Genomic DNA, 113,693 nt, shown 5'->3' with positions numbered 1-113,693 from the left:
CGACAACGCCAGCGATCTGATCGAGAAGTACACGCGACTGCGCAACAACGCCCGCCAGGCGGAGATCACGCAGGAACTGACTGAGATCGTGGGCGGCGCCGACGCGCTGGCCGCGTCCTAGCCCACCACCCCGTCCCGCCAGAGACCAAGCGAAGTGAGAAAGATGACTGCCCAACTGAACGAGCAGGGAACCGCCTCGACGGCGGGGGCCACCGGCCGCATCGCCCGGGTGATTGGCCCGGTCGTCGACGTCGAATTCCCGGCCGACGCCCTCCCCGAGATCTACAACGCACTGACCGCGGAGATCACCCTCAACGGCCAGATCCACCCCATCACCTTCGAGACCAGCCAGCACCTGGGCGACAACCTGGTGCGCGCGATCTCCCTCCAGGCCACCGACGGCCTGGTGCGCGGCACCGTCGTGCAGGACACGGGGGCCCCGATCTCCGTGCCCGTCGGCGACGGAGTCAAGGGCCACATCTTCAACGTGCTCGGCCAGCCGCTGGACGTCGAGGAGTCCCAGCTGCAGATCACCGAGCGCTGGCCCATCCACCGGAAGGCCCCGAGCTTCGCGTCCCTCGAGGGCTCCACGGAGATGCTCGAGACCGGCATCAAGTCGATCGACCTCCTGACCCCGTACATCAAGGGCGGCAAGATCGGTCTGTTCGGCGGCGCCGGCGTCGGCAAGACCGTGCTCATCCAGGAGATGATCACCCGCGTGGCCCGCAACTTCGGCGGCACCTCCGTGTTCGCCGGCGTGGGCGAGCGCACCCGCGAGGGCAACGACCTCTGGGTCGAGATGGAGGAGGCGGGGGTCCTCAAGGACACCGCCCTCGTGTTCGGCCAGATGGACGAGCCGCCGGGAACGCGTCTGCGCGTGGCCCTGTCCGCCCTGACCATGGCGGAGTACTTCCGCGATGTGCAGAACCAGGACGTGCTGCTCTTCATCGACAACATCTTCCGGTTCACCCAGGCCGGCTCCGAGGTCTCCACGCTGCTGGGCCGCATGCCCTCGGCCGTGGGCTACCAGCCGAACCTGGCCGACGAGATGGGCCTCCTGCAGGAGCGCATCACGTCGACCAAGGGCCACTCCATCACGTCCATGCAGGCCATCTACGTGCCCGCGGACGACTACACGGACCCGGCCCCGGCCACGACGTTCGCCCACCTGGACGCCACGACCGAGCTCTCCCGCGAGATCGCGTCGCGCGGCCTGTACCCGGCGATCGACCCGCTGACCTCGACGTCGCGCATCCTGGACCCGCAGTACATCGGCCAGGACCACTACGACACCGCGGTCCGCGTCAAGCAGATCCTGCAGAAGAACAAGGAGCTGCAGGACATCATCGCGATCCTCGGCGTCGACGAGCTGTCCGAGGAGGACAAGATCGTCGTGGCCCGCGCGCGCCGCATCCAGCAGTTCCTATCGCAGAACACCTACACCGCCCTGCAGTTCACGGGCGTTGAGGGCTCGACGGTGTCCATCAAGGACACCATCGAGGGCTTCAAGGCCATCGCGGACGGCGACCTGGACCACGTGGCCGAGCAGGCGTTCTTCAACTGCGGCGGCCTCGACGACGTCGAGCGCGCCTGGGCCAAGATCCAGAAGCAGACGGCCTAGCCATGGCCGAGCTCGAGGTCGAGATCGTCGCGGCGGACCACTTCGTGTGGTCCGGCGCGGCGAGCATGGTCAAGGCACGCACCACCGACGGCGAGATCGGCGTCATGCCCGGCCACACCCCGGTGCTGGCCGTCATGGCCCCGGGCGAGCTGGCGGTCGTGCCGGTGCAGGGCTCGCGCTTCACCGTCCAGGCCGACGGCGGCTTCTTCTCCGTCGACAAGGACCGCGTGGTGATCGTCGCCGACAACGCGAGGATGGACGAGCCCGCCACGGCAGGAAACCGATAGTCCGGCCTTGGACGGGTTCGGCATCGCCCTCGTCGTCCTGGCCGCGGCCCTGCTGCTGGTCCTGATGACGCTCGGTGCCATGGGGCTGCGCCGCCACCAGCTGCGGCGCGCCCTCGGCACCTTCGACGCCTCCATCTCCACCGCCGAGGGGCGGTGGATGATGGGGGTTTGTCGTTATGCGGAGCGGGAGCTGGAGTTCCTCCGGCTCCTGTCGGTCTCCCCGGTTCCCACGCGCCGCTTCGAGCGGAGCGCGCTGCGCCTGCAGGGCTGGCGGCACCCCGGGCCGAAGGAGGCCGCGCGCGTCCAGCCGGACGCGGTCGTGGTCGAGCTGCAGCACCGGGGCGAGCGCGTCCTGCTGGCCATGGACTACGGCGCCTACACCGGCCTCAGTGCGTGGCTCGAGGCCGGTCCGGTGATCGGCGTGGGGACCTGGCGGTAGGCCGGTCCCGGACGCGAAGAGGGGCGCATCCCGTGCGGGATGCGCCCCTCTTCCGTGCCGCGGGTTAGAGCGACACGACGCCCGTGGCCTGGGGGCCCTTGGCGCCCTGGCCGATCTCGAACTCCACGCGCTGGTTCTCCTCCAGCGTGCGGAAGCCGTTGGACTGGATCTCGGAATAGTGGACGAAGACGTCGCCTTCGGCGCCGTCCGGGGTGATGAAGCCGAAGCCCTTCTCGGCGTTGAACCACTTGACCGTACCCTGGGCCATTTCTTCTCTCTTTCTGGCGTAACTGCTCGACGGCCGGAACGGTGCCCCGGCCGGGTGGTACCAGGGGGAGTCGGACCCGAGGGTTCGTGCTCCACACCCGCAACCTGCTTTGCGGGTATGACAAACACCAACACAAAGACTGAGTCCAGCATCACATACGCGTGTGACCGGAGCAATAACGGCGACGAAACGTGTCGCGAACTCGGGGCTGCGTCCGGGGGCTCCCGGGCCCGGGTCTAGCCGGCGGTCGGGACGGGCCGCCCGGCCCGGTAGACCGAATGCACGCCCAGCCCGGCGTCGAGCACCACGACGTCGGCGCGGAAGCCCTGGTGCAGCGAACCGACCTCGTCGGCGAGGCCCAGCACCTGGGCGGGGGTATCGGTGGCGCTGGCCACGGCGTCCTCGAGCGCGATCCCCGCCTCGGCCGCGGCGCGCACGACGTCGGCCAGCGGCGCGCCGCCGCCCGCGAGCGTGCCCGTGTCCGGCAGCGTCGGGATCCCACCCCGCGACTCAATGCGCAGCGGGCCGAGGGCGTACCTGCCGTCCGGCATTCCCGCGGCCGCGGTGCCGTCCGAAACCAGCACCAGGGCCTCGGGGCCCAGCAGCGCGAACAGCATCCGCACGGTCGCGGGGGCGAGGTGGCGGCCGTCGGCGATGACCTCCAGCACGGCCCGGCCCTGGGCGGCGGCCTCGAGGCACGCGCCCACGGCGCCGGGGGAGCGGTGGTGGAACGGCTCCATGCCGTTGAAGACGTGCGTGACGTAGGGGCGCTCGGTGTAGCCGTCGAAGCCGGCCGACGACAGCTGCTCGACGGCCAGCTCCAGGGAGTCCCGCGCGGCGTCCGCGTCCGCGGCCGTGTGGCCCGGCGAGGGGACCACGCCGTGGGTGGCCAGCTGCTGGACCAGAAGGTCCGCACCCTCGAGCTCGGGCGCGTAGGTCATGGTGCGCAGGTGCCCGCCGGCCGCCGCGACGAGCTCCTCGACGAAGGCCGGGTCCGGCGCGGTGAACGCGGACGCGTCGAGCGCGCCCGCGCGGGCCGGGGCGAGGTGGGGGCCCTCGGCGTGGATGCCGTGCACGAGCCCCTCGTCCGCGAGTGCGGACAGCCGGGCGGCGGCCTTAAGCATCTCCTCCGCGGGCGCCGCCGCGAGGCTGGCCATCAGCGTGGTGGTCCCGCGCTCGTTGAGCCAGGCGACGGCGCGGCGGGCGCCGTCGTCGTCGGCTCCCAGGAAGTCGGTGCCGAGGGCGCCGTGGCAATGCAGGTCCACGAAGCCGGGCACGAGGACCGCCCCGGCGGGCACGGGGGCGCGCGGCACGTCGGCCGGGGCCTCGGACTCGGGGCCGACCCAGTCGATCCGGTCGCCGTCGACGAGCACCGCGGCGGACTCCGTGGACGTCCCGTCGGAGACGATCCGGCCGGTGAGGAGGAAGGGGCCGGGGCCCGGGGCGTGGCGGGGAACCGTGGTCATGGTGCCCATCATAGGGGCGTGGCGCCCGCGGGGAACCCGCGCCGGCGGTCGGTCAGAAGAGGCGCGAGTCGCTGTCGTCGACGCCGCGCATCGCGTCGTAGTCCAGGACGAGGCACTCGATGCCCCGGTCCGTCGCGAGCGTCCTCGCCTGCGGCTTGATCTGCTGCGCCGCGAACACGCCGCGGACGGGCGCCAGCAGCGGGTCGCGGTTCATCAGTTCGAGGTAGCGGGTGAGCTGTTCGACGCCGTCGATGTCGCCGCGGCGCTTCAGCTCCACGGCGACGGTGCCGCCGTCGGCGTCGCGGGCGAGGATGTCGACGGGGCCGATCGCGGTCATGTACTCGCGGCGGACAAGCGTATGGCCGCTGCCGAGCAGTTCGATCTGCTCCGCGAGGAGGCGCTGGAGGTCGGCCTCGACGCCGTCCTTGATCAGGCCGGGGTCCATGCCGAGCTCGTGGGCGCTGTCGTGCTCGATGCCGTGGATGCGGATCACCAGCCGGTCGTCGCTCTTGGCGCGCGTGACGCGCCACACGGTCTCGACGCCGGCGGCGGCCTCCTCGTCGCCGGGGGCCTCCGTGCGCAGCGTCGCCGGGGCCGTCATCCAGTTCAGGGGCTTGTAGGAGCCGCCGTCGGAGTGGATCAGGACGGAGCCGTCGGCCTTGACCATGAGCAGCCGCTTGGCCAGCGGGAGGTGGGCGCGCAGGCGGCCCTCGTAGTCGACGGAGCAGCGGGCAATGACGAGACGCACGGCCCACACTCTACCCCGTGGGCGGGGTCGCCCCGGGCTGTGGCACAGTGGGGGCATGCCCCGCTCCAACCGTCCCCGGCGCCCCCAGCCGCGCCGCGGGCGGCGCGGTCCGGAGCCGGACGACGGCGGCGGCTGGCTCGCGCGCGCCGGCCTCGGTTTCGAGACGCTCCAGGAGGGGCCCGACGGCGCATGGCACGTGCGGCGCATCCCGGGTCCGCGCGCCGTGAAGGACTACACGTGCCCCGGCTGCGGGGGCGCCATCCGCCAGGGCACCGAGCACGTCGTGGCCTGGCGGGCCGACCACTGGATGGGCGACGAGTCCGCCGCGGCCGAGCGGCGCCACTGGCACGGGGCGTGCTGGTCCCGCCGGCGGCCGCCCCGCCTGTAGGGCAGCGCCCCCCGTCCGCGGGGCGTGCCTCCGCGGCCGTCGTTCAGAGCCGGTCCTGGCGCGGGACGAAGACCTCGCGCAGCAGCAGCATCGCGGCCGCCGCCGTCGGGATCGCCATGAGCGCGCCGGCGATGCCCATGAGGGCCCCGCCGGCGATGACGGCGATGACGGCGACCGCGCCGGGCACCGCGACCGCGCGCTGCATGACGCGCGGGGAGATGAAGTAGGCCTCGAACTGCAGGTACGCGAAGTAGAACAGCGCGTACAGCAGCGCGGTGCGCAGGTCCACGGTCAGCGCGAGCAGCGACACGAGCACGCCCGCCGTGACGGCGCCGATCAGCGGCACGAACGCCAGGAACGCCACCACGATCGCCAGCAGCAGGCTGAACGGGAGCCCCAGCACGGTCATGAGCACGAACGCGTACAGCGCGTTCAGGCCCGCGACGCAGGCCTGGCCGGTGACGTAGTGGCCCACCGAGCTCGTGATCTGCTCGGTGAGGACCTGCACGCGCGGCCGGCGCGATCGCGGGGCCAGGCGGTAGGACCAGGCCTTGAGCGCGGGCAGCGAGGCGAGGAAGTAGATCGCGAGGACGAGGACCGTCAGGGTGCCGAACATGGCCTGGGCGATCACCGTGCCCGCGCCGATCACCCCGCCGAAAAGTCCGCCGACGGCCGTCGAGTCCTCGAAGAACCGCTGGACCTCGCCCTCGATCCGGTCGCGGAGCTGGAACTGCCGGTCGACGGTCAGGAACGCGTCCGAGTTGAAGAACGCGTCCATGTAGTCCGGGATCCGCTCGACGAATTGCGTCGTCTGCGTGACCACGGTGGGGATCAGCGCGCCGAAGACCCCGGCGAACAGCGCGGCCAGCAGGAGCATGGCCGCCACGACCCCGGCGGGCCGCGGGACCCCGCGCCGCTCGAGGCCGCGCACGATGGGGTCCAGGCCGAGCGCGATGAACAGGGCGATGGTGATCCAGACGACGAGCTGCCCGACGTTCGTGATGACGAAGTAGCCGAGCAGGGCCAGCCCCACACCGACGGTCGCCATGAACCCCGTCTGGATGGGGTGGCGGTCGAGGCGGTAGGGCTGGCTCCGCTCGGCGGCCGAGCCTTCGCCCTCCGGCTCCGGGGGCATCCCGTAGCGCTGGCCGGGCCGCTGGCGGCGCGCGCCGACCGCGGCCATCAGCCGCGACACCGTGTGCACGCCCGTGCGGGGGGCCGGGCGGGAGCCGGCGGCGTGGCGCGCCCCGGGGGAGGCGTCGCCGCCGCCGGAGTTGGACTCCGGGGCGCCGGTTCCGCCGGGACCCTGGCCGGGGTCCGCGGGGCCACCCGGATCCGGGGGGTGACGTGCGTGATCGTTCTCCACAAGCGGGAGCCTACCCGGCCCCGGGGCGGCGCCCCGAGTCCCGCCGTCGGCGGGCGCCCACGGGCGCGGCCGTGGGATGCGGCACAGCGGGGAACCCTACCGGTAACCAATTCGTTACCATTGGATGGTGGGCTGGCGTGTCGTGTCGCGCTGCCGGCTGCCGCGAAGAAGACCGATCCCCCGAAACTCTACGAGGTTGTGGCCTGTGCGAATCCTGTTAGCTGTCCTGTCCATCCTGCTGGGCCTTGCCGGCCTGGTGGCGGGCATCGGGCAACGGACGTTCTGGGCGCCGCCCGAGACGGCGACGGCCAGCCTGTCCACGTCGCTCGAGGACGCGCCCCTGACCGTGATCGAGCCGAGCGTCGATGACATCCACGACGAACCCGTCGACGTCGAGATCTCCGGCGAGGGGGAGTTCACCGTCGCCCTCGGCCGCTCCGCGGACGTCGAGGCGTGGGTCGGCGACGCCGCGCACAACACCATCACCGGTGTGAACGCGGAGAACGGCACGCTCTTCGCCGAGCACACCGGAGGCGAGTCCTCCGTGCCGAACCCGGCGCGGTCCGACCTCTGGGTCGCCACCGAGACCGCCGAGGGGAGCCTGACGCACCAGTGGACCGAGCCGGCCGACGGCGACTGGTCCCTGCTCGTCGCCAAGGACGGCAAGGCGGCCGCCCCGACGGACATCACCGTGTCCTGGCCCAACGACGCCGGCACCCCCTTCGCGCTGCCCCTGATCATCGCCGGCGCGCTGCTCGTGGTCCTCGGCCTGGCCCTGCTCGTCCTGGGCCGCCGGGGCGGCGGCACCGGGCTGGCCGCCACGGAGCGCCGCGCCGACGACACGCAGCCGATCCAGCGCCCCACCCCGACCCGCATGGTGGCCGCCGGGCTGGCCGCCGCGGGCCTCGCCCTGGCCCCGGTCGGCGCGGCCACCGCCGCCCCGGAGTCGGGGTCCGCCGGCGCCGCATCGCCGTCCGGCCAGGCCGACGGCCAGGCCGCGCCGCCGATCCTCATCGAGCCGCAGATGGACCGCATCCTCGAGTCCGTGTCCCGCGCGGTGGCCACCGGCGACGAGGCCAAGGACGCGGACAAGCTCCGCTCCCGGGTCGCCGGCCACGCGCTGGCGATGCGCAAGACCAACTACGCCCAGCGCGCGGACGGCGTCGAGGTGCCCGCGCCCGCCGCCGTCCCGTCCGCGGTCCGCTCCACCGCCGTGCCCGCCGCGACCGACTGGCCGCGCACGTTCATCGCCGTGACCCAGGAGAACGAGAAGGAGCTGCCGCAGGCCCTGGTGCTCCGCCAGGAGAAGCCGCGCTCGAACTACCGGCTGATGTCCAGCATGTCGATCCTGCCCGGCCCCGGGTTCCCGGGCATCGCCGTCGGCGACACGTCGGTGCGCCGGCTGCCGGGCAACGCCCAGGGCCTCGTCTCCACGCCGCGGCAGGCCGTCGACCAGCTCGCCGCCTTCCTGGACGACCCCTCGCACCAGGCCAAGTCCAAGTTCGCAGAGAGCGTCTTCATCGAACAGACCCACGCCGCCCAGAAGGAGGTCCTCGAGGCCGACGGCAGCAGCGACGCGAACATCGACTTCAAGCGCTCCGTGGACGGCGACTCGGTCACGGCGCTGTCCACGCCCGACGGCGGTGCCCTCGTCTACGCCTACATCACGAGCACCATGACGATCGAGCCCAAGGAGGCCGGCGGCACCGTCGGGTTCGCGGACAAGCAGGCCGACAAGCTGGCCGGCGGCGGAACCACGACGGGCACCGCCAAGTCGACGTACGCCGAACCGGTCCTGCTGCGCGTCCCCGCGGAGGGCAGCGGCGAGAAGATCTCGCTCGCCGCCGGGGAGTCCGTGCTCCAGAGCGCCTCCCACGGCGGATAGTTCCCCGACCGGCGCCCGGGGCTCCGGCGGCCGGGCCGCCGACCCCCGCGGCCGTCCGCGAGCGCACCAGCCCTGCGACTGCATAAGGTAGGAGCCATGACGACTTCCGAAGAACCGACCGCACCGGCCGCCCGCGGCGCGGTGGACCTCTCGGCCCTGAACCGCCAGGCCGGTGGCGCCCCCTCCGGTGGCACGCCCTCCGGCGGCGCCCCCTCCGGCACCCCGTCCGGCGCCGCCCCGGGCACCGGGGCCGGCGGCAGCTGGGTCCGCTCCGTCGACCAGGAGGGGTTCCCCGAACTGGTCCAGCTCTCGAGCCGCGTGCCCGTGGTCGTGTCGCTGGGCAGCGCGTCGGTGCCCGCCTCGGCCGAGCTCGATGCCGCGGTCGGCCGCGTGGTCGACTCCTATGGCGGCCGGCTCGTCCTGGCGACCGTGGACACCGACCGCGACGCCGCGATCGCCCAGGCGTTCCGCGTCCAGCAGATCCCCGCCGTGGTCGCCATGGTCAACGGGCAGCCGGTGCCGCTGTTCCAGGGCGCCATGCCGGAGGAGCAGCTCCGTTCGCTGCTCGACGAGCTGCTGGCCCTGGCCCTGCAGCACGGCGTCTCGGGCTCCGTGCCCCCGCTCGCGTCCGCGGACCCGGACGCCGCGCCGGAGGAGGCGCCGCTGCCCCCGCTGCACCAGGAGGCGCACGACGCGATCGAGGCGGGGGACTACGACGCGGCGGCCGCCGCGTTCCGCAAGGCCCTCGCCGAGAAGCCGAACGACACGGACGCCGAAACCGGCCTCGCGCACGTCGGGCTGCTGCGCCGCACCCGGGACCTGGACCTGAACGTCGCCCGCGACGCCGCCGCCGCGAACCCCGACGACGTCGACGCCCAGCTGGCCGTGGCCGACCTGGACGTCAGTGGCGGCCACGTGGAGGACGCCTTCCGCCGCCTCGTGGGGCTCGTGGGCCGGACGGCCGGCGACGAGCGCGAGCGCGTGCGGGCCCGGCTCATCGAGCTCTACGCCGTCGTCGGGACGCAGGACCCGCGGGTGGCGGCCTCGCGCCAGGCGCTGGCGCGCGTGCTCTTCTAGCGCCCCGGCCGGCCCCGAGCCGGCCCTTGGCGGGCCCCGGACCCTGCGGTCCGGGGCCCGCCGTCGTCCGCAGGGATGAGCGCGGATTTCGCCCGCACGGATGATCCTCCCGCCCCGGGGCCGTTGGTACGTTGCCGGTATGGGTACAGACGACGGCGCCGCGGCGCCCCCGGCGCTGGCCGTGCGCGGCCTCGGCAAGCGGTTCGGCGACAAGATCGCCGTCGACGGCTTCGACCTCGACGTCCCGTCCGGGTCCTTCTACGGGCTCGTGGGCCCGAACGGGGCCGGCAAGACGACGGCGCTGTCCATGGCGACGGGACTGCTGCGCCCGGACGCGGGCCGGGCCTGGGTCCACGGCGCCGACGTCTGGGCCGACCCCCGGCGGGCCAAGGGCCTGCTCGGGGTCCTGCCGGACGGTGTCCGCCTGTTCGACCGCCTGAGCGGGCGCCAGCTGGTCACCTACGCCGGCCTGCTGCGCGGCATGGACCGGGAGACCGTCGCCGGGCGTACGGAGGACCTTTTGCGGGTGCTGGACCTGGCGGACGCCGCCGGGAAGCTGGTGGTGGACTACTCCGCCGGCATGATGAAGAAGGCCGCGCTGGCCACCGCGCTGGTGCACGCCCCGCGCGTGCTCGTCCTGGACGAGCCGTTCGAGGCCGTGGATCCGGTCTCCGCCGCGAACATCCGGGACCTGCTCGCCGACTACGTCGCCCACGGCGGAACGGTCGTCGTCTCCAGCCACGTGATGGACCTCGTGCAGCGCATGTGCACCCACGTCGCCGTCATGGCGGGCGGGCACCTGCTGGCGTCCGGGACCGTCGAGGAGGTCCGCGCGGGGGAGAGCCTGGAGGACCGCTTCGTCGGTCTGGTCGGGGGCCGCGCCGGCGGAGGGGGACTGTCGTGGTTGCGCACCTGATCCGCCTCAAGGCGACCCTGCTCGCCAACGGCTTCCGGCGCAGCCCGTGGCAGCTCGTGGGGGTGGTCATCGGCGGCCTGTACGGGCTGTCCCTCGTCGCGATGCTGCTGGTGGGGCAGTTCTTCCTCGGGTCGCTGGAGCCCGCGGTCGTGTCGACGGCGACCGTGGCGGCGGTGTCGCTGGTCGCGCTCGGCTGGACGGTGGTCCCGGTCCTGCTCACCGGCATCGACCTCACGCTGGACCCGACCCGGTTCGCGACGTTCACGGTGCCGCCGTCCCGGCTCGCGGCCGGGCTGCTCGCCGGGCAGTTCATCGGCGTCCCCGGCGCCGCCACGCTGCTGCTATTCGCGGGACTCGGCCTGTCGTGGCGGGCCTTCCCCGCCGCGGCGGGCGTCGCCGTCGCCTGCGGCGTCCTCGCCGCGGTGCTCTGCGCCGTCCTGGCCCGGCTGGCGACGACGGCCACCGCGTCCCTGGCGACCAACCGCAGGGTGCGCGAAGCCGGGGCCGTGCTGTTGTTCGTCCCGCTCGTGCTGCTCGGGCCGATCATCGCGCGGCTCGAGGCGGGTGCCGCGTCCGCCGGGGGCTGGCTCGCGGGCGCGGCGGCGGTGGCCGGGTGGACGCCGTGGGGCGCATTCGCGGCGGTCCCCGGCGACGTGGCCACCGGCCAGTGGGCGACGGCGGCGGCGCGGTTCGCCCTCGCCGTGGGCTACCTGGCCGGCGGGCTGCTGCTGTGGCGCCGGATGCTCGTCGCGGCACTGGAGACCCCGCCCCGGCAGGCCGGCGGCGGGACCGCCGCGGGGCTGGGTCCGCTGGGCCGGCTGCCGGCCACGCCGTGGGGCGCGGTCGCGGCTCGCGCCCTCGTGTACTGGCTGAAGGACCCGCGCTACGCGGCGAGCATCGTCGTCGTGCCCCTGCTTCCGGTCGTGCTCTGGTGGGCGGGGCGCGAGAGCGGCTCGGACCTGCCCCTGCTGCTCGCCGCCCCGGTCGTGGCGACGATGCTCGCGTTCAGCATCTCCGCGGACGTCTCCTACGACTCCACGGCGTTCGCGCTGCACGTGGTCTCCGGCCTCCGGGGCCGCGACGACCGGCTGGGCCGCGTCGTGGCCTGCGCGTCGTTCTCCCTGCCCGTGGTACTGCTGCTCGCGGTCGTGCCGCCGCTGGCCCTGGGGCGGTCGGAGCTGCTGCCGGTGCTGCTCGGGCTCTCGCTGGGCGCGCTGCTGACCGGCTTCGGCGTGTCGTCGGTGGCCTCCGCCCGGTTCACCTACGGCGTGCCCCAGCCGGGGGAGAGCCCGTTCAAGGCGCCGCCGGGCGGCGGGGTGAGGATGGCGGTCGTCCAACTCGCCGTGGTCGGTGTGATGGGCGTGCTGCTCGCCCCGGAAATCGCGCTCGGCGCCGCGGCCTGGGCCACCGGCTCGGCCACCCTGGCGTGGGCGACCCTGGCCTGCGGGCTCGTCCTGGGCGGCGTGCTGCTGCTGGCCGGGATCCGCCTCGGCGGCCGCTGGTTCGACGCCCGGCTGCCCGAGCTGATGCAGGCGACCGTCCGGAACCGGTGACCGGTCGGGGCCGGCCGCGGGCGTGTGGATTGCGGCGACCGGTCCCCCTGCGTTGGTAGACTGGGCGGCATGAGCCATCCCGCGGACCCGTACGAGAACGACCCCCGCCAGCCCGCCGGTGGCACGGCCACCATCGAGCGCGAGGAACTGCGCGAGGTGGAGCCCGGGGACCGCGAGCGGTTCGCCCACTATGTCCGCAAGGAGAAGATCATGGAGTCCGCCCTGACGGGCGAGCCGGTGATCGCGCTCTGCGGCAAGGTCTGGGTTCCGGGCCGCGACCCGAACAAGTTCCCGGTCTGCCCCGACTGCAAGGCGATCTACGAGGGCCTGCAGGGCACCGGCGGGGACTCCGCCGACGACTAGCCGCGCCGCCCGCGCCCCGGGGACTCCGGGCGTGCGTGGGCGCGCGACCACATCCGGGCCGGCTCGCGGGCGAGCCGGCCCATCCATTTGCGCTACCGCTAGGAGGTCCCGTGGGCGACGCCCTGTTCAGTCTCGGCGAAAGCATGCCGCCGGCCTACCCGGAACGGGCCGCCTGGGGCACTGCGCCGAAGCTGCGGCAGTGGCAGCAGGAGGCCCTCGAGAAGTACTTCACGATGGCGCCGCGCGACTTCCTCGCCGTCGCCACGCCCGGCGCGGGCAAGACGACGTTCGCGCTGCGCGTGGCGGCGATGCTCGTGGAGGCCGGCACCATCAACCGGATCACCGTCGTCGCCCCCACCGACCACCTGAAGCGCCAGTGGGCGGACGCGGCCGCGCGCATCGGCCTGGCGCTCGACCCGAACTTCCGCAACGCCGACGGGCGCCACGGCGCCGGGTACATCGGGGTCGCCGTCACGTACGCGCAGGTCGCCTCGAAGCCGCTCCTGCACCGGGCGAAGACCGAGGCCGCGCGCACGCTGGTGATCCTGGACGAGATCCACCACGGCGGCGACGCGCTCAGCTGGGGCGACGGCATCCGCGAGGCCTTCGAGCCCGCGGCGCGGCGCCTGGCGCTGACCGGAACGCCGTTCCGCTCCGACACGGCCGCGATCCCGTTCGTCGAGTACGCCGAGGACGCCGCCGGGATCCGCCGCTCCCGCGCCGACTACACCTACGGGTACGGCAACGCGCTCAAGGACCACGTCGTGCGGCCGGTCATCTTCATGGCCTACTCCGGCCAGATGCGCTGGCGCACCAGCGCCGGCGAGGAGATGGCCGCCAACCTCGGCGAGGGCTTCACGAAGGACATCACGGCACACGCCTGGCGCACCGCCCTCGACCCGAACGGCGAGTGGATCCCCGCGGTGCTCGCCGCGGCCGATCGCCGCCTCACCGAGGTGCGGCGCACCGTCCCCGACGCCGGCGGCCTGGTCATCGCGACCGACCACGAGGACGCCCGGGCGTACGCGGCCCAGCTCAAGCGGATCACGGGGGAGCCGGTCACGACGATCCTCTCCGACGACGCGAAGGCCTCGGAGAAGATCGAGGAGTTCTCTGCGGGCGAGCAGCGCTGGATGGTCGCGGTGCGCATGGTCTCCGAGGGGGTCGACGTGCCGCGCCTCGCCGTCGGCGTCTACGCCACCTCGACGTCGACGCCCCTGTTCTTCGCGCAGGCCGTCGGCCGCTTCGTGCGCTCGCGGAAGCGCGGCGAGGTGGCGAGCGTGTTCCTGCCCTCCGTGCCCGTGCTCATGGAGCTGGCCAACCAGATGGAGGTCGAGCGCGACCACGCCCTGGACCGGCCCGAGAAGCACGTCGACGACCCGGAGTTCGTCCCCGAGGAGGCCCTCATGGACGAGGCCAACCGGGAGGAGAAGGCGTCGTCCGCGCTGACCGGCCAGAAGTTCGAGGCCCTGGAGTCGGCGGCGGCGTTCGACCGGGTGCTGTTCGACGGCGGCGAGTTCGGCACGGGCGGGGCGATGGGCTCCGACGAGGAGGCGGACTTCCTGGGCATCCCCGGCCTGCTGGACGCGGACCAGGTGGGCACCCTGCTGCGCCAGCGCCAGCTCGAGCACGCCACGCGCCGGAAGGCCGCGCCCGCCGCCGCGGAGCCCGAGCCGGGAGTCGTGGACCACCGCCGCCTCATGGACCTGCGCAGCCAGCTGTCGAAGAGCGTCTCCGCGTGGGCGGCCCGGACCGGGACCCCGCACGGGGTCATCCACACGAAGCTGCGGGAGCAGTGCGGCGGCCCCGCCGTCGCCCAGGCCAGCGCCGACGACCTCCACCGCCGCCTTCAGAAGCTCCAGGGCTGGTTCGTCGGGAGGTCCTGACGCCCTGGCGCGGCCGCCCGCGTCCCGTGGGCCGGGGCGCCGCGCCCGGCGCTAGGAGGCGTGGACCTCGGCGCCGGCGTCGCGCAGCTCGCCCAGGACGCGCTGGACGTTCTCGGGGTGGACGGCGGCCGTGAGCGGGGCGATCACCGAGGTCGTGAACGACGCGGAGACCCCGTCGAGCGCCGTGGCCCGCACGCAGTAGTCCGTCGCGATCCCGACGACCTCGATCTCGTCCACGCCCTGGCCGCGCAGCCACGGCGCGAGCTCCTCGCCGGCCTCGCCGCTGCCGACGCCGCCGTCGGCCGCGTCGCCGCCCGCGGCGGGCGCCGGCGCGCCCGCGTAGCGGCCCTCGAACCCGGAGTACGCGGCCGCGTGCTGGCCCTTGCGGAAGACGGCGTCGACGAGCCCGGCCTCGACCACCGGCGACAGGGCCGGGTGGAGTCGCGCCCCCGCGGAGCCGGCGACGCAGTGCCGTGGCCACGAGTCCACGAAGTCGGGGTGCTCGGAGAAGTGGTCGCCCGGATCGATGTGCCAGTCCTGGGTCGCGACCACCACGTCGTACTCCCCGCGCCGGTCGCGCACGTGCCCCGCGATGGCCGCGGCCACGTCGGCGCCGGCCGGGGTGGCCAGCGAGCCGCCGGGGCAGAAGTCGTTCTGGACGTCCACGATGACGAGTGCCTTGCCCATGGTCCTATTCTCCCTCGACGAACTCGGTCGGCACCACCGGCTCTCCCGGCTGCATGCGGCGCGCGGTCCCGGGCAGCTCGACGACGCTGTCGTGGTGGCGCTGCGTGGCCCGGCGGACGCCCTCGGCCCCCGTCCACCCGTCGACGACGCGGCCCTCCTCCACGAGCGGGACCAGCAGGGGGCGGTCGTTGGAGTCGCCGGCGGGCGGGCGTCCAACGCCGACGACCTCGGCGGTCATGCGGCCGCGCTCGTTGATCCGGCGCAGCGCGAACTTGCGGCCCCCGACGCTGGTCTTGTTCTTCGCCGCCTTGGCGACCGGCACGAAGGCCCCGCCGTCGTCCTCGCGCCCGACCAGCTTGTAGACCATCGACGCCGTGGGCGCGCCCGAGCCGGTGACGAGCTGGGTGCCGACCCCGTACGCGTCCACGGGCGCGGACTGCAGCGCGCCGATCGCGTGCTCGTCCAGGTCGCTCGTGACCATGATGCGGGTGTCGTGGTTGCCCAGGTCGTCCAGCAGCCGCCGCACCCAGCGCGCCTGGTCGACCAGGTCGCCGGAGTCCAGCCGGACGGCGCCGAGCTCGGGGCCGGCGACCTCGACGGCGGTGCGCACGCCCTGCTCCACGTCGTAGGTGTCCACGAGCAGCGTCGTGCCGCGTCCCAGGGACGCGACCTGGGCCTCGAACGCGGCGCGCTCGGTGTCGTGCAGGAGCGTGAAGGAGTGCGCGGCCGTGCCGACCGTCTTGAGGCCGTAGCGCCGGCCCGCCTCGAGGTTGGACGTGCTGTCGAACCCGGCGATGACTGCCGCCCGCGCCGCGGCCACGGCGGACTCCTCCTGGGTGCGGCGCGAGCCCATCTCGATGCAGGGGCGGTCCCCGGCGGAGGCGACCATCCGGGAGGCCGCCGACGCGATGGCCGTGTCGTGGTTCAGGACCGAGAGGATGAACGTCTCCAGGACGCAGGCCTCCGCGAACGTCGACTCGACGACCATGACCGGCGAGTGCGGGAAGTACAGCTCCCCCTCCGCGTAGCCGTGGATGGTGCCGGTGAACCGGAAGCCGGCGAGGTAGTCCAGCGTGCGCTCGTCCACGACCCGGCGGTCCGCCAGGAAGGCCAGCTCCTCGTCGCCGAACCGGAAGGACTCGAGCCCCTCGAGGATCCGGCCGGTGCCGGCGACGACGCCGTACCGCCTCCCGTCGGGCAGGCGGCGGGCGAACGCCTCGAAGACGGAGCGCCGGTGCGCGGCCCCCGAGTGCAGGGACGCCTCGAGCATGGTCAGTTCGTAGTGGTCGGTGTACAGCGCGGTGGGGTGCAGCCGCATGGGGCGGGGCTCCTCGTTGGGTGCGGGGTCGGGGCTCCACACTCTAGCGGTGGGCCGCGCCTCGGCGGCGTAGAATGGGGCACATGCCCGCACCGATCTCTTCCACCGACGTGCTCGAGCGGCCGGAGACCCGCGAGCGCGCGGACCGCGACGTCCCGTACGTCCTGATTGTCTGGAACGACCCCGTCAACCTCATGAGCTACGTCAGCTACGTCTTCCGCAGCTACTTCGGCTACGACGAGGCGAAGGCGAACTCGCTCATGCTCGAGGTGCACCACCGCGGCCGCTCCGTCGTCGAGACCGCCTCGCGCGAGAAGGTCGAGGCCGACGTCGAGGCGATGCACGGCTTCGGCCTGTGGGCCACCTTCCAGCGGGCCGACGAGTCGTAAGTGGCGGCCACGGGTTTCAAGGACACGCCGCGCGGCATCGTCGCGGCCATGGACGCCGCCGAGCGCGACCTGCTGCGCTCCCTCTTCGAGGACGTCGTCAAGCTCCTCGACGACGGCGGCGGGGCGCCCACGGGGGTGGATCCCGAGGATCCGCTGTGGGCGCTGACCGGGATGGACCCCAACTCGGACGCCGCCGTCGCGCCGCCCGCCGACCCGGCCGTGCGGCGCCTGCTGCCGGACGCCGTGGCGGGGGACGCGGAGGCCTCGCTCGAGTTCCGCCGGCTCACCGAGCGCGGCCTGCGCGAGGCGAAGCTGGGGGGCCTGCGCGCGGCCGCGCTGGCCGTCGAGACCAGCCCCGTCGTGCTGGACCGCGCCGCGGCGCCGCGGTTCGCCGCCGCGCTGAACGACGTGCGGCTCGTGCTCGCCGAGCGGCTCGGGCTGGAGACGGAGGAGGACGCCGAGCGGATCCACGACATCGTGGACGTCCGCAACGTGGAGGACGTCGACGAGTACCTGGCGCTGGTCTACAACTTCGTGACGTGGCTCCAGGAGAGCCTGATGCAGGCGCTGGCCCAGTCGTTGTGACTTCGGCGACATTCGCCCGACGCCGCCTCGGCCTTCCGGCGGCAGGCAGTATCCTCGGTACACCATGACCATCCCAACCGGCCCGCACGCGACCGCGGCCCCGGGGTCGTCGCCCCGGGCGGTTTCGCCCCTGGGCATCTTCGACTCCGGCGTCGGCGGCCTGACCGTCTGCCGGGCCGTCATCGACCAGCTCCCGAACGAGTCCGTCCTTTACGTGGGCGACACGGCCCGCAGCCCGTACGGGCCGCTGCCGATCGCCGAGGTCCGCGCCAACGCGCTGGACGTGATGGACGAGCTCGTCGACGCGGGCGTCAAGCTGCTGGTCATCGCGTGCAACTCCGCCTCGGCCGCCGTCCTGCGCGACGCGCGCGAGCGCTACACGGCCCGCTACGGGATCCCGGTGGTCGAGGTGATCCAGCCCGCGGTGCGGCGCGCGGTCGCCGCGACGCGGAACGGGCGCATCGGCGTCATCGGCACCCAGGCGACCGTCGGCTCCCGGGCCTACGAGGACGCGTTCGCCGCCGCCCCGCACCTGTCCATCACGTCCGCCGCCTGCCCGCGCTTCGTGGAGTTCGTCGAGCGCGGGGTCACGGCGGGCGACGAGCTGCTCGCGGCGGCGGAGGAGTACCTCGCGCCGCTGCGCGACGCGGGCGTGGACACGCTCGTGCTCGGCTGCACGCACTACCCGCTGCTCACCGGCGTCATCTCCTACGTGATGGGCGACGGGGTCACGCTGGTCTCCAGCGCGGAGGAAACGGCCAAGGACGTCTACGGCGCGCTGATGCGTCACGGGCTGGCCAACGACGGGGGACTGCCGGTGGAGCGGCGCTTCGTCGCCACCGGCGACGCCGCGGCCTTCGGCGGGCTCGCCCGCCGGTTCCTCGGTCCGGAGGTCGGCCACGTGGAGCACGTCGGACACCTCGCGGAGCGGTACCCGACCGGCTCGATCGCCCGGGTCCCGCTCGCCGCCGCACCGGGGGGAACGCCGTGAAGCTCACCATCATCGGCTGCACCGGGTCCTTCCCCGGCCCCGGCTCCCCTGCGTCCTGCTACCTCGTCAGCGCGAACGACGGCGAGCGGACCTGGAAGATCCTGCTGGACCTGGGCAGCGGGGCGCTCGGCGTGCTGCAGCGCTACACGGACATCAGGGACCTGGACGGCATCTTCCTGTCCCACCTGCACCCCGACCACTGCATGGACCTGTGCGGGATGCACGTGGCCATCCACTGGGACCCCAACGGGTGGGGCCGCGAGCGGATGCTCGTGTGGGGGCCCGCAGCCACGGCCGACCGCATGGCGACCGCGTACGGGCTGCCGCTGGACCCGGGCATGCACGAGGACTTCGACTTCCGCCGCTGGGCGGCGCGCAAGCCCGTGGAGGTGGGTCCGTTCACCATCACGGCCTTCCCGGTGCGCCATCCGATCGAGGAGGCGTACGCCTTGCGCGTGGAGGCGCGCGAGCCGGACGGCGAGGGCCGGATCCGCACCTCCGTCCTGGCGTACTCCGGGGACACGGACACCTGCGACGGACTCGTGGAGGCCGCGCGGGGCGCCGACATGTTCCTGTGCGAGGCGGCGTTCGAGGAGGGGCGCGACGACGGGATCGACGGCGTCCACCTCACCGGCAAACGGGCCGGGGAGATGGCGAGCGAGGCCGGCGTCGACCGGCTCCTGCTCACCCACATCCCCGTGTGGACGGACCTGAACACCGTCGTCGAGGAGGCCAAGGGCGCCTACGCCGGCGGCATCGCGATCGCCGTCTCCGGCGTCACGTACGGCGTCTACTCGGGCAACCAGCTGGGCGCCCCGGCCGCGCCGCCGACGGCGCCGCAGCCCCTGGTGCGGCGCGGCCGCCAGCGCCGCTGGAGCTGACGGCGGCCCGGCACCCTTAGGCTGGTGCCATGACTTCGACTCCCGCACAGACCGTGCGCGCCGACGGGCGCGCCCCCGACCAGCTGCGGCCGATCGCCATCACCCGCGGCTGGTCGACCCAGGCCGAAGGCTCCGCCCTCATCGAGTTCGGCAACACCCGCGTGCTGTGCACCGCGTCGTTCACGGAGGGCGTCCCGCGCTGGCTCAAGGGCGAGGGCCGCGGCTGGGTCACGGCCGAGTACGCGATGCTGCCGCGCGCCACGAACACGCGCTCCGACCGCGAGTCCGTCAAGGGCCGCGTCGGCGGGCGCACGCACGAGATCTCGCGCCTCATCGGCCGGTCGCTGCGCTCGATCATCGACACGAAGGCGCTGGGCGAGAACACCATCGTCCTCGACTGCGACGTGCTCCAGGCGGACGGGGGGACGCGGACCGCCGCGATCACGGGTGCCTACGTCGCGCTGGCGGATGCCGTGCGCTGGGCCGTCGGGCGCGGTCTCGTGGGCCGCAACGCCCAGGTCCTCAAGGACACGGTGGCGGCCGTCAGCGTGGGCATCATCGACGGCGTGCCCATGCTGGACCTGCCCTACGTGGAGGACGTCCGCGCCGAAACGGACATGAACGTCGTCGTCACCGGCGGCGGGGACTTCGTGGAGGTCCAGGGAACCGCCGAGGGCGCGCCCTTCCGCCGCGCCGAGCTCGACGCGCTCCTGGACCTCGCGCTGGCCGGCACCGCCGAACTGGCCCGCATCCAGGTCGAGACGCTGGGGGAGGACGGCCGGTGAGCGGGCCCCGCCTGGTGCTGGCCACCCGCAACGCCGGCAAGCTGCGCGAGCTGCGGGAGATCCTGCGCGACCGCGTCCCCGGGCTGGACGTGGACACCGAGGTCGTCGACGCCGCCGCCCTCGCGGCACCGGACGTCGCGGAGACGGGGACCACGTTCGAGGAGAACGCGCTGCTGAAGGCCCGCGCCGTCGCCGAGGCCACCGGCCTCGTGGCGGTTGCCGACGACTCGGGCCTCGCCGTCGACGTCCTCGGCGGCGCCCCCGGGATCTTCTCCGCCCGCTGGGCCGGGCGCCACGGGGACGACGCGGCGAACCTCCGCCTGCTCCTCGACCAGCTGTCCGACATCGACGAGTCCCACCGCGGCGCGGCGTTCGTGTGCGCGGCCGCGCTGGCGGTCCCCGGCGGGGGCGACCACGTCGAACGCGGGACCCTGTCCGGGTCGCTGCTGCGCGAACCCAGGGGCGACGGCGGCTTCGGCTACGACCCGATCCTGCGCCCCGAGGGGCTCAAGCTCAGCTGCGCCGAGCTGGCGCCCGAGAAGAAGAACGCGATCAGCCACCGCGGCAAGGCGTTCCGTGCGCTGGTTCCGCATGTCGCCAACGCGCTGGGCGTGACCCCGGCCTGACGCCCGGGCCGCCGCTGCGGTGTCCGACACACGGACCCGCAGAGGGGCCGCGGCGGGCGGCGGGCTGGGGCACAATGGAAGGCGATGCTATCCCACCTTCCGACCGCCGCGTCCGAGTCCGCCTCCCAGTCCGGGGGCTCCCTCGGCGCCATCGCCGACTGGGCCGTCGGCCTCATGGAGACGATCGGCCCTCCCGGCGCCGCCCTCGCGATCGCCCTCGAGAACCTGTTCCCGCCGCTGCCGTCGGAGGTGATCCTGCCGCTGGCGGGCTTCACCGCGAGCCGGGGCTCGTTCACGCTGTTCGAGGCCATCGTCTGGTGCACGATCGGCTCGGTGGTGGGCGCCATCGCGCTCTACTGGGTCGGCCGCGCCCTGGGCCGCGAGCGGACGCGCCGGCTCGCCTACCGCCTCCCGCTCGTGGACATCGGCGACGTCGACCGCGTGGAGGCGTGGTTCGACAAGCACGGGGCGTCCACGGTCTTCTTCGGCCGGATGATCCCCATCTTCCGTTCGCTGATCTCCATTCCCGCGGGCGTCACGGCCATGCCGCAATGGAAGTTCATCCTGCTGACGACGGCGGGGAGCCTCGTCTGGAACTCGCTGTTCATCGTCGCGGGGTTCTACCTCGGCGAGAACTGGCACGTGGTCGAGGAGTACGCCTCCATCTTCCAGAAGGTCGTCATCGCGCTCGTGCTCGCCGCCGTGGCCTGGTTCGTCGTGTCCAAGGTCCGGGGCCACCGGCACGAGCGGGCCCAGGAGCGGCGCGAGGAAGCGCCGTGAGCCTCGACTTCACCGCCATCGACTTCGAGACCGCCAACGGTTTCCGCGGGTCGGCGTGCAGCGTCGGGCTGGTGCGCGTGCGGGGCGGCGCCGTCGCCGAACGCGCCACGTGGCTCATGCGGCCGCCCGCCGGCTACGACCACTTCGACCCGCGCAACGTGCAGATCCACGGCATCACCCCGCACATGGTCGCCGGCGCGCCCCGGTTCGGCGAGCTCTTCGGCGCCATGGCCGCGTTCATCGGCGAGGACACGCTCGTCGCCCACAACGCGGCCTTCGACCTCGGGGTCATCCGCTCCGGGCTCGAGGTCTCCGAGCTGGCCGGCCCCGCCTACGACTTCGCGTGCACGGTCAAGCTCTCCCGCAAGTGCTACTCCCTGCCGTCCTACTCCCTTCCCTTCGTCGCGGAGGCGGCCGGGAGCCCGCTGGAGAACCACCACGACGCCGGCGCCGACGCCGAGGCCTGCGCGTCGATCATGATCGACATCGGCCGGCGCCACGGCTCCGGGACGGTGGCCGACGCGGCAGGCACCCTGGGGGTGGCCCTGGGGCGCCACGAGGCCTACGTGCCGGGGGACGAACTGTCCCGCGCCACGCGCGACGCCCGGGGGTGGCGTTCCGCGGGCCACGCGATCCCGCAGCAGCCCGAGTGGGCGCTGTGGCCCCAGGAAGGCGAGAACCCCGAGCCCAACCCGGACGCCGACCCGTCCCACCCGCTCCACGGGGAAACCGTGGTGTTCACGGGCAACCTGGGCATCAGCCGGTCCGAAGCCAAGCGGCGGGCCGCCACGATGGGGGCCCGCACGGCGAACCGGGTCACGCTGGCGACCACGGTCCTCGTCGTGGGCGACGGGTTCGTCGCCTCGGACCTGAACTCCGGACGCCTGACGGCGAAGGCGCGGCGCGTGTTGACGCTGCGCGAACGCGGCGTCGAGGTGTCGGTCGTGGGCGAGGGCGAATTCCTCCAGATGGTCGGCGGACCCTGGCCCGCCGCCGTCCCCGCCGGGGCGTAGCCGCCGGCCCCGCCGGGGGTCGACGTCCCCGCGCCTAGGTTCCCGTGGCCGCGGCCACCTGGCGGTTCCACCGGTCCGCCAGGCCGGCCAGGGCGTCCGCGGAGGGGGCCGCATCGACGTCGATCTGCGCCGGCGCCGCGATGCCGCGGAGGTTCCCGGCGAGACAGTCGATGTCGGTGTCCCCGGCCGGGGACCCGTCCAGGGCGGCCTCGACGGCCGAGCGCAGTGCCCCGCCGGCGACGCCCGCGGGCGCGTCCTCGGCGAGGAACGCGCGCAGGACGCCCTGCGGGTCGGTCTCGGCAAGGGCCGCGCGCACCAGCAGTGCCGTCCTGGCCGCCGCGGCCTGCGCGGCCGTCCCGTGCGTCAGCGCGGCGGCGTCGCGCGCCAGCTTCGCCGTCGTGCTTTCCTCGACCAGCGGAAGGAACCCGACCACGGCGGCCCGCGCCAGAACCCCGGCGCCGTCCGGTGCCCCAGCGACGGGGCGGGCGACGGTGCCCATGTCGGGGTGGGACAGCCCCGCCGGGTTGGCCGGGTCCCCGGAGACGAGGCCACCGGAGGCGGCTCCCTCGAGGGCACCGTCAATCCACCGGTCGAGGGGCTCCGGGGCGTGCGGGGGGAACGACCCGGTGGCGAACCGGCGCCAACGGAGCCCGGCGAGCCACAGGCAGGCCGCCTCGTCGGCCGCCGCCCCGTCGTTCGCCCACTCCAGGGCCTCGGTCAGGCCGTCCAGCGCGAACCACTGCAGCGTGGAGGCCTCGCTGGGGCGTCCGGCGCGCGCCGAGGCCGTGGCTCCGGCGGCCAGAGACGACAGAAGAAGGTCGGGGGACTGGGGGCGTGGGGTCGTTGCTGGCACCCGCCAATTCTAGCGAGTCCACCGGTGGCCACGTCCCGCCCCAACCCGTCGGTCGGGGACGCTAGGGTGATTCGCATGCGCCTGCTCCATACCTCCGACTGGCACCTCGGCCGCTCGTTCCACGGCACCGGAATGCTCCCCGCCCAGGAGCGGTTCGCCGACCAGCTCGTCGAGACCGTCCGCTCCGAGGGGATCGACGCCGTCCTCGTGGCGGGCGACGTGTACGATCGCGCCCTGCCCGGCGTCGACGCCGTCAGCCTGTTCGACGAGACGCTGTCGCGCCTGGCGGACGCCGGAGCCGCGGTCGTGGCCACGAGCGGCAACCACGACTCCGCGCTGCGGCTCGGATTCGGGGCCCGCCTGCTGTCCCGCTCCGGTGTCCACCTCCTGACCGACCCCGGGACCCTTGAGTCTCCCGTCGTCCTCCCCGGGGAGGGATTCGACGTCGCGGTCTATGGCCTGCCCTACCTGGAACCGCGCCTCGTGGCCGACCGCCTCGGCGTCGACGCCCCCGGGCATGCGCCGGTCCTGCAGGCTGCCCTGGACCGGGTGCGGGCCTCGCACGCCGCGCTGGTGTCCGCGGCCGGAAGGCCGGCCCACTCCGTGGCCATGGCCCACGTTTTCGCCGCCGGGTCCGAGCCCAGCGACTCCGAGCGCGTGCTGGCCGTCGGCGGGCTGGACACGGTTCCGGTGCCGTACTTCTCCGACTTCACCTACGCGGCGCTGGGCCACCTGCACGGGCGCCAGCGTTTGGCCGACAACGTGCGGTACAGCGGATCGCCCCTGGCCTACTCCTTCTCGGAGGCCTCCCATTCGAAGGGGGCCTGGCTGGTCGAGCTCACGCCGGCCGGCCTGGGAGCCGTCCACCCGGTGGACTGGGCCCCCCAGCGGGCCTTGGCGGTGCTCTCGGGCCCGCTGGAAGAGCTCCTGGCCGATCCCGGACTCGGCGCGGCGGAGGGCGCCTGGTGCCAAGTCACCCTCACGGACCGCGACCGCCCGGCCCAGGCGATGGAGCGCCTGCGGCGCCGGTTCCCGCACACGCTGGAGCTGCGCTTCGCGCCGGCCGGCGGTCCGCGTTCCGACCCGTCGAGCTACCGGGACCGGCTGGCGAGGGCCGAGAACCCGCTCGACGTGTGTGCGGGATTCGTGGACCACGTCCGGGAACGCCCGGTCGACGGGCCGGAGGGCGAACTGCTTCAGGACGCGCTCGGCACCGTCGTGGCCGGGGTCGCGCGGTGAGGCTGCACAGGCTCCGGTTGCAGGCCTTCGGGCCGTTCGCGGGCCGGGAGGAGATCGACTTCGACGTCCTGTCGGAGGCGGGGCTGTTCCTGCTCGATGGGGAGACGGGCGCCGGCAAGACCAGCGTGCTGGATGCCGTCTGCTATGCCCTGTACGGGGCCCTGCCGGGGGCCCGGGAGGGCAGCCGCAGCCTCCGCAGCGACCACGCTGCGTCCGGTGCGGCACCCGAAGTCGTCTGCGAATTCACTGCGGGTTCCCGGCGCTTCGAGGTCACCCGCTCGCCGTCGTGGCAGCGGCCCGCGAAGAGGGGCGGCGGCACCACCACCGCGCAGGCCAAGAGCCTGCTGCGGGAGTGGGTCGGTGGCGTGTGGGTGGAGAAGTCTGCCCGCAACGACGAGGTCTCCGCCGAGCTCCGGGCCGTCCTCGGGATGGGCAAGGAGGAGTTCACGCGGGTGGCCATGCTCCCGCAGGGCGAGTTCGCCCGGTTCCTGCGGGCCAAGGACAAGGAACGGGAGGACCTGCTCAAGCGGCTCTTCGACACGAGCCTGTACGCCTCCCTGGAGCAGGAGCTCGCGGAACGCCTCGCGTCGGCCCGCCGGGCCTGCGAGGATGCGGTGCGGGAACGCGATGAACTGCGCGCCGCGGTGGCCGAGGACGCCACCGCGTGCCTGGGACCGGAGGCAGCCGGGCCTGCGGCGGCCGACGGGGTGGGGCCCGGCGGTAGCGCCGCGCGCGGGGAGGGACTGGAGCCCGACGCGCCGGCCTCCGGCGGCGGGGCCCCGGGCGACGGAGAGGTTCGCCCCGGCGGAGCGGACGCCGAACGGCCCGGTGTTGCCGAGGGCGCTGGCGCCGGGGACGGCGGCACAGCGGGAGACGGGGACGACGCTTCCTTTCTGGACCGCATCGGGGAGCGGCTGGAGCGCCACCGCGGGTCCGCGGCCGCCGCCTCGGCTGCCGCGCAGGCCGGGGCGGAGCATGCCCGCGCCGAGCTCGACGCCCTCGAACGGCGGAGCGAGCGCCACGCGCGGCTGGCCGAGCTGCGCACGCGCCGCTCGGCCCACGCGGCCGGCAGCGCCGCCGCCGCCGCGCAGCGGGACCAGCTGGAGGCACACGCCCGGGCCGAGCGCGTCCGCGACGCCGCCACGGGCCACGACCGGGCCGAGGCGTCTCGCGCGGCGGCGGCAAAGCAACGTGCGGAAGCGGACGCCCTGGCCGCGGGCAACCCGCTGGCGGCCTCCTACCTGGCCGCGGGGAGCGGCACCTCGGCTGCAGCACGGAGCGCTGCCGACGACGCCGCCGTCGTGCAGGCCGCCGCGGGGGAGGAGGAGGCGCTCCGCGAATCCCGGCGGGCCGCCGAGAAGTCGCGGGCCGCGGCCACGGCGGCCGCGGCGGAAGCGGCGACCCTGCGGGAGCGGCAGGCCGGGGTGGAGGCGGGATTGCCCGGCCTCAGGACCGACATGGAGCAGGCCGCCGAGCTCGCGGCAACGCACCAACAGCGGGCCGCCGACGTCGAGCGGGCCCGGGACCGGCACGCCGCCGCCGAACACGCGCAGGCCTGCCGCCAGCGGAGCCGGGCCGCGGAGGAGGAGTGGGCGCGCGCCCAGGGCGCAGCCTTGGGCGCCCGGGAAGAGGCCGTTCGCGTCGGCCGCGCCCGATGGGCGCGCTACGCCGCCGCGCTGGCCGCCGACCTGGAACCCGGTGCGCCGTGTCCCGTCTGCGGCGGAACAGAGCACCCCGCGCCCGCGCGGGACGGCGCCGTCGCGTTCTCCGAGGCCGACGAGGAACGGGCGCGCTCCGCCGCCGAGGCCGCGGAGGCCGTTGCGGACACGGCCCGGGGCGTGCTCGCGGCGGCCCGCGAGGAGGAGTCCGCAGCCCGCGGCCGGGCGGGAGACGTGGAGCCGGACACCGCTCTGGCGGCCCTGCGCGCGGCGGAGGCCGCCGAACGCGCCGCCGCCGAGGCCGCCGCACGGGCCGAAGCGGCGGCCGCGGCACTCGCCCGGGCTGAGGCCACGCTCGACACGCTGACTGCACGCGTGGCTTCCGCCGAACGTGACCACGACGCGCACCACGTGCGGGCCGGCGAGGCAGAGCGCACGGCTGCGGAGTACGCCCAACGGATCGATGCCCTGCGGGACGGCTACCCATCCATCCGGGCCCGGCTTCGGGCGCTGGAGGCCGTCCGGGGGATGCTCGCCGACGCCGCGGCCGCCCGCGACCGGCTGGCCGCCTGCGAGTCCGCGGAGAGCGACGCGGCCGAGCGGCTCGGCGAGGCGCTGCGCGCCCAGGGCTTTGCCGACCGGGGTGCGGCGGACGCCGCCCTCCTGGCCCCCGGGTTTGCGGCCGAGGTGTCCCGCGCGGTGGCCGCCTTCGACCGGGAGGACAGCGCCCTCGAGGCCTTGTCCGGCACCGCCGAGGTGTCTTCCGCCCTGGAGGACGAGGCGGCGGGCCGGTCCGCGCCGTCGCCCGGGGAGACCGTGGCCGCGCGCGAGGCGGCCGTCGCCGCCCGGGAGGCCGCTGTGTCGGCGGCAGGACGACTGGCGGTCCTCGACGACTACGCACGGCGCTTCACCAAGCAGTCGGGGCGGCTTCGGGGTCTCGCGGCGCGGTTGGGGCCGCTCCTGGCCGAACACGACCGCGTCCGGGGGCTGGCCGACGTCGCGCGGGGCGCGGGGGAGAACCGCTACCGGATGTCACTGTCCACCTACGTCCTCGCGGCGAGGCTCGAGGACGTCGCCGCCGCCGCGACCGAGCGGCTGCAGGTCATGACGGCCCAGCGGTATTCGCTCGTGCACCACGACGCCGGGGGCGGCCGCGGGCGGGGAGGGCTGGGCCTGCAGGTCGTCGACGCATGGACCGGCCAGCGGCGCGACACGTCGACGCTGTCCGGCGGGGAGTCCTTCATGGCCTCGCTCGCCCTGGCCCTCGGCCTGGCCGACACGGTCCAACACCGCGCCGGCGGCATCGACATGGAGACCCTCTTCGTCGACGAGGGTTTCGGCAGCCTCGACGCCGGGACCCTGGAGCTCGTCATGGACGCGCTCGATGGGCTACGCCGCGGGGGCCGCGTCGTCGGCCTGGTCAGCCACGTCGCCGAGATGAAGCAGCGCATTCCCACGCGCCTGCACGTGCGCAAGCGGCGGAGCGGGTCGACGATCGACGCCCCGTCCACCCTGGGGGCGCCCGCCGCGAAGGATGCGGACGCCGGCCACGGCGCCCTCCCGGCGGACGGCGCACCGGCGGGCGCGGCACTCGACGCGACCGCCCGCTAGCCGCCGAGCGCGCGCCGCACCGACTCGGCCGCACGGATCAGCCGTGCGCCCAACTCGTCGGAGTCGATGTCCGTCGAGGCGGTGGTGAACACCACGGCCAGTGCGGCCGGCAGGTGCCCGGGAACCCGCAGGGGCGCCGCGAGCGACGTCACGCCCTTGATGACCTGGTCGCGGCTCGAGGCGTAGCCCGCCGCGCGGGCGAGCAACGCGACCTCTCCGTACGGCTGGCCCGGCGCCTCCTCCGCCCATTCGGCGGGGGAGAACGCCGACTGGATGGCGATCCCCGGGGCCCCGCGTTCGACCGGATGCCGCGACCCCGGACGCTGGACCACCATGCCCTGTACCCCGCGCGGCTCGACCGTGAGCAGGGTCGTGCAGTCGTGGTGGTCCCAGACGGCCAGGAACGCGGTCATGCCGAGCTCGTTGGCCAGGGCGCCGAGCTCCGGCAGGACCGCGGACTGCAGGTCCCGCTGCACGCCGCGCGCCAGGGCGGCGAGACCGGGGGCGCCCTCCACGCGCCCGGTGTCGTCGCGCATCACCAGGGCATGGTCCTCGAGGGTGCGGAGGATCCGGTAGGCGATCGAGCGGTGGACGCCGAGTCCCGCGGCGAGTTCCGCGATGCTCATCGCCTCGGGCGCCTCCGCGAGCAACTCGAGGGCCCGAAGGCCGCGGGACAGGGTCTGCGAGTGGGACGTCGGCTTCTCTGTCGTCGGCATCGGTCTCCTTGCGTCGCGGGGCTGCTTCGGCCGGTGGCAGGACGGCCGGCACCCTACCCCCGATTCGATATTAGAACACAACGTTCGATTATCGAACAACCAAATCCGCGATGCGCCCGGTGTGACACCCGCCACGGGTGGTCGTGTAACATGTGACACACCCTTACCGTCCGAACGGTCGGTCATGAAGCGACTCAACCCGCAGCGCCGCTGCTCGCACCCACGGAGTTCCGATGGCAACTATCGACCCGACAGTCCACAACCGCGCGGAGGAGCGCAAGGTGCTCGCGGGCACCCTGGTCGGCACCTCCATCGAGTGGTACGACTTCTTCATCTACGCCCAGGCCGCCGCGATCGTGCTGGGCCCGCTGTTCCTGACGCCCGTGGCGCAGGAGAGCCCGGGGCTGGCCCAGATCCTGGCCTTCGCCACGATCGGCATCTCGTTCCTGTTCCGGCCGCTGGGCGCCATCGTCGCCGGCCACCTCGGCGACCGCCTCGGCCGCAAGCAGATGCTCGTGATGACGCTGATCCTCATGGGCGCCGCGACGGCGCTCATCGGCATCCTGCCCACCTACTCGCAAATCGGTGCCGCCGCTCCCGTCCTGCTGATCTTCCTGCGCATCGTGCAGGGCTTCTCCGCCGGCGGCGAGTGGGGCGGCGCCGCGCTGATGTCCGTCGAGCACGCCCCGGTCCACCGCCGCGGCTTCTTCGGGGCCTTCCCCCAGATCGGCGTCCCGATCGGCATGATCCTCGCCACGGGCGTCCTGTGGGTGCTGACGACCTCGATGGGCCCCGATGCCTTCAACGCCTGGGGCTGGCGCATCCCGTTCCTGTTCTCCATCGTGCTGATCGTCGTCGGCTGGTTCATCCGCCGCTCCGTCGAGGAGTCGCCCGTCTTCCGCGCCATGCAGCTGCGGAAGAAGGAGTCGTCGGCGCCGCTGGGCCAGCTCTTCCGGCGCAACACCAAGGAGGTCGTGCTCTGCGCCCTGATCTTCCTGGCCAACAACGCCGCTGGATACCTGTTGATCGCCTATTTCCTCGGCTACACGACCAATGAGCTGGGCATGGAACGGCCGCCGGTGCTGTTGACCACGACCCTCGCCGCGTTCGGGTGGCTGGCCTTCACGCTGATCGGCGGCTGGATCTCCGACCGGATCGGCCGGATCAGGGCCTTCCAGATCGGCTACGCGATCGTCCTCGTCTGGGCCGTGCCGATGTGGTTCCTGATCGACACCGCCAACCTGTTCATGCTGTTCATTGCGGCATTCGTGCTGACCGTCGGGCTCGGCCTCTCCTACGGACCGCAGTCGGCGCTCTACGCCGAGATGTTCCCGGCCAAGGTCCGCTACTCCGGCGTCTCCATCGGCTACGCGATCGGCGCCATCATCGGCGGGGCGTTCGCACCGACTATCGCCGAGGCCATCTACACCTCGACCGGGCAGTCCTGGGGCATCGGCGTCTACATCGCCGTCGCCACCGTCGTGTCCCTCGTGTCCGTCTCGCTCGTGGGGGAGACCCGCGGCGTCGACCTGCACGTCGAGGAGGTCCACGAGGAGTACCTGCGCGAGCACCCCGAGGCGGTCGACGAGCTGGGCGTCGCCGGCGACGAGGAGCACCACCAGCAGGATGGCCACCTCCGCCACGGCCAGGCGCACGGACGCCACACGCGCTAGCGCGCGTTCCCCGCGCTGAGGCGCACTCCGAAGGCCCGGTCCCGGGAGGGGCCGGGCCTTCGGTATGCCCCGGCGGGGCGGCGCCCGGCCGGGACCGTGCCCGGGAAGCGGCGGCACAACGACGGCGGGCCGCCCCCACGGTGGTGGGGACGGCCCGCCGCGGGGTCCGTGGGGCCGGGCTAGAGCTGGTTGCCCAGCTTGAAGCCCTTGGAGGCCTCGCCGTGGTACGAGCCGGACTCGTCGTTGGCGCGGGTGTAGGAGAACCCGTCGGCGCCGATGGTGACGTCCATCTCCGAGTCGTCCGTGCGCTTGACGACCTCCTTCGGGTTGCCGTCGAGATCCAGGACCAGGGACGCCTCGGTGTACCAGGACGGGACGACGGGGTTGCCCCACCAGTCGCGGCGCTGGTTGTCGTGCACGTCCCAGGTGACGACGGGGTTGTCCGGGTCGCCGGTGTAGTAGTCCTGCGTGTAGATCTCGATGCGGTGCCCGTCCGGATCCAGGATGTAGAGGTAGAACGCGTTGGACACGCCGTGGCGGCCCGGGCCGCGCTCGATGTGGTCGGACATCCGCAGGGCGCCGAGCTTGTCGCAGATCGCCAGGATGTTGTGCTTCTCGTGGGTGGCGAAGGCGACGTGGTGCATCCGGGGGCCGTCGCCACCGGTCATCGCCGTGTCGTGGACGGTCGGCTTGCGGCGCATCCAGGCGGCGTACACCGTGCCCTGGTCGTCCTGGATGTCCTCGGTGACGCGGAAGCCGAGGTCCTGCATGAACTTCGTGGCCCGCGGCACGTCGGGGGTGACCTGGTTGAAGTGGTCCAGGCGCACCAGGGCGCCCGGCGTGTACAGGTCGTAGCGCCAGGCGAGGCGCTCGACGTGCTCGACGTCGTAGAAGAACTCGTACGGGAAGCCCAGCGGGTCCTCGACGCGGACCGAGTCGCCGATGCCCTTGGTGAAGCCCTCCTTGCGGCGCTCCACGCGGCAGCCGAGCTCCTCGTAGAAGGCCACGGCCTTGTCCAGCTCCTCGGGGCTGCGCACCCGGTAGGAGAACGCGGCGACGGCGGCCCGGGGGCCCTGGCGGAGCACCAGGTTGTGGTGGATGAACTCCTCCAGCGACCGGAGGTAGACGGTGTTCTCGTCCTCCTCGGTCACGGTGAGGCCGAGCACCTCCACGTAGAACTCGCGCGAGCGCTTCAGGTCGGTGACCACGAGCTCCATGTAGGCGCAGCGCAGGATGTCCGGCGCCGGGGCCTTCGGGGTCGGGATGGGGTTGTCGGACTTGATCGGTGCCTCCTGCGAGACGTAGAAGCCCGAGGACGTCAGCGTCCGGTCGTCAGGGTTCGTCATGGCTGTCCTTGCTGTGTTCGGGTTGGGTGGGGCGGGATGGCGTTGGGCCTGGGCCGCGGCTCAGGCCTGGAGCTTTTCGGCGGCGTCCTCCTGGCGGCCGAAGACCGGGTTGTGCACCTCGCCGAGGTTGATGTGCACGGCCTGCTGGTCGGTGTAGAAGTCGATCGAGCGGTAGCCGCCCTCGTGGCCCAGGCCCGAGGCCTTGACGCCGCCGAAGGGGGTGCGCAGGTCGCGGACGTTGTTGGAGTTCAGCCACACCATGCCGGCCTCGACGTCCTGGGCGAAGTTGTGGGCCCGCTTCAGGTCGTTGGTCCAGATGTAGGCGGCCAGTCCGTACCGGGTGTTGTTGGCCAGCTCCAGTGCCTCCTCGTCCGTGTCGAACGGGGTGATGGCGACGACGGGGCCGAAGATCTCCTCCTGGAAGATCCGGGCGTCCGGGGCGACGTCGGCGAAGACGGTCGGCTGGATGAAGTTGCCCTCCGGGAACGCCTCCGGGCGGCCGCCGCCGGCGGTCAGGCGGGCCTCCTGCTTGCCGATCTCGACGTAGGACATGACCTTCTCGAAGTGCTCCGGGTGGACCAGGGCCCCGACCTCGGTCGTCTCGTCGTGCGGCAGGCCGACCTTCACGCGCTTGGCCTGGGCGGAGTAGCGCTCCACGAACTCGTCGTAGATGCCGCGCTGGACCAGGATGCGGGAGCCGGCGGTGCAGCGCTCGCCGTTGAGGGAGAACACGCCGAAGATCGTCGCGTCGATGGCGGCGTCCAGGTCGGCGTCCTCGAAGACGACGGCGGGGGACTTGCCGCCGAGCTCCATGGACAGGCCCTTGAGGTACGGGGCCGCGTTGCCGAAGATGATCTGTCCGGTGCGGGACTCGCCCGTGAAGGAAATCAGCGGCACGTCCGGGTGCTTGACCAGGGAGTCGCCGGCGTAGCCCTCCTCGCCGTAGCCGTGGACGATGTTGAAGACGCCCTTCGGCAGGCCAGCCTCCTCGAAGATGCCCGGCCACAGGGACGCGGACAGCGGGGTGAACTCGGCCGGCTTCAGGACGACCGTGTTGCCGGTGGCCAGCGCCGGGCCCAGCTTCCAGGACTCGAGCATGAACGGGGTGTTCCAGGGGGTGATGAGGCCGGCGACGCCGATCGGCTTGCGGTTGACGTAGTTGGCCTGGCGCCCGGGGACCTTGAAGGCGTCGTCGTGCTGGGACACGATCAGGTCCGCGAAGAAGCGGAAGTTCTCCGCGGCGCGGCGGGCCTGCCCGAGCGCCTGCTTGATCGGCAGCCCCGTGTCGTAGCACTCCATCTCGGCGAGGTCCTGGCCGCGGGACTCGACGATGTCGGCGATGCGGTGCAGGATGCGGGAGCGCTCGCGCGGCAGCATGCCCGGCCACGGGCCGTTCTCGAACGCGTCCTTGGCGGCGGCGACGGCGGCGGCGACGTCGGCGACCTTGCCGGAGGCGGCCTTGATGTAGGGCTTGTTGGTCACCGGGTCCAGGACGTCGAAGGTGTCGCCGTCGATGGAGTCGACGTGCTCGCCGTTGATGTAGTGCTGGATCTTCTCCGGCAGGTTGGCCGGAACGAAGTGCTGGGACATGGCGGTCCTTTCGGTGTGGGGTCGGGTGGTCGGTGGTCTCAGATGGCCGACGGCGGCTGGCCGGCGGCGGTGAGGTAGGCGTTCAGCGTGTTGGTCCGGTGGGCCCGTGCGGCCCGCTCGATCTCCGGGCCGGGGGCCCCGCCCTCGAGGAGGTCGAGCAGCCGCTCGTGCTCCTCCACGGAGGCCTGCGCGCGTCCCGGGATGTGCCCGAAGCTGCTCGAGCGCATGGCCCCCATGCGGCGCCAGCCGCGGTGGACCAGGTCCAGGATGTGGGGGTTCGGGCACTTGCCGTACAGCTCCGCATGGAAGCGGTTGTTCAGCTCCGTGAAGCGCACCGGGTCGAAGTCGACCAGGCACTGGCGCATCTCCGCGTTGAGGCGGCGGGCCTCCGCCAGGTCCTCGGGGCCCAGCCGCGGCGCCGCCAGGGCGGTCGCCGCGCCCTCGATCACGGCCAGGGTCTGCATCGTGTGCAGGTACAGGTCCGTGTCGACGGCGGCGACCGTGGCCCCGATGTTGCGCTCGAAGGTGACGAGGCCCTCGGCCTCGAGCCGCCGCACGGCCTCCCGGACCGGGACCGTGCTGCATCCGAGCTCCTGGGCGACGGAGGAGAGCACGAGCCGGTAGCCGGGCCCGAGCTCGCCGCCGGCGATGCGGGAGTGCAGCAGGTCGTACGCGGCCTCGGACTTGCTCCGCGCGGCGGCCGCGGTCACTGCCCGTCCGCGGGCGTCCAGGCCTTGTAGCGCTCGAGCCACTCGGCGTTCATCGGAAACAGGCCGTCGACCGCGTGGCCCTGCTGGACCATCTCGAAGACGAACGTGTCGCGGCGCTCCTGCTCGACGACCTCGTCGGCGACCTCGGCCACGAGGGCCGGCGGGATGACGACGATGCCGTCGGAGTCGGCGACGATGACGTCGCCGGGCTGCACCGTGGTGCCGCCGCAGGCGACGGTCACGTCGGTGTCCCACGGGACGTGCTTGCGGCCCAGGACGGCGGGGTGGGCGCCGTTGTGGAACGTGGGGATGTCGAGGGCGGCCACCGCGGCGAGGTCGCGGACGCCGCCGTCGGTGATGACGGCCTGGGCGCCGCGGACCTGGGCGCGCATCGCGAGGATGTCCCCGAGCGTGCCGGAGCCCTTCTCGCCGCGCGCCTCCATGACGAGGATGTCGCCGTCGGCCAGCGAGTCGATGACGCGCTTCTGCGCGTTGTAGCCGCCACCGTGGCTCTTGAACAGGTCCTCGCGGTTCGGGACGTAGCGCAGGGTCCGGGCGGTGCCGATGACCTTCTGCTCGCCCTTGGTCGCCTGCAGCCCGTCGATGCTCACGTTGTTCAGGCCGCGCTTGCGCAGCGCACCGGAGATCGTGGCGGTGGCGACGGAGAGCAGCTTCTTGCGCACATCCTCCGTCAGGACCGGTTCCCCGCCGGACAGGCCGGCCGCCTCGGGGCTGCCGTAGGCGTCGACCCGGTCCTGGTCGGTGACGCGGGGCTGGTTGCCGAAGTCCTCGAAGCCGCGGTCGCCCTGGACAACGGGGGTCGAGAGGCGCCCGGTGCTCAGGCCGGAGGCGACGTCCTCGACCTCCACCTCGACCGTGTCGCCGGGAACGACGACGGAGGAGCCCGCCGGCGTGCCGGTCAGGATGATGTCCCCGGGGTGCAGCGTCATCATCTGGGACAGGTCGGCGACGATGCGGGCGAAGTCGAAGATCAGCCCGGCCGTCGTGTCGTCCTGGACGACGCTGCCGTTGACCCAGGTGCGGATGCGCAGGTTGTGGGGGTCGACGGCGGCGGCCGGGAGGAGGCCCGGGCCCAGCGGGGTGAACCCGTCGCCGGACTTGGAGCGGATGTTGGAGCCCTTGTCCGCGTACTTGATGTCGTAGACGCCGAGGTCGTTGGACGCCGTGACGGCGCCGACCGCGGCCCAGGCGTCCGCGGGGGAGACGCGGCGGACCGTGCTGCCGATGACGAGGGCGATCTCGCCCTCGAACGCGAGCAGCTCGGTGCCGGCCGGCCGCTCCACGGGGGTGCCCGAGGCGGAGAGGGAGGAACTGGCCTTCATGAAGTACGAGGGGTGCTGCGGCACGCGGCCGCGCTGCTCGGCGCGGGACCTGTAGCTGAGGTGGACGGCCAGGACCTTGCCGGCTGCGTCGAGGACGGACTGGTCAACGGGGCGGACGTCGGCCGGGGCAGGGGACACGGTTCCTCCAGAAGTCATGTACGAAATCGTATACGATCCATTGTGGTCTTCCTCGCACCGGGTGTCAAGGACCCCTTGGCGCCCGGCTACCCGCCCAGGAACCCGACCGCAGCGTCCCGCAGGGCGCGGGCCGTGACGGCGTTGACGTGGTCGCGCCCCGGGAGGCTCAGCAGTTGCGGGGTTCCGCCGTGCTCGCGGAGCAGCCGCTCGAGCTCGGGCAGCGTCGCCGCGATCTCGTCGTGCTCGCCGGAGGCCAACAGCACCGGCACGCGGGGCACCGCGGCCGCGGGGGTGTAGGGCTCGGCCTTGACGGCCTCGACCATGGTCAGCAGCGCGAACAGGTCCGCGCCGGGCGAGCGCCGGGCCATGGCGAGCAGCTCCGCCGTCGGCCCGTCGGCGGGCGGCGGCCCGCCGGCCAGGTGTCCCTGCGCCGCGTCCAGGTCGAACCGGGCCAGGGGGTCGTGGGCGGCGGCTCCCGCGAGGACGAGTCGGCGGACCAGCTGGGGCTGCGTGGCGGCGAACTCCCACGCCAGCCGCGAGCCCAGCGAGTAGCCCACGAGGTCGACGCCGGAGCCCGGGTCGGCGGCGTCGAGGGGCCGGACGCCCTCGTCCTCCAGCAGCTGGAGGAGGTCGGCCCGGACCCGGCTCGGCGCGTACGCGTCCCGCTCGGCGGGGGAGGGGCTGGCGCCGTGCCCGGGCAGGTCCGGGGCCAGCACGGTCCGTCCGGCGGCAGTCAGGGCCCGTACCCACCCGGAGGCGACCCAGTTCAGCTCCGCGGACGATGCGAACCCGTGCAGCAGCAGGACCGGGGGCAGCGCGCCCGGATCGCCGGCCGCAAAACGGTGCACGGCCATCCCGTTCGGGGTTCCCTCGACAAGGTGGGCGGCGCGCGTGGCCATCGGTCCTCCGCTCCGGCGCGGCCCGCGGCTGCCCGGGGGTGGGCCGGCCGCGCCTGGGGGTACCGTACGCCGAACACCGGCGCCCGCTCAATGGGGCCCGGCCCCGGGCCCGCCTGGGGCGGCGCGTGTCCCGGGTCTCGCCCAGCATGCCGTATGCTGAGTTCTGGTCAATCTGACTTTAACTGGAAGGAGTGGGTCGGATGGAGTTCGCCAACGTCTCGGAGCGCCGCCGGCTCGCTCCCGAACTCGCCGTGTCCACCGTGGTCTTCTCGCTGCGGGGTTCCGACGGCGGCGCACCGGTCCTCTGGCTGCCGCTGGTCCGGCGCACCCGCGAGCCGTTCCGCGGGCGGTGGGCCCTGCCCGGCGGTCCGCTCGGGGCCACCCAATCGCTGCAGGACGCCGCCGCGGAGCACCTGCACAGCACCACCGGCCTGGTGCCGCGCTACCTCGAGCAGCTGTACGCGTTCGGCGGGCTCGAGCGCTCGCCGGCCCGCCGCGTCGTCTCGATCGTCTACTGGGCCCTCGTCCGCGAGGACGACGCCCCGGGAGAGGGGAGCGGGGCGACGTCGGTCCTCCTCGAGGACCCGAACGTGGCGTGGTTCCCGGCCGACGACCCCCGCGTCCAGGAATCCCTGGCCTTCGACCACGCCGAGATCGTGCGGTACTCCCTGTGGCGGCTGCGCAACAAGGTCGCCTACGGCTCGATCGCCTACCGGTTCCTCGGGGACCGCTTCACGCTGGCCCAGCTGCGGCGCGTCTACGAGGCGGTCCTGGGGCGGCCCCTCGACCCCGCGAACTTCCAGCGCCAGGTGCGCCACGCGCCGGACATCGAGCCGACCGGGGAGTTCCTCGTCGGCGGCAAGCACCGTCCGCCCCGCCTGTACCGCTACACGGGCGAGGCCCTCGACCCCTCCTCGCCGGCGGACGCACCCGCCCCGCCGGCCCCGACCGATCCCCACTCCCCACGAATGGACCGACCATGACCAGCATCAGCATCACCCTGGACCGCCTCGCCGCCGGCCTCGGCTCCGGCTCCTCCTGCACGCCCGGGCTGTCCCGGGCCCCCTGGGACACGGACACGGCGGCGCCGTCCTACGGGCCGGGGGCGTCCCTCGCCGACGCCGCCCCGGCCACGATGCCCCGCCAGGGCGGGATCCCCGAGGAGTACAGGAGCGCCACCCCGGAGGAGCTCGACGGGCGGATCCGGGCCGCCAAGGCGGCCCTCGGGGAGAGGCTGGTGGTCCTCGGGCACTTCTACCAGCGGGACGAGGTCGTCCAGCACGCGGACTTCGTGGGCGACAGCTTCCAGCTCGCCAACGCCGCGCTGACCCGCAAGGAGGCCGAGTTCATCGTCTTCTGCGGCGTCCACTTCATGGCGGAGACCGCGGACATCCTCTCCGACGACCGCCAGGCCGTGATCCTCCCGAACCTCGCCGCCGGCTGCTCCATGGCCGACATGGCCGACGAGTCCAGCGTCGAGGAATGCTGGGAGCAGCTGACGGAGCTGTACGCGGACGAGGACGGCGCCGACGGCCTCCAGCCGGTCGTCCCCGTGACGTACATGAACTCCTCCGCCGCCCTGAAGGGCTTCGTCGGGCGCCACGGCGGCATCGTCTGCACCTCATCGAACGCGGCCACCGTCCTCGAGTGGGCGTTCGAGCGCGGCCGGCGCGTGCTCTTCTTCCCGGACCAGCACCTCGGGCGCAACACCGCCAAGGCGATGGGCATCCCGCTCGGGGCCATGCCGCTGTGGACGCCGGGACGGCGCCTCGGCGGCCAGGACGAGGCGACCCTGCGCGACGCGCGCGTCATCCTCTGGCACGGCTTCTGTTCCGTGCACAAGCGCTTCACCACCGCCCAGATCGACGCCGCCCGCGCCCAGTACCCCGGCGCGCGCGTGATCGTGCACCCGGAGTGCCCCATGGAGGTGGTCGACGCCGCCGACGCGGCCGGCTCCACCGACTTCATCCGCAAGGCCGTCGCCGCCGCCGACGAACCGACGGTCTTCGCCATCGGCACGGAGATCAACATGGTCAACCGCCTCGCCGCCGAGTACCCGCAGCACACCATCTTCTGCCTCGACCCGGTGATCTGCCCCTGCTCCACCATGTACCGCATCCACCCGGGCTACCTCGCCTGGGTGCTCGAGGAACTGGTTGCCGGCAACATCCCCAACCGGATCATGGTCGACCCGGCCACGGCGCGCGACGCCCAGACGGCCCTCGAGCGGATGCTGGCGGCCCGGCCGTGACCACGGACCGGCGCCGGCCCGTGGCGCTCGCCGTCGTCGGTGCGGGCGCCGCCGGGCTGTATGCCGCCGTCGTCGCCGCCCAGCTCGGGCACGAGGTGGTCCTCCTCGCGAAGGACACGCTGGCCGACTCCAACACGTGGCACGCCCAGGGCGGGATCTGCGCCGTCGGCCCGGAGGGGCGCAAAGCCGGGGACACCGTCGCCGCCCACCTCGCCGACACCCGGGCGGCCGGGGCCGGAGCCAACCACGTCGCGGCTGCGGAGGCCATGTGCGCGTCCGCCTGGGGGCACATCGAGCGGCTCGCCGCGCTGGGGGTCGCCTTCGACCACGACGACGGCGGCGCCCCGCGCCTCGCGCTGGAGGCCGCGCACTCGCACGCCCGCATCCTGCACGCCGGTGGCGACGCCACGGGCCGGGCCATCGCCGGCGGCCTCGCCTCCGCCGCCCGTTCCCTCGCCGACGCCGGAAGGCTGCGGATCCGCGAGCACGCGGCGGTGCGCTCGCTCGACGTGCGCGACGGGAGGGTCCGCGGCGTCCGACTGGACGACGGAACGGCGCTCGCGGCCGACGCCGTCCTGCTCGCGACCGGCGGGATCGGACGGTTGTATCCCGCCACCACCAATCCCTCCGGAGCCACCGGCGACGGCGCCGCCCTGGCGTGGGAGGCCGGGGCGGTGCTGGCGGACGCCGAGTTCGTCCAGTTCCACCCGACCCTCGTGGCGGAGGGGCCCTTCATGGTCTCCGAGGCCGTGCGCGGGGAGGGGGCCGTCCTGCTCGACGGCACGGGGCACCGCTTCATGCCCGCCATCCACCCGGCCGCGGAGCTCGCGCCGCGCGACGTCGTCGCCCGCGCCATCCACCGCGCCCGGGCCGCCACCGGGGCCGTCCACCTCGACGCCACCGCCGTCGAGGCCGCCCGGGGCCGGGGCTTCCTGGCCGCCCGGTTCCCCACGATCACCGCCCGCCTGGCCGCACTCGGCCACGACCTCGCCGCGGCCCCGGTCCCCGTCACCGAGGCCCAGCACTACTGGATGGGCGGGATCCACACCGACCTCTGGGGCCGGACCACGGTCCCCGGACTGCTCGCCGCCGGCGAGTGCGCCGCGACCGGCGCGCACGGGGCCAACCGGCTGGCCTCCAACTCCCTGCTCGAGGCCCTGGCGTTCGCCGGAGCGGCGGTCGCCGGGCTGGGGCAGGGCACGGAGCCCGCGCCGGCCGCGGCCTGGCCCGCCGCCTCCGGCGGACCGCTGCGCGCGGTCCGGGGCCTGCCCGACCCTCCCGGCGGAGTGCCCGCCGGGCTGGACGACCTGCACGCCGTCACGGGCACCGCGCTGGCGGTCGAGCGGGAGGGCGGGGCCCTCGAGGTCGCCGCCAAGCACTTCGACTCGTGGCACGCGGCCCCCGGGCCGGGCCGGGCCACCGCCGAGCTGGACCACCTGCTCACGGTCGGGCGCGTCGTCGCCGCGGCCGCCCTGCACCGCCGCGACTCCCTCGGCGCCCACCACCGCATCGACCACCCCCAGCCCCCGGCCGCGCCCGCCGCCCGGTTCGGCTTCTCCAGAACAGGAACCGCCGCATGAGCCACACCGCCCCCGCCGGCACGCCCGCCCCGGCCGCCACCGCCGCGCCCCCGGCCGCCACCGGAGGCCCCGCCCCGGCAACCACCTGGCCCGTCCCCGACGCGGTCCTGGACGCGATCGTCGCCGCGGCCCTGGCGGAGGACGCACCGGCCGGGGACCTGACCGGTGCCGTCCTGATCCCCGCGGACGCCACGGCGACGGCCGAGGTCGTCGCCCGCGAGCCCGGGATCTGCGCGGGGCAGGCAGCGTTCGCGGCCGCGATGCGCCTGAGCGACCCACTGCTCGCCGTCAGCCCGGCCGTCGCCGACGGGCGGCCGTTCGCCGCCGGGGACGTCCTCGCGACCGTCGCCGGACCGGCCCGCGCCCTGCTGGCCGGAGAACGGGTCGGCCTGAACCTCCTGCAACGGCTGTCCGGCATCGCCACGGCCACCCGGGCCATGGTGGACGCCGCCGCCGGCACGCCCGCCCGGATCGCGGACACCCGCAAGACCACGCCCGGCCTGCGCGTGCTGGAGCGCTACGCCGTGCGCTGCGGCGGCGGCTTCAACCACCGCGCGTCGCTCTCCGACGCCGTCATGGCCAAGGACAACCACCTGGCGCTGCTCGGGGAGGGCGAGGCGCTGACCCGGGCCCTCAGGGAGGCCCGCGCCCGCCTCGGCCACACCGTCCACTTCGAGGTCGAGATCGACCGGCTGGACCAGCTCGAGGCCGTCGTGGCCGCCGGCGTCGACACCGTCATGCTCGACAACTTCAGCCTCGAGGACCTCGCCGAGGGCGTCCGCCGGGTGGCGGGGCGCTGCCTCGTCGAGGCCTCGGGCACCGTGCGGGTGGACACCGTGGCCGCCATCGCGGCGACGGGCGTCGACGTCGTCTCCTCCGGGGCCCTGACGCACAGCGTGCGCGCGCTGGACCTCGGACTCGACGTGCGCCTCGGGGGGACCGCGTGATCTACCTCGACGCGGCCGCCACGGCGCCCACCCGGCCCGAGATCCTCGAGACCGTGTGGCCGCTGCTCACGACCCAGTTCGGCAACCCCTCGAGCCGGCACGAGCTCGGCGAGCAGGCCGGCCGGGCCCTGGACTACGCCCGGGAGACCGCGGCCCGGGCGCTCGGCGTCAGGCCCGGCGACATCGTCTTCACATCCGGGGGGACGGAGTCCAACAACCTGGCCATCCGGGGCCTCGCCCTGGCCAACCCCCGGGGCCGGCACCTGGTCCGCACCGCCGTCGAACACTCCTCGGTGGCCGGCGCCATGGACCACCTCGCCGCCCACCACGGCTTCGCCGTCGACACCGTCCCCGTCGACCGGGCCGGGAGGATCGACCCCGAGGCGCTGCGCGCGGTCCTGCGCCCGGACACGACGCTCGTGTCCGTCATGGCGGTCAACAACGAGGTCGGCACGATCCAGCCCGTCGCCGAGGCCGCCGGCGCGGCGCACGCGGTCGGCGCGCTCTTCCACACGGACGCGGTCCAGGCGGCCGGATGGCTGGACCTGGTCCCGCTGGCCGCCGTGTCCGACGCGCTCAGCGTCTCCGGCCACAAGGCCGGCGGGCTCAAGGGGGCCGGCCTGCTGATGGTCCGCGGCCGGCACGAACTCGTGCCGATCCTCCCCGGCGGCGGCCAGGAGCGCGGCCGGCGCAGCGGCACGGAGAACCCGGCCGGCGCCGTCTCGACGGCCGAGGCCCTCCGCCTGGCGGCCGAGTCCGTGGCGGCCGGAGGGCCCGCGGACGGGTACGCGGGGCACCTCCGCTCCGCCGTCGTCGACGGGCTCGGGGACCGGGCCGTGGCGACGGGCCACCCGACCGCCCGCAGCGGCGGGATCGTCTCCTTCTGCTTCCCGGGGACGTCCGGGGAGGCCGTGTTGCTGGAGCTGCAGCGGCGCGGCGTGCTGTGCTCGTCCGGCTCGGCGTGCCACGCCGGGTCCGCCGACCCCTCGCCCGTACTGCTCGCGATGGGCTACGACGCCGACACGGCGCTGACCGCCGTGCGCCTGAGCTTCACGCGGGCGGCCAAGGAGTCCGAGATCACGACGGCGGCGCGCGCCACCGTCGCGGCCGTGCGCGCCGCCGGCGGCGGCGCGTAGCGGCTCCGGCCTAGCCGCCCAGCTGCGAGGGGTCCTGGAAGCGGGACGGGCGGTTGCGGTGCGTGGCGCGGGTCCAGAGCCAGTTCGCGAGCCACAGGACGAGCCCCAGCGCGATCATGGCGCCCGCGATCGCGTACTCGATGGGGTCCTGCGCCCACGGGCCAACGAGGAAGGCGCAGGTGACCATGCCGACGTAGGGCAGGATCGTCGGCGCGCGGAAGTAGTCGCCGTCGTAGGGCCGGCGCCGCAGGACGACGACGGCGAGGTTCACGACGGTGAACACGGCCAGCAGCAGGAGCGCCGTCGTCCCGCCCAGCGCGGAGACCGTGTCGTCGCCCATGAAGTTGGTGACCGCGATGATCAGGCCGACCGCCAGAACGGTCGTGAAGACGATGGACGCCCAGGGCGTCCGCCGCCCGGAGTGGACCTTGCCGAGGAACGCGGGCAGCACGCCCTGCCGGGACATGCCGTAGAGCAGCCGGGAGGCCATGAGCATGTTGATCAGCGCCGTGTTGGCGACGGCGATCATGGACAGGAACGGGTAGATCTCCGCGATCGGCACGTTGGGGGCGCCGGCGGCGACGACCTCGAGCAGCGGGGTCGGGCTCTCGGAGAGCTGCCCGACGGGAACGACGGCCACGGCGCAGATCGAGACCAGGACGTAGACCAGGGCCGTGATGCCGAGGCCGGTCAGCATGACCTTCGGGAACGTGCGCACCGGGTCCTTGGTCTCCTCGGCCATGTTGACGGAGTCCTCGAAGCCGACCATCGAGAAGAAGGCCAGGGAGGTCGCCGCGGTCAGGGCGAGGAAGACGCTCTTGTCCTGGGGCGTCTCGAACGCGACGACGCGGCTGAAGTCGGCGTTGCCCTGGGAGATGGCCCAGAAGCCCACGAGGATCACGAGGATCAGGCCGGTGAACTCGATGATCGCCAGAACCACGTTGAGCTTCACCGACTCGGAGACGCCCCGGAAGTTCACCAGCGCCAGCAACACGATGAAGACGACGGCGACGGCGGTGACCCCGCCCTGGTCCCAGTCGAGGCGGAACCCGGCGATGAAGTTCTCGCCGATGAACTTCGATGCGGTCGAGGCCGACGTGATGCCCGAGCTCAACACCGCGAACGTCACCAGGAACGTCAGGAAGTGCAGCCCGAACGCCTTGTGCGTGTAGAGCGCCGCGCCGGCCGCCTGCGGGTACTTCGTGACGAGCTCCAGATAGGAGAACGCGGTGATGGTGGCCACCGCGAAGGCCAGCAGCAGCGGCAGCCAGGCCGCGCCGCCGATCTCTCCGGCGACGCGGCCCGTCAGTGCGTAGACGCCGGTGCCGAGGATGTCGCCGACGATGAAGAGCAGTAGCAGCTTGGTTCCAATGGCCCGCTTCAGCTCCGGCTGGTCGCGGGTTGCGGCGGTCTGGTCCATGGGGAGCCCCCTTGCGTGCCGTTCTCGCCCGTCCGGCGGAGCCGGGGCCGGCCAGCGCGGGCCGCGGACCGCCGGGACGGGCCTAGTGGGGCCCAAGTTACCACCGGGCGGCGGCGGGGGCACGGACGGGCGGCGTCCCGTTCCGCCCGCCCGGCCCGCTAGTCGCCCAGGGCGGAGGCGATCCGGCTGGAGAGGCGCTCCAGCTCCGCGAACTCCTCCGCGCTCAGCGCGTCCCCGATGAGCTCGTGGATGCTGCGCACGTGCTCCCGCCCGATGCGCCGCTGCAGCGCGCGGCCCTCCTCCGTCAGCGAGACGATCACGGCGCGCTGGTCCGTGGGGTCGGGGCGCCGCGCCACGAGGCCGCGGGCCTCGAGCCGCTCGGCCATCCGGGACAGGGACGGCTGGCTGATCAGCAGGTGCCGGTTCAGGTCCGACAGGCGCGAGGCGCCCGAGGGGCACCGGCTGAGGTTGAACAGCACATCGTATTCGCGCATCGGCAGCTCGCGGAACTCCGGCATCCGCTGCATGCGCCGCATGACCGCCACCTGGGTCCGGAACAGCGCCTCCCACGCCGCCGTGCTGGCCCTCGGGTCGGAGCGCCGGGACTCAGCCACGGCCCGGTCCCGCGGTCGCCCCGGCCCCGGAGGCGGCGTTGCGCGCCTGTGCCGGCTCGATCCCGGCGCGCTGGGCGGCGACGAGATTCGCGTGCGTCGGGGCCTCGGGGTGGTCGGCCGGCTTCCGCTTGGCGAATTCGGCGCGCAGCTCCGGCAGGACGTGCTCGCCGAAGAGGTCCAGCTGGTTCAGGACCGTCTTCAGCGGCAGGCCCGCGTGGTCGATGAGGAACAGCTGCCGGTGGTAGTCGCCGAAGAACTCCTGGAAGGACAGCGTGCGCTCCAGGACCTCCTGCGGGCTGCCGACGGTCAGCGGCGTCTGGGACGTGAAGTCCTCCAGCGAGGGGCCGTGCCCGTAGACCGGCGCGTTGTCGAAGTAGGGGCGGAACTCGCGCACGGCGTCCTGGGAGTTCTTGGCCATGTAGAACTGCCCGCCCAGGCCCACGAAGGCCTGGTCCGCGCGGCCGTGCCCGTAGTGTTCGAAGCGCTCCCGGTACAGGCTGATCAGCTGCTGGTAGTGCTCCTTGGGCCAGAAGATGTTGTTGGCGAAGAACCCGTCGCCGTAGTAGGCGGCGATCTCCGCCACCTGCGGCGTGCGGATGGAGCCGTGCCACACGAACGGCGCGACCCCATCCAGCGGGCGCGGCGTCGACGTGAAGTTCTGCAGCGGAGTGCGGTGCTTGCCCTGCCAGCTCACCGTGTCCTCGTCCCAGAGCCGGCGCAGCAGGTGGTAGTTCTCCACGGTCAGCTCGACCGAGTCCTGGATCGACTTGCCGAACCAGGGGTAGACCGGGGCGGTGTTGCCGCGGCCGAGGACGAGGTCCGCGCGCCCGTCGGAGAGGTGCTGGAGCATGGCGAAGTCCTCGGCGATCTTCACCGGGTCGTTCGTCGTGATCAGGGTGGTGGCCGTGGAGAGGATGATCCGCTCGGTCAGCGCGGCGATGTGGGCCAGCGTCGTGGTCGGCGAGGAGGAGAAGAACGGGGGGTTGTGGTGCTCGCCGATGGCGTACACGTCCATCCCGATCTCCTCGACCTTCTGCGCGATCGCGACCGAGGCCTTGATCCGGTCGTGCTCGCTGGGGGTCGTCCCGTTGGTCGGGTCGGCCGTGATGTCGCTGACGCTGAAGACGCCGATCTGCATGGGTGCTCCTGGTTCTGCGGGGGCGGGTCTCCGCCCATCTTACATGCGTTCGCATATAAAACGGCGACGGGCCGCCGTTCATTCCCCGGGGCCCGCAACGCGCCGGGGCCGGCCGCAGACGCCGTCGCGTCCGCGGCCGGCCCCGGCCGGCGGTGGGGCTCAGTCGAGCTCGAGCACCTTGTTGGTCTTCTCCGTGACCTCGGCCAGCAGGCCGGGGTTCTCGTTCAGCTTCACGCCGTAGCTGGGGATGATTTCGCGCAGCTTGGACTCCCAGCCGGCGTACTGGGACGGGAAGCAGCGGCGCAGGACCTCGATCATGATGGGCGCGGCCGTGGACGCGCCGGGCGAGGCGCCGAGCAGGCCGGAGATGGTCCCGTCCGAGCTCGTGATCACCTCGGTCCCGAACTGCAGGACGCCGCCCTTCTGCGGGTGCTTCTTGATGACCTGCACGCGCTGCCCGGCCGAGATGAGCTCCCACTGGCTGCCGTGGGCGCCGGGGAAGTACTCGCGCAGCGAGGCGTCCTTGGCCTTGCGCGTCTTGAGGACCTCGCCGACCAGGTACTTCACGAGGGAAAGGTTGTCCTTGCCGACGGCCAGCATGGGCACCAGGTTGTGCGGGCGGATCGACAGCGGCAGGTCCAGCAGGGAGCCGGTCTTGAGGAAGTTCGTCGAGAACCCGGCGTAGGGCCCGAACATGAGCGAGCGCCGCCCGCCCACGAAGCGGGTGTCCAGGTGCGGCACGGACATCGGCGGGGCGCCGACGGAGGCCTGGCCGTAGACCTTCGCATGGTGGCGCGACACCGTGGAGTCGTCGGTGCAGCGCAGGAACTGGCCGCTGACCGGGAACCCGCCGAAGCCCTTGGCCTCGGGGATGCCGGAGGCCTGCAGGAGGCGCAGGGCCCCTCCGCCGGCGCCGACGAACACGAACTTCGCTGCGACGGTCGTCTTCTCGCCGGTGGCCTTGTTCTGAACGGTCAGCTGCCAGCCGCCGCCGGCGCGGGCCAGGTCCGTCACGCGGTGCCCGAAGTGCAGCTCCGCCCCGGAGGCCGTCAGGCTGGAGGCCAGCTGGCGGGTCAGCGAGCCGAAGTCGACGTCGGTGCCACCGGGCACCCGCGACGCGGCCACCCGGACCGACTCGTCGCGGCCCTCCGCGACCAGGGGGGCCCAGTCGGCGATGGTGGACAGGTCCTCGGTGTGCTCGATGGTCTCGAACAGCGGCTGGGGGCGCAGCGCCTCGTAGCGCGTCCGCAGGTAGTCGGCGTGGTCGTCGCCGATCACGAAGCTCATGTGGGGCAGCGGGTTGATGAACGTCTTCGGCGCGCCCAGCAGGCCGTTCTCCACCAGGTGCGCATAGAACTGGCGGGAGACCTGGAACTGCTCGTTGATCCCGATCGCCTTCGCGGGGTCCACGCTGCCGTCCGCGGCCGCCGGCGTGTAGTTCAGCTCGCACAGCGCCGAGTGGCCGGTGCCGGCGTTGTTCCACGGGTCGGAGGACTCCAGCCCCGCCTCGTCGAGGTTCTCGTAGAGGGAGACGCTCCACGTCGGCTCCAGCTGCTTGAGGAACGTCCCGAGCGTCGTGCTCATCACGCCACCCCCGATCAGGGCGACATCGACATTCCGGGAGGGGGCAGGTGACGGCACGGTGTTCTCCATCCGAATTCACTGGTGGTCCGAGGCAAGGTTAGCGCGGGGGCCGGGGCGGCAAAAATCCGGCCGTCCGCGGACGGAACAGTCCTACGTGGCGAGTCTCACACGGTCGTAGCGCTCGTCGAGGACGGGGCTCGAGGGGTAGGCCACGACGCGTTCGCCGGCGGCGACCGCGGAGATCGGGAAGGCGATCGGGACGGCGGGCAGCTCCTCGGCGATGAGTTCGCCGATGCGCGCATAGGCCTGCACCCGGGCCTCCGAATTCGGCATCGAGCGGGCGGCACTGATCCGGGCCTGCAGCTCGGGGGAGTCGTGGCCGAATTGCGCGCCGCCGACGCCGAACAGCGAACCCACGAAGTGGTCCGGGTCGCGGTACGCGCCGATCTGCCCGAGCAGGTGGAAGCCCGGCGTGCGGCCCTCGAGGACGTGGTCGAGGTAGCCCTGGTCCCAGGCGATGGGGACCGGCCGGATCCGGAAGCCGGCCGCCGTCAGCTGGCGGCTGACATCCGCGTAGATGAGCTCCGGCAGGGGAAGGTAGGAGCGCGTCACGCGCAGGGGATAGGCGAACGGGATGGGCTCCCCGTCGTACCCCGAGTCCTTGAGGAGCTCGGCCGCGCGGTCGGGGTCGAATCCGTGCCGGGTCTCGGGGTCCGGGACGCCGAGACTGGGCGGGATGAAGCCGTGGGCGTCGGCGGTGCCGGCGATGAAGTGGCGTTCGATGAGCTGGCGCCGGTCGACGGCGTGGGCCGCCGCCTGCCGGGCCAGCGGGTCGGCCAGCGCGGGATGGGCCTGGTTGAGCCCCAGGTAGAGCACCGTGAACGGATCGCGCTGCACGATCTGGCGTCCGCCCCGGACGAGGTCGCGCAGTTCCGGCGCCGTGACCATGTCGTACGCGTCGATCTCGCCCTGCTCCAGGGCGCGCAGGCGCGCGTCGGAGTCGCGCAGGACGCGGAAGTGCACGCGCTGGGGCGGCGTGCCGCCCAGGCCGTCCTCCCGGGCCGGGGCCCAGTGGTCAGGGTTGGCCTCGAGGCGGAGGGGGCCGTCGGCGTCCCCGGCCATCGTGAACGGCCCGGTGCCGACCGGGCGCCGGCCGAACGCGGTGGACTTCGTGCCGTCCGCGCCCACGTCGTCGGCGCCGCCCCGCACCAGCGCGCGCGGCGAGGCGATCCCGAAGCCGGGCATGGTGAGCGCCTCGATGAGCCCGGTGACGGGTCGGCGTAGCCGGAGCCGCACGGTGGAGCCGTCGATGGCGGTGCAGCTCCCGTACGCGCTCCCCGTCGACGCGCCGGCAACGTCCGGGAGCGTGTCGCCGGGTGGCGTCCGCGCGGAGCGGGGCAGGACCGGCGCGGGCAGGGGGTCGTGGTGGTGGAACACCGCCTCGAACGCGAGGCCGGGACCGCCGCCGACCCGGGCCGGGAAGCCCGCCCAGCGCTCGAAGTTCGCGACGACGGCCTCCGCGTCGAACGCCGTCCCGTCGTGGAAGCGGACGTTGGGCCGGAGCCGGAAGACGTACTCGAGGCCGTCCGCGGAGGCCTTCCACGAGGTGGCGAGCGCGGGCGTCGGGGCGCCGGTGTTCGGGTCAACGCCGACGAGTCCCTCGAACACCTGCCGCGTGACGCGCTGGGACTCCGTGTCGATGGCCAGGGCGGGGTCGAGCGTCCTCGGCGTGCTGGCCAGGGCAAACCGGAACTCCGGAGGCGGCGCGGACGACGACGTTCCGGCGGTCGGGCCCGGCTCCGCGGGCGTGCAGCCAGAGACCGCAGCGACGAGGGCCGCGCCGAGGCCGAGCACGGTGCGCCGGGATGGCCCGGCCGGCGGGGTAGCTGCGCTCACGTGGGGTCGTTCACCTCGACTTGCTCCTGGGGGTGGCCGGCCCGCGGTCCGCCGCGGGCCTCCGGCGGCGGGCCGCCGCGGCGGCCGGAGCCGATGGTGCGAGCGGGGGGACTTGAACCCCCACGTCCGAAGACACTGGAACCTAAATCCAGCGCGTCTGCCAATTTCGCCACGCTCGCCGGGGCCGCACAGGGGTGTGTCAGGGCCCGGGCCAGTCTACCGGACGGGCCCGGGCCGGGTGCCTAGGCCGCGGCCAGCTTCAGGTCGCGGCGGAGCTTCGCGACGTGGCCGGTGGCGCGCACGTTGTACTGGGCCAGGACGACGTCGCCCTCCGGTCCGACGACGACCGTCGAGCGGATCAGGCCCTCGTACGTGCGCCCGTAGTTCTTCTTCTCGCCCCACGCGCCATAGGCCTCGGCGACCGCGTGGTCGGCATCGGAGAGCAGCGGGAAGGTCAGTCCCTCCTTTTCGCTGAAGGACGCGAGCTTGGCCGGCTGGTCGGGGGAGACGCCGACGACGCGGTAGCCGGCCGCCTGCAGGGCCTCCAGGCTGTCGCGGAAGTCGCAGGCCTGCTTCGTGCACCCGGGGGTGGAGGCGGCCGGGTAGAAGTACACGATGGTGTTCTCCCCGGCGAAGTCCGCCAGGGAGACCTGGTTGCCGTCCGCGTCGGGCAGCGTGAACGCGGGGGCCTTGTCGCCGGGGGTGAGCCGCTGTGCCGTGTCTGCCATGTCCTTGCTCCTGGGTCGGAAGGGTGGTTGGGAGGGTGGTGGATACGACAAAGGAGGCCGACCCTATGGCCGGCCTCCTTCGTGTTGGTGCGCCCCCCGGGACTCGAACCCGGAACCCATTGATTAAGAGTCAATTGCTCTGCCAGTTGAGCTAGAGGCGCCTGCTCCGCGACCGTCCGGTTTCCCGTTCCGTCGTCTTCGCAACGAGTAAGAACATTACCAGCGGCGGCGGGGCGAGACAAATCGAAAGGCCTCCCTGCGAGGCATGTCACACCGCGGTGGTCGCGTCGCCCTCCGCCGCGGCGCTGCCGAAGGCGTCGACATGGGTCATGAATTCGTCCATGAACTCCCGGAATTCCGCCGCGTCCGGCGCCTGGTGGAGCCGGATTCGGCCGCGCGGCGCGCTGGTGACCGCCGACGGTGCGTCGACCAGCGGCTCGTCGGCCACGTCGAACCGGTAGACGCGGCCGGTGCTGGTGCCGACCTCGTGCCCTCCCTCGCGGACCTGGGCCAGGTGGCTGAGGTTCGTGAGGTTCACGGAGACGGCGGGGGAGAGGGCGGCCAGCGTGGCCGGGTGCAGCGGCGCGATGACGAGCTCGAGGGGCTGCCGGCGGAACCCGAGGACGAACTCGCCGCCGGCCCCCGCGCGCCCGGCCGCATAGACGAGGTTGTAGCTGCCGAAGTTGGGGATCTGGCCGTCGAAGGCGCGGTGCAGGTGCGCCTTCAGTGCGGCGTCGTCGTGGTCGGCGGCGTGCGGGGCTGTGGCCATGCCTCCAGCATAGGCGCGCGGTGCCGCGCCGACCGGGTGCGTCACACGCCGGTCACGCGTTCCGGCGGCCCCGCCGCACGGCCATAGAATCGCGTGCATGAGCCAGGATTCCACCCCAGACATCAAGCCCCGCAGCCGCGCCGTCACGGACGGCATCCACGCCGCGCCGTCGCGCGGCATGCTGCGCGCCGTGGGCATGCACGACGAGGACTTCTCGAAGCCGCAGATCGGCATCGCCAGCTCCTGGAACGAGATCACCCCCTGCAACCTGTCCCTGAACCGCCTGGCCCAAGGGGCGAAGGAGGGGGTCCACTCCGGCGGCGGCTACCCGATGCAGTTCGGCACCATCTCCGTCTCCGACGGCATCTCGATGGGCCACGAGGGCATGCACTTCTCTCTGGTTTCCCGCGAGGTCATCGCCGATTCCGTCGAGACGGTGATGATGGCCGAGCGCCTGGACGGCTCGGTCCTGCTGGCCGGCTGCGACAAGTCGCTGCCCGGCATGCTGATGGCCGCGGCGCGCCTGAACCTCTCGTCGGTGTTCCTCTACGCCGGCACGATCATGCCCGGCTTCGCCAGGATGTCCGACGGGACGGAGAAGGAAGTCACGCTCATCGACGCGTTCGAGGCCGTCGGGGCCTGCGCGGCGGGAACCATGAGCGCCGAGGACCTGGATGCCATCGAGCGGGCGATCTGCCCGGGCGAGGGCGCCTGCGGCGGGATGTACACCGCCAACACCATGGCCTCGATCGGCGAGGCCCTCGGGATGTCCCTGCCCGGGTCCGCGGCGCCGCCGTCGGCCGACCGCCGCCGCGACGCGTTCGCGCGCAAGTCCGGCGAGGCGGTCGTGAACCTGCTGCGCAAGGGCATCCGGGCCCGCGACATCATGACCCGCGAGGCCTTCGAGAACGCCATCGCGGTGACGATGGCGTTCGGCGGCTCCACCAACGCCGTGCTGCACCTGCTGGCGATCGCCCGCGAGGCGGAGGTCGAGCTGACCCTGGACGACTTCAACCGGATCGGCGACAAGGTCCCGCACCTGGCCGACATGAAGCCCTTCGGCAAGCATGTCATGTTCGACCTGGACAAGATCGGGGGCGTCCCCGTGGTCATGAAGGCCCTGCTCGACGCGGGCCTGCTGCACGGCGACTGCCTCACGGTGACGGGCAAGACCGTCGCCGAGAACCTGGCGGAGCTCAACCCTCCCGCGCTCGACGGCCAGGTGCTCCGCACGCTCGACAACCCGATCCACCGCACCGGCGGCGTGACCATCCTGCACGGTTCGCTCGCGCCCGAGGGGGCCGTCGTGAAGTCCGCCGGCTTCGACGCGGACGTCTTCGAGGGCACGGCCCGCGTCTTCGAGCGCGAACAGGGCGCACTGGACGCGCTGGACGCCGGCGGGATCCAGGCCGGCGACGTCGTCGTCATCCGCTACGAGGGCCCCAAGGGCGGCCCGGGCATGCGCGAGATGCTCGCGATCACGGGCGCCATCAAGGGGGCGGGCCTCGGCAAGGACGTCCTGCTGCTGACCGACGGCCGCTTCTCGGGCGGCACGACCGGGCTGTGCATCGGCCACGTCGCCCCGGAGGCCGTCGACGGCGGCCCCATCGCGTTCGTCCGCGACGGCGACCGGATCCGTGTCGACATCGCCGCCCGGACGTTCGACCTGCTCGTGGACGAGGCGGAGCTCGAGCAGCGCAAGGCCGGCTGGGAGCCGCTGCCCGCCCGGTACACCAGCGGCGTCCTGGCGAAGTACTCGAAGCTGGTCAAGTCGGCCAGCGTCGGCGCCTACTGCGGCTAGGCGCCCCGGTGCCGCCGTCGCGCCCCCAGCGGGTGTTCGACGGCGGCGCCGGCGCCGTCCGCCCACCGGACCAGGTGTCCGTATACTGAGACGCGGCGTCCGCCATTTGACAGGGTTGCGGCGCGGCGGGGAGACTGGGCGCATGCGCAACCGCACCACCGTCCTACGAGTTACCAAGCGCGTGGCCTAGGCCGCCGATTGGCTGGACAGGTGACGCGCCAAACCCCGCTGCTGCCGCAAGGCCAGAGGGGTTTTTTCATGCGCAGAACACCGAGAAGAGAAGGATGAATCCGATGAGTGAGGGAACACCCATCAGTCCGTCGCTGGTGGCCAAGGCCGCCGGCCGCTCCAAGGATGCGCCTCCTGTCTCTTCCGCCGTGGATGCGTCGGGCGCCGTGCAGGGCCCGAACAACACCGTTGCACCCACGGAGATGACTGGCTCACAAGCCATCGTCCGCTCGCTGGAAGAATTGGGCGTCACCGACGTCTTCGGGTTGCCGGGCGGGGCCATCCTCCCCACCTACGACCCGCTCATGGACTCGACCAAGATCAACCACGTCTTGGTCCGCCACGAACAGGGCGCAGGCCACGCGGCCCAGGGCTACGCGATGGTCACCGGGGAGGTCGGCGTGTGCATCGCCACGTCGGGCCCCGGCGCGACCAACCTCGTGACCGCCATTGCCGACGCGCACATGGACTCCGTGCCGATGGTCGCCATCACCGGCCAGGTGAGCAGCGCGGCGATCGGCTCCGACGCCTTCCAGGAGGCGGACATCGTCGGCATCACGATGCCGATCACCAAGCACTCGTTCCTGGTCACGCGCGCCGAGGACATCCCGCGCACCATGGCCGAGGCGTTCCACATCGCCGCGACGGGCCGGCCCGGGCCGGTCCTGGTGGACATCACCAAGGACGCCCAGCAGTCCAGCATGTCGTTCGCCTGGCCCCCGCGGATCGACCTGCCCGGCTACAAGACCGTCGTGCGCGGCCACGCCAAGCAGGTCCGCGAAGCCGCCAAGCTGATCGCGGGCGCCCAGCGCCCGGTCCTCTACGTGGGCGGCGGCGTCCTCAAGGCGGACGCGTCCCCCGAGCTGCTCGAGCTGGCGGAACTGGTCGGCGCGCCCGTCGTCACCACCCTCCAGGCGCGGGGCGTGTTCCCGGACTCGCACCCGCAGCACGTGGGCATGCCGGGCATGCACGGCTCCGTCTCCGCCGTGACCGCGCTGCAGCAGGCCGACCTGCTGATCACGCTCGGGGCGCGCTTCGACGACCGGGTCACCGGCGTGCTCTCGTCCTTCGCCCCGCACGCGAAGGTCATCCACGCGGACATCGACCCGGCGGAGATCTCCAAGAACCGGGTCGCCGACATCCCGATCGTCGGTTCCGTCAAGGAGATCATCCCGGAGCTGGCCGCGGCCTGCCGCACCCGGTTCGACGAGGACGGCCGCCCGGCGCTCGACGCCTGGTGGTCCATGCTCCGCCGCCTCATGGAGACCTACCCGATCGGCTATACGCCGACCAACGACGGGCTCTCCGCGCCGCAGCACGTCATCGAGCGCATCGGTGCGCTGACCGGACCCGAGGGCGTCTACGTCGCGGGCGTCGGCCAGCACCAGATGTGGGCCGCCCAGTTCGTGAAGTACGAGCGACCGCGGGCCTGGCTCAACTCCGGCGGCCTCGGCACGATGGGGTACTCGGTGCCGGCGGCCATGGGCGCGAAGGTCGGCAACCCCGACCGCGTCGTCTGGGCGATCGACGGCGACGGCTGCTTCCAGATGACCAACCAGGAGCTGGCCACCTGCGCGATCAACAACATCCCGATCAAGGTCGCCGTGATCAACAACTCCTCGCTGGGCATGGTGCGCCAGTGGCAGACGCTCTTCTACGACGGGCGCTACTCGAACACCGACCTGCACACCGGCCACGAGACCGCGCGCATCCCGGACTTCGTCAAGCTCGCGGACGCCTACGGCTGCGTCGGCCTGCGCTGCGAACGGGACGAGGACATCGACGCCACGATCGCGAAGGCCCTGGAGATCAACGACCGGCCGGTCGTGATCGACTTCGTGGTCAGCCGCGACGCGATGGTGTGGCCGATGGTGCCCGCCGGCGTCAGCAACGACGCCATCCAGATCGCCCGGGGCATGACCCCGGACTGGGAACAGGAGGACTAGGCCATGGCCCGCCACACCCTTTCCGTGCTGGTCGAGGACGTCCCCGGCGTCCTGACCCGCGTCGCCGGCCTGTTCGCGCGGCGCGCGTTCAACATCCACTCCCTGGCCGTCGGACCGACGGAGGTCGACGGGATCTCCCGCGTCACCGTCGTCGTCGACGCCGAGGGCGACCTGCTCGAGCAGGTCACCAAGCAGCTCAACAAGCTCATCAACGTCATCAAGATCGTCGAACTGACCCCCGACTCGTCCGTGCAGCGCGACCACATCCTGGTCAAGGTGCGGGCGGACGCCGCGACCCGGCTGCAGGTGACCCAGGCAGCCGACCTGTTCCGCGCCTCGGTGGTGGACGTGTCCACCGATTCCCTGATCATCGAGGCGACCGGGACCGCCGGCAAGCTCAGTGCGCTGCTGGCCGTCCTGGAGCCGTTCGGCGTCCGCGAGATCGTCCAATCCGGGACCCTGGCCGTCGGCCGGGGCTCGAAGTCCATGTCGGACCGCGCGCTGCGCTCCGCCTGAGCTACCACCCGCCCCCACGAAGGAGTAAACGAAAGTGACCGAACTGTACTACGACGACGACGCCGACCTGTCGATCATCCAGGGCCGCAAGGTCGCCGTCATCGGCTACGGCTCCCAGGGCCACGCCCACTCCCTGAACCTGCGCGACTCGGGCGTCGACGTCCGCGTCGGCCTGGCCGAGGGCTCCAAGTCCCGCGCCAAAGCCGAGGCCGAGGGCCTGCGGGTCGTCTCGGTGGCCGAGGCCGCGGCCGAGGCCGACGTGATCATGATCCTCACCCCGGACCAGGTCCAGGCGAAGGTCTACGCCGAGTCGATCGCCGACAAGCTGGAGGAGGGCAACGCCCTGTTCTTCGGCCACGGCTTCAACATCCGCTTCGGCTTCATCCAGCCGCCGGCGAACGTGGACGTCGCGCTCGTCGCGCCGAAGGCCCCGGGCCACACGGTGCGCCGCGAGTTCGAGGCCGGCCGCGGCATCCCGGACCTGATCGCAGTCGAGCAGGACCACAGCGGCAAGGCCAAGGAGCTGGCCCTGTCCTACGCGAAGGCGATCGGCGGCACCCGCGCGGGCGTCATCGAGACGACCTTCACCGAGGAGACCGAGACGGACCTCTTCGGCGAGCAGGCCGTCCTCTGCGGTGGCGCCTCCCAGCTGATCCAGTACGGCTTCGAGACCCTGACCGAGGCCGGCTACAAGCCGGAGATCGCCTACTTCGAGGTCCTGCACGAGCTCAAGCTGATCGTGGACCTGATGTGGGAGGGCGGCATCGCCAAGCAGCGCTGGTCGGTCTCCGACACGGCCGAGTACGGCGACTACGTCTCCGGCCCGCGCGTCATCACCCCCGAGGTGAAGGAGAACATGAAGGCGGTGCTCGCCGACGTCCAGTCGGGCGCGTTCGCCAAGCGCTTCATGGACGACCAGGCCAACGGCGGGAAGGAGTTCCTGGAGCTGCGCAAGAAGGGCGAGGACCACCCGATCGAGGCCACCGGCCGCGAGCTGCGCAAGATGTTCAGCTGGGTCGCCGCCAACGACGACTACACCGAGGGCTCCGTGGCGCGCTAGGCACCACGGCCCCCCACGCGGCGCCCGCACCGGCTCGTCCGGGGCGGGCGCCGCCGTCGTCGTGGCGCGCCGCCGCCCCCGTGGAGTAACCGGAATCACAGCGGTGCGCGGCGTCACAAGCGGGCGGAACCGGGCGGGGGCTTGGCCCGGGCCGGTAATGTGGCCACCGGGCCCGGCGTCGCCCGGGCCCGGCCCACCGCCCCTCGAAGAGTAAAGGTGCCCCCTCCGTGCCAGCCGCCAAGCCCGTCGTTCTCCTCGCCGAAGAGTTGTCCCCCGCCACCGTCGACGCCCTGGGGCCGGACTTCGAGATCCGCCAGGCCAACGGGGCGGACCGTTCCGACCTGCTCGCCTCCATCGCGGACGTCGACGCCATCCTCGTCCGCTCCGCGACGAAGGTGGATGCCGAGGCCATCGCCGCGGCCAAGAACCTCAAGGTCATTGCGCGGGCGGGCGTCGGCCTGGACAACGTGGACATCAAGGCGGCCACGCAGGCCGGCGTGATGGTCGTGAACGCGCCGACGTCCAACATCATCTCCGCCGCCGAGCTGACCGTCGGGCACATCGTCTCGCTGGCCCGCCGGATCCCGGCCGCCAACGCATCGCTGAAGTCGGGGGAGTGGAAGCGCTCCAAGTACTCGGGCGTCGAGCTGTTCGAGAAGACGGCCGGCATCATCGGCCTCGGTCGCATCGGCGCCCTCGTCGCGCAGCGCCTGCAGGGCTTCGGCATGGACGTCGTCGCCTTCGACCCCTACGTGACCCCCGCCCGCGCCCAGCAGCTGGGCGTGCGGCTGCTCGAGCTCGACGAGCTGCTGGCCACCGCCGACTTCATCACGATCCACATGCCGAAGACCCCGGAGACCGTGGGCATGCTCGGGGCCGACGCGTTCGCGAAGATGAAGGACAGCGCGTACGTCGTCAACGTCGCCCGCGGCGGCCTGGTCGACGAGAAGGCGCTCTACGAGGCCCTGCGCGAGGGGGCGATCGCCGGCGCCGGGATCGACGTCTTCGAGTCCGAGCCGTCCACCGACCTGCCGTTCTTCGACTTCGAGAACGTCACCGTCACCCCGCACCTGGGCGCCTCGACCAACGAGGCGCAGGAGAAGGCCGGCATCTCCGTGGCCAAGTCCGTGCGCCTGGCCCTGGCCGGCGAGCTGGTCCCGGACGCCGTGAACGTCGCGGGCGGCGTGATCGACCCGAGCGTCCGGCCGGGCATCCCGCTGATGGAGAAGCTGGGCCGGATCTTCACGGCGCTGACGCACGACTCGCTGACCTCGATCGACATCGAGGTCGCGGGCGAGATCGCCGAGCTCGACGTCAAGGCCCTCGAGCTCGCCGCCCTGAAGGGCGTGTTCATGGACGTCGTCTCCGAGCAGGTCTCCTATGTCAACGCGCCGGTGCTCGCCGAGCAGCGCGGCGTCGTCGCCCGCCTGGTCACCACCGCGGAGTCGCCGGAGTTCCGCAACGTGCTGACGCTGCGCGGCGCCCTGTCCGACGGCACCCAGCTCTCCGTCGCCGGCACGCTGACCGGCCCGAAGCAGATCGAGAAGCTGGTCGGCATCAACGGCTACGAGATCGAGATCCCGATCCCCGAGCACCTGATCGTGCTGCGCTACCAGGACCGTCCCGGCGTCATCGGCTCGCTCGGCAACATCCTGGGCGGCCGCGGCGTGAATATCGCCGGCATGCAGGTCGCCCGCCTCGCCGAACACGGCGAGGCCCTGGCCGTCCTCTCCATCGACGCCGCCCTGCCCGCGGGCATCCTGGCCGAGATCGCCGAGACCGTGGGCGCGACGGTCGCCCGGGAGGTCGACCTCGAGGCCTGACCCGCCAGCGCGTCCGGGGGGCGGCCCGCCACACGGCGGTCCGCCCCCCGCGCGTACGGTAGATTTCTAGGGTGACTTCAACGCAGGACCCGACCCCGTACTACATCACGACCGCCATCTCGTACCCGAACGGGCGGCCGCACATCGGCCACGCCTACGAGTTCATTGCCACGGACGCGATGGCGCGGTTCAAGCGGCTGGACGGCTTCGACGTCCTGTTCCTGACCGGTACGGACGAGCACGGGCAGAAGATGCTGCAGACCGCCCAGCAGGAGGGTCTCAGTCCCCGCGAACTGGCCCAGCGGAACTCCGACGTCTTCCAGGCCACGCAGGACGAGCTGGGCATCAGCTACGACCGGTTCATCCGCACCACCGACGCCGACCACCACGAGGCCGTCCAGGCCATCTGGCGGCGCATGGAGGCCAACGGGGACATCTACCTCGACAAGTACGCGGGCTGGTACTCCGTCCGCGACGAGGCCTACTACCACGAGGACGAGACGGAGCTGCGCGCGGACGGCGTCCGCTACGCCAAGGAGACCGACACGGAGGTCACCTGGACGGAGGAGGAGTCCTACTTCTTCCGGCTCTCCGCCTACCAGGGCAAGCTGCTCGCCCTCTACGCGGAGCAGCCCGACTTCGGGGCGCCCCGCTCGCGCTTCAACGAGGTCATCCGCTTCGTCGAGCGCGGGCTGGAGGACCTGTCGATCTCCCGCACCACGTTCGACTGGGGCGTCCCCGTGCCGGGCAACGACCGGCACGTCATGTACGTCTGGGTCGACGCGCTGACCAACTACCTCACCGGCGCCGGGTTCCCGAACACGGATTCCGAGGAGTTCTCCCGCTACTGGCCGGCGGACGTGCACGTCATCGGCAAGGACATCTCACGCTTCCACGCCATCTACTGGCCGGCGTTCCTGATGTCGGCCGGGCTGGAGCTGCCGCGCCGCGTCATGATCCACGGCCACCTGCACAACAACGGCGTCAAGATGTCCAAGTCGCTGGGCAACGTCGTGGCGCCGTCGGACTGGGTCGCCGCCTACGGCCTGGACCAGATGCGCTTCTTCCTGCTCCGCGAGGTCCCGTTCGGCGCCGACGGCAACTACAGCCACGAGGCCATCGTCGGGCGCATGAACGCCGACCTGGCGAACAACCTCGGCAACCTGGCCCAGCGGTCGCTGTCGATGGTCGCCAAGAACTGCGGCGGGGCCGTGCCGCGGCCCGGCGCGTTCACGGAGGCCGACCGGGCACTGCTCGACGCGGCGGCGGGGCTGCTCGAGGCCAACCGCGACGCGTACTCGCGCCAGGAGTTCTCCCGGGCCCTCGAGGCCATCTGGACCGTCCTCGGCGACACGAACGCCTACTTCGCCGAGCAGCAGCCGTGGGTCCTGCGCAAGACGGACCCGGAGCGGATGGAGACCGTGCTCTACACGACGCTCGAGGTGCTGCGCCGCGTCGCCCTGCTGGTCCAGCCGGTCATGCCGGATTCGGCCGAGTCGCTGCTGGACGTCCTCGGCCAGCCGGAGGGCGCCGCCCGCGCCTTCGGGGCCTTCGACACGCCGCTCGAGTCCGGGACGCCGCTTCCGGCTCCGCGGCCGATCTTCCCCCGCTTCGAGGAGCCGACCGAGGCCTAGGCCGGAGGCGGCGAACACGCACGAGGGGCCCGCGACGCACGTCGCGGGCCCCTCGTCTGTTTCGGCCGGAGGTGGCGCCCCTAGCCGGCGTCCGGCCGGTCGCCGCGGCCGCCGTCGGGGTCCTCCGCGGGGACCGCGAACGGCGCCGTCTCGGGAACCCGGACGGTGGGCCGGACCGCGCCCACCCGGCGTTGGCGCAAGGGGTCCCGGCGAAGGTCCGCGTAGAGTCCCACGCACAACAGGATGATGATCACCACGAACGGGCTGGCCGCGATGATCGTGAACGTCTGCAGGGCCCCCAGGCCGCCGACCCAGAGGAGCACGCCGGCCACGGTTCCGGTCAGCACGGCCCAGAGGACCGTGATGGGGCGCCAGGGCTCCTTGCCGCGCGAGGAGAGCGTGCCCATCACGAGGGCGCCGGAGTCGCCGCTGGTGATGAAGAAGATCGAGGTGAGGAGCATGACGAGCCCGGCCGCGACGGGGAACAGCGGCAGGTTCTGCAGGGTGGCGAAGAATCCCGCGGCCTCGTCGCCGGTGCCGGCGATGTCGATGCCGTTCAGCTGCAGGCGGATCCCGGTGCCGCCGAGCACGGTGAACCAGACGAAGCTCGCGGTGGAGGGCACGAGCAGGACGCCGACGACGAACTCGCGGATGGTCCGGCCCTGCGAGATGCGTGCGATGAACGTCCCGACGAACGGCGTCCACGAAATCCACCAGGCCCAGTAGAAGACGGTCCAGCTGGCCATCCATTCGGCGCCGCCGAAAATGCCCGAGTGGAAGCTCATGGGGACCAGCTCGGTGAGGTACGCGCCGAGCGCGGCCGGCAGCAGGTCGAGGATGAAGAGCGTGGGCCCGACGACGAACACGAACACCATCAGGATGAAGGCCAGGACGAGGTTCGTGTTGGAGAGCCACTTGATGCCCTTGGAGACACCGCTGGCCGCGGACAGGACCACCGCCACGGTCAGCACGCTGATCACGGTGATCGGCAGGGCCTTGCCCGGGTCCTCCTGGAACTCCCCGGTGGACAGGAGTGCGAGCCCCGAGGCGATCTGCAGCGCGCCGAGGCCCATGGATGTGGCCGTGCCGAACTTCGTGCAAATGAGGGCGAGCACGTCGATCGGCTTGCCCCATCCCTTCTTCTCGATCCGCTCGGCGCCGAACAGCCCCTGGAACGGCGCGCTGATCAGGTTTCCCCGGCCCATGCGGAACGTCGAGTACGCGATCGCCAGGCCGACGACGGAGTAGATGGCCCAGGGGTGGAGGGCCCAGTGGAAGAGCGTGTAGGCCATGGACTGCCGTGCGGCCTCCTGGGTGCCGGCCTGCGCCTCGACGAAGGGTGGCGGGCTCGTCATGTGGGTCACCGGCTCGTAGACCCCGAAGAACATCAGGCCGATCCCCATGCCGGCGGCGAACATCATGGCGATCCACGACATCGTCGAGAATTCCGGCTTCTCCCCGTCCTGCGAGAGGGGAATGCTGCCGTAGCGCCCGAAGGCCAGGATGAGTGCGAAGGCCACGAAACCCGTCGCCGTCAGGACGAAGAGCCAACCGACGTTTTGGGTGACCCAGGCCAGGACGTTGCCGGACCAGGCCTCAAGCCCCTCCGTGAAGACGATGCCGGCGATGAGGACGGCGACGATGATGCCGGTGGCGGCACCGAAGACGGTCTTGTCGACGGACGCCCACCCCTCTTTCAGGGGCATTCGGGCGCTGTCCGGCGGGTCGGGGATGTGCGGTGCGTGTGGTCTCATGGTGCCTCACTGTTGGCGGCACGGCCGGACGGGCCGCGCGGTGGGTGGTTACGGGCCAGTAGGACGCCAGTATAGTGACGGCATGACCGAGAACCACCAAACCCCGGCCGCTTCCTCCCGCGACACCTCCGGCGTCGACTACTTCGGCGACACCGGGCAAACCCAATTCGGCGGGCACGGCGAAGTGTCCAAGAACGACGTCAGGTACGTCGCCTACGACGAAGTGGACGCCGCCGGCGCCTCGGTCAGCGTCGTCATGGCCGCTGGGTCCCTGGCCCCGGAGACGCTCGACCTGCTCCTGAGCGTCCAAAACGACCTGTTCGATGTCCTCGCGGACCTCAGCCAACCGCTGACGTCGCCGCAACCGGCCCCCGCGCGTGTGGTCCCTGCGCACGTCGAGCGGCTCGAGCGTGCCATCGAGCACTACACCGACCTGGCCAGCGACCTGAGCGGCCGCATCCTGCCCGGCGGGACGCTGACGGCGAGCCTTCTCTTCCAGGCCCGGGGCGTGGTGCGGCGGGCCGAGCGGGCCGTCTGGCTCGCCGTGGAGTCCCACCCCGAGGCCGTCAACCGCGAGGCGGCCCGCTACATGAACCGGTTGTCGGCCCTGCTGTTCGTCATCGCCCGCGGGGCGAACGTCGAACACGGCGACGTGCAGTGGGTCCCCGAGTCCTCGGTGCACCCCGCGCCCGAGGCGGAGTAGCGCGGCGGGCGCGCGCCGGTCCGTCGTGGGGCGGGGCCGCGGCACCGGGCCCGACGGCGGGCGTCCACGATGCGGTCCGCTTTGTTCGGCATGCGGACGCCCGCCTATTCTGGGCGCATGAGCAGAACGATCGACCTGGCCGTCATCCCCGGGGACGGCATCGGACCGGAAGTCGTCGCGGAGGCCGTGAAGGTCATGCGCCGCGCCACGGAGGGCGGCGACGCCGCCCTGTCCCTGACCGAGTACTCCCTCGGCGCCGCCCACTGGCTGGAGACGGGGGAGACCCTCTCCGACGCGACACTCGAGCGCCTGCGCGGCCACGAGGCCATCCTCTTCGGCGCCGTGGGCGCGGCCCCCGGCGACGCGCGCATCCCGTCGGGCCTCATCGAGCGCGACCTGCTGCTGAAGCTGCGCTTCACGCTCGACCACTACGTCAACCTCCGTCCCGCCCGTCTCTACCCGGGCGTGCCCAGCCCGCTGGCGGACGCCGGCGACATCGACTTCGTCGTGGTCCGCGAAGGCACCGAAGGGCCCTACGTCGGCAACGGCGGGGCGCTGCGCGTCGGCACGGAGCACGAGATCGCCACCGAGGTCTCCGTCAACACGGCGCACGGAGTCCGCCGGGTGGTCCGGGACGCGTTCCGCCGTGCCGCCGCCCGCCCGCGGCGCAAGCTCACGCTCGTCCACAAGCACAACGTGCTCGTCCATGCCGGGCACCTGTGGCGCCGCACGGTCGAGGACGTGGCCGCGGAGTTCCCCGAGGTCACCCACGACTACATGCACGTCGACGCCGCGACCATCTTCATGACCACGGACCCGGCCCGTTTCGACGTCATCGTCACGGACAACCTCTTCGGCGACATCCTCACGGACCTGGCCGGCGCCGTCACCGGCGGCATCGGCCTCGCCGCCTCCGGCAACATCAACATGGACGGCACGGCGCCGAGCATGTTCGAGCCCGTCCACGGCTCCGCGCCCGACATCGCGGGCCAGCAGAAGGCGGATCCGACGGCGGCGATCCTCTCCGGGGCGCTGCTGCTCGAGCACGTCGGCCTGCCCGAGGCGGCGCGCCGCATCGAGGCGGCGGTCGAAGCCGACCTCGCCGGCCGCGGCGGCACGGGCGCCCGGACGACGGCGGAGATCGGCGACGCCGTCGCCGCGGGCGTAGCCTAGGCTTTGGTTAGGCCCCGGTAACCGGGGCACCGGCGGCGCGGTCCTCCGCGCCGCCGCCGTCCCCCGATAAGGAAAGTGCGCCGGCACCATGGATTTCTCCCTGAAGCTCTCGAACCAGCCCAAGTCCGCCCAGGAGCGGGCGGCCATCCTGGCCAACCCGGGGTTCGGCGACCACTTCACGGACCACACCGCCGTCGTCGACTGGAGCATCGACGGGGGCTGGCACGATGCGCGGATCGAGCCGTACGGCCCGATCCCGATGGATCCCGCCGCGGCCGTGCTGCACTACGGGCAGGAGATCTTCGAGGGACTCAAGGCGTACCACCACGCCGACGGCTCCGTGTGGACCTTCCGGCCGGAGGCCAACGCCGCGCGCTTCAACACGTCCGCCCGGCGGCTGGCGCTGCCCGAACTGCCCGAGGGCGCGTTCGTGGAGTCCCTGCGCCGGCTCGTCGAGGCCGACCGCGACTGGGTCCCGACGGGCGACGGCGAGGCCCTCTACCTGCGCCCCTTCATGTTCGCCACCGAGGCGTTCCTCGGCGTCCGCCCGTCCCACCGGGTGTCGTACCGGGTCATCGCCTCGCCCGCCGGAAACTACTTCGGCGGCGAGCTGAAGCCCGTGTCGATCTGGCTGTCGACCAGCTACGCCCGGGCCGGCCGCGGCGGCACCGGCGAGGCCAAGTGCGGGGGCAACTACGCCGCGTCCCTGGCCGCGCAGCTGGAGGCGGAGGCCCAGGGCTGCAAGCAGGTCCTGTTCCTCGATCCGTTCAACGACGACGCCGTGGAGGAACTCGGCGGCATGAACGTGTTCTTCGTCTTCCGCGACGGCCGGCTCGTCACCCCCGCGCTCAACGGCAACATCCTCCACGGGGTGACCCGCTCGTCCGTGCTCGAGCTCGCCCGGGAGCGCGGCCTCGACGTGCAGGAGCGCAAGATCACGCTCGACGAGTGGCGCGAGGCGGCCGCGGACGGGTCCCTGTCCGAGGTCTTCGCGTGCGGCACCGCCGCCGTCATCACCCCCATCGGCGAGCTCAAGACCGCGGACGGCAGCATCGGCTGCGGCGAGCCCGGCCCGGACTCCGTGGCCATGTCCATCCGGAAGGAACTGTTGGGCATCCAGACCGGCAGGGTCGAGGACACGCGGGGCTGGCTCACGCGGCTGGCCTAGCCGGGAGGCGGGGACCGCGGCGGCGCCCCGGGCGGGACGCGCGGCGACCGGCGGGCCGGCCGTGAATTAGGCTGTCCACCATGCGTATTGCACGATTCGTCGTTGACTCCGATCCCCTATACGGCGTCGTGGAGGGCGACGAGGTCGCCGCCATCGCCGGAGACCCGTTCTTCCAGGGCGTCCAGCCCACCGGCCAGCGGCACGCCCTCGACGACGTCCGCCTCGTGGCCCCCATCATCCCGCGGTCGAAGGTCGTGTGCTTCGGCCGGACCTACGCCGACCACGCGGCGGAGCTGGGCAACGAGGTGCCCGCCTCGCCGCTCATGTTCCTCAAGCCCAACACGTCCGTGGCGGGGCCGGGGGAGCCGGTGACGCTGCCGTCCTTCTCCGACGAGGTCTCCTACGAGGCCGAGCTCGCCGTCGTCATCGGCCGCATCTGCAAGGACGTCCCGCCGGAGAAGGTCCCCGACGTGGTCTTCGGCTACACGTGCGCCAACGACCTCACCGCCCGCGACGCGCAGCGCACCGACGGCCAGTGGGCCCGCGCCAAGGGATGGGACGGCTCCTGCCCGATCGGGCCGTGGATCGAGACCGACTTCGACCCGGAGTCCGTCCGCGTGACCGGCAGGCTCGACGGGAAGACCGTCCAGGACGGAGACACCTCCGACCTCGTGTGGGGCGTGCCCGACCTCGTGTCCTTCGCGTCCCAGGCGTTCACGCTCCTGCCCGGGGACATCCTGCTGACCGGCACCCCCGCCGGGGTCGGGACCCTGACCGAGGGCCAGCGGTTCGAGGTCGAGGTCGAGGGCATCGGCACGCTGGCCAATGTCTTCCGCCGGTAGACTCGGGGCCACCATGACTGACTCATCCCCGATCCCCACGGTGACCGAAGAAACCCCCGTCCGCGTGCGCTTCTGCCCCTCCCCGACGGGGACGCCGCACGTCGGCCTGATCCGCACCGCCCTGTTCAACTGGGCCTACGCCCGGCACACGGGCGGCAAGCTCGTGTTCCGCATCGAGGACACGGACGCCGCGCGCGACTCCGAGGAGAGCTTCAACCAGCTCCTCGACGCCCTCGACTGGATGGGCATCACCTGGGACGAGGGCGTCAACGTCGGCGGCCCGCACGAGCCCTACCGCCAGTCCCAGCGCGGCGACATCTACGCGGACGTCATCGCCAGGCTCAAGGACGCGGGCCATCTCTACGAGGACTTTTCCACGCCGGAGGAGGTCGAGGCCCGCCACCGCGCCGCGGGCCGCGACCCGAAGCTCGGCTACGACAACCACGACCGCGACCTGACGCCGGAGCAGGTGGAGGCCTACCGCGCGGAGGGCCGCCAGCCCGTGCTGCGGCTCCGGATGCCCGACGAGGACCTCGTCTTCACGGACCTCGTCCGCGGCGAGATCACGTTCCGCGCCGGCTCGGTGCCCGACTTCGCCGTCGTCCGCGCCAACGGCCGCCCGCTCTACACGCTGGTCAACCCCGTCGACGACGCGCTGATGGGCATCACGCACGTCCTGCGCGGCGAGGACCTGCTCTCCTCGACGCCGCGCCAGATCGCGCTCTACCGGGCGCTGCTGGACATCGGCGTCGCCAAGTACATGCCGCGGTTCGGGCACCTGCCGTACGTCATGGGCCAGGGCAACAAGAAGCTCTCCAAGCGCGACCCCGAGTCGAGCCTCTTCCTGCACCGCGAGCGCGGCTTCATCCGCGAGGGGCTGCTCAACTACCTGGCGCTGCTGGGCTGGAGCCTCTCCGCGGACGAGGACGTGTTCACGGTCGACGAGCTGGTCAAGCACTTCGAGGTCACGGATGTCCTCTCCAACCCGGCCCGCTTCGACCTGAAGAAGGCCGAGGCCATCAACGGCACCCACGTGCGCCGGCTGGACCCGGCCGACTTCCGCGGGCGCCTCCTTCCGTACCTGCGCCACGCGCAGCTCGTGGGGGAGGAGCCGACGCCGCGGCAGCTGGAGGTCCTGGAGCAGGCCGCCCCGCTCGTGCAGGAGCGCATCACGCTGCTCGGCGAGGCCCCGGACATGCTCGAGTTCCTCTTCCGGTCCGACGACGAGGTCGTGGTCGCCGCGGACGCCCTCAAGGGCCTTCCCGGCAACGCGGACGAGGTCCTGGACAGCGCGATCGCCGTCCTCTCGGAACTCGCCGACTTCACCGCGGCATCGATCGAGGAGGTCCTGCGCCACGCACTCGTCGACGGGCTCGGCATCAAGCCGCGGCACGCCTTCGGCCCGGTCCGCGTCGGCGTCTCCGGCAAGCGGGTGTCCCCGCCCCTGTTCGAGTCCATGGAGATCCTCGGCAAGGAGTCCTCCCTGGCCCGCCTGCGGGCGTTCCGGACGGACCTGGCGTCCCTGTGACCGGCCCCGCGATCACGGGCGTGCTCTTCGACATCGACGACACGCTCGTGGACCTGGCCACGGCGGCCCGCGACGCGTTCGAGGCGCTCAGCGCGGGGCACCTGTCCCGCGCCGGCGCCGAGGCGCGCGCGGCCGCGGCCGAGGGATTCGTCGGCGACCGCTGGGGACACTACGAGCGGTACATGGCCGGCGAGCTCACGTTCACCGGCCAGCGCATCGCCCGGCTGCGCCGCGCCTATTCCGGGGCCGGCGGTCCGGAACTCGACGACGGGCAGGCCGAGGCCTGGTCCGCCGCCTACGAGGAGGCCGTGCGCGGGGCGTGGGCCCCGTTCGCGGACGCCCACCCCTGTCTGGACGCGCTCGACGCGCTGGGCGTGCCCTACGGTGCGGTCTCCAACAACGTGGCCGAGTACCAGCGCCGCAAGCTCGACGCCGCGGGCCTGGGCCGGGTGGGCCACGTGGTGGGCTCCGACACCGCCGGCGCCCCCAAGCCCGCCGCGGAACCGTTTTTGGAGGGCGCGCGGCTGCTGGGCAGCGTTCCGGCGCGCACCCTCTACGTGGGGGACAACCCGGTGAACGACGTCGCGGGCGCCCGGGGCGCCGGCCTGCCCGCGGTCCTGCTCGACCGCACGCGCACGCCCGCCGCGCCCGGGGACCTCGCGGCCGCGCTGCGCGCCGGCGAGGCGGGCGTTGCGGCCGATCTCGCGGCCGTGGCGGGTGCCGTCGCGGAGCTCCTGGGAGGGAGACGCACGCCACACGCCCCCGGTTTTGAAATCCGCGAAGGGGCCGTGTAAAGTAAATACTCGTGTTGAGGCGCTGGAAAGCGGGCCGAGAGGCCGGATTTCCGGAGGCCGAGACCCTTTGGGATATGGTGTAATTGGCAACACTACGGTTTCTGGTACCGTCATTCTAGGTTCGAGTCCTGGTATCCCAGCGCTACGGTCCCCGCTTGACGGCGGGGATCGGCACTGTCGGCAGGCTACTGGCCGACAGGGCTACGGCCCCATCGTATAGCGGCCTAGTACGCCGCCCTCTCACGGCGGTAACGCGGGTTCGAATCCCGCTGGGGTCACTGTCCGCAAGGACAAGGCGGCATCGGCCTTCATCCGGTGCATGGTGATACGGCCCCATCGTATAGCGGCCTAGTACGCCGCCCTCTCACGGCGGTAACGCGGGTTCGAATCCCGCTGGGGTCACCAACCACGCAGGGCCCGGACCACACGGTCCGGGCCCTGCGGCGTTTCCGGGGTCCGCCGGGCCGGTTCCCGGAGACCGCCGCCGCGCGCCACGCATTTGGCATGATGGTCGCGTGAGCAACGACGACGAACCGGGCCAGCCGCCCGCGGCACGCGCCCTCGAGGGCCTGGAGCGGGCCCGCGCCGCGCTGGGCGCCGTCCGGCTGCCGTTCGAGCTGCCCTCGGCGGCCTCGGACCGCGAGCACCTTGCCGCGGTGCTCGTCCAGCTCGACGACTACCTCCTGCCCCGGCTCCGGCACCTCGACGCGCCGCTGCTGGCCGTCGTCGGGGGCTCGACGGGCGCCGGGAAGTCGACGCTGGTGAACACGCTGGCCGGGCGCCTGGTGACGCGCGCCGGCGCGATCCGCCCCACGACGCGGCGCCCCATCCTGCTCCACCATCCCGACGACGCCGCCTGGTTCACCGGCCCCCGCGTCCTGCCGTCCCTGGCCCGGGTCGACTCCGCAGCGGACGGGACCGACGAGGGGGACGAGGCCACCGGCGCCGTCGTGCTCGTGGCCGAGCCCTCGCTCGGCCCGGGAATGGCGCTGCTCGACGCGCCGGACATCGACTCCGTGGCGGACGAGAACCGACGCCTGGCCGGCCAGCTGCTCTCGGCCGCCGACCTGTGGGTCTTCACCACGACCGCCAACCGCTACGCCGACGCGGTCCCGTGGCGCCTGCTCACCGAGGCGGCCTCCCGCGACATCACCGTCGCCGTCGTGCTGAACCGGGTCCCGCCCGGCGTCGCGGACGAGGTCGCCACCGACCTGCGCCGCATGCTCGACGCCGAGGGCCTCGGCGAAGCACGGCTGTTCACGGTCGGCGAGCAGGCGACCCACGCCGACGGGCTCCTGGAACCGCGTGCGGTGGCCGACCTGCGCGCATGGCTGTCCCGCCTCGCCGGCGACGCCGCGCAGCGCCACGGCGTCGCCCGCCGCACGCTGGCCGGGGCGCTGTCCGGACTCGCCCCGCGGCTGGCCGCCGTCGCGGCCGCCGCCGCCGCCCAGCGCGACGCCGAGGCGGCCCTGCGCGGCGCCGTCGAGGAGGCCTACTCGCGCGCCGCGGAGGACGTGCGCGCGGCGACGCGCGACGGCGAGCTCCTGCGCGGGGAGGTCCTGGCCCGCTGGCAGGACTTCGTCGGGACCGGGGAGTTCATGCGCGGGGTCGAGGACCGCATCGGCCGCCTCCGCGACCGCGTCGCCGCCTACCTGGGCGGCCGCCCGCAACCGGCCGTGTCCGTGGAGCAGGCGATCGAGACGGGGCTGCACGCCGTCGTCGTGGCCTCCGCCGCGCGCGCCGCCGAGGAGGCCGACGCCGCGTGGCGGACGCATCCGGCCGGACGCGCGCTGCTCGGCGACGACGACCTCGCCGCCGTGCCGGAGGGTTTTTCGGCGGAGGCCGCCGAATCCATCCGCGCCTGGCAGTCCGACCTGCTCGAGCTCATCCGGGCGGAGGGCGAGGGCAAGCGCCTGCGCGCCCGGCTGGTGTCCTTCGGCGTCAACGGCGTCGCCGTCGCGCTCATGGTCGTCGTCTTCGCGTCCACGGCCGGGCTCACCGGCCTCGAGGTTGGCATCGCCGGCGGCTCCGCCGTCCTCGGCCAGAAGCTCCTTGAGGCCGTCTTCGGCGAGGACGCCGTCCGCCGGCTCGCCCGCCGGGCCCGCGACCTGCTCGACGAGCGCTGCCGCGCGCTGCTCGAGGCCGAGGCCGCGCGCTTCCTCGAGCGCCTCCCGTCCCCGGTGCCGGACCCCGCCGAGATCACCGCCCAGCAGCGCGCGGTCGACGCCGCCGCCCGGGCGGTCGCCCCGTGACGGGCCGGGCACGCGCCAGGGCCGCCTCCGCCGTCGGCGTGCGTCTCGAGGCGCTGGAGGAGGCCGTCGACCTGGCCCGCGGCCGCGTCCCCGCTGCCGTCCTCGACGGTGCGGACGCGGTCCTGGCCCGGGCCTCGAAGCGCCGCGCCCTGAGCGCCGGGCACACCGTCGTGGGCTTCTTCGGGACCACCGGCAGCGGCAAGTCGTCCCTGTTCAACGCCGTCACGGGGACGGACCGCGCCCGCGTCGCCGCCACACGCCCCACCACGGCCCAGCCGCTGGCCGCCGTCCGCGGGCCCGAGGGCAGCGGCGAGCTGCTGGACTGGCTGGGGGTGGCCGAGCGCGCGGAGATCGACGCGCTGCCGGGCCCCGGGGCGGACGCGGACGGGCTGATCCTGCTCGACCTGCCCGACATCGACTCCACCGCGAGGGCCCACCGGGAGACCGCCGAGCGCCTGGCCGGACAGGTCGATGTCCTCGTCTGGGTCGTCGACCCGCAGAAGTACGCCGACGCGGCCGTGCACCGGGACTTCCTGGCCCCGCTGCGCGCGTTGGATGCGGTCACGCTCGTCGTCCTGAACCAGGTCGACCGGCTCGGCCCCGGAGAGGCCGGCCCGGTGGTCGACTCCCTGCGTTCCCTCGTCGAGCAGGAGGGCCTCCGCCGCTCCCGGGTCCTGGCGACCTCGGCGACGACCGGCGAGGGCGTGGACGCGCTGCGCTCGGAGATCGCCGCGTACGCGCGACGGCGCCGGGCCTCCACGGAGCGGCTCGCCGCGGACGCGGACGGGCTCGCCGCCCGGCTGGCCCCCTACGCCGAGGGCGCCGGAGCCGGGGCCGGCACCGCGGCGGGGGAGCGGCTCGCCACCGAGCTGGCCGGGGCCGCGGGCGTGGCCGCCGTCGTGGACGCCGTCGCCCGGTCCTACCGGCACCGGGCCCGGTCCCGGACGGGCTGGCCCCTGACCCGCTGGCTGGGCGGGCTGCGGGTCGACCCGCTGCGGCGGCTGCACCTGGACGGCCGGGGCGCGGACCCCTCCGTCCACCGCACCTCGCTGCCCGCCCCGGGGCCGGCCCAGCACGCCCGCTCGGAGGCGGCGGTGAGGCACTACGCGGAGGCCGCGTCCGCGGGCCTGCCCGAGGTCTGGCGGGGGTCCGTGCGCCGGGCCGCGCGCCAGAGCGCGCCCGTCCTGCCCGACCGGCTCGACCAGGCCATCGCCTCCACGGACCTCGGCGCCCGCCGCGGCTCCTGGTGGTGGCCCCTGGCCGGGCTCCTGCAGTGGCTCGCCCTGGCCTGCGCGGTCGCCGGGGCCGGTTGGCTCCTGGCGATCGCCGGGGCCGGGTTCCTCCAGGTGCAGCTGCCCCCGCCCCCGCGCGTCGAGGGCTTCGCCGTGCCCACCCTGATGCTCGCGGCGGGCCTCGCGGCCGGGATCCTGGTCGCCCTGGCGTCCGGCGTCGCGTCGCGGGTGGGCGCCCGGTGGCGGGCACGCGCCGCCCGGCGCCGGCTCCTGGCGGCGGTGCGCCGGGTGGCCGAGGAGCACGTCGCGCGGCCCGTCGCCGCCGAGCTGGACCGCTTCGGCGGGTTCCGCGCCGCCGTCGGGAGGGCCCGTGGCTGACGCGCGCGGCCCGCACACCGTGGCGGGCCTGGGCGAGGCCGGCGTGCTGGCGCGGATCCTGCCCCGCCTCGCCGGCCCGGAGCCCCTGCTCGGCCCCGGCGACGACTGCGCCGTCGTCGCCGCGCCCGACGGGCGCTTCGTGGTCACGGTGGACACGCTCGTCCAGGACCAGGACTTCCGCCTCGAATGGGAGGGGCCGCGCGACGCCGGCCACGACGTCGGCTGGAAGGCCGCCGCCCAGAACCTCTCCGACGTCAACGCCATGGGCGCCGTGGCGACCGCCGCCGTCGTCAGCCTCACGCTGCCCGGCACCACCCCCGTGGCCTGGGTCGAGGCCTTCGCCGACGGCTTCGCGGCCGCGTGCCGCGACCTCGGGGCGGACCGCTGCGCCGTCGCCGGCGGGGACCTCGGCCGGGGGCGGGAGATCTCCGTGACGACGGCGGTCACCGGCGACCTGGAGGGCCGCGAGCCCGTCCTGCGCTCCGGCGCCCGCCCCGGCGACACCGTCGCCGTCGCCGGCCGCCTCGGCTGGGCCGGCGCCGGGCTCGCCCTGCTCGAGGCGCCGGGCGGCGCGGAGTGGGGCGAGCGGGAACGCGCCCTCGTCGACGCGCAGGTGCGGCCGCGCCCCCCGCTCGCGGCGGGACCGGCCGCGGCCGCCGCCGGGGCGACGGCCATGATGGACCTCTCGGACGGCCTCGCGCGCGACGTACCCCGCCTCGCCGCGGCCTCGGGCGTCGACATCGTCCTGGACGCCGACGCGCTCCGCGCGGCCGGAGCGCCGCTGGCCGCCGCCGCCGAACGGCTCGGGGCGGACCCGCTCGACTGGGTGCTCGGCGGCGGCGAGGACTTCGGCGTGCTCGCCTGCTTCCCTGCCGGCGGCCCCCCGCCCCAGGGTTTCGTGGCGATCGGGCGGTGCGAGCCCGGGTCCGGGCGGCTCCGCGTCCCCGGCGCCGTGACCGTGGCGGACGGGTGGGACCACTTCGGCTAGGGTCGTGACCGGAGCCGGCCACCGTGCGGACAGGAGACGGACGCAGCATGTCGAACTACCTCGTGGTCGTCGCGCCGGCGGCCACCACGTCCCGCATCGCCCGGTGGCTCGCCGATCCCGCGCTCCCGGCCGGCCACGCGGAGCGCGACCTCGTGCGCTGGCCCGCCGCCGACGGGCACGAGGTCCTCATCGCCTCCCGGGGCGCCGCCGACGACGCATCCTCCGCCGAACGCACCTACCTGCGCGGGTACGGGATCCACTACGGCGACCGGCGCGTCGTCTTCGGAGGCCGGGGCGCCCGGGCCGCCGCCTGGGCGCCCCGGCTGGCCGTCGAGGCCGTCGAGGGCTGCTACGTGGCCGCCGCCCTGGACGACGGCGGGGCGGTCCTGAACCTCTCCAACGACCTGTTCGGCCTGCTGCCGGTCCTCGCGACCGAGGGCGGCGGCGCGGTCGCCTTCTCCGACTCGACCCTGCTGCTCACGGAGCTGCGCCACGCCCTGGGCCTGCCGGTCACGGCGGACACCGGGGCCGCGCGGGCCCGCACGTGGGGCAACGCCATGGCCGGCCAGCTGCTGAGCCCCCGGGGGATCGTCGGGCAGGTGGCCCTCGTCCCGATGGGGGAGCAGGCGGCGGTGTCCATCGACGGATGGGCCCGCCTGCGGCGGCGGCAGACGCCCGCCGCCGAGCTCTTCGCCGCCCCCACCGGCCGCCCCTACGGGGAGCTCCTGCGCTCCTGCGCGGTGGACTACGTCAGCCTGCTGGACTCGCTCGCGGCCCTGGGGCCCGGGATCATGCGGTTCTCGGTCAGCGGGGGAGTCGACTCCCGGGCCAACATCGCCACGTCCCTGGTCTCCGCCGCGGTGCGGGAGAACGGCGGGCTGCAGTGCATCAACAACTCGCCCCAGCACGCCGAGGACTACGCGGTCGTGAAGGAGATGTCCGAGGCCTTCGGTTTCCCGCTGAACCGGCCCTCCGGGCGCCGCCCCGTGCTGCACAAGACGGCGTCGTCGCTGGGCTACTGGATGCTCTCCTCCGGCGGCATCTACGACTTCCTCAGCATGCCCGGCTACTACGCCACCGACTTCGCCCGCTTCATCGTCGGCGGGCACGGGGCCGAGATCGTCAAGGGGCAGTACGGGTGGCGGTCCATCCGGCAGATCGCCCGCGCCATCGCCGATCCTGCGCTCTCCGCGTCGTTCCGGGAGGAGGCCGAGCGGGGGCTCTCCGCCATGGGCGTGGACCCGGCGGACCCGATCGGCTCCGAGTGGCACTATGTCGGCCACCGCAACGCCATCCATTCCGGCCGGTTCACGCAGACGTCCATGATCGGCATGCGCCCCTTCATGTCCCGCGGCCTGCTGTCCCTCGAGCGCTCCGGGCTCTCCGGCCTGGGCAGGCCACCGAAGGGCCGGCCCGGCCTCGTTCACGACCTCGTGCTGTGCATCCACCCGCAGGCCGCCGGGTTCCGGTACGCGTCGGAGAAGAACAACATGCCCGAGTCGTATGTGGCGGAGCGGCTGGAGGCCATCGGCGGGCCGCTCCGGCCCGACGACCTGCGCCCCTTCGCCGTCGACGGGGCGCCGGGGGACGTGCACAGCGGCTACTCCGAGCTCTTCCGCGGCGTTGTGGAGCGCCGCGGACTGTGGCTGGCCCCCGAGCGCGCCACGCTGCGCGGGCTCGTCGAGCAGGCCGTCCACATCGCCGGCGAACACGGGCTCGAGGAGGACTACGAGCCGGTCTTCGCCGACGCCAGGGAGCGGCTCGCGGACGAGAGCGTGCCGCTGCGCTTCACCCGGGCGTCCACGGGCAAGGCCCTCGCCCTGCACCTGCTGGCCTAGGCGGGCCGGGCCGCCGGTTCCGTTCCGGCGGAGGGTGGGCCCGGGCGACACGTGGCCGGCCCGGGCGTCGCCGGCATGCGCCCGGCAGGGCGCGGCGGCTAGTGTGGTGGGGTTGCCCGTCGCCGACCGTCCGCCCCCAGGACACGAACAGGGATCCAGTGTCGAACTACCTCGCAGTCGTCGCCCCGGCCGCCACCATCGACCGCGTTGCCCGCTGGCTCGCGGGCCCCGGGACGGACGCCGGCGACGCGGCCCGGGACATCGTCCGCTGGCCCGCCGCCGACGGGCACGAGGTCCTCATTGCCAGCCGCGGCGCGGCGGCGGACGCCTCCTCGGGGCAGCGCGTGTACCTGAGGGGCCACGCGATCGACTACGCGAACCGGCGCGTGGTCTTCGGCGGGCGCTCGGGCGAGGACGCGGACCTGGTCCGCGGCCTGGCCGCCGACGCCGCCGAGGGCGCCTACCTGGCCGTGGCGCTCGACGCCGACGGCCGCCGCCTGAGCGTGTCCACCGACCTGTTCCGCATGCTGCAGCTGCTCTCCTTCGAGGGGCCAGGCTGCGTCGCGTTCTCCGACTCCATCCTGCTGCTCACCGAACTGCGCCATGCGCTCGACCTGCCCGTGACGGCCGACGTCGGCGCCGCGGAGGCCAGGGTCTGGGGCAACGCCATGGGCGGGCAGTTCATGAGCCCGCACACGCTCGTCGAGCAGGTCACCATGGTTCCGCTGGGCCAGCAGGCCAGCGTCGAGATCGGGCCGCGGCTGTCCCTCGCGCGGCGCACGGTCCCGCTTGGGGAGATCTTCACCCCGCCGTCCGAGGGGACCTACGGGGAGCTGCTGCGGGCCGGGGCCCGGGACTACGTCGGGCTGCTCGAGGGGCTCGCGGCGCTCGGACCCGACATGGTCCGCTTCTCGGCCAGCGGCGGCCTGGACTCCCGGGCCAACCTCGCGGCCTTCCTGCTGTCCGACACGCTGCGCGGGGCCGCAGGCGTCACGTGCATGAACACCGCGCCGCAGCACGCCGCGGACTTCGCGGTCGTGAAGGAGATGTCGGAGGCGTTCGGCTTCGCCCTGAACCGCCCCACGCGGGGCGAACGTCCCGAGCTGCACCGCACCGGCGCGACCCTGGGCTACTGGTACCTGGCCTCCGGGGGCATCTACGACTTCCTCGTCACGCCCGCCGCCTACGTCCGCCAGGCGGCGAGCTTCAACGTGGGCGGGCACGGCGCGGAGATCCTCAAGGGCCAGTACGGCTGGAGGACCATCGCCCAGATTGCCCGCAACGTGAAGGGCCCGGGGGTCGCCGAGGCCTTCCGGCGCGAGGCCGAGCGGGGGCTCGCCTCCATGGGCGTCGCGCCGGACGACCCGATCGGCTCGGAGTGGCACTTCCTGGGCCACCGCAACGCCATCCACTCCGGGCGGTTTACGCAGACCTCGATGATCGGTATGCGGCCCTACCAGGCGCGCAGCCTCCTGGCGCTGGAGCGCTCGGGCCTGTCCGGGCTCGGCCGCCCGCGGCTCGACGAGCCCTGCCTCGTGCACGACCTGGTGCTCGCGATCCACCCCGAGGCGGCCATGTTCCGCTACGACAAGGCCACGAACACCCTGCCGCGGGACTACGTCGAGGAGCGGCTGGCGGTCATCGGTGGCCCGCTCTCCGGCGCCGAGGTCGAGCCGTTCACCGTGAGGGGCCACCCGTCGGAAGTCACAAGCGGATACTCGGAACTGTTCCGCGGCGTCGCCGAACGGCGTGGCCTGTGGCTCGCGGCCGGACGTGAGGAGATCCGCGGGCTCGTCGAGCGCTCCGAGCCGGTCGCCGCCGAACACGGACTTGCGGACGCGTACGCCCCGGTCTTCGCGGAGGCGCGCGAGCGCCTCGCGGACGAGTCCGTGTCGCTGCGTTTCTCGCGCGGGGCGATCGGCAAGGCGATCAGCTTCCAGCTGCTCGCGTAGGGCGGGAGGCCCCCTCCGCCGCTACTCGCCGGACTGGCGTAGCGCGGAGCCAAGCTGGGCGGCGGTCGCGCAGACGATCTCCGCGTGCACCTTGCCCGGCTGCCGCGTGAGCCGCTCGATGGGCCCGGAAATGGACAGGGCGGCGATGACCCGCCCGGACGGACCGCGCACCGGGGCGGACACGGACGCGACGCCGGGCTCGCGCTCGCCCAGGCTCTGCGCCCAGCCGCGGCGGCGGACCCCGGCGAGGATCGTCGGCGTGAAGCGCGCCCCGTCCAGGCCGTCCAGCAGCCGGTCGTTGTCCTCCCACGCGAGCAGCACCTGGGCGGCCGATCCGGCCTTCATGGACAGGCGGGTCCCCACGGGAATGGTGTCCCGCAGCCCGACGGGCCGTTCGGCCGACGCGACGCAGAGCCGCTGGTCACCCTGGCGGCGGAACACCTGCGAGCTCTCGCCGGTGGCGTCGCGCAGCTCGATGAGGAGCGGTCCGGCGGCGGAGATCAGGCGGTCCTCGCCGGCGGCCGAGGCCAGCTCCACCAGGCGGCTGCCGAGCACGAACCGGCCGTGGATGTCCCGCCCGACGAGCCGGTGGTGGACCAGCGCCTGCGCCAGCCGGTGCACCGTCGGACGGGAGAGGCCGGTCGCCGCGACCAGCTGGGCCAGGCTCGTCGGCCCGGCCTCGAGGGCGTCCAGCACGGACGCCGCCTTGTCGATGACCCCGACTCCACTCGTTGTGTCCATAAGCTGATACTATCGTCTCAGGATTTGAGATGCACGCCAGTTCGCTGGAAGGCCGCCGCGCGCGGTGCTTGAGTGGTGTGTACGAGCTGGGACCCCGCAAAGGAGAAGCCATGGGCCACCACGGAGCGCCAACGACGCTGGCGGAGAAGGTCTGGGACGCGCACGTCGTCGAGCGCGGCGAGGGCGAGGGCGAGGCCCGGCGCCCCGACCTGCTGTTCATCGACCTGCACCTGGTCCACGAAGTGACGTCGCCGCAGGCCTTCGAGGGCCTCCGGCTGGCCGGGCGGCGGCTGCGCCGGCCGGACCTGACGATCGCCACCGAGGACCACAACACGCCGACCCTGGACATCGACAAGCCGATCGCGGACCCGACGAGCCGCAAGCAGATCGAGACCCTGCGCTCCAACTGCGCGGAGTTCGGTGTCCGCCTGCACCCGCTCGGCGACGCCGAGCAGGGGATCGTGCACGTGGTGGGGCCGCAGCTGGGGCTGACCCAGCCCGGGACGACGGTCGTGTGCGGGGACTCCCACACGTCCACGCACGGCGCGTTCGGCGCCCTGGCCTTCGGCATCGGCACCTCCGAGGTCGAGCACGTCATGGCCACCCAGACGCTCTCCCTCAAGCCGTTCAAGACGATGGCCATCAACGTCGAGGGGACGTTGCGGCCCGGGGTGACGGCGAAGGACATCATCCTGGCCGTCATCGCGAAGATCGGCACCGGCGGGGGGCAGGGGTACGTCCTGGAGTACCGCGGCTCCGCCATCCGCGCGCTGTCCATGGAGGCGCGCATGACCATCTGCAACATGTCGATCGAGGCGGGCGCGCGCGCCGGCATGGTCGCGCCCGACGAAACCACCTTCGAGTACCTCGAGGGGCGCCCCCACGCGCCGCAGGGCGCCGACTGGGACGCCGCCGTCGACTACTGGCGCACCCTGCGCACGGACGACGACGCCGTGTTCGACGCCGAGGTCCTCCTCGACGCGGACGAGCTCGAGCCCTTCGTGACCTGGGGGACCAACCCCGGCCAGGGCGTGTCCCTGTCGGAGGCCGTGCCGGCGCCGGGGGACTTCGAGGAGGAGTCGGCGCGCGCCGCCTGCGAGCGGGCCCTGGACTACATGGGCCTGGAGGCCGGGACCCCCATGAAGGACATCCGCGTGGACACGGTCTTCCTCGGCAGCTGCACCAACAGCCGCATGGAGGACCTGCGGACGGCCGCGTCCATCATCCGCGGCCGGACGAAGGACCCGGACGTGCGCATGATCGTGGTGCCCGGTTCCGCGCGCGTGCGCCTCGAGGCCGAGGCCGAGGGCCTGGACCGGATCTTCAAGGAGTTCGGGGCCGAGTGGCGTTTCGCCGGGTGCTCCATGTGCCTGGGCATGAACCCGGACCAGCTCGCCGAGGGCGAGCGCTGCGCCTCGACGTCGAACCGCAACTTCGAGGGCCGCCAGGGCAAGGGCGGCCGAACCCACCTCGTGTCGCCGGTGGTCGCCGCCGCCACCGCCGTGCGGGGCACGCTGTCCTCGCCGTCCGACCTGCCGCCGGCGCCCGCCGCGGCCGACCCCGCCACCGCAGCCTAAGGGAGGCCCGCCATGGAGAAATTCACCACACATACGGGCGTCGGCGTCCCGCTGCGCCAGGGCAACGTGGACACGGACCAGATCATCCCGGCCGTCTACCTCAAGCGCATCACGCGCACGGGGTTCGAGGACGCGCTCTTCGCCGGCTGGCGCCGGGACCCGGAGTTCGTCCTGAACCGGGAGCCGTACGCCGCGGGGTCCGTGCTCGTTGCGGGTCCCGACTTCGGCACCGGCTCCTCCCGCGAACACGCCGTGTGGGCCCTGAAGGACTACGGGTTCAAGGCGGTGCTTTCGGCGCGGTTCGCCGACATCTTCCGCGGAAACTCGGGGAAGCAGGGCCTCGTGGCCGCGCAGGTCGACCAGGACCACATCGAGCTCATCTGGAAGGAGCTCGAGACGCACCCGGGGACGGAGGTGACGGTCGATCTCGAGTCCCGGACCGTGACCTGCGGCTCGATCACGGCCCCGTTCGGCATCGACGACTACACGCGCTGGCGCCTCCTGGAGGGCCTGGACGACATCGGCCTGACGCTCCAGCGGGAGGACGCGATCGCCCGCTACGAGGCGTCCCGGCCGGCGTTCAAGCCGACCACGCTGCCCGTCCGCAGCTAGACACGCCCGCAGGCGCGCCGCCCGCCCCCCGACGCCTCCGCGACGGGGAGCGGGCGGTATGCTTACGGGGTACCTCCGGCGGTCCGCCGGTGTCCCAACCACACGCGAGGTCATTCATACATGGGCAAACTCCTGACGATCCAGGGCGGTTCGCCGCTGCAGGGCAAGGTGAAAGTCAGGGGCGCCAAGAACCTGGTGCCGAAGGCGATGGTGGCGGCCCTGCTGGGCGACACGCCGTCGCTGCTGCGCAACGTGCCCGAAATCAAGGACGTCGAGGTCGTGACCAGCCTGCTGCAGCTCCACGGCGTCACCGTGGTGAAGCACCCGGAGACCGGGGACCTCACGCTCGATCCGGGCGGGGCCAAGTCCGCCCCCTCGAACCTGATCGACGCCCACGCCGGCGACTCCCGGATCCCGATCCTGCTCTGCGGCCCCCTGATGCACAGCGTCGGCGAGGCGTTCATCCCCGACCTCGGGGGCTGCCGGATCGGCGACCGGCCCATCGACTACCACCTGAGCGTCCTGCGCAGCTTCGGCGCCGAAGTGGACAAGCGCCCCGGGGGCATCGCGATCAGCGCCCCCAAGGGCCTCACCGGCACGAAGCTGGAGCTGCCCTACCCGAGCGTCGGCGCGACCGAGCAGGTCCTGCTCACGGCCGTCCGCGCCGAGGGCATCACGGAGCTGAAGAACGCCGCCGTCGAGCCGGAGATCATGGACCTGATCGCCGTGCTGCAGAAGATGGGCGCCATCATCTCCGTCCAGACCGACCGGGTCATCCGGGTCGAGGGCGTCCCGCGCCTGAGCGGCTACAACCACCGCGCCCTGCCGGACCGCAACGAGGCCGCCTCCTGGGCGTCCGCCGCGCTCGTGACCCACGGCGACATCTACGTCGAGGGCGCCCACCAGCAGGACCTGACGGCGTTCCTGAACACCTACCGCAAGGTCGGCGGGGCGTTCGACATCGAGGACCACGGGATCCGCTTCCACCACCCGGGCGGGCCGCTGAAGCCGCTCGTGCTCGAGACGGACGTCCACCCGGGCTTCATGACGGACTGGCAGCAGCCGCTGGTCGTGGCGCTGACCCAGGCCGCGGGCGTGTCGATCGTGCACGAGACCGTGTACGAGAACCGGTTCGGCTTCACCGACGCGCTGGTGCGCATGGGAGCGACGATCCAGCTGCACCGCGAATGCCTCGGTGCGGTGCCCTGCCGCTTCGGGCAGCGGAACTTCCGGCATTCCGCCGTGATCACCGGCCCCGCGGTGCTCAAGGGCACCGACATCGACATCCCCGACCTGCGCGGAGGGTTCTCCCACCTGATCGCCGCGCTGGCCGCCGAGGGAACCAGCCGCGTCACCGGCATCGAGCTCATCAGCCGGGGCTACGAGCGCTTCCTCGAGAAGCTGGGGGAACTCGGCGCCGACGTCGAGCTGACCGAGGGCGCGTAGGGCGACGATGCGCGAAACCATCGGCACGCGCGCGCTGTTCGCCGTCCTCGCCGGCGTGGTCCGGCCCGTCCTCAACGCGTGCCTCGCGAAGCGCTGGGAGGGCTTCGGGTCGCTGCCCGACGGCGGGGCCATCGTGTGCCCGAACCACGTGACCGAGATCGATCCCCTGGTCGTGGGCCACGCGCTCTACAACCACGGCCGCGTGCCCCGCTACCTGGCGAAGGGCTCCCTCTTCGGGATTCCCGTCGTCGGCCGGATCCTGCGCGCCAGCAAGCAGGTGCCCGTGGAGCGCAGCGGCCCCGGCGCGGGCCGCTCGCTCGAGGTCGCGCACGAGATCGTGGAGGGCGGGGGCACCATCGTCGTGTACCCGGAGGGGACGCTGACGCGCGACCCGGACCTGTGGCCCATGCGCGGCCGGACCGGGGCCGCCCGCCTGGCGCTGCGCACCGGGGCGCCGGTGGTTCCCATGGCCCACTGGGGAGCCCAGGAGGTCCTGCCCCGGTACGGCAAGCGCGTCCACTTCTTCCCGCGCAAGCGCCTCACGGTGCGCGTGGGCCCCGTCGTCGACCTCGACGACCTCCGTGGCGGTCCGGTGACGCGCGCGGTCCTCGAGGAGGCCACGCGCCGCATCACCGCGGCCCTGACCCGCGAGCTCGCCGCCATCCGCGGCGAGGAGCCGCCCGCCACGCCCTGGGACCCCGCCGCGCACGGGCAGTCGCAGACGGGCCGGAACTTCGACTCCGGCACCGGCGCGGGGGACCGCGCGTGAGGCCTCCGGCGGCGAAGATCGCCGTGCTCGGCGCCGGAAGCTGGGGCACCACCTTCGCCAAGGTCCTGGCCGACTGCCCGGCCAACGCCGACGCGGAGATCGTCCTCTGGGCGCGCCGCCCGGAGGCCGCCGACGAGGTGAACCGCGAGCACCGCAACAGCCGCTACCTCGACGGGATCCCCCTGCCGCCCTCGATCCGGGCCACCGCCGACGCGCGGGAGGCCCTGGACGGCGCGGACCTCGTCGTGCTCGCGGTGCCGGCACAGACGCTGCGCGGGCGGCTGCGCGAGCTGCGGGACGCGATCCCGCGCGGGGCCGTGCTCGTGTCGCTGGCGAAGGGCCTCGAGCGCGGCACGGACGCGCGCATGACCGCGGTCATCCGCGACGAGCTCGACTGGCCCGAGGACGCCATCGCGGTCGTCTCCGGACCGAACCTGGCCCTGGAGATCGCCCGCGGCGAGCCCACCGCCTCCGTCGTCGCCTGCCCCGACGCGGACACCGGCGCCTGGATCGCCGCGTCGTGCGCGCCCGAGTACTTCCGCCCCTACACGAACACCGACCTGGTCGGCGTCGAGGTGGGCGGCATCGTCAAGAACGTGATCGCCCTGGCCGTCGGCATGTGCGACGGGCGCGGCATGGGCGACAACACCAAGGCGTCCATCATCACCCGCGGCCTGGCCGAGACGACGCGCCTCGCGTTGGCGCTCGGCGGCCGCCTCGACACGATGGCCGGCCTGGCCGGCCTCGGCGACCTGGTGGCGACCTGCTCGTCGCCGCTCTCCCGGAACCGCACCGCCGGCCGGCTCCTGGGCGAGGGGCGCACGCTGGAGCAGGTCGCCGAGCAGATGACCCAAACGGCGGAGGGCATCAAGTCGGCGCCCGCCGTCCGCGAACTCGCCGCAACCCACGGCGTGGAGATGCCGATCACCGAGGCGGTCTGCGCAGTGCTGCAGGGCCGGCTGACGGTCGACGACATGGCCTCCCGCCTGCTGGACCGAGACCTGAAACCCGAGGGGGAACACCAGTGACCACAACGACCCGGCCGCGCATCCTGCTCCTGTTCGGGGGCCGCTCCTCCGAGCACTCCGTCAGCTGCGTCACCGCCGCCGGCGTGCTCAAGGCCATCGACCGCGCGCGCTACGACGTGGTCCCCGTGGGAATTACCCGCGACGGGCAGTGGACCGCGGTCGATGCGGATCCCCAGACGTGGTCGCTGGCCAGCGGGGACGCGCCGGAGGTCCCCGCCGGCGGCACCCTGCTGCGCCTGGACCCCAATGGCACCGGACGCCGGCTGGTCGCCCTCGACGGTGGGGCCGTGCGCGACCTCGGCCACGTCGACCTCGTCTTCCCCCTGCTGCACGGGCCCTTCGGCGAGGACGGGACCCTGCAGGGCCTGTTGGAGATGGCCGACGTGCCCTACGTCGGCTCCGGCGTCACGGCCAGCGCGGTCGGCATGGACAAGCACTACATGAAGGTCGTTTTCGAGGCCGCCGGGTTCGCCGTCGGACCCTACGCCGTGATCACGGACAAGCAGTGGCGCCGGGACCCCGAGGCCGCGCTGGCCGCGGCCGACGGCCTGCGCTACCCGCTCTTCGTCAAGCCCGCCCGCGCCGGCTCGTCCGTCGGCATCACCCGCGTCGACGCGCCGGAGGAGCTGCGGGCCGCGGTCGAAACCGCCCGCGAGCACGACCCCAAGGTCGTCGTCGAGCAGGGGATCGACGGCCGCGAGATCGAGTGCGGCGTGCTCGAGGGCCGCGGGGCCGAGCCGACGCGCGCCTCCCTGCCCGGCGAGATCGCCGTGGCCGGCGGGGGCCATACGTTCTACGACTTCGAGGCCAAGTACGTCGAGTCCGACGCCGCCCGCCTCAGCTGCCCGGCCGAACTGCCCGAGGGGGCCGTCGCGGAGGTGCGCCGGCTCGCGGCCGAGGCGTTCGACGCCATCGGCGGCGAGGGGCTGTCGCGCGTCGACTTCTTCTACACGCCCGACGGCCGGTGGGTCATCAACGAGATCAACACGATGCCGGGATTCACCCCGATCAGCATGTACCCGCAGATGTGGTCGCAGACCGGCATCCAGTACCCGGAGCTTATCGACGAGCTGATCTGGCTCGGCCTCAACCGCCGCACCGGGCTGCGCTAGGCGCCGGGGCGGCTGGGGGCTGCGGTAGCGGCCGCAGCCGCCCGGGCCCGCCAACGGTGCCGATGCGGCGCCGCCGCGCCGGGGCCGCAGTGGCGCCGCGCCGGGGGTACGGGTCAGGGCAGCTGGAGATCCTGTTCCAGGTTGGTGCAGCCGCCCGTGGCCGGGATCCGCGACGCGGCGTCCGCCAGCTCGGCCAACACCGTGCTGGAGGGCACCTGCTCGGGGTCGAAGAGCACTTCGGTGGCCGGCTGACGGCCGTACGTGGTCAGCGTCCAGGCCGGGTCCCCCTCGCGGGCGATCCAGTCGACGCCGTTCGCCCCCACGCACGGGTCCGTCGTCGGCCCGGGGACGGCCACGCCACAGCGCAGCACCACGGCCGACGGGTTGCCCCACGCCGCCGTCGCCTGGCTGTTCGTCTCGCGCAGCTCGTGCCCGGCCAGCTCCTGGGGCAGCCGCACCATCATGTCCGCGCAGGCCGGGTCCGCCGCGTCCGCGGCCGGCTGCACGGCCACGGGGGCGGTGCAACCCGCGAGGGCTGCGGCGGCGAGCAGGGCGGCGAGGGCACGGGGAAGCCGGGACGGGAACAGGCGCATGCCCTTACCCTAGCGCGGGGCCGCGCGCCGCTAGGATGGAACGGCAAGTGGCCGCGACGGAAGAGGATACGGGCAGCGATGTCGGTCAGGATCACCACGGGCAGGGCCGCGCTGGCCGCGTGGCTCGACGGCGCCGTCCGCTGCCTGGCCAACCATTCGGACCGGCTGAATGCGATCAACATCTTTCCGGTCGCGGACGGTGACACCGGGAACAACCTCTACCTCACCGCCCGCACGGCCCACGACGCCGTCTCGGTGCTCGACACCGCGGACCTCGGCGAGTTCCTCGGGGTCGCCGGGCGCGCCGCGGTGCAGGCCGCCCGCGGCAACTCCGGCACGCTGCTGGCCGTCTTCCTCGCCGGATTCGCGGAGCCGTTGGCCGGCCACGAGCGCCTGACCGCCCCGCTGCTGGCCGCGGCCCTGGACCGGGGCAGTGTCCGGGCCTGGTCCGCCCTCAGCGAGCCCGTGCCCGGCACCATGCTCTCCGTCATGGAGGCGGCGGCCGGCGCGGCCCGGGAGGCCGCCGACTCGACGTCGCACGACCCGTCCAGCCGCGCGGCGCTGGCCGCGACGCTGGAGGCCGTGCGCGCCGAGTCGCTCGGTGCCGTCGTCGCCACCGAGGGGCAGCTTGGCCCGCTCGCGGAGGCCCACATCGTCGATGCCGGCGCGGTCGGCACGCTGCTCGTCCTGGACCAGTTGCGCGCGGCCGTGCTGGGCGCCGACGGCGACGAGGCCAGGTACGCGCCCCTGCACGGCTACGGCATCCAGGATCCGCACCTGCACGCCGACCGCCCGCCCGAGGACGGCGTCGAGGTCATGTGCACGATCGCCCTCGGCGCGCTCGAGGCCGCGACGCTGCGGGCCAGGCTGGACGCCGTCGGCAACTCCGTCGCGATGAGCCCGGTCGACGCGGCGGAGTCCACGCCGCGCTGGCGCGTCCACGTCCACGTCCCCGACGCGGACGACGCCCTGCGGGTGCTCACCGACATCGGCGATCCCGTCAACGTCTCCGTGACCGCGCTGCACGGCCATGGCGCCTGAGACGGCGACGATCGGGCTCGAGACGCCCCTCGTGCGCGTCCTCGGGGGCCGGACGGCCAACCAGTTGAAGGAGTCGCTCAAGTACGCGACCTGCGGGGAGCTGCTCATGCACTTCCCGTCGCGGTACGTGCGGCTGGGCGAACTCACGCCGATCAGCGACCTGGAACGGGGCGCGGAGGTGACCATCGTCGCCCGCGTGCTCTCGAAGGAGAAGCACCAGATGCGCAGCCGGCGGGGCTTCCGGCTCGAGGTCGTCGTCGCCGATGCGCACGGCCCCGAGGCGTCCCGCCTCCGGATGACGTTCTTCAACGCCTACGCGGCGGACCGCGAACTGAAGAAGGACGCCATGGCCATGTTCTCCGGCCGGATCACCGAGTACCGGGAGAAGCTCGAGCTGACCCACCCGAAGTACGCGCTCCTGGACGATCCCGAGGAGGCCGGTGCCCGCCTGTACCCGATCTACCCGGTGTCCGGGAAGGCGACCAGCGACAAGATCCTCGCCAGCGTCGGCACGGTTCTGGACGTCCTGGACGACGAGGCGCTGGCGGACCCCATCCCGCGCGACGTCCTGGCCCGCCGCCGCCTCCCCGGCCTGGCCGAGGCGCTGCGCGGCATCCACGCGCCCGCGGACGACGAGGACTGGGCGCGGGCCCGGCGCCGCTTCCGCTACGAGGAGGCGCTCCTGGTCCAGGCCGCCCTGGCCGAACGGCGCCGCGAGCTCGCCTCCGAGGCGGCGGTCCCGCGCCCGCCGCGCTCCGGCGGGCTGCTGGAGCGCTTCGACTCGGCCCTGCCCTTCGAGTTGACGGACGGCCAGCGCTCCGCCGGGCAGCAGCTCGGCGCCGACCTGTCCCGCGACAGCCCGGCCAACCGCCTGCTGCAGGGCGACGTCGGCTCGGGGAAGACCGTCGTGGCGCTCCGGGCCATGCTGCAGGTGGTCGACGCCGGCGGCCAGGCGGCCCTCCTGGCGCCCACCGAGGTCCTGGCCCAGCAGCACCTGGCCTCCATCCGGCGGCTGCTCGGTCCGCTCGCGGACCGCGGGCTGCTGGGCGGGGACCCCGACGGCACGCGCGTCGACCTGCTGACCGGGTCCCTGTCCACGGCAAGGCGCCGCGAGGTGCTGCTGCGGGCCGCCTCCGGGGAGACGGGGATCCTCGTCGGAACCCACGCGCTGCTCGGCGAGCACGTCCAGTTCGCGGACCTCGGCCTCGTCGTCGTCGACGAGCAGCACCGCTTCGGCGTCGAGCAGCGGGACACGCTGCGCAGCCGCGGCGACACGGGACTGTTCCCGCACATGCTCGTCATGACGGCCACACCCATCCCACGCACCGTCGCCATGACGACGTTCGGCGACCTGGAGACGAGCGTGCTCGCCGGCCTGCCCGCCGGGCGGGCGCCGATCAAGACCCACCTGGCGTGGCTGAACCGGCCCGCCTACGAACGGCGCGTGTTCGAACTCATCCGCGAGGAGGCCGCCGCCGGCCACCAGGTGTACGTGGTCTGTCCCCGCATCGACGCCGGGGACGACGGAACCGGCGGCACGGACGACGCCGCGGGCGGCGGGTCCGGCGCGGGGGACGGGTCCGTCGCCGGGGACGCGGGCCGCGACCGCGGCGCCGCGGAGGCGGCCGGCGACGCGGGATCCGGCCGGTCCGCCCCGCCGCCGAAGACCGCGGTCGAGACGATGGCCGGGATCCTGGGCGGGCACCCCGCCCTGTCCGGCGTGCGCATCGGCGTGCTCCACGGGCGCATGGCCCCCGACGAGAAGGCCGCCGCCATGGCCTCCTTCGAATCCGGGGAGACCCAGGTCCTCGTGTCCACCACGGTGATCGAGGTCGGGGTGGACGTACCCAACGCCACGCTGATGGTCATCGTCGACGCCGAGTCCTTCGGGATCTCCCAACTGCACCAGCTGCGCGGGCGCATCGGGCGCGGCGGGCTGCACGGCACGTGCCTGCTGGCCACCCGGCTCGACGAGGGCCACCCCTCCGTGGAGCGGCTGCGCGCCGTGGCGGCCACGACCGACGGCTTCGAGCTCGCCAACGCGGACCTCGAGGAGCGCCGCGAGGGGGACGTGCTCGGGGCCAGCCAGTCCGGCCGCCGCTCGAGCCTGCGCCTACTGCGCGTCAGCCGGGACACCGCCACGATCGAGCGGGCCCGCGAGGACGCGTCCGCGCTCGTGGCCGCGGAGGGCGGACTGTCGGCCCACCCGGCGCTGCGCCGTGCCGTCGAGGCCCGGCTTGCCGGAGACACCCAGGCCTTCTTGGAGAGGGGATAGCCATGACCCGCATCATCGCCGGCGCCGCCGGAGGCCTGGCCCTCGCCACGGTTCCGGGCGACGCGACCCGGCCGACGACGGACCGGGTCAAGGAGGCCCTCTTCTCGCGGCTGGAGTCCTACGGCCTCGTCGCCGAGGCCCGCGTGCTCGACCTGTTCGCCGGCTCGGGCGCGCTCGGCGCCGAGGCGGCGAGCCGCGGGGCGCGCCGGGTCGTGCTCGTCGAGCAGGCGCCGAAGGCGGTCGCGGCCTGCCGGCGCAATGCCGGGACCGTCAACGGCCGGCTCGGACGCGACGCCGTCGGCGTGCGGCAGGGGAGCGTCGACGCCTTCCTGCGCTCCGAGGTGGAGTCGGGGCGGGCGTGGGACCTGGTCCTCATGGATCCCCCGTACCCCCTCGACGAGGAGCGGCTGGCGGGCACGCTGGAACTCGCCGCGGCCGTGCTGGAGGACCACGGCGCCGTCGTCGTCGAACGCTCCTCCCGTTCCCCGGAGCCCCGCTGGCCCGCGGGCCTGGCGCGGTTCTCCCACAAGGCGTACGGGGAGACCGCCCTATGGCTGGCCGAACCCGTCCAGGTCGACGCCGTCGAGGACGACCCCGGGGTGCGGGCCGAGGGCGCGTAGGGCGTCCAGCCGCCGCGGCTCCCACGGCGTGTCCGTGGCCATCAGGATGGTGTTCCCCGGCAGCCGGCCGTCGACCATGTCCGCCGGCGCGGCCGCCGAGACCGCGTGGAACACCGTGCGTAGGGCTCGGATCTGGCCGCGGGTGAAGCGCAGCGGCGGGTCGTCGCCGACGTTGACCAGGAGGATCCCCTCCGGGGCCAGCAGCTCCCGCAGCTCCGCGTAGAAGCCGGGAACGGTCAGGTGGGCGGGCGCGTCGGCGCCCGCAAAGATGTCGACGACGGCGGCGTCGAACCGGCGGCCGGCCAGAGCGGTCCCGAGGACCCCGCGGGCGTCCCCGTGCAGGGTCTCCAGGTCCGTTCCCGCCGGGAGCGGGAGCGCGTCGAGGACGAAGTCGAGCAGCTCCCGCTCCGAGTCGACCGCGACCTGCCGGCTGCCCGGGCGCGTGGCCTGGACATAGCGCGCCAGGGTGAGGGCCCCGGCCCCCAGATGCAGGACCCGCAGCGGGCGTCCGGCCGGCGCGGCCAGGTCCACGTGGTGGCCCAGGCGGCGCAGGTACTCGTAGAAGATGGCGTCCGGGCGCTCCAGGTCGACATGGGACTGTTCGGCGCCGCCGATGCTCAGCACCCACGCCCCGTCCACCCACGGGTCCGGCGCGAGGCTGGCCTGCGCACCCACGCCCGAGAGCCAGCGCCCGCGGATGCGGGGCCCGCGGCTCACGCGCGGGCCCCGAAGTCCTTGAGCCGCCGCACGGCTTCGCGCAGCGTCTCCGGCCGCTTGCAGAACGCGAAGCGCATCAGCGGGGCGACGCGCTCCGCGCCCTCCGCGTGGCAGAAGACGGACAGCGGGATGCCCGCGACCCCGGCCTCGGCGGGCAGCCGGCGCGCCAGGGCGGCCGCGTCGGCCACGCCGAGCGGGGTCGTGTCCGCCACGATGAAGTACGTCCCGGCCGGCTCGATGACCTCGAGCCCGGCCTCCCGGAGGCCGTCGGCCAGCAGGTCCCGGTTGGCCCGCAGCTCGTTGGCGAAGCCGTGGAAGTCCGCAGCGGGTCGGGCCAGGGCCTCGGCGACGGCGGGCTGGAACGCGGGGCCGGAGCTGTACGTGAGGAATTGCTTGACGGTCCGGACGGCCTGGACCAGCTCCGCCGGCCCGGTGGCCCAGCCGACCTTCCAGCCGGTGAACGAGAACGTCTTCCCGGCGGAGGAGACCGTGAGGGTCCTCTCGGCGGCGCCGGGCAGGGAGGCAACCGGGGTGTGGGGCGCTCCGAAGACGAGGTGCTCGTACACCTCGTCGGCGACGACAACCGCGCCGTGCCGGGCCGCCGCGTCGACGACCTCGCGCAGGGTGCCGGGGGAGAGCACCGCACCCGTGGGGTTGTGGGGGTTGTTGACGATGACCATGCGCGTGCGCGGGCCGAACGCGGCGGCCACGGCCCCGGGCGCGGGCTCGAACGTCGGCGGCAGCAGCGGGATGGTGCGGTGCACGCCGCCGGCCAGCGCGACCATGGCGCCGTAGGAGTCGTAGTACGGCTCGAAGGTGACGACCTCGTCGCCCGGGGAAACGAACGCGAGGACGGCGGCGGCCAGCGCCTCGGTCGCCCCGGTGGTGACGACGACGCCGTCGCCCGGGTCGACCTCCAGGCCGTACCACCGCCGCTGGTGGTCCGCGACGGCCTCCCTGAGAACGGGCAGCCCGGCGCCCGGCGCGTACTGGTTCGCTCCCGAGCGGAGCCCCTCCACGGCGGATTCCACCATCCGGGCGGGCCCCTCCTCCTCGGGGAAGCCCTGCCCCAGGTTGACGGCCCCCGTGCGTTGGGCCTCGACGGTGATCTCCTCGAAGATCGTGGCGGCGAGCCGGCCGTCCGCGCCGAGTAGGTTCGCGCCGGCGGCCGCGCGCTTCCAGGGAGGGGTGTCAGGCATGGTGCCAGTATGGCAAAGCGGCGCGCGGGAACCGTCCGGCATGGCGCGGCGCCCTGCCTTGGGTAGTGTTCACACCATGCGCCGTGCTGTCTGCCCCGGGTCCTACGACCCCATCCACAAGGGCCACCTGGAGATCATCGCGCGCGCCGCGAACCTCTTCGACGAGGTCGTGGTCGCGGTGTCGACGAACTACGCGAAGAAGTACCGCTTCTCGGAGGAGGAGCGGCTCGCCATGGCGCGGGAGACCGTCTCCGGCCTCGCGGGGGTCAGCGTGGAGCCCATGGGCGGGGGACTGCTCGCCGAGTTCGCCCGCACTGCCGGCGCGCAGGCCATCGTCAAGGGGCTCCGTTCCGTCACCGACTACCAGTACGAGCTGCCGATGTCCGTGATGAACCGCCACCTCACCGGCATCGAGACCGTGTTCATGACCGCCGACAACCGCTACGCGCACCTCTCCTCGAGCCTCATCAAGGAGGTCGTGGGCCTCGGCGGCGACGTGAGCGAGTTCCTTCCCCGGGGCGTGCTCGCGCGCCTGGAGGCGGGCCGCTCCGAGCAGGGATAGGGCGCCCGGGCGGACCGGGCGGCGCGGCCGCGCGGAGCGGCCAGCGCGTCCTCCCCGGGCGGGGGCCAGCCGGTCCCGGGCGCGGCCGATCCAGTAGAGTCGCAGGCATGAGCCAAGCACCCCGCGTCACCAAGGCCGTCATCCCCGCGGCGGGCCTGGGCACCCGGTTCCTGCCCGCCACGAAGGCCATGCCCAAGGAGATGCTTCCGGTCGTCGACGAGCCCGCGATCCAGTACGTCGTGGCCGAGGCCGCCCGGGCCGGCCTGGAGGACGTGCTGATGATCACCGGGCGCAGCAAGCGCGCCCTCGAGGACCACTTCGACCGCGTGCCCTCGCTGGAGGCCGCGCTGGAGGCGAAGGGCGACACCGACCGGCTGGAGCGGGTCCGCCAGGCCACCGCGCTGGGTGACATCCACTACATCCGCCAGGGCGACCCGAAGGGCCTGGGGCACGCCGTCCTGTGCGCCCGGGCGCACGTCGGGCGCGAGGCCTTCGCCGTCCTGCTCGGCGACGACCTCATCGACCAGGACGACCGGCTGCTCGAGGAGATGCTGGCCGTGCAGGCGCGCACGGGCGGAAGCGTCATCGCGCTGATGGAGGTGGACCCGGCGGACATCGGGGCGTACGGCGTGGCCGACGTCGCGGCGCTCGACGGCGAGGACCACGTGGCCGTCAGGGGGCTCGTGGAGAAGCCGTCGTCCGGGGAGGCGCCGTCGAACCTCGCCGTCATTGGCCGCTACGTGCTACATCCGGACGTGTTCGACATCCTCGAGCGCACCGGGCCGGGGCGCGGCGGCGAGATCCAGTTGACGGACGCGCTCGAGGAGCTGGCGCGCCGGGGCGAGGTGCGGGCCGTGGTCTTCCGGGGCCGGCGCTTCGACACGGGGGACCGGCTCAGCTACCTCAAGGCCGTCGTCACGCTCGCCTGCGAACGCGAGGACCTGGGCCCGGCCATGCGGTCGTGGATCCGCGGATACGCGGACACGATCGGCTGAGGCGCGCCGCGGTTTGGGCCGCGGCCCATCTCGGGATAAGATGTTGTGTCAGTCCACGTTCTACAGGAGTTCCCCATTAGCAACAAGCGTGCTGCTTCGCCTGCCCGGAAGGGAGGCGGACATGGTTCGCCCCTGACCTTCCAGGTCAGGGACCTCGGGCGCAGCCCGGGCAGCATGAGGACCCTGCAGGAAACGGTCGCGGCGCCCCAGGACCTCGGGACGCCGATGATCGGTGTCCGCGAGGGGTCGCCCGTCGACCTCGACCTGCGGCTGGAGGCCGTGCACGAAGGGATCCTGGTGTCCGGGACCGCATCCGCCGACGTTGTCGGCGAGTGCGGACGGTGCCTGGAGCCGATCGCGTACGGCCTCGAGGCCGAGCTCCAGGAGCTCTTCTACTACGAGGGTGGGGAACTGCCCGAGGACGAGGAGGCCGACGAGCACCTGGTCGAGGACGATTGGATCGACCTCGAGCCGGTCCTCAGGGACGCGGTGGTGACGGCATTGCCGTTCCAACCGGTGTGCCGAGACGACTGCCAGGGCCTGTGCCCCCAGTGCGGGGCGCGGCTCGACGTGGATCCGGACCACCACCATGAGGTCCTGGACCCGCGCTGGGCGGCCCTGCAGGGGCTGACCGGCACCGCCGCCGACGACGCGGCACCCCAGACTGAACCCGACGAGAAAGAGAGTTAGCCGTGGCTGTTCCCAAGCGGAAGATGTCCCGCTCGAATACCCGCGCCCGCCGGTCCCAGTGGAAGGCGTCCGCGCCGAACCTGGTGAAGACCGTGGAGAACGGCCGCGTGACCTACAGCCTGCCGCACCAGGCCAAGGTCGTCACCGACTCCGCCGGCACCGCGCTGTTCCTTGAGTACAAGGGGCGCAAGGTCGCAGACGCCTAACACCGTCTGATGCCTTCAACCGAAGAGCTGCTGAAGCGTCTCGGGGTCGACATCGACCCCGAGACGCTTCGTCTTGCCCTGACCCACCGGTCCTACGCGTACGAGCACGGGGGGCTGCCCACGAACGAGCGCCTCGAATTCCTGGGCGACTCGATCCTGGGCTTCTCCGTGACCGACCACCTGTACCGCGAGTACCCGGACCTGGCGGAGGGGGAGCTGGCCAAGCGGCGCTCCGCCGTCGTCAGCACGCGGGCCCTGGCGGACGTCGCCCGCGGTCTCGGGCTCGGCGGGTTCATCCTGCTCGGGCAGGGGGAGAAGCTCACCAACGGTGCCGACAAGGCCAGCATCCTCGCGGACACGACGGAGGCCGTCATCGGCGCCGCCTACATCACGCACGGCCTCGAGACCGCGCGGCAACTCGTCATGCGGCTCATCGGCCCGCTCCTGGAGGACGCCGAAAGGCACGGCGCCGGCACCGACTGGAAGACCGCCATCCAGGAGATCGCCGCCGCGCAGAAGCTGGGCGGCATCGAGTACGTCATCACCGGATCCGGCCCCGACCACGCCCGCGTGTTCGAGGCGACGCTCACCATCGGCGGCACCCGGTACGGCACCGGCACCGGCCCGTCCAAGAAGGTCGCCGAGCAGGAGGCCGCCGGCGCGTCCTGGCCACTGCTCCGGTCCCTCGCCGGAACCGTCGAGTAGCCGTGCCCGAGCTGCCCGAGGCGGAGGTCGTCCGCCGCGGCCTCGAGACGTGGGTCGCCGGCCGCCGCATCGAAGCGGTGCGCGTGCACGACGCGCGCTCCGTGCGCCGGCACGCCGACGGCCCCGCGGACTTCGAGGACAGCGTCGCGGGCACGGTCGCGACGGCGGCCGTGCGGCGCGGGAAGTTCCTGTGGCTGCCCCTGGCGGGCCTGCCCGTCCCCACCGCTCTCGTTGCGCACCTGGGCATGAGCGGCCAGCTCCTCGTCGAGGAGCCCGACGCGCCGGCCGAGCGCCACCTGAAGGTCGCCCTGGACCTCGCCCCCGAGGCCGGCAAGCCCGGCCAGCTGCGGTTCGTGGACCAGCGGATCTTCGGCGGCATGTTCCTGTCGCCGCTCGCGCCGACCGCCGACGGACTGCCCGGTGGATGCGGCTCGGGCGAGCCCCTCCTTCCCGCGGCCGCGGCGCACATCGCCCGCGACGTCCTGGACCCCCACCTCGACGCGGACGCCCTCCACGCCCGGCTGGCCGGGCGGCGCACCGGGGTCAAGCGCGCCATCCTGGACCAGTCCCTGCTCTCCGGCGTCGGCAACATCTACGCCGACGAGGCGCTGTGGGCCGCCGGACTGCACTACGACCGGCCCGTGGGGCGGCTGCGCCGGTCCGAGACGCGGCGCCTGGTCGAGGCGCTCCGGGACGTGATGTCCCGCGCCCTGGCCGCCGGCGGCACCAGCTTCGATTCGCTCTACGTCAACGTCAACGGCGCGTCCGGCTACTTCGACCGCTCCCTGAACGCGTACGGCCGCGAGGGAAAGGCCTGCGCGCGGTGCGGGGAGGCGGGCCGCACGAGCCTGATCCGCCGGGACCCGTTCATGGGCCGCTCGTCCTACACGTGCCCCCGCTGCCAGCCGGCTCCCAGGGCCCGCCGCGCCGCTCACAGCCGGTAGTCGGCTCGCGTTCAGCCGGACGCCGTATGCTTTAAAGGTTTGTAGATTCCGGAGGAGCCTCCCGCGTGCCCACAGTCCCCCCGCGCACCGAGTACCGCGCGCGCCACATGGCGGCGCCGCGCCGCCGCACCGCGCGCCGCATTCTGGTGGCCGTGGTCGCCATGGTGGCCGTCGTCGGCCTCGTGGCCGTCGCGTATTTCGACAACCTCGCCTCCATGTTCGACGAGCGGGCCAACCGGATCGAGGCCGCGCTGCCCGCCGACGGCCGGACCGCCGACTTGGAGGGACCGCGCAACATCCTGCTCGTCGGCTCCGACTCCCGGGGCGAGGGGCAGGACACCGCCGAGAACAAGGGCGAGGACGGGCAGCGGTCCGACACGATGATGGTCGTGCACATCCCCGCCGACCGCGAGAACGTGTACGTCATGTCGGTCGTCCGCGACCTCTGGGTGGAGATCCCCGGCCACGGCGAACGCAAGATCAATGCCGCCCTGAACCTGGGCGGGTACCCGCTGGTCGTCCAGACCCTCGAGGGGCTGCTGGGGACCCGCATCGACAACGTCGTCAGCATCGACTTCGAGGGCTTCCGGGCCCTGACGGAGGCGCTCAACGGGGTGACCGTCGACAATCCCGTGGCGTTCTGCTCCGGCCAGGTCGCCCCGGACTGCTTCCCCGTGGGGGACGTGACGCTCGAGGGCACGGCGGCCCTGCGCTACGTCCGCGAGCGCAAGGCCTTCGCCGACGGCGACTTCCACCGGGTCCAGAACCAGCAGCGCTTCGTCAAGGCCGTCGTCGAGCGGTTCCTCACGCCCGAGACGCTCGCCAACCCGGTGGTCGTCAGCGACGTCGTGGGCAGGTTCTCCGGGTACGTCTCCGTCGACGAGACCCTCGACTCGGGGACCATCGCCGCACTGGCCTTCCAGCTGAAGAACATCCGCGGCAACGACATCGAGATGTTCACGATCCCCACGGGCGAGCCGGCCAGGGGACCGGGCGGCGCCGCGATCATCACCCAGGACGAGGAGGCCATGGCGGAACTGCGCACGGCCTTCGACGCCGACCGCCTCGGCGCCTTCATCGAGGCCTCCGAGGACCGGAAGAACGCGTACGGCCTGCCGATCGTCACCGACGAGGCCGGGGGGCGGGGCCCGAAGGCGGAAAGCCTGACCGGCGCCGGGTCCGGGCCGGACGCCAGTGACGGCGCGGGGGAGTAGCCCCGGCATGCGGGTGATGCTGTTCACCCACTCCTACTGGCCGGAGCGGACCGCGCCCCAGCGGCGCTGGGCCGCCTTCGTGCGCGTGTTCCGCCAGGAGGGCTGGGACGTCGACGTGGTCGCCCCCCACGCCGACCCCGCCGCCCTGGCGCCGGGCGCCACCCCCGAGCGGCGCCGCGGCCCCTTCCGCACCGACCGGGGGCCTTGGGGCGAGGCCGTGCGCCGCGTCCCCACGCTGCCGGCCCCCGACACCCGCGCGGGGCGGCTCCTGCGCCACTGCGCCTCGACCCTGCTGAGCCTGCCGCGGGCCCTCGCCGCGCCGCGGCCCGACGTCGTCGTCGCCACCGTGCCCAGCCTGCCCACGATCGCGGCCGGGACCGCCGCCGCGTGGCTGCTCCGCCGGCCCCTCGTCGTCGAGATGCGCGACGCCTGGCCGGATCTGGCCCGCGAGTCCGCCGTCGCGTCGTCCCGCCGCACCCACGCGTTCGAGTGGGCGATGACGCTGCTGCAGCGGCGCGCCCACGCCGTCGTCACCGTCACCGAGGGATTCCGGCGCGTCCTGCAGGACCGCGGCGTCGAGCGCGCCGTGTGCATCCCCAACGGGGTCTCGGCCGCGGGGCTTCCGGCCGTCGGCCCGCGGGTGCCCCACACCGGACCCTTGCGGGTCCTCTACCTCGGCAACCACGGGGAGAGCCAGGGGCTCGAGACCCTCATCGAGGCCGCCGCGCAAGCCGGCGGCGAGGTCGCCCTGCGGATGGTCGGCCAGGGCACGCGCAAGGAGGCGCTCCGGCGGCTCGCCGCCGCCCGGGGAGTCGACGTCGAATTCCTGCCGCCCGCCCACGGGCGCGAGGTCGACGAGCACTACTCGTGGGCGGACACCTGCGTCGTCAGCCTGCGCCCGGACTGGCCCAGCTTCGAGTGGACCGTCCCGTCGAAGTCCTACGAACTCGTGGCGACGGGCCGGCACATCACGGGGATCGTCCGCGGCGAGGCGGCCCGCCTGCTCGAGGACGCGGGGGTCGCGGACATCGTCCCCCCGGAGGCCGCGGCCATCGCCGCCCTGTGGCGGGGGCTGCTGCGGGAGCCCGACCGCCTCGCGGTCCACGGCGGCGGCAGGGCCTGGGTCGCTGAGCGCGCCGAGCTGTCCGTCCTGGCCCACGGCTACCTGCGCGAGCTGGCCGACGTCGCCGAAGGGGGCCGCCGTGCGCGCCGCCGCTGAGGCCGAGCGCGCGTCCCGGTCCCTCCCGGCGGCCCGGGACTTCCGGCCCGAGCTCCAGGGCCTGCGCGCCGTGGCCGTGCTGCTCGTGGTTTTGTACCACCTCTGGCCCGCACGGCTCACGGGAGGCTTCGTCGGCGTGGACGTGTTCTTCGTCGTCTCCGGGTACCTGATCACGGGACACCTGGTCCGCGAGGCCACGGCCACGGGCAGCATCAGGCTCGGCGCCTTCTGGGCGCGGCGCGTGCGCCGGCTGCTGCCCGTGTCCTTCGTGGTCCTCCTGGCCTCGCTGGCGCTGACCCTGTGGGCGGTGCCACGGCCGCTCTGGGACGCGGCGTTCCGGGGCATCGGCGCCAGCGCGCTCTACGTGCAGAACTGGGCAATCGCCGCCGACGCCGTCGACTACTCCGCGACGACCGCGGCCGGCCCCGCCCAGCACTTCTGGTCCCTCTCCGTCGAGGAACAGTTCTACCTCGCGTGGCCGCTGCTGCTCCTGGCGGCCCTGTGGGTGGCGGGCCGCGCGGCGCGCCGCGGGGCGGGACGGGGCGCGCCGCACGCGGCGATCGCCGGCATGGCGGCGGATCGCGGCGCGGGTCCCAGCGCCGTGGGCGATGCCCGCGGTGTCCGCCGGGCCATCGGCGCGGCGCTCGGACTGGTCGCGGTGGCCTCCCTGGCCGGTTCCGTCGCCTATACCGCCTACAGCCCCGCCGAGGCGTATTTCTCGACGCCGGTCCGGGCGTGGGAGTTCGCGGCGGGCGGTCTCGTCGCCCTGTTGCCGGCGCACTGGCGTCCCCGGGGCGTGGTGGCGGTGGGCGCGGGCTGGGCCGGCCTGGCCGCGGTCCTCGCCGCCGCGCTCGCCTACGGCGAGGGGACCGCGTTCCCCGGGGCCGCCGCGCTGCTTCCCGTGCTCGGCACGGCCCTGGTCATCGCCTGCGTTCCCGCGGGTGGCCCCGCGGGGCCCTTCCACTGGCTCGCCGTCCGCCCGGCGACGTGGGTCGGCGACGTCTCCTACGGCACGTACCTGTGGCACTGGCCGCTGATCGTCGCCGCCCCCTACGTGTTGGGGGACGCGTGGGCGTGGCCGACCAAGCTCCTGGTCCTCGGCGCCTCGCTCCTGTTGGCGTGGGCCTCGCTCCACTGGGTCGAGAACCCCTTCCGCCGGGGCCCGGCGCTGCGCCCGACGGGCCGCGCGTTCGGTTTCGCCGCCGCCGGGATGGCGGCCGTCGTCGCCGCGTGCCTGGTGGTCCCGGCCGCCGCGCCCTCGGCGCAGGCAGGCGACGGCCGCGCGGACGTCGCGGCGGGCTGCTACGGCCCGGAGGCCCTGGCCCACCCGGAGCGCTGCGGGGGAGTCGCGGGGGACGCCGTGCCGGACCCGGGGCCGGAGCTGGTGGCCGCGGAGGCCCGCGAGCACCCCTACATCCGCTGCCAGACCCCCGCGTCCGAGCCGGCCAACGCGCCCTGCGACGTGCGGCGCGGCTCCGGTGCGGACGTCGCCCTGATCGGCGATTCCTACGCCGTCCGTTGGCTGCCCGCGCTGGAACGGGTGGCGGCGGAGCGCGACTGGTCGCTGACCGCGTCGACGCGCAGCCGCTGCGCGCCGTCGACCGCCCCCGTCGCCCCGACCGGGGACGCGCGCACGGACGAGGAGAACCGGCTGTGCACGGAGTCGGTGCGCGCCGCCGTCGACGACTGGGCGGCGGACCCCGACCTCGACGTCGTCGTCTTCGCCTCCAGCCAGACCGAGCGGTCGTTCCTGCCGGACCCCGCCTCCGGCGTCGGGGCCGCGCCCACGGACGGCTACACGGCCGCCTGGGACCGCCTCGCCGACGCCGGGAAGCGGGTCGTCGTCCTCACCGAGACGCCACGCCTGGAGGAGGAGGCCCCCACCTGCCTGGCCGTCCACGCGGACGACCCGGCGGACTGCTCCGTGCCCCGCGACCAGGCCTGGCCCCACACGCGCCACCTGACCGCCGCGCTCGAGGCCGGGACCACCGGGGCTGTCCGCGTCGATCCGGGCGGCTGGTTCTGCGACGCCCGCCGCTGCCACGCCCAGATCGGCGGCGTGATCGCGTTCTCCGACGCCGGCCACGTGTCCCGGACCTACTCCGCCGCGCTCGCGCCCCTGCTGGGCGCCGCCCTGGACCGGGCGCTGGGCGGCGCGCCCGCAACGAGAGGAACCTAGTGCACCCCACCACCCCGTCCGCCCGGCCCGTGTCCCGCCGGTCCGGCGCCGTCCGGCGCCCGCTCGAGTTGGCCCGCAACCTCCTGGTCGGGGCCCGGACCGCCGCCGAGCACGCCACCGACGACCCCGTCGTCCTCGCGCTGCAGGTCTCGCGCCGTTGGCGTTCCCCCCTGGTGGACCGCGCGGCCGCGGCAGGCTCCCGGGCCTGGCCGGGCCGGGACTCCGTGCCGGGTTCCGTCTGCCGCGCGGTCCTCGGGGAGGACGCGCGGCTGGCCGCGGACCTGGAGGCCGCCGCCGGCGGCGCCCTGCCGCCCGCCCGTGCGGCCCGGCTGGCCGACGTCGCCATCGCGGCCAGCGAGCCCGGCACGGCCCGGCTCCTGCTCGCCGGGGTGCCCGCCGGGCACGCCGCCGCGGCGGGCGCCCGGGCGCGCGTGGCCTGGCACGACGGCGACTTCGCCGGAGCGCTGGCCGCCCTCGACGGCGCGGACGGCCGGGAGGCGCGGCTGCGGCGCCGCCTGGCCAGCGAGGTGGCGACGTTCCGCGGGAAGCGGCCGGAGCTGCCCCGGCGTCCCGGCTACCGCCCCGAGCCGACGCGTGTCCTGCACCTGCTGACCAACTCCCTGCCGCACACCGGCAGCGGCTACGCCCAGCGCAGCCAGTCGATCCTGGCCGCCCTCCGGGACGAGGGCTGGGACGCCACCGCGGCCACGCGCCTCGGCTACCCCGTCCAGGTCGGGCGGTTCGGCGCCCGGGACAGCGAGACGGTCGGGGGCGTCACCTACCGGCGGCTGCTTCCGTGGCGGCTCGCGCCCGGGTTCGACGCGCGCCTGCAGCAACAGGCCGAGTCGCTCGCCCGGCTCGTCGAGGAGCTGCGCCCCGCCGTCCTGCACACCACGACCCATTTCGTGAACGCGCTCGTCGTCCGGGCCGTCGCCGAGGCCTACGGGATCCCGTGGGTCTACGAGGTGCGGGGGCAACTCGCCGACACGTGGGCGTCCACCCGGTCGGAGGACGCCCGGACCTCCGAGCGGTACCGCCTGTTCACCGAGCGGGAGGCCGAGGCCGCCGCCGCGGCCTCGGCCGTCGTGACCCTGGGCGAGTCCATGCGGCACCGGCTGCTCGGGCAGGGCGTCCCCGCGGAGCGGATCGCACTGTGCCCCAACGCCGTCGGCGAGGCGTTCCTCGCGGAGCCCCGGCCCGCCACGGAGGCCAGGAACGCGCTGGGGCTGGACCCCGCCCTGCGCTACGTGGGCACGGTCAGCAGCATCGTGGCCTACGAGGGCCTGGACGACCTCGTGGAGGCGTTCGCGCTGCTCGCCCCCAGCCACCCGGACCTGCGGCTGCTCATCGCCGGCGACGGCGTCGCGCTGCCGGGCCTGCGCCTGCGGGCGCGGGAGCTCGGCGTCGCCGACCGGGTCGTCTTCCCCGGACGCGTGCCGCGCGAGCAGTCCAGCCTCTACCACCAGGCCCTCGACGTCTTCACCGTGCCGCGCAAGGACCTGGACGTCACCCGCAGCGTCACCCCGCTCAAGCCCGTCGAGGCCTCCGCGTCCGCGCGGCCCGTCGTCGCCAGCGACCTTCCCGCCCTCGCCGAGCTCGTCCACGACGGCACCACCGGCGTGCTGGTGGCCCCCGGCGACCCGCGGGCGCTGGCCGAGGGCATCGGCGGGCTGCTCGCCGACCCGGAGCGCGCGGCCCGGCTCGGGCGCGCCGGCCGCGAGTGGGTGCTCGGCGAGCGGACGTGGCCGGCCAACGCACGGCGCTACGGCGAGCTCTACCGCAGCCTCGGCGCCGGGTAGCAGCCCGATCCGCGAGCGGCCCGCCGGCATCCTGCCGGCGGGCCGCTCGCGCTGGTCCGGGCCTAGTGCCCGGCGCGGGAGACGGTCCCCGCGCTGGCGTACATGACGGGCCGGACGACGTGCTCGCTGGGGCGCGTCTCCAGCAGCCGCAGCATGACGCGGGAGGCCCGGCGCCACGAGTCGGCCTTGAACGCCTTGGAGTCCACGACCAGCCGGAGCCCGACGGGCAGCAGCTGCTGGTCCCGCGTGTGCATGTGGATGAGCACGGGGTCCTTCGACTCCGCGATGTCCTGGCGGAAGACCTGGTCGCCCACCTGGAACTCGATGAACACCCGGCCGGTGGCCTTCGGGTTGGCGTAGTTGTTGAGCAGGCGGAACACCAGTTCGCGCGGGCCGTCGTCGGGCAACTCCAGGGCGCCGTCGAAGCGGACGGCCATGCCCTTCTTCGGCTGGTCCGTGTCGAGCGACAGGTGCAGCGCGATCGGCAGGTCGTAGAGGTAGCCCTTCGCGCGCTCCGGCAGACCCACGTCCGTCGACGTGGCGTTCATCCCGATGAAGCGCCCGCCGGCGAGGTCGGCCATGGTCTGGCGCCGCACCACGGGGGAGACGTCCTCCGGCGGCACGGTGTAGACGGCGTCGGAGACGGGCGTGCCCGCGATGGCCCGCGCCGAGACGGCCAGCGCCCCGCGGGCCTCCTCCTCGAGGCGGCCGACGGCGTCGCGCGTCTCCTGGGGCAGCCCGCCCTCCAGCGCGGCGCGGAGCGCCGCCCCGAGGGAGGGGGCGTCGGCGCCCAAGTCGAGTCCGAAGTCCCGGCGGCCGACCTCGTCGAAGTGGCGGGCGACCTTCGGGTCGTAGCAGAGGCCGACGGCCGGCAGCCCGAGGCGGTGCGCCAGCAGGCACGCGTGCAGGCGCATGGCCACCAGCGCCGACGAGTGCCGGTACACGGCGGCCAGCGTCTCGAGGGACAGCGGGGCCTCGAGGACGTGGGCCGGCACCGAGTCGTCCAGGAGGTCGACGACGGCCTGGATGGTGGTGGCGTCGAACGTCGCGCCGGCCTGCATGGGCACGCCCACGACGGCGATCGGCCGCTCCCGGGCCAGGGCGTTGAGGGCCTCGGCCGCCGCGGCGACGACCCGGTCCATGTCCTCGCCCGCCCACGGGCGCAGGTTCAGCGCGACGAGCTGGCGCCCGTCCTCGGTGAGCGCTGCGACGGGGGCCGGCAGGGCGCCGCCGTCCGGCAGGCCGACGCCGTAGACGACGTCGGGGCCGACCGTGATGCGCTCCGGCGCGACGGGCAGGGACTTCACGATCGCCGCGGACTCGGGGTCGCGCACGTAGAGCGTCTCGGTCTGGTTGGCCAGGTACTTCACCGTCTGGCGGGCGGCGTCGTCGTCCAGCGGCCCGACACCGAGCCCGACGACGTGGTACGGCTTGTCCAGGACCCGGCCCATGAGCGGCAGGATGCCGAACCCGGCCATCGAGATGGTCCCGCCGTTGAACAGCGACAGCAGGCCGCCGCCGCGCTCGAACGTGTAGTCGTGCCACAGGCCGCCGCCGCCCACGACGACGGCCGCCGCGGTCCGCACCTCGTAGGCCGAGGCCTTGTGGTGCGTGCGGCGGTAGCTCTGCAGGCCGTGGGAGCGCTCGACGTTGCCCGGGTTCTCGGAGGCGACGACGACCTGGGCGGCCGGGTCGTGGGCGGCCAGGGCCTCGGAGACGGAGCGCAGGATCAGCTCGTCGCCGAGGTTGTTGGCCCCGTAGAACCCGGCCACGATGATCTTCTTGGCCCGCGGCAGCGACGGCGCCAGGGTCGCGCGCAGGCGCTCGCGGCGCTCGGCGTCCAGCCAGGGCGAGTTCTCCGGCGTGAGGTCGGAGAGCTGGGCGAACAGCGTCATCCAGCGGTGCTCGTAGAGGTGCTCGTTGACGATGCGCCGGAAGCCGTTCTCGGCGATCCGGTCGTACTCGGCGGGGTTGGCCAGCAGGTCGTCGATCTGGCGGGACAGGTCCGCCTCGTCCTCGTAGCCGATGATGTCCTCGCCATACGTGAAGAAGCGCTCCATCTCCTTGAAGCGTCCCGTGGCGACGACGGCGCCCTGGCCGGCGGACTCGAACACCCCGCACTTGATGTTGACGAAACCGGCGCGCGTCAGCGGGAAATTGACGTGGATGCGCCCGGCCTTCAGGGCCTGGACCATCTGCTCGCCCGCGACGGTTTCGGAGTTGGGGATCTCCCAGCCGCGCCCGTAGGTGCGGACGTCGAAACGCTGGGCGAGGGCCGTCATCATCGCGTTGCGGTCCGGGCGGTTGTTGGCGTGGCCCAGGCAGATGACGTCGGCCTCGAACTGGGGGTCGTAGGCGATGTCCTGGGTGACGAAGCCGCGGTCGATCCCGAAGGGGAAGTACACCGTGTTCCGCACGCCGGCCTCGCGGTACATGTCGAGCGAGATCTCGGCGTTGGTGGTGTGCAGGTCGAAGACGTGGTTGTGCCCGTGCACGGTCGGGAAGACGTCGGGGTCGCTGAGCGTCATGCCGACCAGGGCGATGCCGCGGTCCTTGATCGCCTGGGCGTCCTCCTCGGTGAAGGTCAGGCCGCCGGCGCAGGCGATCACCATCTGCGGCTGGAAGCGGTCGATCAGCGTCTCGATGGCGGAGTAGCGCACGAAGATCGGACCCATGCCGCCGGAGACGCCGTGGGGGTTCTCCAGGATGTCCGGGTGCCGGCGCGTGTCGAGGTCCAGGACGTGGTGCCCCAGGTTGCGCAGGGAGCGGGACAGGGAGGAGACGATGTCCGTGGTCCCGTTCACCGAGGTCCCGATGAAGAGGATGCGCCAGTGGAAGCCCTGGTCGAAGATCTTGCTGGACAGCTCGAGGCGCAGGTTCTCGATGTTCTGGTTCACACGGGTCCTTCGTCGTTGGGCACCGCCGGGCCCGACCCGGCGGGGTACCGCACCATTAAACACCGGACGCGCCGCGTCCGCCCGCCGGGCGACACACCCCGGAGCACGGCCGCGCGGCGGTGCCCGCCCGCGGCGGACCCGGGCTGACCTGCGGGGAAGCGACACGCCCGGGTTGCGCGAAGGGGGCGGGCGGCACGGATGTCTATACTGGCCGGGATGCGGGGGAGCCGCCGTGCCGTTCCGCGGCGGTCCCATGTCCCCCCAGCCAACCCCGCAAGAAGCATGCGTGGCCGGGCCGCCCTGTGCGATCCGGGCCGCGGGAGAGACCGAGGATGCAGAACAACAGGACCGTCGCAGTCATCGGGCTGGGCTACATCGGACTACCCACCGCCGCGATCCTGGCGGGCAACGGCGTCGACGTCGTCGGCGTCGACGTCAACCCCGCCACCGTGGACGCCGTCAACCGGGGCGAGGTCCCGTTCGTCGAGCCCGACCTGGCCGGGTACGTCGCCCAGGCCACCTCGGAGGGCAAGCTCAAGGCCTCCCTGGAGACGCCGCAGGCCGACGCGTACATCGTGGCCGTGCCGACGCCCTTCAACGAGGACAAGTCGGCCGACCTGAGCTACATCGAGGCCGCCGGAACCAACATCGCCCCGCAGCTGCGCGGCGGCGAGCTGGTCATCCTGGAATCGACCTCGCCCCCCGGCGCCACCGAGCACCTCGCCAACCACATCCTCGGCCTGCGCCCGGACCTGTCGCTGGACCAGCTGCTCGTGGCCCACTGCCCCGAGCGGGTCCTGCCGGGCCGCGTCATGATCGAGCTGGTCGAGAACGACCGCATCGTGGGCGGCATCACGCCCGAGGCGGCCGAGGCGGCCCGCGACCTCTACCGCACGTTCTGCCAGGGCGAGATCCTGCTCACGGACGCGAAGACCGCGGAGATGGCCAAGCTGGTGGAGAACTCCTACCGCGACGTCAACATCGCGTTCGCGAACGAGCTCTCCGTGATCAGCCAGCGGCTGGGCATCAACGTCTGGGAGCTCATCGAGCTGGCCAACCACCACCCCCGCGTGAACATCCTCCAGCCCGGCCCGGGCGTGGGAGGCCACTGCATCGCGGTGGACCCGTGGTTCATCGTCTCGAGCGCCCCCGAGGAGTCGCGGCTCATCCGGCAGGCCCGCGAGACGAACGACCACAAGCCGGAGTGGGTCGTCGAGCGTGTGCGCGAGGCCCTCGCCACGCAGGGCGACTCGGAGATCGCCGTCCTCGGGCTCGCGTTCAAGGCGAACATCGACGACCTGCGCGAATCGCCGTCCGTGGCGATCGCCGAGCGCCTCGCCGACGAGCTGCCGCAGACGACCCTGAACGTCGTCGAGCCGCACATCCACGGCCTGCCGAAGCAGCTGGCCGGCCGCGACAACGTCCGCCTCGCCGAGGCCGAGGAGGCCATCGCCAGCTCCGGCACCGTCCTGCTGCTGGTGGACCACGCCCAGTTCAAGGCGGTGGACCCGGCCCTGCTGGAGGGCAAGTCCGTCGTGGACACCCGGGGCCTGTGGCGGTAGGCGGCATGTCCGGCACCCCAGGCCGCCCGGTCCTGCCCCCCGAGGAGGGGGACGGGGCCGAGGAGCGCGTCGGATCGGCGTTGGGCGAACTCGCGGCCTTGCACACCGCCTACAACGACCTGCTCGCCGAACGCGACGAGTTGCTGAAGCTCCTGCGCGCCGGCAACGGGTTCCTCGTCGGGGGCCCCAAGGAGCGCGCCGTGGACCTCAAGCGGCGCCTCAAGCGCCGGCTCCGCCCGCACTGGCACGCCTGGCGCGGCCGCGAGATCGGGTGGCGCCAGGCGGCCCGGCGCGGCGTCCGGATGGTCGCGGCCGAGACGGTGCTGCGCCCGCTGGTGTGGCGCCGCCAGCTCAAGGGGATCGACCTGAAGCCGGTGCCGTCGCGGTTCCGCAGCTACCAGCCGATGCGCGACGCCATGGAGCGCGGGGACTACGTCACGGCCCGCACGTGGGGCGACGCCCTCGAGCTCAACTACGGGGGCCAGCGCGGCTTCACGCAGTGGCGCCGGAAGCTGGCCGGGCGCGACGGGAGCATCTCGACGAACCTGGACCTCTCCCGCCGCCTCGCGGGCATGCTGCCCGCGCAGGTGCCGCTGCACCGGTTCGTCGAGGGCCGCTTCCGCGAACTGACGGGCTGGTTCCCGCGCATCGGGGGCCCCGCGGTGCCGTTCGAGCCCCGCCCCGGCGTCGTGCTCCACCTCGTCAAGGAAAGCCGGCCCTACCTGTCCAACGGGTTCACCTCCCGCAGCCACGAGAACTTCAAGTCCGAGCTCGCCGCCGGGCTCGAGCCCGTGGTCGTCACGGAACCCGGCTTCCCGCGCTCGGTCGTCGGCGACGACTTCGAGCCCGTCCAGGTGGTCGACGGCATCGAGCACCACCGGCTGGACCTCGGACCCGCGTACGGCAACGTCCCCATGGACGAGTGGCTGACGGATTTCGCGTGGCTGGCCTACCGCAAGCTGCTCGAGATCCGTCCCGAGGTCATCCACGTCAGTTCCGGCCGCCGCGGCTACGAGACCGCGCTGGTCGGGCTGGCCCTCCAGGAGAAGACCGGCCTGCCGCTGGTCTACGAGATCCGCTCCTTCTTCGAGGGCACGTGGACGTCGGAGTCGGCCATGGACGGCCACGGCGAGACGTTCCGCCGCCGCTACGCCGTCGAGACGCTGTGCCTCCAGCGCGCCGACCGGGTGATCACGCTGGGGGAGGCGATGCGGGACGAGCTCGTCACCCGCGGCGTTCCGGCGGGGAAGATCGACCTGGTCCCCAACGGGGTCAACCTCGAGAACTTCGTGCCCGCCCCGCCGGACGAGGCGCTGCGCCGGCGCTACGGGCTCACGGCCCCCACGTTCGGCTACGTCTCCAACATGGACCACCACCGCGAGGCCCAGGAGCTGCTGATCCAGGCGGCCGCCGAGCTGCGCGACCGCGGACGCGACGCCCAGTGCGTCCTGGTCGGGGGCGGCAGCCGCGTCGATGAGCTCAAGGAGCTGGCCGAGTCCCTGGACCTTGGCCACCGCGTCGTCTTCACGGGGCCCGTCGACCACAACGAGGTCGCGGGACACTACGGGCTCATCGACGTGTTCGTCGTGCCGCGCATCGAGGAGCGGGCGGCGCGCTACGTCACCCCGCTCAAGCCGTTCGAGGCGATGGCCCTGGGCCTGCCCGTCCTCGTGAGCGACCTGCCCGCCCTCACCGAGATCGTCTCGGCGCCGGAGCGGGGACACGTGTTCCGGGCCGGCCAGGCCGCGTCCCTCGCGGACGAGGTCGAGGCACTCTTCGACGACCCCGCCGAACGCGAGCGCCTGGGCCGGGCCGGCCGCGGCTGGATCGAGTCCTCGCGCCAGTGGAAGCACAACGGCCCCCGATACCAAGAGACGTTCCGGCGTGCCCGCGAGGCGGCCGCAGACCGGAAGGACGACACCGCATGAAACTCCACTACCACGGTTTCCGCGCCGAGGCCGGGACACCGGTCCGCGAGGCGCTGACCGCCGTCCGCTACCACGGCGCCGCTGCGCCCGGCCCCGTCCTCCTGGGCTACACGCCGGTCGCCCGCGTCAACCCCTACCAGTCGCTGCTCTACCGGGAGTTCCGCACCCGCGGCTTCGCCGTCGCGCCGGTGACGGACCCGCTCGCGTTCGGCGAGCTGAACGCCGTGCGCGACCAGGCCTCCGCCGTCGTGTGCCACCTGCACTGGCCCTCGTTCGTGCTGCGGGACGCATCCGACGCGGCGGAGGCCGACCGCCTCCGCCGCGACTTCACCGCGCGCCTCGACGCCTTCACCGAGGGCGGCGGCCGGCTGCTGTGGACCGTCCACAACCTCGTGAGCCACGACGCGCGCTTCCTGGACGCGGAACTGGCCCTCCAGCAGGACATCGCCGACCGCGCCTGGCGGATCCACGTCATGGACGAGTCCACGCTGGCGTCCGCCGCCGACTACGTGCGCCTGGACCCCGAGCGCGTCATCGTCGCGCCCCACCCCAGCTACCTCGGCGCGTACGAGGACTACATCACGCGGGAGGAGGCCCGGACCACCCTCGAGATCGACGCCGACGAGACCGTCTACGTCGCGTTCGGGGCCATCAAGGCCTACAAGGGGCTCGAGCGTTTCCTCGACGGGTTCGACGCGGCCCTGGCGGCCGGCGGGCCCGCCCGCCGGCTCATCGTCGCGGGCGCCCCGGACTCCGACGCCGCCACGGAGACCCTGCTGCGCCGCCTGCGCGAGCACCCGTACGTGCTGCTCGAGGACCGCAAGATCCCGGGCGACCGGGTGCAGTTCCTGATGCGCGCGGCGGACATCGCCGTCGTCCCCCACGAGCGGGCGCTCAACAGCGGGGCGGCGCTGCTCGGGCCGACCTTCGGTCTGCCGGTGCTCGCCAGCCGCGTCGGCGTCCTCCCGTCCCTGCTCGGCGACCCGTTCGCCGAGTTCTTCGACGGGGCGGGCGACGTCGCCGCGGCGATCGGCCGAGCCGACCGGCTCGTCGCCGCCGGTCCCCGGGAAGCGGCCGCTGAGTTCGCGCAGCGGCACGCTCCCTCCACCGTCAGCGCCGCGTTCGCGGACCAGCTGCGCTCAGCCCTCGGAATCTAAGCCAAGCAAAGGACATCGATGACCACCAAGAAGATCGGCCTGATCGGATTCTTCGGCTGGGGCAACTACGGGGACGAGCTGTTCCTGCGGTTGTGGAAGGACCGCTTTGCCGGGGCCTTCGAAGCCGAGAAGATCAACACGCTGCAGAAGCAGCCCTACTTCGACCGTCCCTCCACCGAGGTGGCCGCGGACTACGACGCCTTCGTGATCGGCGGCGGCGACCTCGTCATCCCGTCGAAGATCTCCACGCTGTACTGGGACCGGGCCTGGCTCAGCAAGCCCGTGTACATCGCCGGCGTGGGCGTCCCGACGTGGATCACCCACGAGAACCCGAACGTCGTGCGCAAGCTCTCCGCGTTCTTCCAGCACCCCAACGTCCGGTACATCTCGGCCCGCGACGAGGAGAGCGCGGCGTGGATCCGCGAGAAGCTCGAGCCCACGGTTCCCGTGCGCGTGGCCCCCGACCTCGTCTTCTCGATGGACATGCCGCCGGCGCGCGACTACGGCCGGCCGATGCTGGGCGTCGCCGTCCGGCAGCGCCGGAACAACACCGACGACTACAGCCAGCTGACCGGTCTCGTCGAGGCGGCCCGGGAGCGCGGCATGGGCGTGGCCGCCCTCGTGCTCGGCACGGACGGGACGGGCGAGGCGGACGCCGCCGTCGCCGAGTCCCTTCCGTTCGAGGTCGACGAGGTCGTCCGCTCGGAGTCCATCGACGAGATCTCGAGTGCCCTGGGCGGCTTGGCCGCGCTCGCGTCCATGAAGTTCCACGGCACGGTCGTGGCCTCGATGTACGGCGTGCCGTCGATCGTGCTCTCGCCGACGTCCAAGAGCCGGAACCTCTACCGGCTGATGGGCCGCGAGCAGCTGCTGTCGCACCTGAACGACCCGAAGATGGCCGAGAAGCTGCCGCTCACGGACCTGCGCGTGCCGCAGTTGCTCATCGACGAGCTGCACCGACGCTCCTCGACCGAGCTTGACGCCCTGTTCGACCTGATCCAGCGCGAGCAGGACCCGTCCGCCTACTTCCGGCGCACGGGGGCCCGCGCCGTCGAGATCGCCCGCCCGGTCGCCGCGCGGGTGGCCCACGGCATCGACTGGCGCGCCCGCAAGCTCGTGAAGAAGGTCAAGCGCCGCCTCCGCAAGTAGGCGCCCCGACGCGGCGAGGGCCGCCACGCAGCCGGTGTGCTGCGTGGCGGCCCTCGCCGTTTCCGCGTGCGGCGCCGCCGCCCCCGCGGCAGCGCGCGGCGCTAGACCTTCAGGCCCAGGCCGTCCCGCAGCAGCGCGCCCATGTGCGCGCGGCCGTAGTCGGCGTTCATGTGGTAGAAGTCGCCGCGGGCGTACAGGGAGTCCTCGGCGGTGTCCGCCGGGTCCGCCAGGCCGAACTCGGGCCGCGTGAACATCGGGGCGGCCAGGGTCTCGGCTGGCTGCCGGACGACGCCGATGCCGTCCGCCTCCAGACGGGCCAGCTGGCGCTCGAAGTCCGCGAGCGTGCGTTCGGCTTCGCCTGCGTCGACCACGGCGCGCACGTCGTCGAAGCGCTTGCCCTCGCGCTGCAGGGCCCAGTGGAGCGGCATCGCCTGGGGGAGCACCCAGATGGGCTTGTCGGTGCGGCGGCGCAGTGCGCGCACCGTGCGCACCATCTTGGTGGCGTCGAAGACGGCGTCGAGGTACCGGCCGTAGAGCGGCTCGGAGAGGATCGACACGGGCAGCTTCCCGCCGAACGTGTCCCGCCGGTGCTTGACGGTCTTCTCGATGAGATTGATGACGGAGAAGTTCATGCCGACGACGGCGAAGGCGTCGGCCGCGTCCGTGTCGACCTCGACGTCCGCCTCGATGACGGGCACGTTGCCCAGGACCTCGGGCTCGGCGCCGCCGCCGGTGATGCGCAGGCGTTCCGTGCCGTAGGTCCGCTCGATGTGGAACCGGGCCTCGGCGCCGTCGGCGTCGCGCAGCAGGGACCGGGCGGCCTTGGCGGCGTGGCCCAGGTGGGAGTTTCCGATGAAGGTGATGTTCATTCTTTGCTGAAAGCCTCCAGTAGCGCCTCTTCACAGAACACGGTCTCGCCCGCCTCCTCGTTCTCGGCGGCCGCGGCGGATGCCGTGGCCACCGGGGCTGAGGCCGCGGCGGCCGGGGCGGCGGTGCCCGCCGGAACCGGCGTCGTGGACCCCTGGGCCGTCGTCGCGGGTGCGGCACCGCCCGGCGCGTGCTCGGCGAAGAAGTAGCCCATGACGGTGCGCACGCCCTCGTCGGTGACCCCGCGCAGGGTGTCGTCGAAGAACCGCCCCCCGGAGACCTGCGAGGTGATGATCTCGTAGGACGGGAAGTAATCGATGTCGTCGTGCGCCGCGGCGAGGTCGCCGGCGACGGCGCGCAGCACGGCCTTGGAGTACGACGTCGCGGTGAGCACGTGGCCGCCGGTGGCGGTCGCCGCGAGCGCGACGGGGGAGACGGTGAGCAGGAAGCGCAGGCCCGGCTTGATCCGGTGCGCCAGCTCCCGGAACGCCAGGAAGTCGGCGATGATCTCCGGGTAGGTGAAGTTGCGGAACGCGTGCACCTCCGGGTCGTACGAGCCCGCGATCGTCCCGGGGGCGGTCGGGTAGACCGTCCCGGACGGGCGGTGCTCCCAGCCCTCCGTGAGCCCGAACGTGTACACCATGACGTCGGCGCGCTCGATCATGCGCTTGACGGCGCCGAGGTGCCGGCCCCGGTGGAGGGCGACGAGCTCGGGCGTCTCCAGCCCCTCCGGCTCGACGGACGGCCGGAGGGCGTCGTAGTAGCGCCCGTTGCGCTCCCAGACGGCGTCCTGGGGCTCGAACTCGCCGAGCGCCTCCTGCGCGAGCTGCAGGAGCTGGCGCACGTAGTAGATGTTCCCGAACCTGGCGGAGTAGATCCCGTATCCGAACTCCTGGGCGGTCGCCGCGTCGATCAGGGGCGGCGCCGGCTCGGTGTCCACCACGGTGTACCCGTTCTGGCGAAGGTGCCGGGCGATGTGCTGCGCGAAGCAGCTCCCCGCCGTCGCGATCTTGTCCCCGGGGGACAGCTCGAACTTCTTGCGGTACAGGTTCTCGAGGCCGTCGGCCGGCCGGCCGGTGACCCCGGTCCGCCAGTAGGTCTCCGGCGGGTTGCCCCGGTACGGGCTCGCGGGCTTCTTCACTGCCTCGGACATGGATCCTCCTGGGCGTTGACGAATGAGGACACCTGGGGGTCCTCCCAGACGTGTTCGTGGTACAGGCCGGCGATCCGGCGCAGCGTCGCCTCGGCCTCGGGCCGTTGGTCGGCCGGAACGAGCTCGAGCTTGCGCAGGTACCAGTCCCGGAAGAACGGCTCCAGCCGGGTCCGCCGGTATGCGTCCATGAGCCCATTCTCCCGCAGCCAGGCCGCCCGCGGCTCTTCGAGGAGCAGGTACTTGCCGAAGAAGCGGGCGCCGACCGAATTGACGGTCGAGTCCTCCACCGCGGCGTAGTAGGCGTGGATGGGCTGGTCGAGCACCGCGAGGCTGCCGGTGTGGAAGAGCAGCTGCTGGAAGAAGTAGCTGTCCTGGCCCACGGCCCCGACCGGCTGCTCGAGGCCCAGGCTGCGCAGCCACGCCGTGCGGGCGACCAGGGCCTGGATGCTCATGGGTCGGAACGCCAGGGCCTCGAGCGTGCCCGGCTCCGGCCGGAGCACGGCTCCGTCGCCCGGCATGGCCCGGCGCAGGTACCCGGTGTAGCGGGCGACCCGCCGCTCCGTGCTCCAGCGGACCATGTTCCCGATTGCGAAGTCGACGCCGTGGCGGACCAGCAGCGGCACGAGCCGGGCGTAGCCGTCCTCGACGGCCTCGTTGTCCGGGTCCAGGTACGTCGTGAACTCGCCCCGGGCCAGTTCGAGGCCGCGGTTGCGGGGACGCGACGCGCTGCCGCTGCCGCCCGGCGCGAACCGGTCGACGCGCATCTGCGGGAGGTCCCGCTCCAGCCCGGCGAGGGCATCGACCGTCGCCGGGTCCGTGGAGCCGTCGTCGACGAGCAGGATCTCCATCGAGTCGAAGAGGCTGCTGCGGCGCAGGCTCGCGACGCACTTGTGGACCAGGTGCGCGCCGTTGTTGTAGACCGGGACGACGACGCTGAGGACCGGGGTGGCGGCGCCGTCCGGGCCGGCGGACGCCGCGTCGATGGCGGGGCGCCCCTGCGCCGGCCCGACGGCGGCGCCCCGCACGCTCACCGACTCGCGGCCGGCGGGGGCCACCTGGAACGCGTCCATGGCGTAGTGCCCGGCGTCGCGGGCGCCGCCGTCGTCGGCCACCCAGCGGGAGCCGAGGCCCCGGGGGGCCGCCCCGGCGACCATCCGGTGCGACCCGGCGTCGGCGGCCCGGGGGCCGCCAGCGACCTTCGCCACGGCGGACGCGTCCGCGTACTTGTAGGCGTTGAGGTGGTCCTGGACGTAGTGGGTTCCGTACTCGAACGCCGGGTCGACGTCGAGCACGACGTCGGCGTCGGCACCGCCGGCGCGGTACGCGTCGCGGGAGCGGACGGCGACGGGGCCCGCGCTCTGGCGGGCGAATGCGCGCTCCAGCCCGGGGGTGGGCTCGTCGGCGACGGCGACGGCGGCCAGGCGCCGCGCGGGGACGGGGAGCCCGACGGCGGCGAGCATCCGGTCGAGCCCGTAGAGCGACAGCTCCGAGGTGAACGCGGCGCGGATCCCGTCCTCCTGGATCCGGCGCTGTTCCGCGAAGCCGAGCGTGTCGAGGAAGCCCGCCACGTCCCCGGCGGAGTTCGCCAGGTGCACGTGCGGGAAGCGGCTGTTCAGGCCCAGGCTGTAGTTGCTGAGCACCACCGTGCCGGACGCCTGCAGCTCGATGGCGCGGTTGGCGTACATGGTGGCGCTGCCGGCCACGGAGTTCAGGTTCACGGCCACGTCGCACACGCGCTGCACGTCCATGAGGAACGCGTGGTCGACCGCGTCGGCGAGGTGCGGCAGGAACTCGCCCGGAAAGGCGTAGCGCTCGTCGCGCAGGCCGGAATTCCGGTCGAACACCACCAGCGGGCGGCCGGAGGCGGCCACGCCGCGCAGGAGCTCGCGCCCCCACCGCGCCCGCTCGGGGTACTTGCCGCGGTGCCAGGAGCCCGCGAAGTAGACCGTCGGAGCGGGTGCGTTCCGGGAGCCGACGGGGGAGTGGTGCAGGGGATTGACCCCGAACGGGATCGCCTCCACGTGGGAGGCCCGGGGGCAGTCGCGCCGGTACGCGTCCACCATCTCCGCGGCCGTGGTGAAGACGGCGTCGCACGCGGCGGCGACCTCGACGAACTGCGCGTAGTTCGGCGGGTCCTCCTTCGAGTACCAGATCAGCGGGACGCGCGCGTCCCGGAAGCGGGGAAGCACCCTGTCCAGGAGGAAGCGCCGGGCCCGCGAACCGGGCGTGCCCAGCCCGCGCCACGATTCGCCGTCGACCCCGCGCCACGTGCTCGCCACGAGCAGGCAGTCGAGCCCGGCCTCCAGCGCCTCGGCGTGGTTGTCCGGGGTGACGGGGACGAAATCGGCCAGCCCCTCGAGGCTGGAGTACAGAAAGCGGTCGGCGACGATCCCGATCCGGTGGGGCACGGGGCGGTGGGCGCGGCCCCGCATCCGGGCCGGCAGCGCCGCGGCCGCCTCGCGCAGGCGGGCCACGTGGTCGGCGACGGCGGACGGGGCCCCGGCCAGGCGCTCCTGGAGGGCGGTGGGACGGGCGGCCCCGCCGTCGGACGACAGCTCCGCCAGACGCGCCGCGATCGCCTCGCCGCGCACCAGGGCGCCGTAGCCGTCGACGGCGGCCGCGGAGTCCGGGGCCGCGCCGCCGCCGGTCACTTGGTCCACCGGGCGGTGATTTTGCGCACGAGTCGGGGCGCGCCCCGCCGGGCCCTGCCGGCCAGGCCGCGCGGGCCGCCGGCGTCGCGGAGCCTGGTCCGCAGCGTCAGCAGCCCCGTGGCCCGGGCCAGCGAGACCGCCACGCCGCGGACCCGCAGCTCGCGCAATTGCCGTTCGAGCTCGACGACGCGCGCCAGCGCGGCCGCCTCGGACGCGTAGGACGCCTGCAGCTCGCGGCCGAGCAGGTCCACCTGTCGGCGGAGTTCGGCCTCGCCGGCCGCCGTGTCGGAATCCGCCATGCGCTAGACCGAGAATTCGT

Annotated in this window: 98 protein-coding genes and 5 tRNA genes (2 of these 103 running past the window's edge); 70 read left to right on the top strand and 33 right to left on the bottom strand. The window is 73.5% G+C overall.

Going from position 1 to position 113,693, the window contains the following annotated elements:
* The 4 genes in view from AC1Q5D_RS03600 to AC1Q5D_RS03585 are tightly spaced (at most 42 nt apart) and all read left to right on the top strand, a layout consistent with a single transcriptional unit that may run on beyond the window.
* Positions 1–121 carry the end of a F0F1 ATP synthase subunit gamma gene (locus AC1Q5D_RS03600; RefSeq protein ID WP_481737198.1) on the top strand. It extends 773 nt beyond the left edge of the window, so the window shows 121 of its 894 coding nt (coding positions 774–894); the start codon falls outside the window, past its left edge; the stop codon is at positions 119–121.
* 42 nt (positions 122–163) lie between these two features.
* On the top strand, positions 164–1,621 hold the full coding sequence (gene atpD, locus AC1Q5D_RS03595) for a F0F1 ATP synthase subunit beta (protein WP_481737197.1): 1,458 nt from the start codon (positions 164–166) through the stop codon (positions 1,619–1,621).
* A gap of 2 nt (positions 1,622–1,623) precedes the next feature.
* Complete coding sequence (locus tag AC1Q5D_RS03590; protein ID WP_481737196.1) at positions 1,624–1,908, top strand: F0F1 ATP synthase subunit epsilon; 285 nt, start codon at positions 1,624–1,626, stop codon at positions 1,906–1,908.
* A gap of 7 nt (positions 1,909–1,915) precedes the next feature.
* A complete protein-coding gene (locus tag AC1Q5D_RS03585) occupies positions 1,916–2,347 on the top strand; it encodes a DUF2550 domain-containing protein (RefSeq protein WP_481737195.1) in 432 nt (143 codons plus the stop codon).
* A 64-nt stretch (positions 2,348–2,411) separates the two neighbouring features.
* On the opposite strand, the gene AC1Q5D_RS03580 is transcribed toward AC1Q5D_RS03585, so the two are convergent.
* The 3 genes from AC1Q5D_RS03580 to nucS form a co-directional block, all read right to left on the bottom strand.
* Positions 2,412–2,615 (bottom strand): cold-shock protein, encoded by a 204-nt coding sequence (locus tag AC1Q5D_RS03580; protein WP_481737194.1) that lies wholly within the window; start codon positions 2,613–2,615, stop codon positions 2,412–2,414.
* Positions 2,616–2,851: 236 nt separating this feature from the next.
* On the bottom strand, positions 2,852–4,081 hold the full coding sequence (locus tag AC1Q5D_RS03575) for an N-acetylglucosamine-6-phosphate deacetylase (protein WP_481737193.1): 1,230 nt from the start codon (positions 4,079–4,081) through the stop codon (positions 2,852–2,854).
* Between the two features lie 52 nt (positions 4,082–4,133).
* Positions 4,134–4,829, bottom strand: coding sequence for an endonuclease NucS (nucS, locus tag AC1Q5D_RS03570; RefSeq protein WP_481737192.1), 696 nt, complete (start codon positions 4,827–4,829; stop codon positions 4,134–4,136).
* 55 nt (positions 4,830–4,884) lie between these two features.
* Between nucS and AC1Q5D_RS03565 the strand changes: the two genes are divergently transcribed.
* Complete coding sequence (locus tag AC1Q5D_RS03565; protein ID WP_481737191.1) at positions 4,885–5,217, top strand: hypothetical protein; 333 nt, start codon at positions 4,885–4,887, stop codon at positions 5,215–5,217.
* 43 nt (positions 5,218–5,260) lie between these two features.
* On the opposite strand, the gene AC1Q5D_RS03560 is transcribed toward AC1Q5D_RS03565, so the two are convergent.
* On the bottom strand, positions 5,261–6,583 hold the full coding sequence (locus AC1Q5D_RS03560; protein ID WP_481737190.1) for an AI-2E family transporter: 1,323 nt from the start codon (positions 6,581–6,583) through the stop codon (positions 5,261–5,263).
* Positions 6,584–6,788: 205 nt separating this feature from the next.
* On the opposite strand from AC1Q5D_RS03560, the gene AC1Q5D_RS03555 reads away from it, so the two are divergent.
* The 6 genes from AC1Q5D_RS03555 to AC1Q5D_RS03530 all read left to right on the top strand — a co-directional run bounded on the left by AC1Q5D_RS03555 (position 6,789) and on the right by AC1Q5D_RS03530 (position 14,263).
* A complete protein-coding gene (locus AC1Q5D_RS03555; RefSeq protein ID WP_481737189.1) occupies positions 6,789–8,468 on the top strand; it encodes a DUF8094 domain-containing protein in 1,680 nt (559 codons plus the stop codon).
* Between the two features lie 96 nt (positions 8,469–8,564).
* Positions 8,565–9,545, top strand: a complete 981-nt coding sequence (locus AC1Q5D_RS03550) for a co-chaperone YbbN (RefSeq protein ID WP_481737188.1) — start codon at positions 8,565–8,567, stop codon at positions 9,543–9,545.
* Positions 9,546–9,684: 139 nt separating this feature from the next.
* Entirely contained in the window at positions 9,685–10,461 is a 777-nt protein-coding gene (locus AC1Q5D_RS03545) for an ABC transporter ATP-binding protein (RefSeq protein WP_481737187.1), read from the top strand.
* Complete coding sequence (locus tag AC1Q5D_RS03540; RefSeq protein ID WP_481737186.1) at positions 10,446–12,014, top strand: transporter; 1,569 nt, start codon at positions 10,446–10,448, stop codon at positions 12,012–12,014. Before AC1Q5D_RS03545 ends, AC1Q5D_RS03540 begins: the two co-directional genes overlap by 16 nt.
* A gap of 69 nt (positions 12,015–12,083) precedes the next feature.
* The gene (locus tag AC1Q5D_RS03535) at positions 12,084–12,377 is read left to right on the top strand and encodes a DUF3039 domain-containing protein (RefSeq protein ID WP_481737185.1); all 294 of its coding nucleotides are present in this window, start codon (positions 12,084–12,086) and stop codon (positions 12,375–12,377) included.
* A 143-nt stretch (positions 12,378–12,520) separates the two neighbouring features.
* Positions 12,521–14,263: a DEAD/DEAH box helicase gene (locus AC1Q5D_RS03530; RefSeq protein ID WP_481737312.1), complete on the top strand. Its 1,743-nt coding sequence runs from the start codon at positions 12,521–12,523 to the stop codon at positions 14,261–14,263.
* A gap of 51 nt (positions 14,264–14,314) precedes the next feature.
* On the opposite strand, the gene AC1Q5D_RS03525 is transcribed toward AC1Q5D_RS03530, so the two are convergent.
* Together AC1Q5D_RS03525 and AC1Q5D_RS03520 are read right to left on the bottom strand one after the other, a co-directional pair.
* Positions 14,315–14,950, bottom strand: a complete 636-nt coding sequence (locus tag AC1Q5D_RS03525) for an isochorismatase family protein (RefSeq protein WP_481737184.1) — start codon at positions 14,948–14,950, stop codon at positions 14,315–14,317.
* A 4-nt stretch (positions 14,951–14,954) separates the two neighbouring features.
* On the bottom strand, positions 14,955–16,268 hold the full coding sequence (locus AC1Q5D_RS03520; protein ID WP_481737183.1) for a nicotinate phosphoribosyltransferase: 1,314 nt from the start codon (positions 16,266–16,268) through the stop codon (positions 14,955–14,957).
* Positions 16,269–16,351: 83 nt separating this feature from the next.
* Between AC1Q5D_RS03520 and clpS the strand changes: the two genes are divergently transcribed.
* The 8 genes from clpS to AC1Q5D_RS03480 all read left to right on the top strand — a co-directional run bounded on the left by clpS (position 16,352) and on the right by AC1Q5D_RS03480 (position 22,318).
* Entirely contained in the window at positions 16,352–16,657 is a 306-nt protein-coding gene (gene clpS / locus AC1Q5D_RS03515; RefSeq protein ID WP_481737182.1) for an ATP-dependent Clp protease adapter ClpS, read from the top strand.
* Positions 16,658–17,242, top strand: a complete 585-nt coding sequence (locus tag AC1Q5D_RS03510) for a DUF2017 family protein (RefSeq protein WP_481737181.1) — start codon at positions 16,658–16,660, stop codon at positions 17,240–17,242.
* A gap of 64 nt (positions 17,243–17,306) precedes the next feature.
* The gene (gene murI / locus AC1Q5D_RS03505; RefSeq protein WP_481737180.1) at positions 17,307–18,233 is read left to right on the top strand and encodes a glutamate racemase; all 927 of its coding nucleotides are present in this window, start codon (positions 17,307–17,309) and stop codon (positions 18,231–18,233) included.
* The gene (locus AC1Q5D_RS03500; RefSeq protein ID WP_481737179.1) at positions 18,230–19,114 is read left to right on the top strand and encodes an MBL fold metallo-hydrolase; all 885 of its coding nucleotides are present in this window, start codon (positions 18,230–18,232) and stop codon (positions 19,112–19,114) included. The genes murI and AC1Q5D_RS03500 overlap by 4 nt, the downstream gene beginning before the upstream one ends.
* 29 nt (positions 19,115–19,143) lie before the next feature.
* A complete protein-coding gene (rph, locus tag AC1Q5D_RS03495) occupies positions 19,144–19,899 on the top strand; it encodes a ribonuclease PH (RefSeq protein WP_481737178.1) in 756 nt (251 codons plus the stop codon).
* A complete protein-coding gene (gene rdgB, locus AC1Q5D_RS03490; RefSeq protein WP_481737177.1) occupies positions 19,896–20,525 on the top strand; it encodes an RdgB/HAM1 family non-canonical purine NTP pyrophosphatase in 630 nt (209 codons plus the stop codon). Before rph ends, rdgB begins: the two co-directional genes overlap by 4 nt.
* 84 nt (positions 20,526–20,609) lie before the next feature.
* Entirely contained in the window at positions 20,610–21,305 is a 696-nt protein-coding gene (locus AC1Q5D_RS03485) for a DedA family protein (protein ID WP_481737176.1), read from the top strand.
* Complete coding sequence (locus AC1Q5D_RS03480; RefSeq protein ID WP_481737175.1) at positions 21,302–22,318, top strand: 3'-5' exonuclease; 1,017 nt, start codon at positions 21,302–21,304, stop codon at positions 22,316–22,318. Before AC1Q5D_RS03485 ends, AC1Q5D_RS03480 begins: the two co-directional genes overlap by 4 nt.
* Before the next feature lie 34 nt (positions 22,319–22,352).
* Here AC1Q5D_RS03480 and AC1Q5D_RS03475 read toward each other — a convergent pair whose 3' ends face one another.
* On the bottom strand, positions 22,353–23,171 hold the full coding sequence (locus AC1Q5D_RS03475; RefSeq protein ID WP_481737174.1) for an ADP-ribosylglycohydrolase family protein: 819 nt from the start codon (positions 23,169–23,171) through the stop codon (positions 22,353–22,355).
* A 75-nt stretch (positions 23,172–23,246) separates the two neighbouring features.
* On the opposite strand from AC1Q5D_RS03475, the gene AC1Q5D_RS03470 reads away from it, so the two are divergent.
* Positions 23,247–24,410 (top strand): exonuclease SbcCD subunit D, encoded by a 1,164-nt coding sequence (locus tag AC1Q5D_RS03470; RefSeq protein ID WP_481737173.1) that lies wholly within the window; start codon positions 23,247–23,249, stop codon positions 24,408–24,410.
* Complete coding sequence (locus AC1Q5D_RS03465; RefSeq protein WP_481737172.1) at positions 24,407–27,679, top strand: AAA family ATPase; 3,273 nt, start codon at positions 24,407–24,409, stop codon at positions 27,677–27,679. Before AC1Q5D_RS03470 ends, AC1Q5D_RS03465 begins: the two co-directional genes overlap by 4 nt.
* Here the strand turns inward: AC1Q5D_RS03465 and AC1Q5D_RS03460 are convergent.
* Entirely contained in the window at positions 27,676–28,395 is a 720-nt protein-coding gene (locus AC1Q5D_RS03460) for an IclR family transcriptional regulator (protein WP_481737171.1), read from the bottom strand. The two genes, AC1Q5D_RS03465 and AC1Q5D_RS03460, sit on opposite strands and share 4 nt — an antisense overlap.
* A gap of 233 nt (positions 28,396–28,628) precedes the next feature.
* On the opposite strand from AC1Q5D_RS03460, the gene AC1Q5D_RS03455 reads away from it, so the two are divergent.
* Positions 28,629–30,068 (top strand): MFS transporter, encoded by a 1,440-nt coding sequence (locus AC1Q5D_RS03455; RefSeq protein ID WP_481737170.1) that lies wholly within the window; start codon positions 28,629–28,631, stop codon positions 30,066–30,068.
* Positions 30,069–30,247: 179 nt separating this feature from the next.
* Here the strand turns inward: AC1Q5D_RS03455 and hpaD are convergent, their stop codons facing one another.
* From hpaD to AC1Q5D_RS03430, 5 genes are all read right to left on the bottom strand, one after another.
* Entirely contained in the window at positions 30,248–31,414 is a 1,167-nt protein-coding gene (gene hpaD / locus AC1Q5D_RS03450) for a 3,4-dihydroxyphenylacetate 2,3-dioxygenase (RefSeq protein WP_481737169.1), read from the bottom strand.
* Positions 31,415–31,474: 60 nt separating this feature from the next.
* Positions 31,475–33,004, bottom strand: coding sequence for a 5-carboxymethyl-2-hydroxymuconate semialdehyde dehydrogenase (gene hpaE, locus AC1Q5D_RS03445; protein ID WP_481737168.1), 1,530 nt, complete (start codon positions 33,002–33,004; stop codon positions 31,475–31,477).
* Between the two features lie 38 nt (positions 33,005–33,042).
* Entirely contained in the window at positions 33,043–33,714 is a 672-nt protein-coding gene (locus AC1Q5D_RS03440; protein WP_481737167.1) for a GntR family transcriptional regulator, read from the bottom strand.
* Positions 33,711–35,213 (bottom strand): fumarylacetoacetate hydrolase family protein, encoded by a 1,503-nt coding sequence (locus tag AC1Q5D_RS03435; protein ID WP_481737166.1) that lies wholly within the window; start codon positions 35,211–35,213, stop codon positions 33,711–33,713. Before AC1Q5D_RS03435 ends, AC1Q5D_RS03440 begins: the two co-directional genes overlap by 4 nt.
* 68 nt (positions 35,214–35,281) lie before the next feature.
* Positions 35,282–36,094 (bottom strand): alpha/beta fold hydrolase, encoded by an 813-nt coding sequence (locus AC1Q5D_RS03430; RefSeq protein ID WP_481737165.1) that lies wholly within the window; start codon positions 36,092–36,094, stop codon positions 35,282–35,284.
* 200 nt (positions 36,095–36,294) lie between these two features.
* Here AC1Q5D_RS03430 and AC1Q5D_RS03425 point away from each other — a divergent pair, with 200 nt between their 5' ends.
* From AC1Q5D_RS03425 to AC1Q5D_RS03405, 5 genes are read left to right on the top strand one after another with little or no spacing between them, the layout of a single operon-like run.
* Positions 36,295–37,077, top strand: coding sequence for an NUDIX hydrolase (locus AC1Q5D_RS03425; RefSeq protein WP_481737164.1), 783 nt, complete (start codon positions 36,295–36,297; stop codon positions 37,075–37,077).
* On the top strand, positions 37,074–38,345 hold the full coding sequence (nadA, locus tag AC1Q5D_RS03420) for a quinolinate synthase NadA (protein WP_481737163.1): 1,272 nt from the start codon (positions 37,074–37,076) through the stop codon (positions 38,343–38,345). The genes AC1Q5D_RS03425 and nadA overlap by 4 nt, the downstream gene beginning before the upstream one ends.
* A complete protein-coding gene (locus tag AC1Q5D_RS03415; protein ID WP_481737162.1) occupies positions 38,342–39,925 on the top strand; it encodes an L-aspartate oxidase in 1,584 nt (527 codons plus the stop codon). The genes nadA and AC1Q5D_RS03415 overlap by 4 nt, the downstream gene beginning before the upstream one ends.
* The gene (gene nadC / locus AC1Q5D_RS03410; protein WP_481737161.1) at positions 39,922–40,872 is read left to right on the top strand and encodes a carboxylating nicotinate-nucleotide diphosphorylase; all 951 of its coding nucleotides are present in this window, start codon (positions 39,922–39,924) and stop codon (positions 40,870–40,872) included. The genes AC1Q5D_RS03415 and nadC overlap by 4 nt, the downstream gene beginning before the upstream one ends.
* Positions 40,869–42,008 (top strand): cysteine desulfurase family protein, encoded by a 1,140-nt coding sequence (locus AC1Q5D_RS03405; protein ID WP_481737160.1) that lies wholly within the window; start codon positions 40,869–40,871, stop codon positions 42,006–42,008. Before nadC ends, AC1Q5D_RS03405 begins: the two co-directional genes overlap by 4 nt.
* A gap of 10 nt (positions 42,009–42,018) precedes the next feature.
* On the opposite strand, the gene AC1Q5D_RS03400 is transcribed toward AC1Q5D_RS03405, so the two are convergent.
* The 9 genes from AC1Q5D_RS03400 to AC1Q5D_RS03360 form a co-directional block, all read right to left on the bottom strand.
* Positions 42,019–43,428 (bottom strand): APC family permease, encoded by a 1,410-nt coding sequence (locus AC1Q5D_RS03400; RefSeq protein ID WP_481737159.1) that lies wholly within the window; start codon positions 43,426–43,428, stop codon positions 42,019–42,021.
* Positions 43,429–43,586: 158 nt separating this feature from the next.
* Positions 43,587–44,042 (bottom strand): MarR family winged helix-turn-helix transcriptional regulator, encoded by a 456-nt coding sequence (locus AC1Q5D_RS03395; protein WP_481737158.1) that lies wholly within the window; start codon positions 44,040–44,042, stop codon positions 43,587–43,589.
* The gene (locus tag AC1Q5D_RS03390; protein ID WP_481737157.1) at positions 44,035–45,180 is read right to left on the bottom strand and encodes an LLM class flavin-dependent oxidoreductase; all 1,146 of its coding nucleotides are present in this window, start codon (positions 45,178–45,180) and stop codon (positions 44,035–44,037) included. Before AC1Q5D_RS03390 ends, AC1Q5D_RS03395 begins: the two co-directional genes overlap by 8 nt.
* A 159-nt stretch (positions 45,181–45,339) precedes the next feature.
* Positions 45,340–46,833, bottom strand: a complete 1,494-nt coding sequence (locus AC1Q5D_RS03385; protein WP_481737156.1) for a malate:quinone oxidoreductase — start codon at positions 46,831–46,833, stop codon at positions 45,340–45,342.
* A gap of 81 nt (positions 46,834–46,914) precedes the next feature.
* Positions 46,915–48,660, bottom strand: coding sequence for an ABC transporter substrate-binding protein (locus AC1Q5D_RS03380; RefSeq protein WP_481737155.1), 1,746 nt, complete (start codon positions 48,658–48,660; stop codon positions 46,915–46,917).
* A 94-nt stretch (positions 48,661–48,754) separates the two neighbouring features.
* Positions 48,755–48,839, bottom strand: a tRNA-Leu gene (locus AC1Q5D_RS03375).
* A 63-nt stretch (positions 48,840–48,902) separates the two neighbouring features.
* Entirely contained in the window at positions 48,903–49,388 is a 486-nt protein-coding gene (gene bcp / locus AC1Q5D_RS03370) for a thioredoxin-dependent thiol peroxidase (RefSeq protein ID WP_481737154.1), read from the bottom strand.
* An 85-nt stretch (positions 49,389–49,473) separates the two neighbouring features.
* Positions 49,474–49,549: transfer RNA gene (locus AC1Q5D_RS03365), tRNA-Lys, on the bottom strand.
* 107 nt (positions 49,550–49,656) lie between these two features.
* Complete coding sequence (locus AC1Q5D_RS03360) at positions 49,657–50,157, bottom strand: hypothetical protein (protein WP_481737153.1); 501 nt, start codon at positions 50,155–50,157, stop codon at positions 49,657–49,659.
* Positions 50,158–50,254: 97 nt separating this feature from the next.
* On the opposite strand from AC1Q5D_RS03360, the gene ilvD reads away from it, so the two are divergent.
* The 6 genes from ilvD (at position 50,255) to metG (ending at position 59,165) form a co-directional block, all read left to right on the top strand.
* Positions 50,255–51,958, top strand: a complete 1,704-nt coding sequence (gene ilvD / locus AC1Q5D_RS03355; RefSeq protein ID WP_481737152.1) for a dihydroxy-acid dehydratase — start codon at positions 50,255–50,257, stop codon at positions 51,956–51,958.
* A gap of 293 nt (positions 51,959–52,251) precedes the next feature.
* Positions 52,252–54,132 carry an acetolactate synthase large subunit gene (locus AC1Q5D_RS03350; RefSeq protein WP_481737151.1) on the top strand — a complete coding sequence of 627 codons (1,881 nt, stop codon included), beginning with the start codon at positions 52,252–52,254 and terminating at the stop codon, positions 54,130–54,132.
* A gap of 3 nt (positions 54,133–54,135) precedes the next feature.
* On the top strand, positions 54,136–54,648 hold the full coding sequence (gene ilvN, locus AC1Q5D_RS03345; protein WP_481737150.1) for an acetolactate synthase small subunit: 513 nt from the start codon (positions 54,136–54,138) through the stop codon (positions 54,646–54,648).
* A 34-nt stretch (positions 54,649–54,682) separates the two neighbouring features.
* The gene (ilvC, locus tag AC1Q5D_RS03340) at positions 54,683–55,708 is read left to right on the top strand and encodes a ketol-acid reductoisomerase (protein ID WP_481737149.1); all 1,026 of its coding nucleotides are present in this window, start codon (positions 54,683–54,685) and stop codon (positions 55,706–55,708) included.
* A gap of 227 nt (positions 55,709–55,935) precedes the next feature.
* Entirely contained in the window at positions 55,936–57,531 is a 1,596-nt protein-coding gene (gene serA / locus AC1Q5D_RS03335; protein WP_481737148.1) for a phosphoglycerate dehydrogenase, read from the top strand.
* 71 nt (positions 57,532–57,602) lie between these two features.
* The gene (gene metG, locus AC1Q5D_RS03330; protein ID WP_481737147.1) at positions 57,603–59,165 is read left to right on the top strand and encodes a methionine--tRNA ligase; all 1,563 of its coding nucleotides are present in this window, start codon (positions 57,603–57,605) and stop codon (positions 59,163–59,165) included.
* 80 nt (positions 59,166–59,245) lie between these two features.
* Here metG and AC1Q5D_RS03325 read toward each other — a convergent pair whose 3' ends face one another.
* Entirely contained in the window at positions 59,246–60,919 is a 1,674-nt protein-coding gene (locus AC1Q5D_RS03325) for a BCCT family transporter (protein WP_481737146.1), read from the bottom strand.
* An 82-nt stretch (positions 60,920–61,001) separates the two neighbouring features.
* On the opposite strand from AC1Q5D_RS03325, the gene AC1Q5D_RS03320 reads away from it, so the two are divergent.
* From AC1Q5D_RS03320 to AC1Q5D_RS03255, 14 genes are all read left to right on the top strand, one after another.
* Positions 61,002–61,622, top strand: a complete 621-nt coding sequence (locus AC1Q5D_RS03320; RefSeq protein WP_481737145.1) for a cob(I)yrinic acid a,c-diamide adenosyltransferase — start codon at positions 61,002–61,004, stop codon at positions 61,620–61,622.
* Between the two features lie 117 nt (positions 61,623–61,739).
* A complete protein-coding gene (locus tag AC1Q5D_RS03315) occupies positions 61,740–62,795 on the top strand; it encodes a 3-isopropylmalate dehydrogenase (protein WP_481737144.1) in 1,056 nt (351 codons plus the stop codon).
* 88 nt (positions 62,796–62,883) lie between these two features.
* On the top strand, positions 62,884–63,963 hold the full coding sequence (locus AC1Q5D_RS03310) for a branched-chain amino acid aminotransferase (protein ID WP_481737143.1): 1,080 nt from the start codon (positions 62,884–62,886) through the stop codon (positions 63,961–63,963).
* 80 nt (positions 63,964–64,043) lie between these two features.
* On the top strand, positions 64,044–64,805 hold the full coding sequence (locus AC1Q5D_RS03305; protein WP_481737142.1) for a fumarylacetoacetate hydrolase family protein: 762 nt from the start codon (positions 64,044–64,046) through the stop codon (positions 64,803–64,805).
* Positions 64,806–64,818: 13 nt separating this feature from the next.
* Positions 64,819–66,333, top strand: coding sequence for a glutamate--tRNA ligase (gene gltX, locus AC1Q5D_RS03300; protein WP_481737141.1), 1,515 nt, complete (start codon positions 64,819–64,821; stop codon positions 66,331–66,333).
* Entirely contained in the window at positions 66,330–67,127 is a 798-nt protein-coding gene (locus tag AC1Q5D_RS03295; RefSeq protein WP_481737140.1) for an HAD family hydrolase, read from the top strand. Before gltX ends, AC1Q5D_RS03295 begins: the two co-directional genes overlap by 4 nt.
* 68 nt (positions 67,128–67,195) lie before the next feature.
* Positions 67,196–67,267, top strand: a tRNA-Gln gene (locus AC1Q5D_RS03290).
* 65 nt (positions 67,268–67,332) lie between these two features.
* Positions 67,333–67,405 (top strand) — tRNA-Glu (locus AC1Q5D_RS03285).
* 51 nt (positions 67,406–67,456) lie between these two features.
* Positions 67,457–67,532 (top strand) — tRNA-Glu (locus tag AC1Q5D_RS03280).
* A 110-nt stretch (positions 67,533–67,642) separates the two neighbouring features.
* Entirely contained in the window at positions 67,643–69,379 is a 1,737-nt protein-coding gene (locus AC1Q5D_RS03275; RefSeq protein WP_481737139.1) for a dynamin family protein, read from the top strand.
* Positions 69,376–70,989: a GTPase gene (locus AC1Q5D_RS03270; protein ID WP_481737138.1), complete on the top strand. Its 1,614-nt coding sequence runs from the start codon at positions 69,376–69,378 to the stop codon at positions 70,987–70,989. Before AC1Q5D_RS03275 ends, AC1Q5D_RS03270 begins: the two co-directional genes overlap by 4 nt.
* Positions 70,982–71,977 carry a thiamine-phosphate kinase gene (locus AC1Q5D_RS03265; protein WP_481737137.1) on the top strand — a complete coding sequence of 332 codons (996 nt, stop codon included), beginning with the start codon at positions 70,982–70,984 and terminating at the stop codon, positions 71,975–71,977. The genes AC1Q5D_RS03270 and AC1Q5D_RS03265 overlap by 8 nt, the downstream gene beginning before the upstream one ends.
* Before the next feature lie 47 nt (positions 71,978–72,024).
* Positions 72,025–73,815: a hypothetical protein gene (locus tag AC1Q5D_RS03260; protein WP_481737136.1), complete on the top strand. Its 1,791-nt coding sequence runs from the start codon at positions 72,025–72,027 to the stop codon at positions 73,813–73,815.
* A gap of 158 nt (positions 73,816–73,973) precedes the next feature.
* Positions 73,974–75,767 (top strand): hypothetical protein, encoded by a 1,794-nt coding sequence (locus AC1Q5D_RS03255; protein WP_481737135.1) that lies wholly within the window; start codon positions 73,974–73,976, stop codon positions 75,765–75,767.
* A gap of 21 nt (positions 75,768–75,788) precedes the next feature.
* Here the strand turns inward: AC1Q5D_RS03255 and AC1Q5D_RS03250 are convergent, their stop codons facing one another.
* Positions 75,789–76,508, bottom strand: a complete 720-nt coding sequence (locus tag AC1Q5D_RS03250; RefSeq protein WP_481737134.1) for an IclR family transcriptional regulator — start codon at positions 76,506–76,508, stop codon at positions 75,789–75,791.
* 110 nt (positions 76,509–76,618) lie between these two features.
* Here AC1Q5D_RS03250 and leuC point away from each other — a divergent pair, with 110 nt between their 5' ends.
* The 6 genes from leuC to AC1Q5D_RS03220 all read left to right on the top strand — a co-directional run bounded on the left by leuC (position 76,619) and on the right by AC1Q5D_RS03220 (position 83,052).
* A complete protein-coding gene (leuC, locus tag AC1Q5D_RS03245) occupies positions 76,619–78,085 on the top strand; it encodes a 3-isopropylmalate dehydratase large subunit (RefSeq protein ID WP_481737133.1) in 1,467 nt (488 codons plus the stop codon).
* Positions 78,086–78,097: 12 nt separating this feature from the next.
* Positions 78,098–78,697 (top strand): 3-isopropylmalate dehydratase small subunit, encoded by a 600-nt coding sequence (leuD, locus tag AC1Q5D_RS03240; RefSeq protein ID WP_481737132.1) that lies wholly within the window; start codon positions 78,098–78,100, stop codon positions 78,695–78,697.
* 120 nt (positions 78,698–78,817) lie between these two features.
* Complete coding sequence (gene murA / locus AC1Q5D_RS03235) at positions 78,818–80,143, top strand: UDP-N-acetylglucosamine 1-carboxyvinyltransferase (protein WP_481737131.1); 1,326 nt, start codon at positions 78,818–78,820, stop codon at positions 80,141–80,143.
* A 7-nt stretch (positions 80,144–80,150) separates the two neighbouring features.
* Positions 80,151–80,912, top strand: coding sequence for a lysophospholipid acyltransferase family protein (locus AC1Q5D_RS03230; RefSeq protein WP_481737130.1), 762 nt, complete (start codon positions 80,151–80,153; stop codon positions 80,910–80,912).
* Positions 80,909–81,940, top strand: coding sequence for an NAD(P)H-dependent glycerol-3-phosphate dehydrogenase (locus AC1Q5D_RS03225; protein WP_481737129.1), 1,032 nt, complete (start codon positions 80,909–80,911; stop codon positions 81,938–81,940). Before AC1Q5D_RS03230 ends, AC1Q5D_RS03225 begins: the two co-directional genes overlap by 4 nt.
* Entirely contained in the window at positions 81,937–83,052 is a 1,116-nt protein-coding gene (locus AC1Q5D_RS03220) for a D-alanine--D-alanine ligase family protein (protein WP_481737128.1), read from the top strand. The genes AC1Q5D_RS03225 and AC1Q5D_RS03220 overlap by 4 nt, the downstream gene beginning before the upstream one ends.
* A 113-nt stretch (positions 83,053–83,165) precedes the next feature.
* Here AC1Q5D_RS03220 and AC1Q5D_RS03215 read toward each other — a convergent pair whose 3' ends face one another.
* The gene (locus AC1Q5D_RS03215; protein WP_481737127.1) at positions 83,166–83,645 is read right to left on the bottom strand and encodes a DUF3515 family protein; all 480 of its coding nucleotides are present in this window, start codon (positions 83,643–83,645) and stop codon (positions 83,166–83,168) included.
* Positions 83,646–83,723: 78 nt separating this feature from the next.
* Here AC1Q5D_RS03215 and AC1Q5D_RS03210 point away from each other — a divergent pair, with 78 nt between their 5' ends.
* From AC1Q5D_RS03210 to rsmD, 3 genes are read left to right on the top strand one after another with little or no spacing between them, the layout of a single operon-like run.
* Positions 83,724–84,686 (top strand): DAK2 domain-containing protein, encoded by a 963-nt coding sequence (locus AC1Q5D_RS03210; protein WP_481737126.1) that lies wholly within the window; start codon positions 83,724–83,726, stop codon positions 84,684–84,686.
* Positions 84,676–86,961, top strand: a complete 2,286-nt coding sequence (locus AC1Q5D_RS03205; RefSeq protein WP_481737125.1) for an ATP-dependent DNA helicase RecG — start codon at positions 84,676–84,678, stop codon at positions 86,959–86,961. The genes AC1Q5D_RS03210 and AC1Q5D_RS03205 overlap by 11 nt, the downstream gene beginning before the upstream one ends.
* 2 nt (positions 86,962–86,963) lie before the next feature.
* A complete protein-coding gene (gene rsmD / locus AC1Q5D_RS03200) occupies positions 86,964–87,581 on the top strand; it encodes a 16S rRNA (guanine(966)-N(2))-methyltransferase RsmD (protein WP_481737124.1) in 618 nt (205 codons plus the stop codon).
* On the opposite strand, the gene AC1Q5D_RS03195 is transcribed toward rsmD, so the two are convergent.
* Together AC1Q5D_RS03195 and AC1Q5D_RS03190 are read right to left on the bottom strand one after the other, a co-directional pair.
* Complete coding sequence (locus tag AC1Q5D_RS03195; RefSeq protein ID WP_481737123.1) at positions 87,510–88,298, bottom strand: spermidine synthase; 789 nt, start codon at positions 88,296–88,298, stop codon at positions 87,510–87,512. The two genes, rsmD and AC1Q5D_RS03195, sit on opposite strands and share 72 nt — an antisense overlap.
* A complete protein-coding gene (locus AC1Q5D_RS03190) occupies positions 88,295–89,497 on the bottom strand; it encodes an aminotransferase class I/II-fold pyridoxal phosphate-dependent enzyme (RefSeq protein ID WP_481737122.1) in 1,203 nt (400 codons plus the stop codon). Before AC1Q5D_RS03190 ends, AC1Q5D_RS03195 begins: the two co-directional genes overlap by 4 nt.
* Before the next feature lie 76 nt (positions 89,498–89,573).
* On the opposite strand from AC1Q5D_RS03190, the gene coaD reads away from it, so the two are divergent.
* From coaD to AC1Q5D_RS03140, 10 genes are all read left to right on the top strand, one after another.
* Complete coding sequence (gene coaD, locus AC1Q5D_RS03185; RefSeq protein ID WP_481737121.1) at positions 89,574–90,059, top strand: pantetheine-phosphate adenylyltransferase; 486 nt, start codon at positions 89,574–89,576, stop codon at positions 90,057–90,059.
* Between the two features lie 107 nt (positions 90,060–90,166).
* Positions 90,167–91,054: a UTP--glucose-1-phosphate uridylyltransferase GalU gene (gene galU / locus AC1Q5D_RS03180; RefSeq protein WP_481737120.1), complete on the top strand. Its 888-nt coding sequence runs from the start codon at positions 90,167–90,169 to the stop codon at positions 91,052–91,054.
* A gap of 174 nt (positions 91,055–91,228) precedes the next feature.
* Positions 91,229–91,744: a YceD family protein gene (locus tag AC1Q5D_RS03175; protein WP_481737119.1), complete on the top strand. Its 516-nt coding sequence runs from the start codon at positions 91,229–91,231 to the stop codon at positions 91,742–91,744.
* A 2-nt stretch (positions 91,745–91,746) separates the two neighbouring features.
* Positions 91,747–91,950, top strand: coding sequence for a 50S ribosomal protein L32 (rpmF, locus tag AC1Q5D_RS03170; protein ID WP_481737118.1), 204 nt, complete (start codon positions 91,747–91,749; stop codon positions 91,948–91,950).
* Positions 91,951–91,959: 9 nt separating this feature from the next.
* The gene (rnc, locus tag AC1Q5D_RS03165) at positions 91,960–92,655 is read left to right on the top strand and encodes a ribonuclease III (RefSeq protein ID WP_481737117.1); all 696 of its coding nucleotides are present in this window, start codon (positions 91,960–91,962) and stop codon (positions 92,653–92,655) included.
* A 2-nt stretch (positions 92,656–92,657) separates the two neighbouring features.
* The gene (gene mutM / locus AC1Q5D_RS03160; protein WP_481737116.1) at positions 92,658–93,599 is read left to right on the top strand and encodes a bifunctional DNA-formamidopyrimidine glycosylase/DNA-(apurinic or apyrimidinic site) lyase; all 942 of its coding nucleotides are present in this window, start codon (positions 92,658–92,660) and stop codon (positions 93,597–93,599) included.
* Between the two features lie 65 nt (positions 93,600–93,664).
* The gene (locus tag AC1Q5D_RS03155; protein WP_481737115.1) at positions 93,665–94,813 is read left to right on the top strand and encodes an LCP family protein; all 1,149 of its coding nucleotides are present in this window, start codon (positions 93,665–93,667) and stop codon (positions 94,811–94,813) included.
* Between the two features lie 7 nt (positions 94,814–94,820).
* Positions 94,821–96,032, top strand: a complete 1,212-nt coding sequence (locus AC1Q5D_RS03150) for a glycosyltransferase family 4 protein (RefSeq protein ID WP_481737114.1) — start codon at positions 94,821–94,823, stop codon at positions 96,030–96,032.
* Positions 96,016–98,211 carry an acyltransferase family protein gene (locus AC1Q5D_RS03145; RefSeq protein ID WP_481737113.1) on the top strand — a complete coding sequence of 732 codons (2,196 nt, stop codon included), beginning with the start codon at positions 96,016–96,018 and terminating at the stop codon, positions 98,209–98,211. Before AC1Q5D_RS03150 ends, AC1Q5D_RS03145 begins: the two co-directional genes overlap by 17 nt.
* Positions 98,211–100,010: a glycosyltransferase family 4 protein gene (locus tag AC1Q5D_RS03140; RefSeq protein ID WP_481737112.1), complete on the top strand. Its 1,800-nt coding sequence runs from the start codon at positions 98,211–98,213 to the stop codon at positions 100,008–100,010. Before AC1Q5D_RS03145 ends, AC1Q5D_RS03140 begins: the two co-directional genes overlap by 1 nt.
* A gap of 62 nt (positions 100,011–100,072) precedes the next feature.
* On the opposite strand, the gene AC1Q5D_RS03135 is transcribed toward AC1Q5D_RS03140, so the two are convergent.
* Entirely contained in the window at positions 100,073–102,907 is a 2,835-nt protein-coding gene (locus AC1Q5D_RS03135) for a polysaccharide pyruvyl transferase family protein (protein WP_481737111.1), read from the bottom strand.
* Between the two features lie 332 nt (positions 102,908–103,239).
* Here AC1Q5D_RS03135 and wecC point away from each other — a divergent pair, with 332 nt between their 5' ends.
* The 4 genes from wecC to AC1Q5D_RS03115 are packed head-to-tail and all read left to right on the top strand — an operon-like array spanning position 103,240 to position 108,703.
* Positions 103,240–104,469 carry a UDP-N-acetyl-D-mannosamine dehydrogenase gene (gene wecC / locus AC1Q5D_RS03130; RefSeq protein ID WP_481737110.1) on the top strand — a complete coding sequence of 410 codons (1,230 nt, stop codon included), beginning with the start codon at positions 103,240–103,242 and terminating at the stop codon, positions 104,467–104,469.
* A 5-nt stretch (positions 104,470–104,474) separates the two neighbouring features.
* Positions 104,475–106,397, top strand: coding sequence for a glycosyltransferase family 4 protein (locus AC1Q5D_RS03125; protein ID WP_481737109.1), 1,923 nt, complete (start codon positions 104,475–104,477; stop codon positions 106,395–106,397).
* Positions 106,394–107,554 carry a glycosyltransferase gene (locus tag AC1Q5D_RS03120; RefSeq protein ID WP_481737108.1) on the top strand — a complete coding sequence of 387 codons (1,161 nt, stop codon included), beginning with the start codon at positions 106,394–106,396 and terminating at the stop codon, positions 107,552–107,554. The genes AC1Q5D_RS03125 and AC1Q5D_RS03120 overlap by 4 nt, the downstream gene beginning before the upstream one ends.
* Positions 107,555–107,572: 18 nt before the next feature.
* Entirely contained in the window at positions 107,573–108,703 is a 1,131-nt protein-coding gene (locus AC1Q5D_RS03115; RefSeq protein ID WP_481737107.1) for a polysaccharide pyruvyl transferase family protein, read from the top strand.
* A gap of 101 nt (positions 108,704–108,804) precedes the next feature.
* Here AC1Q5D_RS03115 and AC1Q5D_RS03110 read toward each other — a convergent pair whose 3' ends face one another.
* The 5 genes in view from AC1Q5D_RS03110 to wecB are tightly spaced (at most 3 nt apart) and all read right to left on the bottom strand, a layout consistent with a single transcriptional unit that may run on beyond the window.
* A complete protein-coding gene (locus AC1Q5D_RS03110; protein WP_481737106.1) occupies positions 108,805–109,572 on the bottom strand; it encodes a hypothetical protein in 768 nt (255 codons plus the stop codon).
* Positions 109,569–110,723 carry a GSCFA domain-containing protein gene (locus AC1Q5D_RS03105; RefSeq protein ID WP_481737105.1) on the bottom strand — a complete coding sequence of 385 codons (1,155 nt, stop codon included), beginning with the start codon at positions 110,721–110,723 and terminating at the stop codon, positions 109,569–109,571. The genes AC1Q5D_RS03110 and AC1Q5D_RS03105 overlap by 4 nt, the downstream gene beginning before the upstream one ends.
* Positions 110,708–113,383, bottom strand: coding sequence for a glycosyltransferase (locus tag AC1Q5D_RS03100; protein WP_481737104.1), 2,676 nt, complete (start codon positions 113,381–113,383; stop codon positions 110,708–110,710). Before AC1Q5D_RS03100 ends, AC1Q5D_RS03105 begins: the two co-directional genes overlap by 16 nt.
* Entirely contained in the window at positions 113,371–113,673 is a 303-nt protein-coding gene (locus tag AC1Q5D_RS03095) for a hypothetical protein (RefSeq protein ID WP_481737103.1), read from the bottom strand. The genes AC1Q5D_RS03100 and AC1Q5D_RS03095 overlap by 13 nt, the downstream gene beginning before the upstream one ends.
* Positions 113,674–113,676: 3 nt before the next feature.
* Positions 113,677–113,693, bottom strand: the 3' end of a protein-coding gene (gene wecB, locus AC1Q5D_RS03090) for a non-hydrolyzing UDP-N-acetylglucosamine 2-epimerase (protein WP_481737102.1). Its footprint extends 1,129 nt past the window's final position; 17 of the gene's 1,146 nt are visible here — the last part of the coding sequence; its start codon lies beyond the right edge, outside the window — the gene reads right to left on this strand; its stop codon occupies positions 113,677–113,679.

Source organism: Arthrobacter paludis (assembly GCF_056782315.1).
Note: the sequence above shows the minus strand (reverse complement) of the source record. Positions and strands in the feature narration are given on the sequence as shown.

Excerpts from the sequence above, each read along its gene's own strand:
- atpD (WP_481737197.1), top strand. The coding sequence starts at position 164 with ATGACTGCCCAACTGAACGAGCAGGGAACCGCCTCGACGGCGGGGGCC.
- AC1Q5D_RS03590 (WP_481737196.1), top strand. The coding sequence starts at position 1,624 with ATGGCCGAGCTCGAGGTCGAGATCGTCGCGGCGGACCACTTCGTGTGG.
- AC1Q5D_RS03580 (WP_481737194.1), bottom strand. The coding sequence starts at position 2,615 with ATGGCCCAGGGTACGGTCAAGTGGTTCAACGCCGAGAAGGGCTTCGGC.
- AC1Q5D_RS03575 (WP_481737193.1), bottom strand. The coding sequence starts at position 4,081 with ATGACCACGGTTCCCCGCCACGCCCCGGGCCCCGGCCCCTTCCTCCTC.
- AC1Q5D_RS03565 (WP_481737191.1), top strand. The coding sequence starts at position 4,885 with ATGCCCCGCTCCAACCGTCCCCGGCGCCCCCAGCCGCGCCGCGGGCGG.
- AC1Q5D_RS03550 (WP_481737188.1), top strand. The coding sequence starts at position 8,565 with ATGACGACTTCCGAAGAACCGACCGCACCGGCCGCCCGCGGCGCGGTG.
- AC1Q5D_RS03545 (WP_481737187.1), top strand. The coding sequence starts at position 9,685 with ATGGGTACAGACGACGGCGCCGCGGCGCCCCCGGCGCTGGCCGTGCGC.
- AC1Q5D_RS03535 (WP_481737185.1), top strand. The coding sequence starts at position 12,084 with ATGAGCCATCCCGCGGACCCGTACGAGAACGACCCCCGCCAGCCCGCC.
- AC1Q5D_RS03530 (WP_481737312.1), top strand. The coding sequence starts at position 12,521 with ATGCCGCCGGCCTACCCGGAACGGGCCGCCTGGGGCACTGCGCCGAAG.
- AC1Q5D_RS03525 (WP_481737184.1), bottom strand. The coding sequence starts at position 14,950 with ATGGGCAAGGCACTCGTCATCGTGGACGTCCAGAACGACTTCTGCCCC.
- AC1Q5D_RS03520 (WP_481737183.1), bottom strand. The coding sequence starts at position 16,268 with ATGCGGCTGCACCCCACCGCGCTGTACACCGACCACTACGAACTGACC.
- clpS (WP_481737182.1), top strand. The coding sequence starts at position 16,352 with ATGCCCGCACCGATCTCTTCCACCGACGTGCTCGAGCGGCCGGAGACC.
- murI (WP_481737180.1), top strand. The coding sequence starts at position 17,307 with ATGACCATCCCAACCGGCCCGCACGCGACCGCGGCCCCGGGGTCGTCG.
- rph (WP_481737178.1), top strand. The coding sequence starts at position 19,144 with ATGACTTCGACTCCCGCACAGACCGTGCGCGCCGACGGGCGCGCCCCC.
- AC1Q5D_RS03485 (WP_481737176.1), top strand. The coding sequence starts at position 20,610 with ATGCTATCCCACCTTCCGACCGCCGCGTCCGAGTCCGCCTCCCAGTCC.
- AC1Q5D_RS03470 (WP_481737173.1), top strand. The coding sequence starts at position 23,247 with ATGCGCCTGCTCCATACCTCCGACTGGCACCTCGGCCGCTCGTTCCAC.
- AC1Q5D_RS03460 (WP_481737171.1), bottom strand. The coding sequence starts at position 28,395 with ATGCCGACGACAGAGAAGCCGACGTCCCACTCGCAGACCCTGTCCCGC.
- AC1Q5D_RS03455 (WP_481737170.1), top strand. The coding sequence starts at position 28,629 with ATGGCAACTATCGACCCGACAGTCCACAACCGCGCGGAGGAGCGCAAG.
- hpaD (WP_481737169.1), bottom strand. The coding sequence starts at position 31,414 with ATGACGAACCCTGACGACCGGACGCTGACGTCCTCGGGCTTCTACGTC.
- hpaE (WP_481737168.1), bottom strand. The coding sequence starts at position 33,004 with ATGTCCCAGCACTTCGTTCCGGCCAACCTGCCGGAGAAGATCCAGCAC.
- AC1Q5D_RS03435 (WP_481737166.1), bottom strand. The coding sequence starts at position 35,213 with ATGACTTCTGGAGGAACCGTGTCCCCTGCCCCGGCCGACGTCCGCCCC.
- AC1Q5D_RS03430 (WP_481737165.1), bottom strand. The coding sequence starts at position 36,094 with ATGGCCACGCGCGCCGCCCACCTTGTCGAGGGAACCCCGAACGGGATG.
- AC1Q5D_RS03425 (WP_481737164.1), top strand. The coding sequence starts at position 36,295 with ATGGAGTTCGCCAACGTCTCGGAGCGCCGCCGGCTCGCTCCCGAACTC.
- nadA (WP_481737163.1), top strand. The coding sequence starts at position 37,074 with ATGACCAGCATCAGCATCACCCTGGACCGCCTCGCCGCCGGCCTCGGC.
- nadC (WP_481737161.1), top strand. The coding sequence starts at position 39,922 with ATGAGCCACACCGCCCCCGCCGGCACGCCCGCCCCGGCCGCCACCGCC.
- AC1Q5D_RS03400 (WP_481737159.1), bottom strand. The coding sequence starts at position 43,428 with ATGGACCAGACCGCCGCAACCCGCGACCAGCCGGAGCTGAAGCGGGCC.
- AC1Q5D_RS03390 (WP_481737157.1), bottom strand. The coding sequence starts at position 45,180 with ATGCAGATCGGCGTCTTCAGCGTCAGCGACATCACGGCCGACCCGACC.
- AC1Q5D_RS03385 (WP_481737156.1), bottom strand. The coding sequence starts at position 46,833 with ATGGAGAACACCGTGCCGTCACCTGCCCCCTCCCGGAATGTCGATGTC.
- bcp (WP_481737154.1), bottom strand. The coding sequence starts at position 49,388 with ATGGCAGACACGGCACAGCGGCTCACCCCCGGCGACAAGGCCCCCGCG.
- AC1Q5D_RS03360 (WP_481737153.1), bottom strand. The coding sequence starts at position 50,157 with ATGGCCACAGCCCCGCACGCCGCCGACCACGACGACGCCGCACTGAAG.
- ilvD (WP_481737152.1), top strand. The coding sequence starts at position 50,255 with ATGAGCCAGGATTCCACCCCAGACATCAAGCCCCGCAGCCGCGCCGTC.
- AC1Q5D_RS03350 (WP_481737151.1), top strand. The coding sequence starts at position 52,252 with ATGAGTGAGGGAACACCCATCAGTCCGTCGCTGGTGGCCAAGGCCGCC.
- ilvN (WP_481737150.1), top strand. The coding sequence starts at position 54,136 with ATGGCCCGCCACACCCTTTCCGTGCTGGTCGAGGACGTCCCCGGCGTC.
- AC1Q5D_RS03325 (WP_481737146.1), bottom strand. The coding sequence starts at position 60,919 with ATGAGACCACACGCACCGCACATCCCCGACCCGCCGGACAGCGCCCGA.
- AC1Q5D_RS03320 (WP_481737145.1), top strand. The coding sequence starts at position 61,002 with ATGACCGAGAACCACCAAACCCCGGCCGCTTCCTCCCGCGACACCTCC.
- AC1Q5D_RS03315 (WP_481737144.1), top strand. The coding sequence starts at position 61,740 with ATGAGCAGAACGATCGACCTGGCCGTCATCCCCGGGGACGGCATCGGA.
- AC1Q5D_RS03310 (WP_481737143.1), top strand. The coding sequence starts at position 62,884 with ATGGATTTCTCCCTGAAGCTCTCGAACCAGCCCAAGTCCGCCCAGGAG.
- AC1Q5D_RS03305 (WP_481737142.1), top strand. The coding sequence starts at position 64,044 with ATGCGTATTGCACGATTCGTCGTTGACTCCGATCCCCTATACGGCGTC.
- gltX (WP_481737141.1), top strand. The coding sequence starts at position 64,819 with ATGACTGACTCATCCCCGATCCCCACGGTGACCGAAGAAACCCCCGTC.
- AC1Q5D_RS03260 (WP_481737136.1), top strand. The coding sequence starts at position 72,025 with ATGTCGAACTACCTCGTGGTCGTCGCGCCGGCGGCCACCACGTCCCGC.
- AC1Q5D_RS03250 (WP_481737134.1), bottom strand. The coding sequence starts at position 76,508 with ATGGACACAACGAGTGGAGTCGGGGTCATCGACAAGGCGGCGTCCGTG.
- leuC (WP_481737133.1), top strand. The coding sequence starts at position 76,619 with ATGGGCCACCACGGAGCGCCAACGACGCTGGCGGAGAAGGTCTGGGAC.
- leuD (WP_481737132.1), top strand. The coding sequence starts at position 78,098 with ATGGAGAAATTCACCACACATACGGGCGTCGGCGTCCCGCTGCGCCAG.
- murA (WP_481737131.1), top strand. The coding sequence starts at position 78,818 with ATGGGCAAACTCCTGACGATCCAGGGCGGTTCGCCGCTGCAGGGCAAG.
- AC1Q5D_RS03230 (WP_481737130.1), top strand. The coding sequence starts at position 80,151 with ATGCGCGAAACCATCGGCACGCGCGCGCTGTTCGCCGTCCTCGCCGGC.
- AC1Q5D_RS03215 (WP_481737127.1), bottom strand. The coding sequence starts at position 83,645 with ATGCGCCTGTTCCCGTCCCGGCTTCCCCGTGCCCTCGCCGCCCTGCTC.
- AC1Q5D_RS03210 (WP_481737126.1), top strand. The coding sequence starts at position 83,724 with ATGTCGGTCAGGATCACCACGGGCAGGGCCGCGCTGGCCGCGTGGCTC.
- AC1Q5D_RS03205 (WP_481737125.1), top strand. The coding sequence starts at position 84,676 with ATGGCGCCTGAGACGGCGACGATCGGGCTCGAGACGCCCCTCGTGCGC.
- rsmD (WP_481737124.1), top strand. The coding sequence starts at position 86,964 with ATGACCCGCATCATCGCCGGCGCCGCCGGAGGCCTGGCCCTCGCCACG.
- AC1Q5D_RS03190 (WP_481737122.1), bottom strand. The coding sequence starts at position 89,497 with ATGCCTGACACCCCTCCCTGGAAGCGCGCGGCCGCCGGCGCGAACCTA.
- coaD (WP_481737121.1), top strand. The coding sequence starts at position 89,574 with ATGCGCCGTGCTGTCTGCCCCGGGTCCTACGACCCCATCCACAAGGGC.
- galU (WP_481737120.1), top strand. The coding sequence starts at position 90,167 with ATGAGCCAAGCACCCCGCGTCACCAAGGCCGTCATCCCCGCGGCGGGC.
- AC1Q5D_RS03175 (WP_481737119.1), top strand. The coding sequence starts at position 91,229 with ATGAGGACCCTGCAGGAAACGGTCGCGGCGCCCCAGGACCTCGGGACG.
- rnc (WP_481737117.1), top strand. The coding sequence starts at position 91,960 with ATGCCTTCAACCGAAGAGCTGCTGAAGCGTCTCGGGGTCGACATCGAC.
- AC1Q5D_RS03150 (WP_481737114.1), top strand. The coding sequence starts at position 94,821 with ATGCGGGTGATGCTGTTCACCCACTCCTACTGGCCGGAGCGGACCGCG.
- wecC (WP_481737110.1), top strand. The coding sequence starts at position 103,240 with ATGCAGAACAACAGGACCGTCGCAGTCATCGGGCTGGGCTACATCGGA.
- AC1Q5D_RS03125 (WP_481737109.1), top strand. The coding sequence starts at position 104,475 with ATGTCCGGCACCCCAGGCCGCCCGGTCCTGCCCCCCGAGGAGGGGGAC.
- AC1Q5D_RS03120 (WP_481737108.1), top strand. The coding sequence starts at position 106,394 with ATGAAACTCCACTACCACGGTTTCCGCGCCGAGGCCGGGACACCGGTC.
- AC1Q5D_RS03115 (WP_481737107.1), top strand. The coding sequence starts at position 107,573 with ATGACCACCAAGAAGATCGGCCTGATCGGATTCTTCGGCTGGGGCAAC.
- AC1Q5D_RS03110 (WP_481737106.1), bottom strand. The coding sequence starts at position 109,572 with ATGAACATCACCTTCATCGGAAACTCCCACCTGGGCCACGCCGCCAAG.
- AC1Q5D_RS03105 (WP_481737105.1), bottom strand. The coding sequence starts at position 110,723 with ATGTCCGAGGCAGTGAAGAAGCCCGCGAGCCCGTACCGGGGCAACCCG.
- AC1Q5D_RS03095 (WP_481737103.1), bottom strand. The coding sequence starts at position 113,673 with ATGGCGGATTCCGACACGGCGGCCGGCGAGGCCGAACTCCGCCGACAG.